Source organism: Agromyces flavus (assembly GCF_900104685.1).
In the GTDB taxonomy this organism is placed as follows: domain Bacteria; phylum Actinomycetota; class Actinomycetes; order Actinomycetales; family Microbacteriaceae; genus Agromyces; species Agromyces flavus.
In genome coordinates this window covers 3404074-3516567 of record NZ_LT629755.1, presented here as the reverse complement: position 1 = coordinate 3516567, position 112494 = coordinate 3404074, and the positions used below count along the sequence as shown (strand labels likewise).

The 112494-nt window shown below is 72.4% G+C and carries 109 protein-coding genes (2 of these 109 cut by a window edge); 61 read left to right on the top strand and 48 right to left on the bottom strand.

Annotated elements, in window-relative coordinates; genetic code table 11:
- The 7 genes from BLT99_RS16675 to BLT99_RS16645 form a co-directional block, all read left to right on the top strand.
- On the top strand, window positions 1–626 hold the 3' portion of the coding sequence (locus BLT99_RS16675; RefSeq protein WP_092674968.1) for an LLM class flavin-dependent oxidoreductase. 424 nt of this gene lie to the left of the window's left edge; the window shows 626 of its 1050 coding nt (coding positions 425–1050); its start codon lies off the left edge, out of view; the stop codon is at window positions 624–626.
- Between the two features lie 233 nt (window positions 627–859).
- Window positions 860–1537, top strand: a complete 678-nt coding sequence (locus BLT99_RS16670; RefSeq protein WP_092674966.1) for a response regulator transcription factor — start codon at window positions 860–862, stop codon at window positions 1535–1537.
- Window positions 1538–1571: 34 nt separating this feature from the next.
- Window positions 1572–2894: a sensor histidine kinase gene (locus BLT99_RS16665; RefSeq protein WP_092674963.1), complete on the top strand. Its 1323-nt coding sequence runs from the start codon at window positions 1572–1574 to the stop codon at window positions 2892–2894.
- A 92-nt stretch (window positions 2895–2986) separates the two neighbouring features.
- Complete coding sequence (locus BLT99_RS16660; protein ID WP_092674960.1) at window positions 2987–3361, top strand: PepSY domain-containing protein; 375 nt, start codon at window positions 2987–2989, stop codon at window positions 3359–3361.
- A 164-nt stretch (window positions 3362–3525) separates the two neighbouring features.
- A complete protein-coding gene (locus BLT99_RS16655) occupies window positions 3526–4140 on the top strand; it encodes a DUF4956 domain-containing protein (protein WP_092674957.1) in 615 nt (204 codons plus the stop codon).
- Window positions 4137–4976, top strand: a complete 840-nt coding sequence (locus tag BLT99_RS16650; RefSeq protein ID WP_092674954.1) for a polyphosphate polymerase domain-containing protein — start codon at window positions 4137–4139, stop codon at window positions 4974–4976. Before BLT99_RS16655 ends, BLT99_RS16650 begins: the two co-directional genes overlap by 4 nt.
- Before the next feature lie 75 nt (window positions 4977–5051).
- The gene (locus BLT99_RS16645; protein ID WP_092674951.1) at window positions 5052–6818 is read left to right on the top strand and encodes a carbohydrate-binding domain-containing protein; all 1767 of its coding nucleotides are present in this window, start codon (window positions 5052–5054) and stop codon (window positions 6816–6818) included.
- A 79-nt stretch (window positions 6819–6897) separates the two neighbouring features.
- On the opposite strand, the gene BLT99_RS16640 is transcribed toward BLT99_RS16645, so the two are convergent.
- Window positions 6898–8655, bottom strand: coding sequence for a glycoside hydrolase family 13 protein (locus tag BLT99_RS16640; protein ID WP_092674948.1), 1758 nt, complete (start codon window positions 8653–8655; stop codon window positions 6898–6900).
- A 221-nt stretch (window positions 8656–8876) separates the two neighbouring features.
- Complete coding sequence (locus tag BLT99_RS16635; protein WP_092674946.1) at window positions 8877–9293, bottom strand: hypothetical protein; 417 nt, start codon at window positions 9291–9293, stop codon at window positions 8877–8879.
- Window positions 9294–9537: 244 nt separating this feature from the next.
- Between BLT99_RS16635 and BLT99_RS16630 the strand changes: the two genes are divergently transcribed.
- Entirely contained in the window at window positions 9538–10851 is a 1314-nt protein-coding gene (locus BLT99_RS16630) for a glycosyltransferase (RefSeq protein ID WP_092674943.1), read from the top strand.
- Between the two features lie 173 nt (window positions 10852–11024).
- On the opposite strand, the gene BLT99_RS16625 is transcribed toward BLT99_RS16630, so the two are convergent.
- On the bottom strand, window positions 11025–12020 hold the full coding sequence (locus BLT99_RS16625) for an FKBP-type peptidyl-prolyl cis-trans isomerase (RefSeq protein WP_157675021.1): 996 nt from the start codon (window positions 12018–12020) through the stop codon (window positions 11025–11027).
- Window positions 12021–12132: 112 nt separating this feature from the next.
- Between BLT99_RS16625 and BLT99_RS16620 the strand changes: the two genes are divergently transcribed.
- Window positions 12133–12930 (top strand): class I SAM-dependent methyltransferase, encoded by a 798-nt coding sequence (locus BLT99_RS16620; RefSeq protein WP_157675020.1) that lies wholly within the window; start codon window positions 12133–12135, stop codon window positions 12928–12930.
- 27 nt (window positions 12931–12957) lie between these two features.
- Here the strand turns inward: BLT99_RS16620 and BLT99_RS16615 are convergent, their stop codons facing one another.
- Window positions 12958–13836: a sulfurtransferase gene (locus BLT99_RS16615; protein WP_092674934.1), complete on the bottom strand. Its 879-nt coding sequence runs from the start codon at window positions 13834–13836 to the stop codon at window positions 12958–12960.
- A 98-nt stretch (window positions 13837–13934) separates the two neighbouring features.
- On the opposite strand from BLT99_RS16615, the gene BLT99_RS16610 reads away from it, so the two are divergent.
- The 10 genes from BLT99_RS16610 to BLT99_RS16565 all read left to right on the top strand — a co-directional run bounded on the left by BLT99_RS16610 (window position 13935) and on the right by BLT99_RS16565 (window position 25818).
- A complete protein-coding gene (locus BLT99_RS16610; RefSeq protein ID WP_092676608.1) occupies window positions 13935–16883 on the top strand; it encodes a Na+/H+ antiporter subunit A in 2949 nt (982 codons plus the stop codon).
- Entirely contained in the window at window positions 16880–17335 is a 456-nt protein-coding gene (locus BLT99_RS16605) for a sodium:proton antiporter (protein ID WP_092674932.1), read from the top strand. Before BLT99_RS16610 ends, BLT99_RS16605 begins: the two co-directional genes overlap by 4 nt.
- Entirely contained in the window at window positions 17332–18945 is a 1614-nt protein-coding gene (locus tag BLT99_RS16600; protein WP_092674929.1) for a Na+/H+ antiporter subunit D, read from the top strand. Before BLT99_RS16605 ends, BLT99_RS16600 begins: the two co-directional genes overlap by 4 nt.
- Window positions 18942–19640 (top strand): Na+/H+ antiporter subunit E, encoded by a 699-nt coding sequence (locus tag BLT99_RS16595; protein ID WP_157675019.1) that lies wholly within the window; start codon window positions 18942–18944, stop codon window positions 19638–19640. The genes BLT99_RS16600 and BLT99_RS16595 overlap by 4 nt, the downstream gene beginning before the upstream one ends.
- Window positions 19637–19909 (top strand): monovalent cation/H+ antiporter complex subunit F, encoded by a 273-nt coding sequence (locus BLT99_RS16590; protein WP_092674926.1) that lies wholly within the window; start codon window positions 19637–19639, stop codon window positions 19907–19909. The genes BLT99_RS16595 and BLT99_RS16590 overlap by 4 nt, the downstream gene beginning before the upstream one ends.
- On the top strand, window positions 19906–20271 hold the full coding sequence (gene mnhG / locus BLT99_RS16585; RefSeq protein WP_229724514.1) for a monovalent cation/H(+) antiporter subunit G: 366 nt from the start codon (window positions 19906–19908) through the stop codon (window positions 20269–20271). The genes BLT99_RS16590 and mnhG overlap by 4 nt, the downstream gene beginning before the upstream one ends.
- Window positions 20272–20350: 79 nt before the next feature.
- Complete coding sequence (locus BLT99_RS16580) at window positions 20351–22663, top strand: hybrid sensor histidine kinase/response regulator (RefSeq protein ID WP_092674924.1); 2313 nt, start codon at window positions 20351–20353, stop codon at window positions 22661–22663.
- Window positions 22663–23052 (top strand): response regulator, encoded by a 390-nt coding sequence (locus tag BLT99_RS16575; RefSeq protein ID WP_092674921.1) that lies wholly within the window; start codon window positions 22663–22665, stop codon window positions 23050–23052. The genes BLT99_RS16580 and BLT99_RS16575 overlap by 1 nt, the downstream gene beginning before the upstream one ends.
- Entirely contained in the window at window positions 23042–24193 is a 1152-nt protein-coding gene (locus BLT99_RS16570; RefSeq protein ID WP_166670900.1) for an adenylate/guanylate cyclase domain-containing protein, read from the top strand. Before BLT99_RS16575 ends, BLT99_RS16570 begins: the two co-directional genes overlap by 11 nt.
- Window positions 24190–25818, top strand: a complete 1629-nt coding sequence (locus BLT99_RS16565; RefSeq protein WP_166670901.1) for a peptide ligase PGM1-related protein — start codon at window positions 24190–24192, stop codon at window positions 25816–25818. The genes BLT99_RS16570 and BLT99_RS16565 overlap by 4 nt, the downstream gene beginning before the upstream one ends.
- Before the next feature lie 78 nt (window positions 25819–25896).
- On the opposite strand, the gene BLT99_RS16560 is transcribed toward BLT99_RS16565, so the two are convergent.
- From BLT99_RS16560 to paaA, 7 genes are all read right to left on the bottom strand, one after another.
- Window positions 25897–28506, bottom strand: a complete 2610-nt coding sequence (locus tag BLT99_RS16560; RefSeq protein ID WP_166670902.1) for a cell wall-binding repeat-containing protein — start codon at window positions 28504–28506, stop codon at window positions 25897–25899.
- Window positions 28507–28601: 95 nt separating this feature from the next.
- The gene (locus tag BLT99_RS16555; protein WP_092674915.1) at window positions 28602–29375 is read right to left on the bottom strand and encodes an enoyl-CoA hydratase/isomerase family protein; all 774 of its coding nucleotides are present in this window, start codon (window positions 29373–29375) and stop codon (window positions 28602–28604) included.
- A 25-nt stretch (window positions 29376–29400) separates the two neighbouring features.
- Window positions 29401–30615 (bottom strand): 1,2-phenylacetyl-CoA epoxidase subunit PaaE, encoded by a 1215-nt coding sequence (paaE, locus tag BLT99_RS16550; RefSeq protein ID WP_092674913.1) that lies wholly within the window; start codon window positions 30613–30615, stop codon window positions 29401–29403.
- Entirely contained in the window at window positions 30615–31151 is a 537-nt protein-coding gene (gene paaD / locus BLT99_RS16545; RefSeq protein ID WP_229724518.1) for a 1,2-phenylacetyl-CoA epoxidase subunit PaaD, read from the bottom strand. The genes paaE and paaD overlap by 1 nt, the downstream gene beginning before the upstream one ends.
- Complete coding sequence (paaC, locus tag BLT99_RS16540; protein WP_092674910.1) at window positions 31148–32002, bottom strand: 1,2-phenylacetyl-CoA epoxidase subunit PaaC; 855 nt, start codon at window positions 32000–32002, stop codon at window positions 31148–31150. Before paaC ends, paaD begins: the two co-directional genes overlap by 4 nt.
- Entirely contained in the window at window positions 31999–32304 is a 306-nt protein-coding gene (gene paaB, locus BLT99_RS16535) for a 1,2-phenylacetyl-CoA epoxidase subunit PaaB (RefSeq protein WP_092674907.1), read from the bottom strand. Before paaB ends, paaC begins: the two co-directional genes overlap by 4 nt.
- On the bottom strand, window positions 32304–33275 hold the full coding sequence (gene paaA, locus BLT99_RS16530) for a 1,2-phenylacetyl-CoA epoxidase subunit PaaA (RefSeq protein WP_092674905.1): 972 nt from the start codon (window positions 33273–33275) through the stop codon (window positions 32304–32306). The genes paaB and paaA overlap by 1 nt, the downstream gene beginning before the upstream one ends.
- A gap of 147 nt (window positions 33276–33422) precedes the next feature.
- Between paaA and paaI the strand changes: the two genes are divergently transcribed.
- The 4 genes from paaI to BLT99_RS16510 all read left to right on the top strand — a co-directional run bounded on the left by paaI (window position 33423) and on the right by BLT99_RS16510 (window position 36376).
- Window positions 33423–33890, top strand: coding sequence for a hydroxyphenylacetyl-CoA thioesterase PaaI (gene paaI, locus BLT99_RS16525; protein WP_092674900.1), 468 nt, complete (start codon window positions 33423–33425; stop codon window positions 33888–33890).
- A 101-nt stretch (window positions 33891–33991) separates the two neighbouring features.
- Window positions 33992–35254 (top strand): phenylacetate--CoA ligase PaaK, encoded by a 1263-nt coding sequence (gene paaK, locus BLT99_RS16520; protein ID WP_092676593.1) that lies wholly within the window; start codon window positions 33992–33994, stop codon window positions 35252–35254.
- A gap of 34 nt (window positions 35255–35288) precedes the next feature.
- Window positions 35289–35909 (top strand): TetR/AcrR family transcriptional regulator, encoded by a 621-nt coding sequence (locus BLT99_RS16515; RefSeq protein WP_092674898.1) that lies wholly within the window; start codon window positions 35289–35291, stop codon window positions 35907–35909.
- A gap of 83 nt (window positions 35910–35992) precedes the next feature.
- Window positions 35993–36376, top strand: a complete 384-nt coding sequence (locus BLT99_RS16510; protein WP_092674896.1) for a SpoIIAA family protein — start codon at window positions 35993–35995, stop codon at window positions 36374–36376.
- 19 nt (window positions 36377–36395) lie between these two features.
- Here the strand turns inward: BLT99_RS16510 and BLT99_RS16505 are convergent, their stop codons facing one another.
- Window positions 36396–36626 carry a hypothetical protein gene (locus BLT99_RS16505; protein WP_092674893.1) on the bottom strand — a complete coding sequence of 77 codons (231 nt, stop codon included), beginning with the start codon at window positions 36624–36626 and terminating at the stop codon, window positions 36396–36398.
- A 174-nt stretch (window positions 36627–36800) separates the two neighbouring features.
- Between BLT99_RS16505 and BLT99_RS16500 the strand changes: the two genes are divergently transcribed.
- Entirely contained in the window at window positions 36801–38912 is a 2112-nt protein-coding gene (locus BLT99_RS16500) for a RecQ family ATP-dependent DNA helicase (protein WP_092674890.1), read from the top strand.
- A 51-nt stretch (window positions 38913–38963) separates the two neighbouring features.
- On the opposite strand, the gene paaZ is transcribed toward BLT99_RS16500, so the two are convergent.
- The 6 genes from paaZ to BLT99_RS16470 form a co-directional block, all read right to left on the bottom strand.
- Window positions 38964–41039, bottom strand: a complete 2076-nt coding sequence (gene paaZ, locus BLT99_RS16495) for a phenylacetic acid degradation bifunctional protein PaaZ (protein ID WP_092674887.1) — start codon at window positions 41037–41039, stop codon at window positions 38964–38966.
- Window positions 41040–41142: 103 nt separating this feature from the next.
- Window positions 41143–41955 carry a 3-hydroxyacyl-CoA dehydrogenase family protein gene (locus BLT99_RS16490; RefSeq protein ID WP_229724606.1) on the bottom strand — a complete coding sequence of 271 codons (813 nt, stop codon included), beginning with the start codon at window positions 41953–41955 and terminating at the stop codon, window positions 41143–41145.
- Between the two features lie 71 nt (window positions 41956–42026).
- The gene (locus BLT99_RS16485; RefSeq protein WP_092674884.1) at window positions 42027–42809 is read right to left on the bottom strand and encodes an enoyl-CoA hydratase/isomerase family protein; all 783 of its coding nucleotides are present in this window, start codon (window positions 42807–42809) and stop codon (window positions 42027–42029) included.
- Window positions 42806–44008 (bottom strand): thiolase family protein, encoded by a 1203-nt coding sequence (locus tag BLT99_RS16480; RefSeq protein WP_092674881.1) that lies wholly within the window; start codon window positions 44006–44008, stop codon window positions 42806–42808. The genes BLT99_RS16485 and BLT99_RS16480 overlap by 4 nt, the downstream gene beginning before the upstream one ends.
- Window positions 44009–44172: 164 nt before the next feature.
- The gene (locus BLT99_RS16475; RefSeq protein WP_092674878.1) at window positions 44173–44907 is read right to left on the bottom strand and encodes a hypothetical protein; all 735 of its coding nucleotides are present in this window, start codon (window positions 44905–44907) and stop codon (window positions 44173–44175) included.
- A 161-nt stretch (window positions 44908–45068) separates the two neighbouring features.
- Window positions 45069–46946 carry a DEAD/DEAH box helicase gene (locus tag BLT99_RS16470; RefSeq protein WP_092674875.1) on the bottom strand — a complete coding sequence of 626 codons (1878 nt, stop codon included), beginning with the start codon at window positions 46944–46946 and terminating at the stop codon, window positions 45069–45071.
- 286 nt (window positions 46947–47232) lie between these two features.
- Between BLT99_RS16470 and BLT99_RS16465 the strand changes: the two genes are divergently transcribed.
- From BLT99_RS16465 to BLT99_RS16440, 6 genes are all read left to right on the top strand, one after another.
- Window positions 47233–47766, top strand: coding sequence for a GNAT family N-acetyltransferase (locus BLT99_RS16465; RefSeq protein ID WP_157675018.1), 534 nt, complete (start codon window positions 47233–47235; stop codon window positions 47764–47766).
- A 128-nt stretch (window positions 47767–47894) separates the two neighbouring features.
- The gene (locus BLT99_RS16460; protein ID WP_092674869.1) at window positions 47895–49037 is read left to right on the top strand and encodes a hypothetical protein; all 1143 of its coding nucleotides are present in this window, start codon (window positions 47895–47897) and stop codon (window positions 49035–49037) included.
- 197 nt (window positions 49038–49234) lie between these two features.
- Entirely contained in the window at window positions 49235–50251 is a 1017-nt protein-coding gene (locus BLT99_RS16455; protein ID WP_092674866.1) for an alpha/beta hydrolase, read from the top strand.
- A 45-nt stretch (window positions 50252–50296) separates the two neighbouring features.
- A complete protein-coding gene (locus tag BLT99_RS16450; protein ID WP_092674863.1) occupies window positions 50297–51331 on the top strand; it encodes a YihY/virulence factor BrkB family protein in 1035 nt (344 codons plus the stop codon).
- A 49-nt stretch (window positions 51332–51380) separates the two neighbouring features.
- Complete coding sequence (locus tag BLT99_RS16445) at window positions 51381–51974, top strand: antibiotic biosynthesis monooxygenase (RefSeq protein ID WP_092674860.1); 594 nt, start codon at window positions 51381–51383, stop codon at window positions 51972–51974.
- Window positions 51971–53764 carry a glycosyltransferase gene (locus BLT99_RS16440; RefSeq protein WP_092674857.1) on the top strand — a complete coding sequence of 598 codons (1794 nt, stop codon included), beginning with the start codon at window positions 51971–51973 and terminating at the stop codon, window positions 53762–53764. The genes BLT99_RS16445 and BLT99_RS16440 overlap by 4 nt, the downstream gene beginning before the upstream one ends.
- A 15-nt stretch (window positions 53765–53779) precedes the next feature.
- Here the strand turns inward: BLT99_RS16440 and BLT99_RS16435 are convergent, their stop codons facing one another.
- Window positions 53780–54562, bottom strand: a complete 783-nt coding sequence (locus tag BLT99_RS16435) for an IclR family transcriptional regulator (RefSeq protein WP_092674855.1) — start codon at window positions 54560–54562, stop codon at window positions 53780–53782.
- Window positions 54563–54666: 104 nt separating this feature from the next.
- Between BLT99_RS16435 and hutH the strand changes: the two genes are divergently transcribed.
- From hutH to hutI, 4 genes are all read left to right on the top strand, one after another.
- A complete protein-coding gene (hutH, locus tag BLT99_RS16430; protein ID WP_092674852.1) occupies window positions 54667–56238 on the top strand; it encodes a histidine ammonia-lyase in 1572 nt (523 codons plus the stop codon).
- Window positions 56239–56361: 123 nt separating this feature from the next.
- Window positions 56362–57888 (top strand): M23 family metallopeptidase, encoded by a 1527-nt coding sequence (locus BLT99_RS16425; RefSeq protein WP_092674850.1) that lies wholly within the window; start codon window positions 56362–56364, stop codon window positions 57886–57888.
- 83 nt (window positions 57889–57971) lie between these two features.
- Entirely contained in the window at window positions 57972–59693 is a 1722-nt protein-coding gene (gene hutU / locus BLT99_RS16420; protein ID WP_092674847.1) for a urocanate hydratase, read from the top strand.
- A 3-nt stretch (window positions 59694–59696) separates the two neighbouring features.
- A complete protein-coding gene (gene hutI, locus BLT99_RS16415) occupies window positions 59697–60935 on the top strand; it encodes an imidazolonepropionase (RefSeq protein ID WP_092674845.1) in 1239 nt (412 codons plus the stop codon).
- A 25-nt stretch (window positions 60936–60960) separates the two neighbouring features.
- Here hutI and BLT99_RS16410 read toward each other — a convergent pair whose 3' ends face one another.
- From BLT99_RS16410 to BLT99_RS16390, 5 genes are all read right to left on the bottom strand, one after another.
- The gene (locus BLT99_RS16410) at window positions 60961–61257 is read right to left on the bottom strand and encodes a DUF503 domain-containing protein (protein WP_092674843.1); all 297 of its coding nucleotides are present in this window, start codon (window positions 61255–61257) and stop codon (window positions 60961–60963) included.
- Between the two features lie 102 nt (window positions 61258–61359).
- Window positions 61360–61932, bottom strand: coding sequence for a dihydrofolate reductase family protein (locus tag BLT99_RS16405; RefSeq protein WP_092674840.1), 573 nt, complete (start codon window positions 61930–61932; stop codon window positions 61360–61362).
- A gap of 266 nt (window positions 61933–62198) precedes the next feature.
- Window positions 62199–62456, bottom strand: coding sequence for a DUF6510 family protein (locus tag BLT99_RS16400; protein ID WP_092674837.1), 258 nt, complete (start codon window positions 62454–62456; stop codon window positions 62199–62201).
- Entirely contained in the window at window positions 62456–63196 is a 741-nt protein-coding gene (locus tag BLT99_RS16395; protein WP_092676587.1) for a ferredoxin reductase, read from the bottom strand. Before BLT99_RS16395 ends, BLT99_RS16400 begins: the two co-directional genes overlap by 1 nt.
- 65 nt (window positions 63197–63261) lie before the next feature.
- Entirely contained in the window at window positions 63262–63855 is a 594-nt protein-coding gene (locus BLT99_RS16390; protein WP_092674834.1) for a sulfite oxidase-like oxidoreductase, read from the bottom strand.
- A gap of 93 nt (window positions 63856–63948) precedes the next feature.
- Here BLT99_RS16390 and BLT99_RS16385 point away from each other — a divergent pair, with 93 nt between their 5' ends.
- The 4 genes from BLT99_RS16385 to BLT99_RS16370 are packed head-to-tail and all read left to right on the top strand — an operon-like array spanning window position 63949 to window position 67471.
- Window positions 63949–65199 carry a molybdopterin molybdotransferase MoeA gene (locus BLT99_RS16385; protein WP_092676584.1) on the top strand — a complete coding sequence of 417 codons (1251 nt, stop codon included), beginning with the start codon at window positions 63949–63951 and terminating at the stop codon, window positions 65197–65199.
- The gene (locus BLT99_RS16380; protein ID WP_092674831.1) at window positions 65196–66083 is read left to right on the top strand and encodes an NTP transferase domain-containing protein; all 888 of its coding nucleotides are present in this window, start codon (window positions 65196–65198) and stop codon (window positions 66081–66083) included. The genes BLT99_RS16385 and BLT99_RS16380 overlap by 4 nt, the downstream gene beginning before the upstream one ends.
- A gap of 49 nt (window positions 66084–66132) precedes the next feature.
- Window positions 66133–67200: a GTP 3',8-cyclase MoaA gene (moaA, locus tag BLT99_RS16375; protein ID WP_092674829.1), complete on the top strand. Its 1068-nt coding sequence runs from the start codon at window positions 66133–66135 to the stop codon at window positions 67198–67200.
- The gene (locus tag BLT99_RS16370) at window positions 67193–67471 is read left to right on the top strand and encodes a MoaD/ThiS family protein (RefSeq protein ID WP_229724520.1); all 279 of its coding nucleotides are present in this window, start codon (window positions 67193–67195) and stop codon (window positions 67469–67471) included. The genes moaA and BLT99_RS16370 overlap by 8 nt, the downstream gene beginning before the upstream one ends.
- 25 nt (window positions 67472–67496) lie before the next feature.
- Here BLT99_RS16370 and BLT99_RS16365 read toward each other — a convergent pair whose 3' ends face one another.
- Genes BLT99_RS16365 through BLT99_RS16350 form a run of 4 tightly spaced genes read right to left on the bottom strand, consistent with a single transcriptional unit; the run spans window position 67497 to window position 71383 of the window.
- Complete coding sequence (locus BLT99_RS16365) at window positions 67497–67916, bottom strand: molybdenum cofactor biosynthesis protein MoaE (RefSeq protein ID WP_092676581.1); 420 nt, start codon at window positions 67914–67916, stop codon at window positions 67497–67499.
- Window positions 67909–69054, bottom strand: coding sequence for a bifunctional molybdenum cofactor biosynthesis protein MoaC/MoaB (gene moaCB, locus BLT99_RS16360; protein ID WP_092674825.1), 1146 nt, complete (start codon window positions 69052–69054; stop codon window positions 67909–67911). Before moaCB ends, BLT99_RS16365 begins: the two co-directional genes overlap by 8 nt.
- A complete protein-coding gene (locus BLT99_RS16355; RefSeq protein ID WP_092674824.1) occupies window positions 69051–70262 on the bottom strand; it encodes a molybdopterin molybdotransferase MoeA in 1212 nt (403 codons plus the stop codon). Before BLT99_RS16355 ends, moaCB begins: the two co-directional genes overlap by 4 nt.
- Window positions 70262–71383, bottom strand: a complete 1122-nt coding sequence (locus BLT99_RS16350; protein WP_092674822.1) for a HesA/MoeB/ThiF family protein — start codon at window positions 71381–71383, stop codon at window positions 70262–70264. Before BLT99_RS16350 ends, BLT99_RS16355 begins: the two co-directional genes overlap by 1 nt.
- A 212-nt stretch (window positions 71384–71595) precedes the next feature.
- Between BLT99_RS16350 and BLT99_RS16345 the strand changes: the two genes are divergently transcribed.
- Genes BLT99_RS16345 through BLT99_RS16325 form a run of 5 tightly spaced genes read left to right on the top strand, consistent with a single transcriptional unit; the run spans window position 71596 to window position 75089 of the window.
- Window positions 71596–72279: a GNAT family N-acetyltransferase gene (locus BLT99_RS16345; RefSeq protein ID WP_157675017.1), complete on the top strand. Its 684-nt coding sequence runs from the start codon at window positions 71596–71598 to the stop codon at window positions 72277–72279.
- A 53-nt stretch (window positions 72280–72332) separates the two neighbouring features.
- Window positions 72333–72749: a TOBE domain-containing protein gene (locus BLT99_RS16340; protein WP_092674818.1), complete on the top strand. Its 417-nt coding sequence runs from the start codon at window positions 72333–72335 to the stop codon at window positions 72747–72749.
- 5 nt (window positions 72750–72754) lie between these two features.
- Window positions 72755–73549, top strand: a complete 795-nt coding sequence (gene modA / locus BLT99_RS16335; protein ID WP_092674817.1) for a molybdate ABC transporter substrate-binding protein — start codon at window positions 72755–72757, stop codon at window positions 73547–73549.
- Entirely contained in the window at window positions 73546–74352 is an 807-nt protein-coding gene (locus BLT99_RS16330; protein WP_197675506.1) for an ABC transporter permease, read from the top strand. Before modA ends, BLT99_RS16330 begins: the two co-directional genes overlap by 4 nt.
- On the top strand, window positions 74349–75089 hold the full coding sequence (locus tag BLT99_RS16325) for an ABC transporter ATP-binding protein (RefSeq protein WP_092674815.1): 741 nt from the start codon (window positions 74349–74351) through the stop codon (window positions 75087–75089). Before BLT99_RS16330 ends, BLT99_RS16325 begins: the two co-directional genes overlap by 4 nt.
- Before the next feature lie 34 nt (window positions 75090–75123).
- Here BLT99_RS16325 and BLT99_RS16320 read toward each other — a convergent pair whose 3' ends face one another.
- The 4 genes from BLT99_RS16320 to BLT99_RS16305 all read right to left on the bottom strand — a co-directional run bounded on the left by BLT99_RS16320 (window position 75124) and on the right by BLT99_RS16305 (window position 80580).
- A complete protein-coding gene (locus BLT99_RS16320) occupies window positions 75124–75606 on the bottom strand; it encodes a SixA phosphatase family protein (RefSeq protein ID WP_092674813.1) in 483 nt (160 codons plus the stop codon).
- Entirely contained in the window at window positions 75603–76601 is a 999-nt protein-coding gene (locus BLT99_RS16315) for an arginase family protein (RefSeq protein WP_092674811.1), read from the bottom strand. The genes BLT99_RS16320 and BLT99_RS16315 overlap by 4 nt, the downstream gene beginning before the upstream one ends.
- 82 nt (window positions 76602–76683) lie before the next feature.
- Window positions 76684–77676 (bottom strand): NAD-dependent epimerase/dehydratase family protein, encoded by a 993-nt coding sequence (locus tag BLT99_RS16310; protein ID WP_092674809.1) that lies wholly within the window; start codon window positions 77674–77676, stop codon window positions 76684–76686.
- A gap of 42 nt (window positions 77677–77718) precedes the next feature.
- Entirely contained in the window at window positions 77719–80580 is a 2862-nt protein-coding gene (locus BLT99_RS16305; protein ID WP_092674807.1) for a cation-translocating P-type ATPase, read from the bottom strand.
- Window positions 80581–80737: 157 nt separating this feature from the next.
- Between BLT99_RS16305 and BLT99_RS16300 the strand changes: the two genes are divergently transcribed.
- Both BLT99_RS16300 and BLT99_RS16295 read left to right on the top strand, forming a co-directional pair.
- Window positions 80738–83023, top strand: a complete 2286-nt coding sequence (locus BLT99_RS16300; RefSeq protein WP_092674805.1) for a copper-translocating P-type ATPase — start codon at window positions 80738–80740, stop codon at window positions 83021–83023.
- Between the two features lie 77 nt (window positions 83024–83100).
- Complete coding sequence (locus BLT99_RS16295; RefSeq protein ID WP_092674804.1) at window positions 83101–83472, top strand: nuclear transport factor 2 family protein; 372 nt, start codon at window positions 83101–83103, stop codon at window positions 83470–83472.
- 20 nt (window positions 83473–83492) lie between these two features.
- Here BLT99_RS16295 and BLT99_RS16290 read toward each other — a convergent pair whose 3' ends face one another.
- From BLT99_RS16290 to BLT99_RS16280, 3 genes are all read right to left on the bottom strand, one after another.
- A complete protein-coding gene (locus BLT99_RS16290; RefSeq protein ID WP_092674802.1) occupies window positions 83493–84263 on the bottom strand; it encodes a GntR family transcriptional regulator in 771 nt (256 codons plus the stop codon).
- An 88-nt stretch (window positions 84264–84351) separates the two neighbouring features.
- Window positions 84352–85011, bottom strand: a complete 660-nt coding sequence (locus BLT99_RS16285; protein ID WP_092674800.1) for a DUF305 domain-containing protein — start codon at window positions 85009–85011, stop codon at window positions 84352–84354.
- Between the two features lie 83 nt (window positions 85012–85094).
- Window positions 85095–88523, bottom strand: coding sequence for an efflux RND transporter permease subunit (locus BLT99_RS16280; protein WP_092674798.1), 3429 nt, complete (start codon window positions 88521–88523; stop codon window positions 85095–85097).
- 127 nt (window positions 88524–88650) lie between these two features.
- On the opposite strand from BLT99_RS16280, the gene BLT99_RS17705 reads away from it, so the two are divergent.
- Together BLT99_RS17705 and BLT99_RS16270 are read left to right on the top strand one after the other, a co-directional pair.
- Window positions 88651–89658 carry a hypothetical protein gene (locus BLT99_RS17705; RefSeq protein ID WP_157675016.1) on the top strand — a complete coding sequence of 336 codons (1008 nt, stop codon included), beginning with the start codon at window positions 88651–88653 and terminating at the stop codon, window positions 89656–89658.
- Window positions 89659–89745: 87 nt separating this feature from the next.
- A complete protein-coding gene (locus BLT99_RS16270; RefSeq protein WP_092674796.1) occupies window positions 89746–90948 on the top strand; it encodes a chaplin family protein in 1203 nt (400 codons plus the stop codon).
- A gap of 272 nt (window positions 90949–91220) precedes the next feature.
- Here the strand turns inward: BLT99_RS16270 and yczR are convergent, their stop codons facing one another.
- On the bottom strand, window positions 91221–92651 hold the full coding sequence (yczR, locus tag BLT99_RS16265) for a MocR-like transcription factor YczR (protein WP_229724524.1): 1431 nt from the start codon (window positions 92649–92651) through the stop codon (window positions 91221–91223).
- Window positions 92652–92729: 78 nt separating this feature from the next.
- On the opposite strand from yczR, the gene yczE reads away from it, so the two are divergent.
- Both yczE and BLT99_RS16255 read left to right on the top strand, forming a co-directional pair.
- A complete protein-coding gene (yczE, locus tag BLT99_RS16260; protein ID WP_229724526.1) occupies window positions 92730–93446 on the top strand; it encodes a membrane protein YczE in 717 nt (238 codons plus the stop codon).
- Between the two features lie 131 nt (window positions 93447–93577).
- Entirely contained in the window at window positions 93578–93835 is a 258-nt protein-coding gene (locus BLT99_RS16255; RefSeq protein ID WP_092674793.1) for a hypothetical protein, read from the top strand.
- A 161-nt stretch (window positions 93836–93996) separates the two neighbouring features.
- On the opposite strand, the gene BLT99_RS16250 is transcribed toward BLT99_RS16255, so the two are convergent.
- Entirely contained in the window at window positions 93997–94755 is a 759-nt protein-coding gene (locus BLT99_RS16250; protein WP_092674791.1) for a MerR family transcriptional regulator, read from the bottom strand.
- A gap of 226 nt (window positions 94756–94981) precedes the next feature.
- On the opposite strand from BLT99_RS16250, the gene BLT99_RS16245 reads away from it, so the two are divergent.
- The 4 genes from BLT99_RS16245 (at window position 94982) to crcB (ending at window position 97301) form a co-directional block, all read left to right on the top strand.
- On the top strand, window positions 94982–95824 hold the full coding sequence (locus tag BLT99_RS16245) for a DUF4097 family beta strand repeat-containing protein (RefSeq protein ID WP_092674789.1): 843 nt from the start codon (window positions 94982–94984) through the stop codon (window positions 95822–95824).
- Entirely contained in the window at window positions 95821–96432 is a 612-nt protein-coding gene (locus tag BLT99_RS16240) for a PadR family transcriptional regulator (protein WP_092674787.1), read from the top strand. The genes BLT99_RS16245 and BLT99_RS16240 overlap by 4 nt, the downstream gene beginning before the upstream one ends.
- An 84-nt stretch (window positions 96433–96516) precedes the next feature.
- Entirely contained in the window at window positions 96517–96936 is a 420-nt protein-coding gene (locus BLT99_RS16235; RefSeq protein WP_092674786.1) for a fluoride efflux transporter FluC, read from the top strand.
- Window positions 96933–97301, top strand: a complete 369-nt coding sequence (crcB, locus tag BLT99_RS16230; protein ID WP_092674784.1) for a fluoride efflux transporter CrcB — start codon at window positions 96933–96935, stop codon at window positions 97299–97301. Before BLT99_RS16235 ends, crcB begins: the two co-directional genes overlap by 4 nt.
- A gap of 23 nt (window positions 97302–97324) precedes the next feature.
- Here the strand turns inward: crcB and BLT99_RS16225 are convergent, their stop codons facing one another.
- Window positions 97325–98494: an NAD(P)-binding domain-containing protein gene (locus tag BLT99_RS16225; RefSeq protein WP_166670904.1), complete on the bottom strand. Its 1170-nt coding sequence runs from the start codon at window positions 98492–98494 to the stop codon at window positions 97325–97327.
- A gap of 178 nt (window positions 98495–98672) precedes the next feature.
- Here BLT99_RS16225 and BLT99_RS16220 point away from each other — a divergent pair, with 178 nt between their 5' ends.
- Complete coding sequence (locus tag BLT99_RS16220; protein ID WP_092674782.1) at window positions 98673–98870, top strand: DUF3073 domain-containing protein; 198 nt, start codon at window positions 98673–98675, stop codon at window positions 98868–98870.
- 51 nt (window positions 98871–98921) lie between these two features.
- On the opposite strand, the gene BLT99_RS16215 is transcribed toward BLT99_RS16220, so the two are convergent.
- The 3 genes from BLT99_RS16215 to purM are packed head-to-tail and all read right to left on the bottom strand — an operon-like array spanning window position 98922 to window position 101531.
- Window positions 98922–99602, bottom strand: coding sequence for a hypothetical protein (locus BLT99_RS16215; protein WP_197675505.1), 681 nt, complete (start codon window positions 99600–99602; stop codon window positions 98922–98924).
- 58 nt (window positions 99603–99660) lie between these two features.
- Window positions 99661–100422, bottom strand: coding sequence for an LLM class flavin-dependent oxidoreductase (locus BLT99_RS16210; RefSeq protein ID WP_229724528.1), 762 nt, complete (start codon window positions 100420–100422; stop codon window positions 99661–99663).
- 2 nt (window positions 100423–100424) lie between these two features.
- Window positions 100425–101531, bottom strand: a complete 1107-nt coding sequence (purM, locus tag BLT99_RS16205) for a phosphoribosylformylglycinamidine cyclo-ligase (protein ID WP_092674779.1) — start codon at window positions 101529–101531, stop codon at window positions 100425–100427.
- Window positions 101532–101600: 69 nt separating this feature from the next.
- Between purM and BLT99_RS16200 the strand changes: the two genes are divergently transcribed.
- Both BLT99_RS16200 and BLT99_RS16195 read left to right on the top strand, forming a co-directional pair.
- Entirely contained in the window at window positions 101601–102218 is a 618-nt protein-coding gene (locus BLT99_RS16200) for a zinc-binding alcohol dehydrogenase (protein WP_092674777.1), read from the top strand.
- Between the two features lie 23 nt (window positions 102219–102241).
- Complete coding sequence (locus tag BLT99_RS16195; RefSeq protein WP_092674775.1) at window positions 102242–102676, top strand: hotdog fold thioesterase; 435 nt, start codon at window positions 102242–102244, stop codon at window positions 102674–102676.
- Window positions 102677–102682: 6 nt separating this feature from the next.
- Here the strand turns inward: BLT99_RS16195 and BLT99_RS16190 are convergent, their stop codons facing one another.
- A complete protein-coding gene (locus BLT99_RS16190; RefSeq protein ID WP_092674773.1) occupies window positions 102683–103231 on the bottom strand; it encodes a hypothetical protein in 549 nt (182 codons plus the stop codon).
- A 321-nt stretch (window positions 103232–103552) separates the two neighbouring features.
- On the opposite strand from BLT99_RS16190, the gene BLT99_RS16185 reads away from it, so the two are divergent.
- Entirely contained in the window at window positions 103553–104284 is a 732-nt protein-coding gene (locus tag BLT99_RS16185) for a glutamine amidotransferase (protein ID WP_092676565.1), read from the top strand.
- A gap of 60 nt (window positions 104285–104344) precedes the next feature.
- Here the strand turns inward: BLT99_RS16185 and BLT99_RS16180 are convergent, their stop codons facing one another.
- Complete coding sequence (locus tag BLT99_RS16180) at window positions 104345–105295, bottom strand: trypsin-like serine peptidase (protein WP_092674771.1); 951 nt, start codon at window positions 105293–105295, stop codon at window positions 104345–104347.
- A gap of 371 nt (window positions 105296–105666) precedes the next feature.
- Between BLT99_RS16180 and purF the strand changes: the two genes are divergently transcribed.
- Window positions 105667–107124, top strand: coding sequence for an amidophosphoribosyltransferase (gene purF, locus BLT99_RS16175; RefSeq protein WP_092674769.1), 1458 nt, complete (start codon window positions 105667–105669; stop codon window positions 107122–107124).
- Here purF and BLT99_RS18125 read toward each other — a convergent pair.
- Both BLT99_RS18125 and BLT99_RS16165 read right to left on the bottom strand, forming a co-directional pair.
- Window positions 107117–107593 (bottom strand): hypothetical protein, encoded by a 477-nt coding sequence (locus BLT99_RS18125; RefSeq protein WP_229724530.1) that lies wholly within the window; start codon window positions 107591–107593, stop codon window positions 107117–107119. The genes purF and BLT99_RS18125 overlap by 8 nt on opposite strands.
- Before the next feature lie 43 nt (window positions 107594–107636).
- A complete protein-coding gene (locus tag BLT99_RS16165; protein WP_092674767.1) occupies window positions 107637–108038 on the bottom strand; it encodes a sterol carrier family protein in 402 nt (133 codons plus the stop codon).
- A gap of 72 nt (window positions 108039–108110) precedes the next feature.
- Here BLT99_RS16165 and purD point away from each other — a divergent pair, with 72 nt between their 5' ends.
- Together purD and BLT99_RS16155 are read left to right on the top strand one after the other, a co-directional pair.
- On the top strand, window positions 108111–109421 hold the full coding sequence (gene purD, locus BLT99_RS16160) for a phosphoribosylamine--glycine ligase (protein WP_092674765.1): 1311 nt from the start codon (window positions 108111–108113) through the stop codon (window positions 109419–109421).
- A 43-nt stretch (window positions 109422–109464) separates the two neighbouring features.
- Window positions 109465–110406, top strand: a complete 942-nt coding sequence (locus BLT99_RS16155; protein ID WP_092674763.1) for a phosphoribosylaminoimidazolesuccinocarboxamide synthase — start codon at window positions 109465–109467, stop codon at window positions 110404–110406.
- Between the two features lie 26 nt (window positions 110407–110432).
- On the opposite strand, the gene BLT99_RS16150 is transcribed toward BLT99_RS16155, so the two are convergent.
- The 3 genes from BLT99_RS16150 to BLT99_RS16140 form a co-directional block, all read right to left on the bottom strand.
- Window positions 110433–110957, bottom strand: coding sequence for a DUF1269 domain-containing protein (locus BLT99_RS16150; RefSeq protein WP_092674761.1), 525 nt, complete (start codon window positions 110955–110957; stop codon window positions 110433–110435).
- Window positions 110958–111090: 133 nt separating this feature from the next.
- Window positions 111091–111732, bottom strand: coding sequence for a TetR/AcrR family transcriptional regulator (locus BLT99_RS17795; RefSeq protein ID WP_133988520.1), 642 nt, complete (start codon window positions 111730–111732; stop codon window positions 111091–111093).
- 220 nt (window positions 111733–111952) lie between these two features.
- Window positions 111953–112249: a DUF1905 domain-containing protein gene (locus BLT99_RS16140; RefSeq protein ID WP_092674757.1), complete on the bottom strand. Its 297-nt coding sequence runs from the start codon at window positions 112247–112249 to the stop codon at window positions 111953–111955.
- A gap of 101 nt (window positions 112250–112350) precedes the next feature.
- On the opposite strand from BLT99_RS16140, the gene kynA reads away from it, so the two are divergent.
- A protein-coding gene (gene kynA, locus BLT99_RS16135) for a tryptophan 2,3-dioxygenase (RefSeq protein WP_166670905.1) crosses the window boundary here: on the top strand, window positions 112351–112494 show its 5' portion. The gene runs 756 nt beyond the window's last position; the window shows 144 of its 900 coding nt (coding positions 1–144); its start codon is at window positions 112351–112353; the stop codon falls past the right edge of the window.

The following is a 112494-nucleotide window of genomic DNA, read 5'->3' as shown; positions in this document are numbered from 1 at the left end:
TCCTGAGCCTGCTGTCGCCGGATGGCGCGACGCTGCGCCTCACGAGCGGACGCGAGTACCCGATCCAGGCCACGCCTGCCGCGACGGCCGTGCCCGAGCTGTGGCTGCTCGGCAGCTCCGACTACTCGGCGCGGCTCGCGGCCGAGCTCGGACTGCCGTACGTGTTCGCGAACCACTTCTCGGGCGAGGGGTTGGAGCAGGCGCTCGAGCTGTACCGGTCCGGGTACCGGCCGAGCGAGCGGCATCCGTCGCCGCAGACGATCCTCACGCTCAACGCGGTCGTCGCTGACACGGCCGAGGAGGCGGACGAGCGGGCGCTGCCCCAACTGCGGTCCATGGCGCGGCTGCGCCTGAACCGTCCGATGCGGCCGCTCGAGACGGTCGACGAGGCGCTCGCGGCAGCGCGCGACTCCGACGCCGACGACGTGATCGCGCGCATGCGGCCGCGCTGGGTCATCGGCGACGCGGATGCCTCGGCGTCGGCCGTGCGCGCGCTCGCCGAGCGCCACGGCATCGACGAGGTCATGGTCGCGCCGGTCGCGGGCTCGCGGGCCGACGAGCCGGCGGATGCCGCGCCGGGTCGCATCCGCACGCTCGAGCTGCTCGTCGACCGCCTCTCCGCATAAGCGCGCGCCCGCTCCGCCCGCTCCTGCCGCAGCCCCTGCGCGGCTCCGCCGCTCACATCCACCGCGCGCCGCACCATCCGCCGCGCCCAAGCGAGGTTCGCGGGCTGGAGTGACCTCTGCGAACCGCCTCAGGCGCAGAAACCTCACTCGGGGCCGGTTCCGCCGGTTCCGCGCCGCTTCAGCGCCGCTTCAGCACCATCCGACAGGATGGGCGGAGCGGAGGGAGACGGTGGATGCGCCTGCTGGTGGTCGAGGACGAGACGCGCCTCGCCGAGGGGCTCAAGCGCGGCCTCGAGGCCGAGGGCTTCGCCGTCGACGTGGCCGCCGACGGCACCGATGGGCTCTGGCTCGCGCGCGAGAACCGATACGCGGCGATCCTCCTCGACATCATGCTGCCGGGCACGAACGGCTACCTCGTGTGCCGCGCGCTCCGCGACGCCGGCGACTGGACGCCCGTGCTCATGCTCACGGCGAAGGACGGCGAGTGGGACCAGGTCGAGGCGCTCGACACCGGGGCCGACGACTACCTGACGAAGCCCTTCTCGTTCGCGGTGCTCGTCGCGCGCGTGCGGGCGCTGATCCGCCGCGGTGCGACGGCGCGCCCGACGGTGCTGTCGGCGGGCGACCTCGAGCTCGACCCGGCCACGCGCGGCGTGCGCCGGGGCGACTCGGTGGTCGACCTCACCGCGCGCGAGTTCGCGGTGCTCGAGTTCCTCATGCGCCGCGTCGGCGAGGTGGTGTCCAAGCGCGAGATCCTCGAGGGGGTGTGGGACTTCGACTTCGACGGCGATCCGAACATCGTCGAGGTCTACGTCCGCCACCTCCGGAACAAGGTCGACCGCCCGTTCGCGCGCGAGGCCATCCAGACCCTTCGCGGGGCGGGGTACCGGCTGGCGGCGGACGGTGGCTGAGCCGACGGGGCGCCCGTGCCGGCGGCGCTTGGGCGTGCGTGGCCGGATCACGCTCGTCGCGGCATCCGTCGTCGCCCTCGCGCTGCTGCTCGGGGCGGTGGTCTTCTGGCTGACCCTGCGGTCGTCGCTCCTCGAGGGCGTGCGGGCGGCGGCGGAACAGGATGCGGCGGCGCTGGCCTCGCAGGTCGAGGCGGGCGGCACGGAGTCGCTCGGCGATCTCGGCGAACTCGACGACGACCGGATCGTGCTGATCGTGGGCGGCGACGGCACGGTCGTCGGCGCGAGCGACGACGCGCCGCGCGTCGCGGCCGAGTCGGCCGACGGTACGAGCATCCGCGTCGACGACGAGACGTACCTGATCGCGCGCGAGGACGCGGACGACGACGCCGGCGACCTCGCCGTCATCGTCGGGCGCAGCACGGAGCCTGCCGAGGACACGCTCGCGACCGTCGCCCGCCTCCTGGCGATCTCGGTGCCGCTGCTCGTCGCACTCGTCGCGCTCACGACCTGGATCGTGGTCGGACGCTCGCTCGCACCCGTCGAGCGCATGCGCAGGCAGGTCGATGCGGTGACCGCGACCACGCTCGCCGACCGCATCGACGAACCGCGTTCCGACGACGAGATCGCGCGTCTCGCGCGCACGCTCAACGGCATGCTCGCGCGGCTCGAGGCATCCCAGGCGACGCAGCGACGATTCATCTCGGACGCCTCGCACGAACTGAAGTCCCCCCTCGCGACGCTGCGCCAGTACGCCGAGGTCGCGCGCGCGCACCCCGACCGCATCGGCGACGCGGAGCTCGGCGAGGTGGTGCTCGAGGAGGGCGGCCGGCTCGAACGCCTCGTGCAGGGCATGCTCGTGCTCGCCCGCGCCGACGAGGGGATGCTCCGGCCGGAACCGGCGGACGTCGACCTCGACGACCTGCTGCTCGAGGAGGCGCGTCGAGTGCGCGGCACGGGCATCGCGGTCGACACGAGCGGCGTCCGGGCGGCGCGCGTGCGCGGTGATTCCGGCCTCCTCGCGCAGCTCGTGCGCAACCTCGTCGACAACGCCGCCCGCCACGCGCGGACCGGTATCGCGCTCGCCGTCTCGCCCGACGGTCACCGCGGACCCGTCGTGCTGACCGTCGACGACGACGGAGCCGGCATCCCACCCGCCGAGCGCGCCCGTGTCTTCGACCGGTTCGTGCGCCTCGACGACGCGCGGGCGCGCGACACCGGCGGCAGTGGGCTCGGCCTCGCGATCGCGCGCGAGATCGCTCGCGCGCACGGCGGTTCCGTGGCCGTCGAGGATGCGCCGAGCGGCGGGGCGCGCCTGCGCGTGGAGCTGCCGGGCGAGCCATCCGCCCAGCTGGCGTGACCGCGCCATCCTGAAGCCGGCTTCAGGGCGCTTCAGGCTGGCTTCAGCACCCGCCCGCGACGCTGGTGGCGAACCATCGAACGGGAGGCACCATGAAGAAGCGCACCATCTGGATCACGTCCGCCGCGGCGGCCGCGGCTCTCGCCCTCGGCGGCACCGCCATCGCCTACGGCGCGACCGACGGATTCGAGGCCGACGACGACCGAGCCGGCTCGTCGCAGGAGTCGGAGACCACCGACCAGTTGACCGGCGCAGACCTCGAGAAGGCGACCGAGGCGGCGCTCGCCGAGGCCGGCGCGGGCGAGGTCACCGAGGCCGAGCGCGAGGACGACGCCGACGCGCCGTACGAGGTCGACGTCCGCCTCGACTCCGGGAAGTCGGTCGAGGTCTCGCTCGACGAGAACTTCGACGTCATCGCGGTCCAGGACGACGACGCGGACGACGCGAACGAGACCGACGGCGACTGATCCGTCGGCCGGCACTCCACGGCGCCCCGGGCATCCGCCCGGGGCGCCGTCGTCTGCCAGCGCACGCGCACGCGGCTCATAGGAAGGCCATCGGATCGGCATAGGGCCGACCTCGGCGGGTGGGGCTTGATGGGAGCTCCCAGCCCACCGTTCGGAGCCGCATCATGGATCAGACCCTCCTCATCGCCGCCGACCTCGTCGCGGTCGCCCTCCTCGTGTTCGCCCTCTACTTCCCGCGCCATCGGCGGCGCGACCTGGTCGTCGCGTACCTCACCGTCAACGTCGGCGTCCTCGCCGTGGCGCTCGTGCTCGGCACCAGCACCATCGGCGCGGGCCTCGGCCTCGGGCTGTTCGGCGTGCTGTCGATCATCCGGCTCCGGTCGAGCGAGATCGAGCAGCACGAGGTCGCGTACTACTTCGCGGCGCTCGCGATCGGGCTGCTCGGCGGCCTGGGGGCGACGTACGGATGGCTCACGCTCGGGCTCATGGCGCTCGTGCTCGTCGTGCTCGGGGTCGGCGACCACCCCGCCCTGTTCCGCCGCACGCGGCAGCAGGTGCTCGTGCTCGACCGCGCGTTCCCCGACGAGCGCGAACTGCACGACCACCTCGCGTCGCTGCTCGCCGGCCGCATCCGGTCGGCGCGCGTCGACCAGCTCGACCTCGTCAACGACTCGACGACGGTGACGGTGCGATACGAGGTGCCGCGCGTCTCGGGCGATGCCCTCCGCAGGCCCGCCCCGACGGTCACCGCCGTGTCGTTCGAGGGAGCGGGACGATGACCGCCCGTCACGCGGCATCCGTCACGCCGGTGCCGCTGCGTGGCATCGACGCCCTCGACGGGGTCGACCTCGAGCAGCTGAACGCCGTGGCCGAGCTCCAGACCCGCGTCGACCGCAAGTACATGCTGCCGATCGCCGTGCTGCCGGCGCTGCTCGAGCGGCTGCCCGACGGGACGCGCGTGCTCGACCTCGACGGAACCCGCGCGAGCTCGTACGAGTCCGTCTACTTCGACACCCCGGAGCTCACGAGCTTCCGCCTCGCGGCGCACGCCCGTCGTCGGCGGTTCAAGATCCGCACGCGGTCGTACGTCGACTCCGCGGCGAGCTTCCTCGAGGTCAAGACCCGGGGCGGCCGGGCGCTCACCGTGAAGGACCGCATCGCGGTCGACCCCGCGGCCGCCGCCGCGCTCTCGGGCGAGGCGCGCGCCTACGCCGACGAGGTGCTCGTCGAGGCCGGCGTCGGCGACCTGTCGCACGCCCGCCTGGAGCCCGTGCTCACGACGACCTACCGACGAGCGACCCTCCTGCTGCCTGGTGAACCGGGTCGACCCGCGAGCCGCGCCACGATCGACGTCGACCTCGCCTGGATCGACCGGGGCGTCGACGGCCGCTTCAGCCGGATGCTGCGCACACCCGCCTCCGCGATCGTCGAGACGAAGTCCGGCGCGCAGGCCGGCGCGGTCGACCGGGCGCTCTGGGCGATCGGTCACCGTCCCATGCGCGTCTCGAAGTACGCGACCGGGCTCGCGGCGATCCGCCCCGGCCTGCCCGGCAATCGATGGACGCGCGCGCTCGACCGGCACTTCAGCTCCGCGATCACCGAGCCGCTCGACTGAGCCGGCGTCGCGCCATCCGACCGGCCACCCAGCCCACCACCCACCGCCGACCGACCATCCCGAGAGGACACGAGCATGGCCTTCTTCCGTATCCCCCGTCCCGCGAACGCCGAGCAGCCGGTGCCTCGGCGCCGGCCCTGGCTCGCCGCCGCCCGGATCGCGCCAGTGCTGCTCGCCGGCACGCTCGCGTTCGCGGGTTGCACCGCGACCACCGCCACGACGTCCGACCGGTCGGGCACCACCGACTCGACCGTGTCGGTCGCGTCCACGGCCGCCGTCGACCCCGGTCTCACCGCCGCCGAGGCGATGGCCGAGAACGAGGCGCCGCCGGGCGAGGACGGCGACGACACGTGGGACGCGACCGCCGAGGTCGCGATCTCGCTCGACGGCGACACGGCGACAGTGGCGGATGGCGCGGCCGGCGTGAGCATCGACGGCGACACCGTCACGATCACCGCCGCGGGCACCTACCGCCTGAGCGGCGAACTCGCCGGGCAGGTCGTCGTCGACAGCCCCGACACCGAACTCGTCCGCATCATCCTCGACGGCGTCGACATCTCGAGCGACACGACCGCCGCCCTCGCGGTCACGAGCGCCGAGCGCGTGCAGCTCGTGCTCGCCGACGGCAGCGACAACGCGCTCAGCGACGCGTCGAGCTACGCCGACGGCGCCGACGTGAACGCCGCCCTGTTCAGCGCGGCCGACCTCGAGATCGCCGGCGACGGCTCGCTGACCGTGCGGGGCAACGGCAACGACGGCATCGCGTCGAAGGACGGGCTCACCATCTCGGGCGGCGAGATCACGGTCGATGCGGTCGACGACGGCATCCGCGGCAAGGACGAGGTCATGATCGCGGGCGGCACGATCACGGTGTCCGCCGGCGGCGACGGGCTCAAGGCCGACAACGCCGAGGAGGCCGACCGCGGCTACCTCGCGATCTCGGGCGGCACCGTCACGATCGATGGCTCCGGCGACGGGCTGGATGCCGCGACCGACGTGATCGTCTGGGGCGGCTCGCTCGACGTCACGGCCGGCGGCGGCGCCGGCGGCGGCTCGAGCGTGGCCGACGGCGACTCTGCGAAGGGCCTCAAGGGCACCGTCTCGGTGATCGTCGACGGCGGCGAGGTCGCGGTCGACGCCACCGAGGACGCCGTCCACAGCGACAGCACGGTGCACCTCGCGAACGGCACGCTCGCGCTCGCGAGCGGCGACGACGCGGTGCACGCCGATGCCGCGCTCACCATCTCGGGCGGGACGGTGGGCGTGACCCAGTCGTACGAGGGCCTCGAGGCGGCGGCGGTGTCGATCGCCGGCGGCAGCACGTCGGTCGTCGCATCCGACGACGGCCTGAACGCGGGCAGCACGCTCGACATCACGGGCGGCGAGCTCGAGGTCGACGCCGGCGGCGACGGGCTCGACGTCAACGGCGCCATCACCATGTCGGGCGGCACGGTCGTCGTGAACGGCCCGACGGCGCAGAACAACGGTGCGATCGACTTCGACAGCGGGTTCGACATCAGCGGCGGCACGCTCATCGCCGCCGGGTCGAACGGCATGGCCATGGCGCCCGATGCGGATGCCGCACAGGCGTCGGTGCTCGTCACGCTCGAGCAGGTGGGTGCCGGCACCGAACTCGAGCTCACCGCGCCCGACGGCACCGTCGTCGCGAGCATCGCCACGACGAAGTCGGCGGCCACGCTCGCGGTGTCGACGCCCGAGCTCCTGAACGGCGAGACCTACACCGTGACGGCGGATGGCACGGCCATCGGCTCCGCGGTCGCCGGCGAGCAGGTCTCGGGCGGCATGGGCGGCCCCGGCGGCGCGATGCCGCCGCGCCCCTGACGCTGCTCATGCGAGTGCGGTTTCCGCGGTGGAGGTCGAGAGACTCCGGCACTCCACCGCGGAAACGTCACTTCTGAGCTCAGTCCCCGGAGGCGTAGACCCGCGCCTCCCACGGCGCGAGCGGCGCATCGAAGGGCGCGGGCGAGTCGGGGATCGTGTTGGTCAGGATCGGCACGTCGCCCGGCTCGCCCGCACCGGTCGCCCAGTGCGCGGCGATATCGCCGCCGAACGCGGGCACGTGCTCGACCGACGACAGGTTGACCACGACGAGGAGCCGCTCGCCATCGTGCACGCGCTCGAACGCGAAGATCGCCGGGTGCCCGGCATCCACCGCCTCGAAGTCGCCGTGCGCCACGACCGGCCGCTCGTGCCGCAGCACGATGAGCTGACGGTAGTACTCGAGCACCGAGCCGGGGTCGCCGACCTGGGCGGCCGCGTTGATGCGATCGTGGTTGGGGTTCACCGCGAGCCACGGCGTGCCGGTGGTGAATCCCGCGTTCGGCGATGCATCCCACTGCACGGGCGTGCGGGCATGGTCGCGGCTCATCAGGCTGAGGCCCGAGAGCGCGTCGGCGACGGCGGTGCCGCTCGCGACCTCCTCGGCGTACGCATTCAGCGACTCGACGTCGCGGTACTCGTCGATGACCGAGAACGGCGCGTTCGTCATGCCGAGCTCCTGGCCCTGGTACACGTACGGCGTGCCGCGCAGCAGGTGCAGCATGGTCGCGAGGGCGGTCGCCGAGCTGTACCAGTGCACCTCGGCATCGCCGAACCGGCTCACCGACCGGGGCTGGTCGTGGTTCTCGAGGTAGAGGCTGTTCCATCCCGTCTCGTGCAGGCCCACCTGCCACTTGGCGAGCGAGGCGGCGAGCTCGCCGGGTTCGAGCTTCCGCGGGCGGAACTTGCTCACGCCGTGGTCGAGCCCGACGTGCTCGAACTGGAACACCATGTCGACCTCGCGCCGAGCGGGGTCCGTGAAGAGGATGGCCTCGTCGAGCGTCACACCCGGAGTCTCGCCCACCGTGATGAGCCCGTCGCGGCCGTCGAACACCTCCCGATGCATCTCCTGCATGAACTCGTGCAGGCGCGGCCCGCCGACGTAGAACGCGCCGCCGTCGCCGTGCCGCCGCCCGGCACGCACCGGTCCGTCGGGCAGGTGCGGATGCTTCGAGATGAGGTTGATGACGTCCATCCGGAAGCCGTCGACGCCCCGGTCGAGCCACCAGCGCATCATCTCGTACACCGCGTGCCGCACCTCGGGGTTCTCCCAGTTGAGGTCGGGCTGCTTGCGGTCGAACAGGTGCAGGTAGTACTCGCCGGTCGCCTCGTCCCACTCCCAGGTCGGTCCCGAGAAGAACGACTCCCAGTTGGTCGGCTCGGCGCCCGGGTCGCCGCCGTGCGCGCCCTCGCGCGGCGGTCGCCACCAGTACCAGTCGCGCTTCGGGTCGTCCCGGCTCGAACGCGAGGCGACGAACCAGGGGTGCTCGTCGGACGTGTGGTTGACCACGAGGTCCATGACGAGCTTCAGGCCGCGCTCGTGCATCGCCGCGAGCAGCTCGTCGAAGTCGGCCAGCGTGCCGAAGGCGGGGTCGATCTCCTGGTAGTCGCTGATGTCGTATCCGTTGTCGGCCTGCGGCGAGCGGTACACCGGCGAGAGCCACACCACGTCGACGCCGAGGTGTACGAGGTGGTCGAGGCGCTGCAGGATGCCGCGGAGGTCGCCGACGCCGTCGCCGTCGGAGTCCTGGAAGCTGCGCGGGTACACCTGGTACACCACGGCCGACTTCCACCAGTCGGGGGCGGTCGACGGATGGCGCGGCTCGGCTGCGTTCGACATGTGCCGATCCTCGCACCGACGCCGCGTCGCGTCACCCGCCCGCGCGCGTCTCCCTCATCCCGGGTTGCCGGTCGTGCCGGGTGCTCCTCGCGTGATCCCGGCGGAAGCGGCACGTCGATGCCTGTGGCGGGGCGCTGCGGTGCGGGCGGACATGACGATGCCCCGGGCGCGTGCCCGGGGCATCCGTTTCGGTATCGGTCGGCGCGTCGCGCGCCGGCCGCTCAGGCCGCGAGGCCGAGCCGGCGCAGGTCGTCGCCCGACGCGCGGTGCTCGCCGCCCTCGACGACGTGCGCCTCGCGCGGCACGCGTGCACCGTTCTGCACGCGCGCTCCCGCGCCGACGGCCGCGTACGGACCGATGACCGCGAAGCGGCCGACGACCGCGCCGCGACCGACGCGTGCGTTCACGCCGACGGTCGCCTTCTCGGCGATGATCGCGTCGGCTTCGACCCAGGCGCCGTGCGAGATCGTCGCACCGCGCTGCACCTCGGCGCCGGGGTCGACGTAGGCGGTCGGGTCGACGAACGCCGTCGCGTCCACCTTGGCGGTCGTGGCCACGAGGCCGCGGCCGTTGACGTGCTTGCGGTAGCGACGCAGGATTCCGGCTTCGTCCTCGAACTCGACGTAGCTGATGCCCACGTATCCTCCATTCGCCGGTCGCGGAGTCTCCGCTCCCGGATACAGGTACAACATCCCGGCTGACCGGGGCATTCCCCAAGTCTCCGGGCCCGCCCTGAATACCGGCGGGGATATCCCTGATTCCGCGCTGAATGCCTTGCCGGTCGCATTCCCGCGGCCGTAGCTTCGCCGTCGTGCCACCGACCGGAGGGCACGATCGCCGCCCGTCGCGACGACCCCGGAACCACTCGGAAGACCTCATCGCATGTCCACGTACCTCCTGTGCGCGAGCCCCATCCAGGGCCACGCCGCTCCCGTCATCGCCATCGCGCGGGACCTCGTCGGCCGCGGCCACGACGTCACCGTCCTCACCGGCTCGCGCTTCCGCGCCGCCGTCGAGGCGGCCGGCGCCCGGCACCGTCCTCTCAGCGGCATCGCCGACTTCGACGACCGCGTGATGCAGGACCACCTGCCCGACCGCGACCGCCACCGCGGCATCGCGAAGCTCGAGTACGACGTGCAGACGATCTTCGTCCGCCCCGTGCGCGACCAGTTCCGCGCGATCGAGGCGCTGAGCGAGGAGCTCGCGCCCGACGCCATCCTCATCGAGGGTGCGTTCGCCGGCGTCGTGCCGCTGCTGCTCGACGACCCGGCGTCGCGGCCGCCGATCGTCGGCGTGGGCGTCATCCCGCTGGTGCAGCTCAGCGTGGACACCGCGCCGGGCGGGCTCGGCCTCGCCCCCCGGTCGGATGCGCTCGGCCGACTGCGCAACCGGGTGCTCAACGCATTCGTGACGAAGGTCGTCTTCCGCAAGACGCAGGCGCTCGCCCAGCAGATCGTGCGCGACCTCGGCCGTCCCCGCCTCGATGCCTTCGTGTTCGACTTCACGCGCATGTGCGACCGGTACCTGCAGCTGTCGCCGGCCGAGTTCGAGTACCCCCGCAGCGACCTCAGCCCGAATGTCCGATTCGCGGGCACCGTGCTGCCCGGCTCGCCCGCGACGGCCGAGCTGCCCGAGTGGTGGCACGAACTCGACGGCGACCGCCCCGTCGTGCACGTGAGCCAGGGCACCATCGACAACAAGGACTTCGACCGCCTCATCCGCCCGACGCTCGACGCGCTCGCGGATCGCGACGTCCTCGTGGTCGCCGCGACCGGCGGACGGCCCGTCTGGGAGCTCGGCGAGCTGCCCGCGAACGCGCGCGCCGCGGAGTTCCTCCCCTACGACCGGTTGCTCCCGAAGACCGACGTCTTCGTCACGAACGCGGGCTTCGGCGGAACCCAGTACGCGCTGAGCCACGGCGTCCCGATCGTCGCCGCCGGCGACACCGAGGACAAGCCCGAGGTCGCGATGCGCGTGCAGTGGAGCGGCGTCGGCCTCACGCTCAAGACCGGCACGCCGACGCCCGCGGCCGTGGGCAGTGCGGTCGACCGCGTGCTCGCCGATCGCACGTTCCGCGACCGCGCCCGCGAGCTGGCCGCGCGCATCGCGGAGTACGACACGTTCGGCATCATCGAGTCCGAGCTCGAGAGCGCCGTGGCATCCGCTCGCCTGCGCCTCGAGTCGCCCGTCGGCTGACCCGCAGCACCACCACCCCGTTTCAGGAGGACGGAGGCTGCTCAGGATCGTCTCGGCGATCGGGTCCTGAGCAGCCTCCGTTCTCCTGAAATGCAGAAGCGCCGCGCCCGCGACATCCGCCCCCGTGAAGGGAACGGATGCCGCGGGCGCGGCGTTGTGCGCGGGCGGCGCGACTACTCGGAGCCGGCGCCCTTGGTGTCCTGGATCTCGACCACGAAGACGAGCGTCTGCCCGCCGAGCCCGTTGGCCGACTCCTCCTCGCCGTAGCCGAGGGCGGGCGGGATGGTGACGATGAGCTTGGTGCCGACCTTCTGGCCGACGAGCGCGCCGCCGAAGCCGGGGATGACATCGGCGGTGCCGAACTGGGCGGCGTTCTGGCCGTAGCCCGAGTCCTTGCCGTAGCTCTGGTCGAAGATCTCCTTGGTCGCCCAGTTCAGGCCCTGGTAGTACAGCGTCACGGTGTCGCCGGCCTGCACCTCGGCGCCGTCGCCCTCCTCGAGGACCTTGACGAGCAGTTCGTCGGACGGCTCGGCGTCGGGGATGGTGACGGTGGGCGGCTCCTCGCCGTTGAACTCCACCTCGGGGACGTTCTCGGTCCACTCGCCCGGCGTGGGCAGGTCCTCGGCCTCGACGATGTCCTGGACGTCGGTCACGATGACCAGGGTCTCACCGGCCGCGACGCCGATGCCCTCGTTGCCCTGGTCGCCGTACACCGAGGAGGCGGGCGCGACCGTCACGACGCGCGAACCGATCGGCACGCAGTCGACGCCGGCGAGGAAGCCCTCGTACAGCGAGCCGTCGCCGACGGTGAGCGATGCGGGCTGCGAGAAGACCTGGGTGCCGTCGGATCCCTTGAAGGCGGTCACGACCGCGGACACCTCGTCGCCCGACACGGTGTCGTCGCCGTCGCCCTCGATCGCGATGGTGCGCTGGAGCTCGTCGGCCTCGAGCGGCGTCTCGAACGTCGCCGTCGGCGCGGCGCCGAAGTCGCCCTCGACCTCGACGGCGTCGCTCTGCTCGCCCGCCTCGACCTCGAGGCAGGCAGCGGCCTCGTCGGTCGCCTCGGGGGTGGACTCGGGCGAAGTGCCGCTGCCCGCGCAGCCGGCGAGCAGCAGGGCCGTCAGGGACACGAGCGCGATGGGCGCACCGCGGCGGAGGGCACGGTTCATGGTGGGAGGTCTCGATTCGATCGGGAAGGGAGGTCGAGGGACCAGTCTGCACGATCCGTGTCTCGATTCCCTGAGACTTCACGGATCCGCTGGTCGGGGCCACAATGACGGCATGGGGGATGACACGGATCGCGACGCGTCGGCGGTGGCGCGCCTCGAGGAGGAGCTGTGGGATCCGATCGCCCGCGCGAGCATGCTGCGGTCGAGCCCGAGGTTCGACGAGCGCGTCCTCGATGCCGCGGCGGGCGACGGCTCGACCGCGATCCCCACGGCCGAGCTCGTCGGACCGGGCGGCATCGTCGATGCGATCGACCCGTCCGAGGCCGCGATCGCCCGGCTCCGCGAGCGCGCGGGCGACCGGATGCCGCAGCTGCGCACGCACGTCGGTGATCCGACCACGTGGCCGTACACCGGGTACGACCTCGTCCAGTGCGTCCTCGGCGTCTCGCGCTTCGCCGACGTCGAGGAGGGAACGGAGCACCTCGTGCAGTGCGCCCGACCGGGCGGACGGGTCGTCATCACGGTGTGGGCGCATGGCGCGCTCGAGCCGCTCGCCGATCTCCTCGACGCGAAGCCCGCCACGGCCGACGCCGACGCGGACGCCGACGCCTCACGCACCGGCGTGCCCGGGCCCGCGATCGAGCACGCCGAGACGGCCGGCACGTTCGCCCACTGGCTCGCCGAGCGCGGCCTCGTCGACGTGCGCGCCGAGACGGTGTCCCGGCACCTGGATGTCACGCCCGACCTCGCGTGGGAGATCGCCACGCACACCGGACTCGCCGCGCGCTCGGACGACCGCGATCGCTTCGTCGCCGACCTCGAGGCGAGCGACGTCTCGTCCGTCGACGTCACCGTCCTCATCGCCGTCGGTCATCGACCGTCCGAGCCCGCTCCCGGGCCCGACCGCTGAGCCGCCCGACGGGATCGCGCGGCCGGCTCAGGCGCGCGGTGCGTCGCCCTTCGGCGCCGCGCCCGTCACGACCGGGCGCTCGGGTCGACGCGACCACTGGCTGAACGACCCCGGGTACAGCGCGGCGTCGATGCCCGCGATGGCGAGCGCCGCCACCTCGTGCGCCGCGGTGATGCCCGAACCGCAGTAGGCGCCGACGGGATGCGCACCGTCGATGCCGAGCGCGGCGAACCGATCGCGCAAGGCGTCGGCGGAGAGGAATCGACCGTCGGGTCCGAGATTGTCGATCGTCGGCGCCGACACCGCGCCGGGGATGTGCCCGGCCCGCGGGTCGATGGGCTCGACCTCGCCGCGGTACCGCTCGCCCGCGCGTGCGTCGAGCAGCACGCCGCGCGCGGAGGAGGCCAACGCGTCCGCCTCGTCGAGGTCGACCGTCCGCATCCCGCCGAGTCGCGCCGTCGCGTCGCCCGGCTCGGTCTCGACGTCGCCGGTATCGAGCGGATGGCCGGCCTCGCGCCAGGCGCTCAGCGCTCCGTCGAGGATCCGGACGTCCTCGACGCCGGCGTGGCGGAGCAACCACCAGGCCCGGGCGGCCGAGGTGCCGCCGGCGTCATCCATGACGACGACCGGATCGCCGTCGTGCAGACCCCACCGGCGCATGGTCGCGGTGAACGCGGCCTCGGTCGGCAACGGATGACGCCCCTCGCCGGTCACCGCGTGGTCGGCCAGTTCGGCGTCGAGGTCGACGTACACGGCTCCCGGTACATGTCCGGCACGGTATGCCTCGCGTCCGTCGGGCTCCGCGAGGGTCCATCGGACGTCGAGCACGACGGGGCGCGCAGCACTGCCGCCCGCGGCGATGCCGAGCAGGGCGGCGAGCTCGTCGGGCTCGATGAGGATGCGCATGCCGCCATCCTCCCACTGCCCTTCGCCACGGCATCCGGAAGAAGCGCCCCGGTAGACTGGGAAGCCGGACTGACGGTGACAGCGCGATGGGAGAGCGGATGATCTTCTCCCTCGTGGCGTTCGCCGCGGTGGCCGTCGCCACGCCGTTCGTCGCGAGGGCGATAGGTCGTGGAGTCTTCCCGATCGCCGCGATCGTGCCCACGGCGGTGTTCGCGTGGCTGCTCACGCTCGTGCCCGCCATCGCCGGCGGCGAGGTGCGGTTCGAGCGCATCGAGTGGATCCCATCACTCGACATCGCCCTGTCGTTCCGCCTCGACGCGCTCTCGCTCCTCCTCGCGCTCGTGGTGACCGGCATCGGCGCGCTCGTGCTGCTCTACTGCACGTGGTACTTCCGCGACGACGAGCCGGGACTGGGCCGCTTCGCCGCGCTGCTGCTCGCCTTCGCGGGCGTGATGCTCGGGCTCGTCACCTCCGACGACGTGTACGTGCTGTTCACGTTCTGGGAGGCGACGAGCGTCCTCTCCTACCTGCTCATCGCGCACGACGCCGGCAAGCGCGAGGCACGCGGTGCGGCGCTGCAGGCGCTGACCGTCACCACGTTCGGCGGGCTGACCATGCTGGTCGGCATCGTGCTGCTCGCGGTCGCGGGCGGCACGACGTCGATCTCCGAGCTCGTCGCCGACCCGGTGACCGGTGTCGCGGGCGAGGTCGCCATCGCACTCGTGCTCGTCGGCGCCATCTCGAAGAGCGCGCTCGTGCCGTTCCACTTCTGGCTCCCCGCGGCGATGGCGGCGCCCACGCCGGTCTCGGCCTACCTGCACGCGGCGGCGATGGTGAAGGCGGGCGTGTACCTCGTCGCGCTGCTCGCGCCCGGGTACGCCGACCTCGCGGTGTGGCATCCGATCGTCATCGGGCTCGGCGCCTTCACCATGCTGGTCGGCGGATGGCGCGCACTGCGCCAGACCGACCTGAAGCTGCTGCTCGCCTACGGCACCGTCAGCCAGCTGGGCTTCCTCATCATGGTCGTCGGGCAGGGCACGCGCGACGCCGCGCTCGCGGGCACCACCCTCCTGCTCGCCCACGCCTTGTTCAAGGCCGCCCTCTTCCTCACCGTCGGAATCGTCGATCATGCGGCGGGCACGCGGGACTGGCGGCGACTGTCGGGCCTCGGGCGACGGATGCCGTGGCTCGCCGCCTTCGCGACCCTCGCGGCGGCCTCGATGGCCGGGCTGCCGCCGCTGCTCGGCTTCGTCGCCAAGGAGGCCGTGTTCTCGGCCCAGCTCGAGGCCGGGGCCGACGGCGACACGTGGGCGTGGGTGGCACTCGTCGCCGCGATCCTCGGTTCCATGCTCACCGTGGCATACAGCGTGCGCTTCATCTGGGGCGGGTTCGGCACGAAGCTCGACGTCGCGCCGGTCGAGCTGCACCGCGAGCCCGCGATCATGTCGTTCCCCACCGCCCTGCTCGCGACCACCTCGCTCGTCTCCGCATTCGCGCTGCCGCTGATCGAACCGCTGCTCGCCGCATACGCCGCCGAGCTGCCCGGGCCCGACGGGTACCACCTCGCCCTCTGGCACGGACTCGAGCCGGCGCTCGCGATCTCGGCGCTCGTGTTCGGCGCCGGCGCCCTGCTGGTGTGGGGCCGGGCGACCGTGGCACGCCTGCAGGCCGCGGTCCCCGACACGATCGAATCGGCACGCGGTTACGTCCACGCCGTCAGCGCGGTCGACCGGGCCGCCGCGCGCGTGACCACGCTCATCCAGTCGGGCGGCCTGCCCGGCTACCTCGCGATCATCGTGTCGGTGTTCATCCTGGGCCTCGGCGGCGCCGTGATCATGAACGACGTGTGGCCGGGCGAGCTCCGGTTCGCCGACAGCCCGGCGCAGCCGGTCGTCGGGATCGCCATGATCGTCGCCGCGATCGCCGCCGTCGTCATGCGCCAGCGGATCGCCGCCGTACTGCTCGTCGGGGTCACCGGCTACGGCATGGTGCTCACCTTCGGCATGGCGGGCGCGCCCGACCTGGCGCTCACGCAGGCGCTCGTCGAGACGCTCACGATCGTCGTCGTGGTGCTCGTGCTGCGTCGCCTCCCGCGTCGCGTGACGACCCGCCGTCCCATCGTCCGTGCGCCCGCGCGCATCGCGATCGGCGTGCTCGCCGGCGCCGTCATGGCGGTCGTCGGCGTGGCGGCCCTCGGCGCGCGCACCGCGCCGAGCATCGCCGAGGGCCTCACACCGCTCGCCATCGAGGCGCATGCCAAGAACATCGTGAACGCCCTGCTCGTCGACCTGCGCGCGTGGGACACGCTCGGCGAGATCTCGGTGCTCGTCGCCGTCGCCACCGGCGTCGCGAGCCTGATCTTCGTCTCCGGCCGGATGGGCGGCGCGCCGCGGCTCGAGGCCACCGCGGGCCGCCGCCCGCGACTGCGTCCCGTGCCCGAGCAGGCCGACAGCATGCGTGCGGCACGTCGGCGCCTCGCCGACGTCGAGCACGAGACCGACGCGCTGGCCGAGGCCGCGGCCACCCGGCAGACCTGGCTCCTCGCCGGCCGCACGATCTCACCGCGCAACCGCTCGATCCTCGTCGAGGTGCTCGTGCGGCTGCTGTTCCATCCGGCGATCGTCGTGTCGGTGTTCCTGCTCTTCGTCGGCCACAACGCACCCGGAGGCGGGTTCGCGGGCGGCCTGGTCGCCGGCCTCGCGCTCGTGGCGCGCTACCTCGCGGGTGGTCGCTACGAGCTCGGCGAGGCCGCGCCGGTCGACGCGGGCGCCCTGCTCGGCACCGGCCTGCTCCTGGCCGCCGGCACCGCGGCATCCTCGCTCCTCTTCGGCCTGACGGTGTTCGAGTCGTCCTGGTTCGAGGCCGACGTCCCCGTGCTCGGCACGCTGTCGATCGGCACCTCGACGCTGTTCGACATCGGCGTCTACCTCGTCGTGGTGGGCCTCGTCCTCGACATCCTGCGCTCGCTCGGCGCCGAGATCGACCGGCACATGGACGAGGCCGGTCCCGACGCCGTCGCCGAGGACCCCGCGGAGGTGCGCGCATGACCGCCTCGCTGACCCTCGTGATCGTCGCCGCCGTGCTGTTCGGCTCGGGGATCGCGGTCATGCTCGAGCGCAGCCTCACGCGCGTGCTCATCGGGTTCCTGCTCGTCGGGAACGGCGTGAACCTCTTCATGTTCACGATGGGCGGCGAGCCCGGCCTGGCCCCGATCCTCGTCGATGGGGTCGATCCCGCCGAGCTGTCCGATCCGCTGCCGCAGGCGTTCATCCTCACCGCGATCGTGATCAACCTCGGCATCACCGCCTTCATGCTCGCGCTCATCTACCGCAGCTGGTGGCTGGCGCAGCTCGGCGAGGCCGGCGACCTCATCGGCGACGAGGACGAGATCGCCGAGGACGCCGAGGAGGCGGCCGACCTCATCCGCAGCTCGGCCGAAGACGAGCGGGCGATCCAGGAGGTGCTCGACGCGAGCGACGAGGACGGTGGTCGCGCATGAACCAGGCGCTCGTGCCCCTGATGGTGCTGCTGCCGCTGCTCGGCGCGGCGACGGCGCTCATCCTGGGGCGGCACCTGCGCGCGCAGATGGCGGTGTCGACGATCGTGCTCGCGGCCGTCGCGGTCATCGCGGCGACGCTGCTGGCCGAAGTCGACGGCGCCGACGCCGGCGTCGTCGTGGCGGTCGGCGCCTGGCCGCCGCCGTTCGGCATCGTGCTCGTGGTCGACCGGCTCTCGGCGATCATGATCATCATCTCGGCGCTCATGCTGCTCGGTGTGCTCGTGTACGCCGTCGGCCAGGGCATCGCCGACCAGCATCGCGAGACCCCGGTCTCGATCTTCCATCCGGCGTACCTGATCCTGTCGGCGGGCGTCTTCAACGCGTTCATCGCCGGGGACCTGTTCAACCTCTACGTCGGCTTCGAGATCCTGCTGTCGGCCAGCTACGTGCTGCTCACGCTCGGCGGCACGGGCGAGCGGATCCGCGCAGGCGTCACGTACATCATCGTGAGCCTCGTGTCGTCGCTGTTCTTCCTCTCGGCCATCGCCCTGGTCTACGGTGCGACGGGCACGGCCAACATCGCGCAGCTCTCGGTGCGCCTCGCCGAGCTCCCCCAGGACATCCAGCTGATCCTCCACCTGCTGCTGCTCATCGCGTTCGGCATCAAGGCGGCGGTCTTCCCGCTGTCGTTCTGGCTGCCCGACTCGTACCCGACCGCCCCGGCGCCGGTCACCGCGGTGTTCGCGGGCCTGCTCACGAAGGTCGGCGTCTACGCGATCATCCGCACCGAGACGGTCATCTTCCCCGAGAGCGACCTCAGCACGCTGTTCCTCGTGATCGGCGCGCTCACGATGGCGATCGGCATCCTCGGCGCGTTGACGCAGGCCGACATCAAGCGACTGCTGTCGTTCACCCTCGTCAGCCACATCGGCTACATGATCTTCGGCATCGGGCTCACGAGCGTGGCCGGACTCGCCGCCACGATCTACTACGTCGTGCACCACATCAGCGTGCAGACCACGCTGTTCCTCACGACCGGCCTCATCGAGCGCTTCGGCGGCTCGACCTCGATCACGCGCCTCGGCGGCCTCCGTCGCGCATCGGGGCTGCTCGCCATCCTGTTCTTCGTCCCGGCGATGAACCTCGGCGGCATCCCGCCGTTCTCGGGATTCCTCGGCAAGGTCGGGCTGTTCATCGCGGGTGCGGATGCCGCGAACGGCGAGACCGCGACCGAGACCCTCGGCACCTCGGCCACCGGCCCCGACTGGCTCATCTGGGTCGTGATCGCCGTGGGCGCGGCGACCTCGCTCATCACGCTGTACGCCCTGACCCGCTTCTGGAACCTCGCCTTCTGGCGTCCGCGGAGCGAACTGGAGGGCTACCGCTCCCACCTCATCGACTCGGTGCAGGAGGCTCCCGGCGCGACGATCGTCGAGACCCGCACGACACCGGTCATGATGCTCGCGGCCACCGCGGCGATGGTCGCGCTGACCGTCGCCCTCACGGTGTTCGCAGGTCCGCTGTTCGAGCTCGCCGATCGCGCGGCCGAGAACCTGCGGGATCCAGCGACCTACGTATCGCTCGTGTTCCCCGAGGGGGTGCCGCGGTGAGGACGCCCACCCCGCTCGACGAGCTCACGCGCTGGCAGGCGGTGTGGCGCCAGTTGCCGTTGCTCGGCGGCCTGGTGGTGCTCTGGGTGTTCCTCTGGGACCACGTCGACGTGCTCACGATCACGACCGGCATCGTCCTCGCCATCGCGGTCACGCGCACGCTCTACCTCCCCCCGGTGCTGCTCAGCGGCCGCTTCGATCCGTGGCGCGGGCTCCTGCTCGGGCTCCGGATGATGTTCGACGTCGTGCGCGCCTCGATCGAGATCGCGTGGGCCGCGGTGCGGCCCGGGCCGCCGCCGATCAACGCGATCATCGCGGTCCAGCTCCTCACGCGCTCCGACCTGGTGACGACGCTCACCGCCGAGGCGATCTCGGTCGTGCCCGGGACGGTCGTGGTCGACATCGACCGCGAGCGCGGCCTGCTCTACCTGCACGCCTTCGGCACGCGCGACGAGGAGGACCTCGCGCACGTGCGGCGACAGGTGCTCGGCACCGAGGAGCGCATCGTGCTCGCGATCGGCACGCGCGAGCAGGCCGCCGCGGTCCGGGCGGCGCGCCGGCACCGGCGTGCGACGGGCGACCGACCCGTCGTCCCCGAGCCCGCGGAGGTCCCGCCGCACGTGGCGCGTGAGATCGCACCCGAGCACACCGCGACGCGGCATCCGCTCGACGACGAAGGAAAGGACGACGCATGAGCCCGCTCGCCGTCATGGGACTGCTCGCCGGCATCATGTTCGGCATCGGCGCGATCGCCGCCATCGTCCGCATCATCACCGGACCCTCGATCCTGGACCGGGCCCTCGCGACCGACGTGCTGCTCGCGATCGCGATCTGCGGGCTCGGCGCCGAGATGGCGATCAACCGCCACACCGACACCCTCGTGGTCATGCTCGTGCTCGCGCTCTTCGCGATCGTCGGCTCGATCGCGATCGCACGCTTCATCTCGAAGGAGGACGCCTCGTGAACGCCGCCGAGCTCGGCATCGGCGCCCTCATCCTGCTGAGCGGCTTCCTGTCGATGGCCGCGGGGATCGGCGTGCTCCGGTTCCCCGACGTCCTCACGCGCCTGCACGCGGCGACCAAGCCGCAGGTACTCGGACTCGCGGTCGTGCTCCTGACGATCGTGCTGCGCGTCCCCACGTGGGGCGTGCTCTCGACGGTCGTCCTGATCATGACCTTCCAGCTGCTCACCCAGCCGATGACCGCGCACATGCTCGGTCGTGCGGCCTACCGCTCCGACCACGTCCGCCGCGACCTGCTCATCGAGGACGACCTCGGACGCGACATCGCGGAGCACGAGGAGGAGGACGACCCGGCGGCGCGCTGAGGACATTGCGCCGCGCTCCGGCGCGGGAGGACAATGACCCCGAAGTCGCAAGACGCGATCGGTCTCTCGGGGGGAGGCGATGGTCGGCGAGCGTGATCACCCGGTCGACGAGGAGCGGTTCCGCCGCCTCGAACGCGACTACAACGACGCCACCGAGCAGTTCGTCGCGATGAACGAGGTGCTCACCGCGCTCGGCAGGTCCTCGTCCGACCCCGACGCCGTGCTCGACACTGTGGTGGAGAGCGCACGGCGCCTGTGCCGGTGCGAGGCCGCCCAGGTGTACCTCATCGACGGCGACCAGTTCGTGCTGTCCTCGTCGGTCGGCCTGTCCGACGAGTTCGTGCGATACGTCGACGAGCATCCGTTCCAGCGCGATCGTCGGACCCTCATCGGCCGGGTCACGCTCGATCGGAAGGTCCAGCAGATCGCAGACGTCCTCAGCGATCCGGAATACGGCCGGCAGGACGTCCAGGAGATCGCACGATACCGAACCCTGGTGTCGGCGCCGATGCTGCTCGACGACGACGTGGTCGGGGCGCTGTCGCTGTGGCGCAGCGAGGTCGATCCCTTCGACGCCCGGGCGATCGCGCTGCTCGAGGCGTTCGCGGCGCAGGCGGCGATCGTCGTGCGCAACGCGCACCTCGTCCGCGAACTCGAGCAGCGCAGCGCCGAGCTCGCCCGCCGCGTGGAGCAGCTCGAGGCGCTCAGCGACGTGGGCGCCGTGGTCAGCTCGAGCCTCGTGCTCGACGAGGTGCTGCAGAACATCATCATGAACGCCGTGCGCTTCTCGGGATGCGACGGCGGCTCGATCATGGAGTACGTCGAGGAGGAACGCTGCTTCTCGGTGCGCAGCGCCTACGCCTCGAGCGCCGAACTGCTCCGGAAGCTGCGCGGCATCCGCGTGGAGCTCGAGACCACGCTCGTGGGCCGTGCCGCCCTGGAGGGCCATCCGATCGCGGTCGCCGACCTCGACACGGTCGAGCACCTCGATCCGCACCTGAAGCTCCTGCACGACGACGGATGGCGCTCGGTCCTGGCCGTGCCGGTGCTGCGCGGTGATCGCATCATCGGTGCACTGGTGGTGCGCCGCAAGCGTCCCGGCGCGTTCTCGGAGGAGACGGTGGAGTTCCTCGAGACCTTCGCGAGCCAGTCCGCGCTGGCGGTGTGGAACGCCCAGCTCTTCCGCGAGCTCGAGACGAAGACCGCCGAGCTGCAGGTGGTCAGCCAGCACAAGTCGGAATTCCTCGCGAGCATGTCGCACGAGCTGCGCACGCCGCTGAACGCGGTCATCGGGTTCTCGGAGGTGCTGCTGGAGCGGATGTTCGGCGAACTCAACGAGCGCCAGGACGAGTACCTCCGCGACATCCTGAGCTCGGGCCGTCACCTGCTGCAGCTGCTCAACGACATCCTCGACCTGTCGAAGGTCGAGGCGGGGCGGATGGAGCTGTCGACCTCGCGGTTCTCGGTGCGATCCGTGATGGAGTACGGCATCTCGATGGTGCGGGAGCGTGCGGGACTCCACGGGATCGCGGTGACGCTCGAGGTCGATCCCGCCGTGGACGGCATCGAGTCCGACGAGCTGCGCATCAAGCAGGTGCTCGTGAACCTGCTGAGCAACGCGGTCAAGTTCACGCCCGACGGCGGCCACGTCGACGTGGTGGCCCGCCGGGACGGCGACGAGCTCGCCGTGACGGTCACCGACGACGGGCCGGGGATCGCGCCGGACGATCGCGAGCGCATCTTCGAGTCGTTCCAGCAGGGCCGGCGGGGTCCGCAGCGCGAGGAGGGCACGGGCCTGGGCCTGACGCTGTGCCGCCGCATCGTGACGCTACTGGGCGGCCGGATGTGGCTCGAGTCCGAGCTGGGCGCGGGGAGCACGTTCGGCTTCTCGGTGCCGATGCACCGGCCGGCTCCCAGCTCGCCGGTCGCGCAGGACGGCGACGGGCACCACCTGCCGGTGATCGTGGTCGTCGACGACGACCGCGCGTCGCTCGACCTCATGACCGCCTACCTCGACGGCCTCGGCGTCAGGGTGGTGCTCGGCCGGGACGGCAACGAGGGGATCGAGCTGATCCGGGCGCATGCGCCGGCGGCGGTCATCCTCGACATCCGCCTCCCCGGCATGGACGGGTGGAGCGTCCTCACCACGCTGCGCGACGACGAGGCGACCCGCGACATCCCGGTCGTCATCGTCTCGATCCTCGACGAGCGCTCGCGCGGGCTCGCGCACGGTGCGGCCGACTACCTCGTCAAGCCGGTCGGACGCGACGACCTGGTGGGCGCGCTCCGCAGGGTGGGCGCCGTCGGCGCGTCCGGCACCGGGGTCGACGCGAGCACCGGGCCGGCGGCGGACCTCCCGGCCTCGACGCCACCCGGAAGGGGTGCGAGCTGATGGCCGGACGCCGCATCCTCGTCGTCGAGGACAACCCGCTGAACCTCAAGCTCGTGCGCGACGTGCTCACGGCCTTCGGTTACGACATCGTCGAGGCGCAGACCGGCGAGGACGGCGTGCGCCTCGCCGGCGAGTGCGGACCCGACCTCGTGCTGATGGACCTGCAGCTGCCGGGCATCGACGGGTACGAGGCGCTGCGCCGTATCCGCCAGGACGCACGCGTCGACGGCGTGCCCGTCGTCGCCGTCACGGCGTTCGCGATGCGCGAGGACCGCGAGCGCACCGCCGCGGCCGGGTTCGACGGGTACCTGAGCAAGCCCATCAGCGTGCGCGACCTGCCGTCGCAGGTCGACGCGTTCCTCGGTGACGGACGCCGCGATGGTGGATGACCGGATCACCGTCCTGGCGGTGGACGACCTCCCGCAGAACCTCCGGCTGCTCGACGCGGTGCTGAGCCCCCGCGGCTACCGGGTGCTGACGGCGACCTCGGGCGAGGCGGCGCTCGAGATGCTGCCGGACTCGGGCGCGGATCTCGTGCTGCTCGACGTGGTGATGCCCGGAATCGACGGCTACGAGGTGTGCCGCCGCATCCGCGGGATGCCCGGGCTCGAGTTCCTCCCGGTCGTCATGATCACCGCCAGCGGCGACCACGAGAAGCTGCACGCGATCGAGGCCGGCGCGGACGACTTCGTGACCAAGCCGTTCGACCAGGGTGAGCTGCTCGCACGCGTCGCGAACCTGGCCCGGATCAAGCGCTACCAGGACACGATCGAGCGCCAGGCCGTCGAGCTCGCGGAATGGAACGGCGAGCTCGAGGCGCGAGTCGCGGCCCAGGTCGACGAGCTCGAGCGCGTGAACCGCTTGCGGCGCTTCCTGCCGCCGCAGCTCGTGGAGCTCGTCATCGACACCGGCGACGACGACTCGTTCCTCGGCAGCCATCGCCGCGAGATCGTCGTCGTCTTCTGCGACCTGCGCGGGTTCACCGCCTTCGCCGAGTCGAGCGAACCCGAGGAGGTCATGGGCGTGCTCGGCGAGTACCACGCGGCGCTGGGCGAGCTCATCGACCGGTTCGAGGGCACCCTCGAGCGGTTCACGGGCGACGGCCTCATGGTGTTCTTCAACGACCCGATCCCGTGCGAGGACCCGGCGGCGCGCGCGGTGCAGATGTCGGTCGCGATGCGCGATCGCGTCGAGCAGCTCGCCGAGGGATGGAGCCGACGCGGCAACGACCTCGGGTTCGGCGTCGGCATCGCGCAGGGCTACGCGACACTCGGCCGCATCGGATTCGAGGGTCGGTCGGACTACGCCGCGATCGGGAGCGTGACGAACCTCGCCGCGCGCCTCTGCGCGGCGGCGGCACCGAGCCAGATCCTCGTCGCCCAGCGCGTGTTCGGCGCGACCGACGGCGTCGCGGTCGGCGAGCCGGTCGGCGAGCTCGAGCTGAAGGGATTCAGCCGGCCCGTCCGCGCGTACGCCGTCACCGGCCTGGCGCGGGCGGCGGACGATCCATCCGGGGAGGTCGAGGGATGAGTGAACCCACCCTGCTGGCCGAGCTCGACGACGACGCCCGCTTCCGCCGGTTCGCCGAGCTCCAGCTGCGCATGCCCTCGGTGTGGGACGCAATGGGACACGACCTCGACGACGAGTCGGTCGTGGTCGTGCCGTCCGTGCCCTCGTCGACCCGGCTCCTCCCGGGCAGCGGCACCCTGGCCCAGGCGTACGAGGAGCGGTTCCTGTTCCTCCTGCTCCTGCTGCGCCAGCCGAGGATGCGGATGATCTACGTCACCTCGACGAGGATCGACCCGAGCATCGTCGAGTACTACCTCGCGCTGCTGCCCGGCGTCATCCCGAGCCACGCCCGGCGACGGCTGTTCCTGGTCTCCGTCGGCGACCTGTCGTCGCGGGCCCTCAGCGAGAAGATCCTCGATCGTCCGAAGCTCCTCGCCGAGATCGCGGCGCTGATCCCGAACCGGGCGCACTGCCACCTCATCCCGTACAGCACCACGCGGCACGAGCGCGATCTGGCGCTGAGCCTCGGCATCCCCATGTACGGTTCCGATCCCCGGCTCGCGCGTCTCGGCACCAAGACCGGCTGCCGCCGCCTGTTCGCCGAGGTCGGAGTGCCCCACCCGGTCGGCATGGAGGACCTGCACGGCATCGACGAGGTCGTGACGGCGATCGAGGAGCTCATGGAGCGGCGCCCGAACCTCCGCCAGGTCATCGTGAAGCTCAACGAGGGCGTCTCGGGTTCGGGGAACGCGCTCGTCGAGCTCGACCGTGTCGCAGGCCTTCCCGCCTCCGAGCGGCGCGCGGCGATCGAGGCGTGCGTGCGCGAGATGCGGATGGAGGATCCCGCGGCCGTGTTCGACGCGTATGCAGCCCGGCTCGCCTCCGACGGCGGCATCGTCGAGGAGCGCATCGTGGGAGAGGAGATCGTGAGCCCGAGCGTGCAGCTGCGCGTGCTGCCCGACGGGACGGTGGAACTCCTGTCCACGCACGACCAACTGCTCGGCGGCGCGAGCGGGCAGAGCTACCTCGGTTGCGTGTTCCCGGCCGACCCGGCCTACGCCGAGCTCATCAGCGGGCCGGCGATGACCATCGGCGAACGGCTCGCCGCCGAGGGCGTGCTCGGACGGTTCGCGGTGGACTTCGTGGTGGTCCGGGATGCCGCGGGCGACTGGTCGGCCTACGCGATCGAGCTGAACCTGCGCAAGGGAGGCACGACGCATCCGTTCCTCACCCTGCAGTTCCTCACCGACGGACGATACGACGCGGGCACCGGGCGATTCCTCACGCCCGGTGGCGTCGAGAAGCACCTCGTGGCGACGGACCACCTCGAGTCGCCGAAGCTCCGCGCGCTCTCGATCGGGGACCTGTTCGACGCGGTCGCGCTCCAAGGACTGCACTACGACCACGCGCGACAGACGGGGATCGTGTTCCACATGATCACTTCCCTCACCGAGCACGGCCGGGTGGGCATGACCGCGGTCGGCGACACCCCCGAGCAGGCCATGGAACTCTACGAGAATGCGCGGCGCGTGCTCCTCGACGACGCACGCGCGGCGGGCACCCCGGCGCCCCTACCCGAGCCCGCCGGACCCAACGACCGGTCATTGCGCGGGCCTCGCCGGGCCGACCTCCACCGCGGCCTGTAGGCCGGTCGGTCGGCCGCGCGGCCGACCCAGCGGACGACCGACCGACGGGACCCTAAATGGCGACGCGGACCGGGTCGGTCACCCCTGGCCCGCCGTCGGCGGACGGCGGTCCGCCGCCGGCGTGTCGAGCCACGGGAGCTCCTTGCCCTGGAGCCCCGGCGGGATGAACTCGTCCTGCGGACCCGTGTCGGGCACGGTCGCGTCGTTCGTGAGGGACTGCAGCGGAGCTTCGAGGGTGCTCGTGCCGATCGGCGCGAACAGTCCCGCGATCGCGTTGGCGACGCTCGCCGAGATCACGCTCTCGGAGCCGGCGAGCATGACGTTGCCCGGATCGCCTCGCACGAGCTGCTCGGCCACTCCCGGCGTGAGCGAGGTCGCCGTGATGAGCAGCACCCCGCCCTGCGAGGCCACCACCGGACCGGCCGCGAGGCCGTCGGGGAAGTTCAGGCCCGTTGCGACGGCGGCGAGGTTCACGGATCCGGCTGCAGCGAGGTCCTGCGCGATCGCCGCCGCCGTCTCGTAGCGATCGGCGCCGCCGAGGCGGACGACCCGAGGCGCGTACGCGGTGATGGCCGTTCGCACGGCATCGGAGACCGCGCCGGGCGACCCCACCACGATGACGCGCTGGGGGTTCAGCCGGTCGAGCTCGGCGCGAGTGGACGACGGGAGGGCCGTCGGAGCGGTGAGCAGGACGGGACCTCCGAGTTGCGCCGCCGCGGCGCTCGCCGTGAGCGCATCGGGGAAGTCGGCGCCCGTCGCGACGTAGGCGACCGGCACGCCAGGCGAGAACGTGCGCGCCGAGACGTCGGCCGCCGTCGCATAGCGGTCGGTGCCGGACGCGCGCACGGCCGTCACTCCGGCCGCCTTCGAGGCCGCGGCCATCACGGCGTCCGAGACGACGGACGGTCCGCCCGCCACGACGAGCTTCGCGGGCCGCAGCCGCGTCAGCTCGGTGAGGACCGACTGCGGGATGGTCGTTCCGGGCACGAGCAGCACCGGCCCAACGCCGCCCGTGGCCGCACCTGCCGCGAGTGCGTCGGGGAAGGCGGCGCCCGTGGCGAGGTACGCCACGGGGACGCCGCTGTCGGGGAAGCCCCGCTTCGAGAGCGCCACGGCCGTCGCGTACCGGTCGGTCCCCCAGACTCGCTCGGTCCCCGCGGCGAGTTGTGCACCGCTGTACCGCGAGAGGAGGTTCGTCGTCATGGTCCGGACCGGCTGCTGCGCGGCCACGTATCCGCCCATCAGGCCCGACGTGTAGTTCAGCGTTCCGGCGGAGAACACGACAGCCGACGAGGGCGCCTGGTAGAGGGTCGCCTCGTGCAGGCCGGTCCCCCCGTTCCGGGCGGTGAAGGGCGACTGCGCGAGGACCGCCTGCGTGGTGCCCTGGAGCAGGGTCGGCGCGGGGTACTCGGCGTGCCGGCGGTCGGCCTCGATGCCGACGAGCCCCGGGATCTTGGATCCGTCGCGCAAGCCCGCTCCGCGGTACATCCAGTGGTTCGCCCCTCGCACGACCCACGCCGCCGGGGATCCGACCAGCCCGAGGCCGTCCGTCACGGGCCACATCTGGCCGATCACGGGCTGCTCCGGGCGTGGGATGTCGCGGAACCGGATGGTGCTCGTCGCACCCTTCACCGGGTCGAGCGAGGCACTGCGGTAGCAGACGATGATGCGGTTCGGCGTGCCGGACGCCGACGGTTCCACCCGCACCTGCCAGTACATGTTGTTGCCGCCGAAGTAGGCCAGGTCGACGCCGGCGTCGCGCGCGACCTCGGCCGCGGTGAACATCTCGCTGCTCCAGTACTCGTCGTGTCCGACCGAGATCATGCCCTGCTGTCCGGCGAGCAGGCCGGGATCACGATGCAGGTCGAGATTGGTGGCGTAGACGACGTCGAACCCGCGCGATTCCGCATAGCGGATCATCGGCGCTTCCTCGTTCATGAGCAGCGAGGCGCCCGAGTTGGGGTAGGGCCGATCGAAGCTGACCTTGACCGCCTGGCGGTCTCCGGAGACGGTCTTCGCACCGTAGGAGTTGTAGGTGTAGAGGCTCTTGCCCGTCGTGCCGTTGTCGGGGAAGTTGTTGTACGCCTGATAGGTGAAGGTGGGCTGGACGTGCACGAGCTTGCCGGACGCGTCGTCGTCGCGCAGCACGAACGACGCGTAGGTCTGCTTCGTCCCGCGGGTCACCACGACCGCGTAGACGCCGCTCGTCCAGTTCGCTCCGGTCTGCACCGTGAACGATCGCGGCCAGGGACACGTCACGGTCCCGTACGTCGCCTGAGTGGTGCAGGCGGGTGCCGGCGATGCGTTGAACGTGCCGCCCGTCACCCGGCGGCCGCCCTGGCCCTGGTACCAGCCGAGCCGGAACACGTCGTAGCGCGTCGATCCCGCGGTCGCGACGTGCACGTGGATGCCGACGGACTGGCCCTGGTCGATGCTGACCTCGGACGCGAACGCCTTGACCGCGAGGTCGCGATCGGTCGCCAGTGAGTACCCGGACCAGGGGATCTGCCATGCGTTCGTGCCGGGCAGGCGATTCTCGGCGACGATCGGGTTCACGGCCGGCGGCGCGACTGCAGCGACGGCCTGGTTCGCCGTCGGTGCCGCCGAGGCGGCCGGGACGGACGGCGCTGCGCCCAGTGCGGCGATCGCGATCACCGCAGCGGCGACCGATGCGACGAGGGCCCTCATCATTGCTCCTTCATGCGGGGCCTCTTCCCCCTACCCGGCGATGATAGCCCGCGGTCCCCCGGGCGGCGCCTGCCTCCCACCCGAACTGGGGACGGTCAGCCGCGACCGGTGAACGCCGGCGTCCGCTTCTCCTGGAAGGCCGCGAACCCCTCGCGATAGTCGTCTGTGTCGCACAGTGCGGCCTGCGCGCGGTTCTCGTCGGACATCGACGACCACAGTCCCAGGCGATGGTCCCGCAGGTCGGCGATGAGCCGTTTCGAGGCGATGAACGCCTGCGTCGGGCCGGATGCCGCGGTGCGGGCGGCCGCGCGCGCCGCCTCGAGCACCTCGTCGGCGGGCAGCGCCTGCGAGAAGAGGCCGGCGGCCACCGCTTCGGCGCCCGACATGAGCCGCCCGGTGACGATGAGGTCCATGGTTCGGTGGGCCCCGAGCCGCTCGTAGAACAGTGCGTGCCCGCCCGAGTCGAGCGTGGCCCCCAGGTTCTTGAACGGCGAGCCGATCTTCGCCGTGTCGGCGACGTAGACGATGTCGGACGCGATGAGCAGGCCGAGCCCGACGCCGAGGCAGGCCCCGTGCGCGACGGCGAACGTCGGCGCGGGGAACCGCGACATCCGCTTCAGCAACGGTTCGACCAGCCCGCCGAGGTAGCCCTGGACGTCGTCGTCGCGCGGGTCGACGCCGGCGATGTCGCGGCCCGCGCAGAACGCGCGCCCCTCGCCGCGCAGCACGAGCGCGCGGACGCCCGCGAACTCCGCCCGCTCGTACGCGTCGCCGAGCTCGGCGATCGCCGACTCGTCGAGCGCGTTGAGCTTGGCGGGTGCGTTCAGCACCACCTCGGCCACGCCGTCCTGGATCTCGAGCTCGATCATGCGGCGCTCCTTCGCGCGATGCGGGTCATACGTCGTAGTCCACCACGACGCGGTCGGACGTGGGGTGCGACTGGCACGTGAGCACGTAGCCGCGCTCGAGCTCGTCGGGCTCCAGCGCGAAGTTCTCGGTCATGTTGACGCTGCCCTCGATCACGCGGGCGCGGCAGGTGCCGCACACACCGCCCGCGCACGCGAAGGGCACGTCGCCGCGGACGCGCAGCGCCGCGTTGAGGATCGACTCGTTCGCGCTGACCGGGCTCTCGACGCTCGAGGAGTTGCCGTCGAGCGTGAACTCGATGTCGAACGTCGCCTCGCCCCGCTCGACGACCACGGGCCGGCCGTGGCGCGGTTCGGTCGCCCGGTCGGCGTCGGTCGTGAACAGCTCGTATCGCACGCGACCGGATGGCACGCCTCGCGCCTCGAGAGTGTCGCGCGCGAGCTGCACGAGCTCGAACGGTCCGCACAGGAACCACTCGTCGACCGTCGAGGGCGGGATGAGGGCGTCGAGCATGCGCTCGAGCTTCTCGGCGTCGATCCGCCCCGAGAGCAGGGGCGCGGTGCGCTGCTCGCGCGAGAGCACATGGTGCAGCGCGAGCCGCGACGGGTACCGATCCTTGAGCTCCGCGAGCTCCTCGAGGAACATGACGTCGCGCGTGGAGCGGTTCGTGTACACGAGCGTGAACCGCGCGTCGTCGGAGCGCGCGAGCACGGTGTGCGCAAGCGCCATGAGCGGCGTGATGCCCGAGCCGGCGGCGATGCCGACCACGTGCTTGCCGTCGAGCGAGTCGAGTCCCGAGGTGAACGTGCCCTGCGGGCTCATCACGTCGATGCGGTCGCCCGCGGCGAGCTCGGAGTTCGCCCACGTCGAGAACCGCCCGCCGAGGTCGCGCTTGATCGCGACCGACACGCTGCCGCGCACGGGCGGACGGCAGATCGAGTACGAACGACGCAGCTCGTGGCCGTCGAACTCGCGGCGGAGCGCGACGTACTGGCCGGGCAGGTACGTGTAGTCGTCGGCGAGCTCGTCGGGCACGGCGAAGGTGACCTCGACCGAGTCATCCGTCAGCGGGCGCACCTCGGCGACCTCGAGCCGGTGGAACCGGGCACGGCGGCGCTTCGGGGCGGTGTCGCCGCCGACCGCGCTCTGCAGGAACGCGTCGGCGATCGCGGCATCCGTCGTCAGCGTGCCCGCGGCGCTGCGGGCGGGGGCTCCCGTGGAGCCCAGGTTGATCGCGGCCATCAGAGCACCTTGAAGTAGTCGAAGGGCTCGAGGCAGTCGAGGCACTCGTAGAGCGCCTTGCACGACGTCGAGCCGAAGCGGGCGAGTTCGCGGGTGTTCAGGGAGTCGCAGCGCGGGCACTTGACCGCCATCTTCAGGCGGATGGGCCCGCCGTCGCGCACGGGTGCGTGGCCTGAAGGCGCCTGGATCCCGTACTTCCGGAGCTTGTCCTTGCCGGACTCGCTCATCCAGTCGGTCGTCCAGGCGGGCGCGAGCACCATCCGCACGTCGACGCGGTCGTATCCGGCGTGGGTGAGGGCCAGCACGACGTCGTCGCGCATGGCGTCCATCGCGGGGCATCCGCTGTACGTCGGCGTGAGCTCGACGTGCACCGATCCGTCGTCGTCGACGGCGACCGAGCGCAGCACGCCCAGGTCCTCGATCGTGAGCACGGGCACCTCGGGGTCGGTCACGGTCGCCGCGACGTCCCACGCGGCGCGTGCGGCCGGGTCGTTCGGCACCGGCCGGGCGACGGATGCCTCGGGCGCCCCGGTCACCACGACGCTCCGGGGTGTGCGCGCGCCAGCACCTGCATCTCGGCGAGCATCGGGCCGAGGTGCTCGGTGTGTTGGCCCTCACGACCACGACCGCCGACCACGAACGCGAGCCGGCCCTCGGGGCGCGACAGTTCGGCCTCGGCGAACACCTCGTCGATCACCGCGTCGAACGCCGGGCGCAGCGACGACGGCAGGGGCGCGATGCCCTGCTCGGCGAGGCGGGACGCGAGCTCGTCGTCGCGGAACAGCTCGTCGACGTACGGCCAGGTCTGCTCGACCGCGCGGACCATGCGGCGGCGGGACTCGTCGGTGCCGCCGGCGAGCCGCAACGTCCACTGGATCGCGTGGTCGCGGTGGTAGTCGACCTCCTTGGCGGACTTCGACGCGATCGCCGCGAGCGTGGCATCCGTCGACCCCTCGAGCGCCCGGTAGAGCTCGAGCAGGTACGTCGCCACGAACAGCTGCCGCGCGATCGTGTGCGCGAAGTCGCCGTTCGGCTGCTCGAAGATCCAGGCGTTGCGGAAGTCGGGCTCGTCGCGGAAGTAGGCGAGGTCGTCCTCGGAGCGGCCGTCGCGCGTTCCCGCATAGTGCAGCAAGGAGCGCGCGTGGCCGAGCAGGTCGAGCGCGATGTTCGCGAGCGCGACATCCTCCTCGAGCTCGGGCGCCCGGCTGATCCAGTCACCGAGGCGCTGGCTGAGCACGAGCGCGTCGTCGCCGAGGCGCAGCGCGTACTCGGCCACGTCGTCGGATGCCACGTGGCCGGCCGTCGCCTCGGAGCCGGCGAGCTCCTCGGCGAGCGCGACACGGTCGACGGTGACGTCGCCGTGGTGGTCGAGGTCCTCGGCGCTCATAGGTGCTTCACCCCTTCGGACTTCGTGTAGTACACCGCGTGCCGGTAGTTCTTGCCCGCGGGGCTCTCGAAGAACGCGCCCTTCGCGTCGGGGTCGCTCGTGGTCACGGCGTCGGCGGGCACGACCCAGATCGACACGCCCTCGTTGCGGCGCGTGTAGAGGTCGCGCGCGTTGCGCACGGCCATATCGGCGTCGGGCGCGTGCAGCGACCCGACATGCACGTGGCTGAGGCCTCGGTTGGCCCGAACGAAGACCTCCCAGAGGGGCCAGGCCTCGGTGCCCATCTCACCCGGAGTCGACATCACGCCACCGCCTTCTGCTTCAGTGCCTGCTTGCGGGCGTACTCGGCGGCCGCCTCGCGCACCCACGCGCCCTCTTCATGCGCCTCGCGGCGGCGGCGCAGCCGCTCGGCATTGGCCGGCCCGCGCCCGGCGAGCACCTCGTGGAACTCCGTCCAGTCGATCTCGCTCATGTCGTACCGCTGCTCGGCCTCGTTCCACTTCAGGTTCGGGTCGGGCAGGGTGACGCCCATGACCTCGGCCTGCGGCACGAGCATGCCGACGAAGCGCTGGCGCAGCTCGTCGTTCGAGAAGCGCTTGATGTTCCACGCCATCGACTGCGCCGAGTTGGGCGACTGGTCGTCGGGCGGGCCGAACATCATGAGGGCGGGCCAGTACCAGCGGTCGACGGCCTCCTGCGCCATCCGCCGCTGCGCCTCGGTGCCCTGCATGAGCTCGAGGAGGATCTCGAAGCCCTGGCGCTGGTGGAACGACTCCTCCTTGCAGATGCGGATCATCGCGCGACCGTACGGACCGTAGGAGGCACGGCACAGGGGCACCTGGTTGCAGATCGCGGCGCCGTCGACGAGCCATCCGATCGCGCCCATGTCGGCCCAGGTCGGCGTCGTGTAGTTGAAGATGGAGGAGTACTTGGCCTTGCCCTCGATGAGCTGCTGCGTCATCTCCTCACGGCTGATGCCGAGCGTCTGCGCGGCCGAGTACAGGTAGAGGCCGTGACCGGCTTCGTCCTGCACCTTGGCCATGAGGATCGCCTTGCGCTTGAGGCTCGGCGCGCGCGAGATCCAGTTCGACTCGGGCTGCATGCCGATGATCTCGGAGTGCGCGTGCTGGCTGATCTGCCGGATCAGCGTCTTACGGTACGCGTCGGGCATCCAGTCGCGCGGCTCGATGCGCGAGTCCTGCGCGATGAGGTCCTCGAAGCGCGCCTGCGCCTCGGCATCCTCGACCACGCTCAGGTCAGCGGGTGCGGTCATCGTCGACTCCAATGCTCTCGGGATCGGGCGGAACGGATGTCGCGACATCCGCATTACCAACCGATCGTTCAGTTAGTATAGGCTCGTGTCAAGCGTCGCGGCAACGAGGACCCGCGGCGATCCCCCGCACTCGATGAGGAGCAGCGCATGACGGATGTCGCGACCGAACGCCACGACGCGGCCGAGCCGGCCGGCGAGACGACGGATGCCGAGGCATCCGCCCGCCTGAACCGCTCGATGATGCAGCGCGACCTCGCCTCCGCGATGATGGGCATCGTCGTCGAACGCGACGACCCCGGCCACGCCGTCGTGTCGATGCGCGTGCGGGAGGACATGACGAACGGCTTCGCCATCACCCACGGCGGATTCGTGTTCACCCTGGCCGACACGGCCTTCGCGATCGCCTGCAACGAGGACCACCGCGTCACCGTGGCTGCGGGTGCCGACATCACCTTCCTCAAGTCCACGGTCGCCGGGCAGACGCTCACGGCGACCGCCGTGCGCCGCGCCCGCAGCGGCCGCACGGGCCTCTACGACGTGACGGTCGTCGACGAGCAGGGCGACGCCGTCGCCGAGTTCCGCGGCCGCTCGATCTCCACCAACCGCACGTTCTGACCACACCGGGAGCCACCGTGTCGACGACGACCATTCCCAGCACCGAGACCGTCTCGGGCGTCACGCCCGCCGCACCCGAGGAGCTCGATCCCGAGGAGCGCATGTCGCGCGCCGAGATCGAGGCGCTCCAGCTCGAACGCCTGCAGTGGACCGTGCGCCATGCGTACGAGAACGTGCCGCTGTACCGCCGCAAGTTCGACGAGCACGGCGTGCATCCCGACGACATCCAGACCCTGGCGGATGTCGCGAAGCTGCCGTTCACGACCAAGGCCGACCTGCGCGAGACCTACCCGTTCGGCATGTTCGCCGTGCCGATGGAGCGCGTCGCCCGCATCCACGCCTCGTCGGGCACGACCGGCCGGCCGACCGTCGTCGGCTACACGCACGACGATCTCGACCGCTGGGCCTCGCTCATCGCCCGATCGCTCCGCGCGAGCGGCGTGCGTCCGGGCATGAAGGTGCACAACGCGTACGGCTACGGCCTCTTCACGGGCGGCCTCGGCGCGCACGCCGGCATCGAGAAGCTCGGCGCGACGGTCATCCCGATGTCGGGCGGCCAGACCGCGCGCCAGGTGCAGCTCATCCGCGACTTCGAGCCCGACGCGATCATGTGCACGCCGAGCTACCTGCTCACGATCGCCGACGCGATGGAGGAGGCCGGCATCGACCCGCGCTCGACGTCGCTCAAGGTCGCGATCCTCGGCGCCGAGCCGTGGACCAACGAGATGCGGCGACGCATCGAGGACAAGCTCGGCATCGACGCGGTCGACATCTACGGCCTGTCCGAGGTCATGGGGCCCGGCGTCGGCAACGAGTGCGTCGAGACCAAGGACGGCCCGCACCTCTGGGAGGACCACTTCCTGCCCGAGATCATCGACGGCGACACCGGCGAGCAGCTGCCCGACGGCGAGCAGGGCGAACTGGTCTTCACGTCGCTGACCAAGGAGGCGTTCCCCGTCATCCGGTACCGCACGCGCGACCTCACGCGCCTGCTGCCCGGCACGGCCCGCCCCGGCATGCGCCGCATGGAGAAGATCACGGGCCGCAACGACGACATGATCATCCTGCGCGGGGTCAACCTCTTCCCCACGCAGATCGAGGAGCTCGTGCTCGAGATCGAGCACCTCACGCCGCATTTCATCATCGAGCTCACGCGCACCGGCCACATGGACGACATGACCGTGCGGATCGAACGGCACCCCGACCTGCCGGTCGACGCATGCCAGGCCGCGACGGTCGTGCTCGCGGGCAAGATCAAGGAGTTCATCGGCTCGTCGGTGCGCGTCCAGCTCGAGGAGCCGGGAGCGCTGCCCCGCAGCGAGGGCAAGTACAAGCGCGTCTACGACCTGCGCGAGCCGCGCTGAGCCGACGGGCGGCACGGATGCGAGACTGAGGGGAATGTCGGAGAACGGGAACGGGACGGCGCGACGCGGGCGGCCGGGATACGACCAGCAGGGCATCCTCGCGGTCGCGGTCGCCGCGTTCAACGAGTACGGCTACGACGCCACCTCGATGGGCGTGCTCGCCGAGCGGCTCGGCCTGTCGAAGTCGGCGATCTACCACCACTTCGCCTCGAAGGACGAGATCCTCGACCGCGCGCTCGACCAGGCCCTGAGCTCCCTCGAGGGGGTCTTCGACGAGGCGGGCGCCTCAGCCGGGACCGCGGCCGACCGCCTCGACCACGTGCTCCGCGGGGCCGTGCACGTGCTTGTCGCCGAGCTGCCCTCGGTGACGCTGTTGCTCCGGGTGCGGGGCAACACCGACGTCGAGCGCCGGGCCCTCGCGCGTCGGCGCGCCTTCGACAAGCGCGTCACCGAGCTCGTGTCGGCGGCGCAGGCCGAGGGCACGCTCCGCAGCGACATCGACGTGCGCGTCGTCGAGCGCCTGCTGTTCGGGATGATCAACTCGATCGTCGAGTGGTACCGCCCGGGCGGCCGCGAGGATGCCGCGCGACTGGCCGACGACGTGATCGCCGTCGCGCTCGACGGGCTGCGGGTCCCGGCCGCGGCCCGCTCCTGAGCCGCGCGATCACCGCGTCGCAGGACGCCCATGGGCTGGGCCCCGGCCCGGATGACGGGCAGAATGCTCACAAGGGGGACGACATGATCGAACTGCTGCAGGACCTGCCGCCCGGGGTGATCGGCTTCCGCGCCGTCGGCACAGTGACCGCCGACGACTACCGCGAGGTGCTGGATCCGGCGATCGACGCCGCAGTCGCGGCATCCGGGAAGGTCGACCTGGTGCTCGTCATCGACGACGGGTTCGACCGCTACTCGCTCGGCGCGATCATGGCGGATGCCGCGTTCCTCGGCCGGCCGCTCGACGTGTGGGGGCGCGCGGCGCTCGTGACGGATCGCGACGTGATCACGGGTCTCGCGGTCGCCTTCGGTGGCCTCGTCCCCGGCGAGTTCAAGGTGTTTCCGCTGACGCGGAAGGCGGAGGCGATCGCGTGGGTCGCGGATGCCTCCGCCTCGACGCCGGACTGACTCCCTGCCGCGCCGCGCCCTACGGGCACGCGGCGCACGGCTCGCCGGTGCGCACTGCGCCCGACTCGCTCGACACGAGTCGTGCCAGCCTGCTGCGGACGGCGCGACGGGTGCGGCCCGCCGACGGCGCCGCGGCCGCGGCATCCGCTCGACGCTCAGCTGCGAGGCGCCGGCGCTCGAGTTCGACCGCCAAGCGCTCCTCGTGAGCGGCATGCAGGTGCGGGAAGCTGAATTCCGAGATCTGCATCATTCCTGTCCCCTTCGTGATGAGCCCTACGCTCCTCCCTGAGGTGACCTGCCGGAATCGGGCAGATGCCGTATCCGCGGCGATGCCGCGGACGCCGGGACTGAGGTGGGTCGGACGAATGCTTCATGCCGAGGGAAGGCCGGGCGGCTGTCGGCGGCGTGGGCCAGAGTGGGACGCATGTCCTCGACCTCCGCGTCCGTCACGTCCGCCGACACGCGCACCGAGGCGCTCGCCGCCCTGCGCGAGCTCGTCGGGCGCGACGACGCCGATTTCCACGACGGCCAGTACGAGGCGATCGAGGCGCTCGTGGATGGCCGGCGGCGGGCGCTCGTCGTGCAGCGCACCGGCTGGGGGAAGTCGGCCGTGTACTTCGTCGCGACGCTCCTCCTGCGACGTCGAGGGGCCGGACCGACGGTGCTCGTCTCGCCCCTCCTGTCGCTCATGCGCGACCAGATCGCGGCCGCCGAGCGCGCCGGGGTGCATGCCGCAGCCATCAACTCCACCAATCCGCACGAATGGGCCGACGTGCAGCAGCGTCTCGCCGACGACGCCGTCGACGTGCTGCTCGTCTCGCCCGAGCGGCTGAACAACCCGGCGTTCCGCGAGCAGCAGCAGCCCGCGCTCAGAGGCCGGATCGGCATGCTGGTCGTCGACGAGGCGCACTGCATCAGCGACTGGGGCCACGACTTCCGGCCCGACTACCGGCGGCTGCGCGAGCTCATCGCCGACATCCCTGCGGCGGTGCCCGTGCTCGCGACCACGGCGACCGCGAACAGCCGGGTGGTCGCCGACGTCGCGGAACAGCTCGGCCACGGCGACGACGTGGTGACGATCCGCGGGCCGCTGGCTCGCACGTCGCTCCGCCTCGGCGTGCTGCGCCTCCCCGACGCCCCGACGCGCCTCGCATGGCTGCTCAGCCACCTCGACGACCTGCCGGGCTCGGGCATCATCTACGCGCTCACCGTCTCGGCAGCGAACGACACCGCACGGCTGCTGCGCGAACGCGGGCACGAGGTGCGCGCCTACACGGGCCAGACCGACCCCGACGAACGCGAGGAGTCCGAGGCGCTGCTGAAGCGCAACGAGGTCAAGGCGCTCGTCGCGACGAGCGCGCTCGGCATGGGATTCGACAAGCCCGACCTCGGATTCGTGCTGCACCTCGGCGCGCCCTCGTCGCCGGTCGCGTACTACCAGCAGGTGGGCCGCGCAGGTCGTGCGACCGACAGCGCCGACGTGCTGCTGCTGCCCGGACCCGAGGACCCCGCGATCTGGCACTACTTCGCGACCGCGTCGATGCCCGACGAGGATCGCGCCCGGCGGGTCATCGCCGAGCTCTCCGACGTCCCGCTCTCGACGCCGGCCCTCGAAGCGCGCGTCGACATCAGGCGCACCCCGCTCGAGCTCCTGCTCAAGGTGCTCGATGTCGACGGGGCCGTCCGCCGCGTGCAGGGCGGCTGGGTCGCGACCGGCGAGCCGTGGTCGTACGACGCCGAACGCTACGCCCGGATCGCGGCCGCACGCGAGGCCGAGCAGCAGCACATGATCGACTACGAGACGACCGACGGATGCCGCATGGAATACCTCCAGCGCACACTCGACGACGACACGGCGCGGCCCTGTGGCCGCTGCGACAACTGCGCGGGTGCATGGTACGACCTCGGCCTGGCCGACGGCGCGGCCGAGGCGGCCGCCGGGGCGCTCGACCGCGTGGGCGTGCCGATCGAGCCGCGGCGCGCGTGGCCGACCGGCGCCGACCGGCTCGGCGTGCCGGTCAAGGGCCGCATCCCGTCGGGCGAGCAGGCCGCCGAGGGCCGCGCGCTCTCGCGGCTCACCGACCTCGGCTGGGGCGGAACGCTGCGCGAGCTCTTCGCCACGGGCACGCCCGACGCACCGATCCCGCCCCAGCTCCTCGCGGCGTGCGTCCGCGTGCTCGCCGAGTGGGGGTGGGCCGAGCGACCCGTGGCGGTCGTCTCGGTGCCGTCGCGCTCGCGACCGCAGCTCGTCGACTCGCTCGCGCGCGGCCTGGCCGAGGTGGGCCGCCTGCCCTACCTCGGCGCCCTCGCGCCCGTCGACGGCGGCCCGACGGGCGCGCCCGGCGGCAACAGCGCTTTCCGACTCGCGGGCGTCTGGAGCCGGTTCAGCGCCGATGGCCTCGATGTCCCCGCCGGCGGGGTGCTGCTCATCGACGACCAGGCCGACAGCCGGTGGACCCTCAGCGTCGCCGCGCGCACCCTCCGCCAGGCGGGCGCGACCGAGGTGCTCCCGTTCGTCCTCGCGGTCCGGGGGTGACCCGCGACCGCGCGTGTCACGCGGACGCGCGCGTCACACGGGCTGCGCGTGTCACGCGGGCTGCGGCGCCGGCATGGGCTCCTTCGCCACGAGCGTGAGCACGTCGTAGGTCGCCACGATCTCGTCGTCCTGGTTCTTCAGCACCGCGTCCCAGCGCACCTCGCCGTACTCGTCGGTCTCGCGCGGTGAGATCTCCTTCGCCGTGAGCTCGACGCGGATCGAGTCGCCCGGCGACACCGGCGTGATGAAGCGCAGGTTCTCGAGGCCGTAGTTCGCGAGCACCGGCCCGGGCGCGGCATCCACGAACAGGCCCGCCGCCCACGACACGAGCAGGTAGCCGTGCGCGACGCGTCCGGGGAAGAACGGGTTCGCGGCCGCCGCCTCCTCGTCCATGTGCGCGTAGAACGTGTCGCCGGTGAAGTTCGCGAACGTCTCGATGTCATCGAGCGTCACGGTCCGGGGCGCCGAGGCGACCTGGTCGCCGATGCGCAGGTCGGCCAGCGACTTGCGGAACGGGTGCGGCTCGCCGGCCTCCAGGTAGGGGCGCGCCTCGGCACCCGAGTGCCACACGCCGGTGAGCGCCGTGAGCATCGCCGGCGAACCCTGCACCGCGGTGCGCTGCATGTAGTGCTTGACGGCACGCATGCCGCCGAGCTCCTCGCTGCCGCCGGCGCGACCCGGTCCGCCGTGCACGAGGTGAGGAACGGGCGAGCCGTGTCCGGTCGACGAGCGCGCGTCATCGCGATCGAGGAACAGGAGCCGTCCGTTCATGGGCGCGATGCCCGTGGCGAGCGCGATCGCGACCTCGGGGTCGTGCGTCGCGACGCTCGTGACGAGCGAACCGCCGCCACGCGCGACGAGGTCGACGGCCTGGTCGATCGAGTCGTAGGCGATGACGGATGCCACGGGGCCGAACGCCTCCACCTCGTGCACCGCGGGTGCGGCGGCATCCGTGAACTTCAACAGCATGGGCTGCACGAACGCGCCCTCGGCGTCGACGCCCTCGGGCGCCTCGAGCGAGCCGATGACGAGCTCGCCGCCGGCCTCCTGCAGGCGGCGCACCTGTCGGAGCACCTCGTCGCGCTGCCCCGTCGAGGCGAGCGGGCCCATGGTGGTGCCCTCGGCGCGCGGGTCGCCGACGACCACGCGCTCGGCGAGGCGCTCGCGCACCGCGTCGACGAGCGCGTCGACGGATGCGGCGGGCACGATGGCGCGGCGGATCGCCGTGCACTTCTGCCCCGCCTTCGAGGTCATCTCGACGACGAGCTGCTTGACGTAGGCGTCGAACTCCGGCGTCTCGGGCGTGGCATCCGTACCCAGCACCGACGCGTTGATCGAGTCGGTCTCGCTCGAGAACCGCACGCCGCCGGTCTGCACCGAATCGTGCGCGCGCAGCCGCTCGGCCGTCGAGGCCGATCCGGTGAATGCGACGTGGTCGCCGAGTCGCAGGTGGTCGAACAGGTCGGGCACGCTGCCCGACACGAGCTGCAGCGAGCCCGCGGGCAGCAGGCCCGACTCGACGAGGATCCGCACGTACGCCTCGGTGAGGTAGCCGGTGGGCGTGGCCGGCTTCACCACGGTCGGCACGCCCGCGAGGAACGCCGGGGCGAACTTCTCGAGCGAGCCCCAGACGGGGAAGTTGAACGCGTTGATCTGCACCGCGACGCCGGGCAGGCGCGTGTAGACGTGACGCCCGATGAACGAGCCGTCCTTCGACAGCGGCTCGACCGGGCCGTCGACGAGCACCTTCGCGTTCGGCAGCTCGCGGCGCCCCTTCGACGAGTACGTGAAGAGCACGCCGATGCCGCCGTCGATGTCGACCCACGAGTCGCGCTGGGTCGCGCCCGTGCGGGCGGAGAGCTCGTAGAGCTCGGCCTTGCGCTCGGTGAGCACGAGCGCCATCTGCTTGAGCAGCACCGCGCGCTGGTGGAAGGTGAGCTCGCCGAGCGAGCGCTGGCCGATCGTGCGAGCGTGCTCCAGCGCGGCGGCGAGGTCGAGGCCCTCGGTCGAGACGCGCGCGACGAGCTCGCCGGTCGACGCGTCGCGCACCTCCGTCGCGGAGGCCACGGCGGCCTGGTCTGGCGTCCACCACGCGTCGCGCACGTAGCTGGGCAGGATCTCGGTCATCGTTCTCTCCTCATTGGTCCAAGCGGTTTCAGGAAGACGGAGGCTCGTCAGGATCGAACGGTCGATCCCGTCCTGAGCAGCCTCCGAGCTCCTGAAACGAAGCTCACTGCGCGTCCCACAGGTAGAAGCCCTCGCCGGTCTTGCGGCCGAGCTTGCCCTCCGCGACCATGCGGCGCAGCAGGGCGGGCGGTTCGAATCGGTCGCCGAGCTCGCCCGCGAGGTACTCGGCGATGCCGAGCCGCACGTCGAGTCCGACGAGGTCGGTGAGCTTGAGCGGGCCCACCGGGTGCTTGTAGCCGAGCGTCATGGCGGCGTCGATGTCCTCGGCGGACGCCACGCCCTCCTCGAGCATCCGGATCGCCTCGAGCCCGATCGCCACGCCGAGTCGGCTCGACGCGAAGCCCGGGGCGTCGTGCACCACGATCGGGGTCTTCGCGATCGCGCTGACCCACCCGCGCGCCTGCTCGACGAGCGCGCCGTCGGTCTGCGCGCCGCGCACGACCTCGACGAGGGCCGAGGCGGGCACGGGGTTGAAGAAGTGCAGGCCGAGGAACCGCTCCGGACGGTCGAGCCGGCCCGCGAGCCCGTCGATCGAGATCGACGACGTGTTCGACGCGAGCGCGGCATCCGCCCCCAGCACCGCTTCGACGCGGGTGAGCGCGTCGAGCTTCAGCCCGAGGTCTTCCGGTACCGCCTCGATCACGAGGTCGGCGTCGGCGAAGGCATCGGTGGCGGTCGCCACGGTGAAGCGGGTGCCGATCGCGTCGGCCGTCTCCTCGGTGCTGCCACGGGCGACGGATGCCGCGACCGAGTCGAGCACGCGACCGCGCGCCCCTTCGGCCGCGTCGTCGTCACGCTCGACGACGGTCACGTGCGAGCCCGCGAGCAGGAACGCGTGGGCGATGCCGGCGCCCATGCGTCCGCCGCCGAGGACGCCGACGCGGTCGGGCGCGGACGGGCCGGCCGGGATGGGGGTCTCGGTGTCGGTCACTCGGCACTCCTCTTCGCTCGGCGTTCCAGGAACTCGGTCATGCGGCGGTGCTTCTCGGGACTCTCGAACAGCACGGCCTGCGACTCGAGGTCGACGCGCGGGTGGTCGACGCGCGGTGCGCGCAGCACGCGCTTGGTCGCGATCGTCGCGTCGCGGTCGTTGCGCGCGATGCGGTCGGCGAGCGCGTGCGCCTCGGCCAGCAGGTCGGCGGCGGGATGCACCGCGGTCACGAGCCCGATCGAGAGCGCCTCCGCGGCGTCGACGATCCGCCCGGTGAGCAGCAGCTCGGACGCCCGAGACTCGCCCACGATCTCCTTCAGCCGCCACGTCGCGCCCGCCGCCGGGATGATCCCGAGGCCCGTCTCGGGGTTGCCGAACTTCGCGTCGGGCGTGCCGATGCGGATGTCGGCGGCGAACGCGAGCTCGGCGCCGCCGCCCAGCGCCCACCCGTCGATCGCCGCGATCACGGGCATGGGCAGCTCGTTGACGCGCACGAACGCGTTCGCGTTGATGCCCGCGAGCGCGTCGGCCGCACGGCGCTCGCGGAGCTGCGCGATGTCGGCGCCGGATGCGAACACCCCGCCCGCGCCGGTGATGACCAGGGTGCGCGGCTCGGCCTCGAGCTCGGCGCACAGCGCGTGCAGCGCGTCGATCGTGGCCTGGTCGATCGCGTTGCGCTTGTCGGGACGGTTCAGGGTCGCGACGACCCGATCGTCGCGGCGTTCGACGAGCAGCGGCGAGGGCACATCCGGTGACACCGCGACATCCGGCGAGTTCATCGCATGCCCTCGACGATCAGCGCGGTGCCCTGGCCGACGCCGACGCACATGGTCGCGAGGCCGTAGCGCGAGTCCTCGCGCTCCATGCGCCCGAGCAGCGTCACGACGAGCCGGCAGCCCGACGAGCCGAGCGGATGGCCCAGGGCGATCGCCCCGCCGTCGGCGTTGACGCGCTCGGGGTCGAGGCCGAGCCGCCGCATGCTCGCGAGCGACTGCGTGGCGAACGCCTCGTTGAGCTCGACCGACCCGATGTCGTCGAGATCGATGCCCGAGCGCTCGAGCGCCTTCTCGGTCGCGGGCACCGGGCCGAGGCCCATGATCTCGGGCGCGAGACCCGCCGACGCGCCGACCACCACGCGGGCGCGCGGCGTGAGCCCGTAGCGCTCGACGGCCGACGCGCTCGCGACGACGATCGCGCTCGCGCCGTCGTTGAGCGAGCTCGAGTTGCCGGCGGTCACCACCGAGCCGCCCCGCACGACCGGACGGAGCCCCGAAAGCACCTCGAGCGACGTGTCCCGCCGCGGGCCTTCGTCGACCAGCACCTTCCCCTTGGCCGTCGGGACGCCCACGATCTCAGCCTCGAAGCGGCCGGCGTCGATGGCCGCGGCCGCGCGCTGCTGCGAGCGCAGCGCGAATGCGTCGGCGTCCTCGCGCGAGATGCCGTCGACGCGCGCGACCTCCTCCGCGGTCTCGGGCATCGAGAACGTGGCCTTCTCGCGTGCGAGCAGTTCGGGATTGGGGAAGCGCCAGCCGATCGAGGTGTCGTAGGCCTCGCCGGGCTTGGCCCACGGCTTCTCGGGCTTGGCCTGCACCCAGGGCGCCCGCGTCATCGACTCGACGCCGCCCGCGATGATGAGGTCGGCGTCGCCGGCCCGGATCGCCTGGGCGGCCATGATGATCGCCGACATGCCCGAGGCGCACAGCCGGTTGACCGTGATGCCCGGCACCGAATCGGGCAGGCCGGCGAGCAGCACCGACATGCGCGCGACGTTCCGATTGTCTTCGCCGGCCTGGTTCGCGGCACCGAGGATGACCTCGTCGACCGCGCCGGCCTCGATCGCCTCCTCGTCGATGCGCGCGCGCCGGATCGCCTCGCCGACCACGAGGCTCGCGAGGTCGTCGGGTCGGACACCCGCGAGCGCCCCGCCGTATCGTCCGACTGGCGTCCGCACTCCGCCGACGAGGTAGGCCTCGGCCATGGGTCTCTCCTGACTGCGTCGTCTGGAACCTCGCCCGCCAGCGCATCGGCGGGTCGCGGCATCCGCTCGGAGTCGATTTCAAAACCGACCGTTCAGTCAGTAAGTATGCCGAACGGATGGCGCGATCGCCAGTCGAGCGGCCGTCGCCGGGCCGACGGGTCGGGCTATCCCTCACTCTCCGGCGTCGGTTCCGGCGTCGGCTCGGGCGACTCGGGCGCGGTGGGCGGCGTTCCGCCCGTCGGTCCGAACAGCGTCCAGTCGCCGCTCCGGCATTCGTAGAACTCGACGGTCTCGGTGTCGATGTAGATGTCGCCGTCGGCCGTGCACTCCGCACGATCGGGAGCGCCGACGCCGAGGGACACCTGCGTGCCGGGCGTGCCCGCCGCGCCCTGCTCGCCCTGGGCCCCCTGCTCGCCCTGGGCGCCTTGAGCGCCTTGTGCGCCCTGCGGCCCCTGCTCGCCGGTCAGGTTCTCGGCGGCCGACTCGCGGATGTTGCCCACGAGCGTCCAGTCATCCTGGAAGAGGTACACGTCGGAGGTCGAGATGTCGATGTAGACATCGCCCTCGTAGCCCTTGCCCGACTCCGGAACTCCGGTTCCGGCACGCACCGCCGAGCCGGCCGGCAGGATCTCCTCGAGCGCCTCCTCGTAGTCCACCGTCTCCTCCGCGGACGCCGTCGGCTGCGGGGTCGCGGCCGCGTCCTCCGCGGTGCTCGAGCGGGCCAGCCATCCGCCCAGGAAGGCGGCCACGAACGACAGCACCACCACAGCGGCGCCGACGCCGATGAGCCAGCCACGCGTGAGGGGCGCGGGCGGTGCAGCCGCTGCAGAATCCGTGGGCTGCATCGCGTCGGGCTCGGGCGACGTGGCCCCGTTCGGCGTCGGCTCCTGGTCGCTCATTCGTGTCCCCTCCGCTCGCACCGCGCGAGCGGGATCCGCTCCGCCGCCCGGCTTCGTCGAGAGGCTACGGCGCGCCGGCAGGGTCGGCGTGTGCCGTTGGTCCCGTCCGCGCACGAGTCCGGCCGGGCCCGGCGGTCGATGCCGCCGGGCCCGGCTGCGACTCAGGAGACCGTGTCGACGGCGACCGGGCCGAGGTCGGCGAGCAGCTCGTCGCCGAGTCGCACGTCCTCGAAGGCGGCCTCGATCTCGGCGCGGCCGAGCAGTTCGGCGAGCCGGCGCTGACGGTGGCGCGGGATGAGCGTCACGACCCGGCCGGCGCGCCCGGCGCGTCCGGTGCGACCCGAGCGGTGCAGGTACGTCTTGTACTCGTCGGGCGCGTCGGCCTGGATCACGAGGTCGATGTCGTCGACGTGGATGCCGCGCGCCGCGATATCCGTCGCCACCAGCACGTCGACCCGGCCGCTCGTGAGCTGCTGCAGGTTGCGCGTGCGCTTGGCCTGGTTGAGGTCGCCATGCAGCGCGACCGCGAGGATGCCGGCGTCCTCGAGGTGCTCGGTGAGATCCTCGGCGAAGGCGCGCGTGCGGGCGAAGACGAGCGTGCGACCGTCCCGGTCGGCGAGCCGGGCGACGATGTCGCGCTTGTCGCGGTGGTCGATGACGAAGACGCGGTGCTCGATCGTGCCCGACGCCTGGTCCTCGCCGGCGACCTCGTGCACGGCCGGGTCGACGAGGAACTCGTCGACGAGCGCGGCCACGCCGGTGTCGAGCGTCGCGGAGAAGAGCAGCTTCTGGCCGCCGTCGGCGGTGTGGCGGAGGATCCGCTGCACCGGCTCGAGGAAGCCGAGGTCGCACATGTGGTCGGCCTCGTCGAGGATCGTGATCGCGACCTCGCTGAGGTCGAGGTGACCCTGCTCGACGAGGTCCTCGACGCGCCCGGGGGTGCCGATCACGATGTCGACGCCGCGCTGGAGGGCGCCCACCTGGCGGCCCTGGGGCACGCCGCCGTAGACCTGGGTCGTGAAGAGGCCGACGCTGCGCGCGATCGGCTGCACCGTGCGGTCGATCTGGAGGGCGAGCTCACGGGTCGGCGCGAGCACGAGTGCGCGAGGGGCGCGGCCGAACTGCCGCTTGCCGCCCGACTTGCCGGACTCGGCCCACATGCGCATGAGGCGCTCCACCGTGGGGGCGCCGAACGCGATGGTCTTGCCGGATCCGGTGCGGCCGCGGCCCAGGACGTCGCGGCCCTCGAGCACGACCGGGATCGTCGCGGCCTGGATCGGGAACGGCGACTCGGCGCCGAGCTCCTGCAGGGCGCGCACGATGTTGCCGCCGAGGCCGAGGTCGGCGAAGCCGATGCCGTCGACCTCCTCGGCACGGATGGCCTCGGCCTCGAGCCGCTCCAGCACGACATCGTCGGCCGGCTGGAAGCGCTCGGTGCGGTCGCGGTCGGGGAAGAAGGAGGTCGGGCGACGCTCGGAGTCGCGGAAGCCCGGGCGGTCGAAGCCGCGGTCGCCGCGGGGGGCGCGGTCGTCACGGTCGAAGCGACGGGGGGCGCGGTCGTCGCGGTCGCGACGCGGGGCGCGGTCGTCACGGTCGAAGCGACGGGGCGCGCGGTCGTCGCGGTCGCCGCGGGGGGCGCGGTCGTCACGGTCGAATCGACGCGGGGCGCGGTCGTCACGATCACGACGCGGCGCGCGGTCGTCCTCGAAGCGACGGGGGGCGCGGTCGTCGCGGTCGAACCGACGGGGCGCGCGGTCGTCGCGGTCGAAGCGACGGGGGGCGCGATCGTCCCGATCGCGGCGCGGCGCGCGCTCGTCGCGGTCGCGGTCGCGACCCGGGCGCTCGGAGCGGTGCGGCGTGCGGCCCGACGCCACGCGCTCCTCGCGCGACCAGCGGGGCGCGCGATCGGACGCGGGCTCCTCGGGGCGGTAGCCGCGGTGGCCGGGGCTGCGCGAGCCCGGCTTCTTGCGGGCACCGGCGTACGACGGGTCGAAGTTGCGGGCGGGTCGACCGCCGGCGGGCTTCTTGTTCTTGGGCATGGCTGCTTTCCGGGTTGTCTCGTGTACATGGCAGCCGCTGCGCGAGCGCAGCACGACTGAGAACCCGGGTGCATCGTCGACCGGGGCCGTTCACATACGGTGAATCTCCGCTCGCGGATTGCGCGCGGCTTCGGCCCTCAGGACTCACAAACCCATCCGCGCGAACGCGGTGTCCAGAACCGACCTCACGAGGATACCGGACACCCTCCTGTGAATCCGCCCGGCGCGGCATCCGCTCCCGGCGGAACGTAACGACCCGGTAACCCGATTCGCGTACGCTCACGTCGTGACCACACCGCCGTCGATCTCCGTCGAGACGCCTCGCGCGGCCGGCATCGAGCGCCTGCTCGACGCCGGCAGTGCCGACGCGCGCTCGCTCTACCCGGCGGATCCCGTGGGGCTCCTCGACGCCTCCCAGCTCGAGGCGCCCGGCACGCTGGTCTACGTCGCCCGCGATCACGACGGCGAGGCGCTCGGCGTCGCGGCCATCGTCGACGGCGACGGACTCGATGCCGACCGCGGCGAGCTCAGGCGCATGTACGTCGACCCGGTCGCGCGCGGCCGGGGCATCGCGAGCGCGCTCATCGAGCGCATCGAGACGGATGCCGCAGCTCGCGGACTCCGCGAGATCGTGCTCGAGGCGGGTCGTCTTCATCATCCGGCGCTGGCGCTCTACGCCAAGCACGGCTACCGGCGGGTGGAGCGGTTCGGCCGGTACGTGAACGAGCCGACGAGCGTGTGCATGGCGAAGTCGCTCGTAGGATTCACCGGCGTCATCGACGACGACCCGTTCGACCTGCCGCTCGCGGTCGGCGAGTAGCACGCGACTGAGCAACGCGGCGCGACGGGTGAGCAACCCCGCGCGGGATTGAGCAACGCGTACCCATCCGCCGCGCGTGCGGCCCGCGCCATCCTCGGAGCATCCCATTCGATCTCGGAGGATCCTCCATGCTCGCCATCATCTCGGCCATCGCGTTCGGCGTCACGATCGGCGGCGTCGTCGGCGCCATCGCGACCGGGGACCCGCGCTACGCGATCCTGTGGAGCATCTCGCTCACGGTCGCCATCCTCGCGGGCACGTTCGCGGGGCTCGGCGCCGTCGGCCTGTTCGGGCGCGGACGCTCCGACGCGAGCCAGGCACCTCCGGCCGGGGAGCTCACCCTGGCCCGAGTGGAGCGGATCGGCCGCACGGGACTCAGCGTGAACGACCAGCCGCAGGTCGAGCTCGTGCTCACCGTCGCGCCGCGGTTCCGCCAGGCGTACACGACCGTGCACCGGCAGATCCTCGACATCGTCGCGCTCCCGCAGGTGCAGCCCGGCTCGATCATCGTGGTGCGACGACCGGATGACGCGAAGGCGAACGTCGACCTCGTGCTGGACCCGCCCGACGACTGGGCGCGCCTGCGCGACGCCGAGCGGCTGCGCACCGGCACCGACCGCACCGTGCCCGTGGCGTCGCAGGCGCCGGCCTGGGCCTCGGAGCCGCAGGCGCTCTTCGGCGGGCCTCGAAAGCCCGCGCGACCGTGGCGACGTGTGCTGCTCGCGGGTGTGACGGTCGCGACCGCTGCGATCGTGCTCATCCCGGCCTACGACACGATCGGGCGCACCGTGCAGGCGTTCGCGTCCGGGAATCCGGATGCCGCGAGCGTCGTGCTCGGCGACCGGCATGCCGAGATCGTCGACGCGCTCGCGGCCGAGACCGGCGGTACGCAGTTCGTGAGCGTCGCCTTCTACGACAGCTACGCGCTCGCGACCGCGCCGAGTGCCCCTGGAGCGCTCACGATGGACGTCTACCAGTTCCGTTACGACCGCACCGAGCACCAGGGTCCTGAGCTCATCCAGCCCGACGACCCTGCCGCGGCGCTGTTCGACGTGAGCGAGGTGGACTTCTCGAGGATCCCAGAGCACATCGCCACGGCCGAGGAGCACTCGGGAATCACCGATCCGACGTCGGTGATCGTGTCGGTCGAACGCGCGCTCATCGCGGATGCGTCGGGGGCGCGGCCCGTGCGCGTGCTCGTGATCCTCGACTCGACGTACGAGGACGCCACGGTGCAGATCGACGCGGCGTCGGGCGAGGTGCTCGGGTGACGTTGTCGGCGCGCGCCGCGCCTCGTCGATTCAGGAGATCGGAGGCTGCTCAGGACGAGATCTGCGAAAGCCTCCTGAACCGCCTCCGATCTCCTGAAACGGGGTAGCCCGGGGTCGTCGGGGGCGAAACCGGCTCGGATGGTTGCGTCCGGCCGAACCTGGGTTAGCATCGCACCACCCCAGAACCCGGAGCCCCCGTGACCCCCACCCGACTCTCCGGCGGTCGCGGAGGCCGGCATCGCCGGTCGGCCCGGATCGCCCTTGCCGTCCTCGCGGCGCTCGGCGTCGTCGCCGCCGTCTCGGCGTTCCACCAGCCGGTGCGCGAGCTCGACCCGACGGCCGAGCAGGCCTCGAGCGAGGTCGCCGGCACCGAGGTCATCGGCATCCGCACGTTCGAGGCCCCGGCGGGCCTGCGCATCCACGCCGACCTCGAGTACGGCGTGGCCGACGACGGCACGCTGCTCACGCTCGACGTCTGCCGACCGGCCGTCGGCGACGCGATGGACGTCGCGATGCCGACCGTCGTGTCCGTCCACGGCGGCAGCTGGGCCCGCGGCGACAAGGCGAACTCGGACTGGCGGAACGTGTGCCTGTGGCTCGCGAGCGAGGGCTTCGTCGCGGCATCCGTCAACTACCGCCTCGTCCCCGAGGCGAGGTTCCCCGCACAGGTCGACGACGTCGCGGCGGCCGTGGCGTGGCTGCGCGAGCCCGACCAGGTCGAGCGGTTCGGCATCGATCCGGCGCGGATCGCGGCGTTCGGCGGCTCCGCGGGCGGACACCTCGCGTCACTGCTCGGCACGGTCGGCGAGGGCCCGCTCGACGCCGGCTCGCGCGTGGCCGCCGTGGTCGAGCTGTCGGGTCCGGTCGGCCTCGGCGCGGCCGAGCTCGACGCCGATGGCGCGTCCGACTGGCTGCGCGGGATCGTCGGCGAGTTCCTGGGCTGCGTGCCCGGTACGGCCGACGTCGATTGCCCGCAGGCGATCGAAGCGTCCGCGACGGCGCATGTCGACCCGAGCGACCCCCCGTTCTTCATCGGACACGCCGCGGCCGAGGTGGTGCCGCTCGCCCAGTCCGAGCGCCTGGCGGCGACGCTTCGCGCCTCCGCCGTGCCCGTCGAGGTCGCGCTCGTGCCGGGCGACGCGCACTCGATCGGCATCCTCGAGGCCCCGCTGCGCGAGCGGGTCGCCGCCTTCCTGCACGCCCGGCTGGGCTGAGGCAAGGCCTCTCCGCTCCGGCCGGCGGGCGCCTAGTCTCGGCGCATGGGGGAAACGACTGAAGCGGTCCGCCGCGAACGGCCCGACTCGCCTGCACAGCTCTCGCGGCCCGAGTGGCGCGTGGTCCTCACGCGCACGGCGCACGAGTTCCGCATCCACCAGTGCTGGGACCTCGCCGCGGCGCTGACCTACCATGCGGTGCTCTCGGTGTGCCCGGCGCTGCTCACCGCCGCCGCGTTCATCGGCATGTTCGGCAGCGCCGAACCGGTGGCCGAGGGCGCGCTCGGCGTCGTCGGCGACCTCGGCGGCGACGACACGGTCGCCGCGCTGACCGAACCGATCTCGCAGCTGCTCAGCGCCTCGCGGGCCGGACTCGCGTTCATCACGGGATCGGCGATCACCCTCTGGACGGTCTCGGGTTACCTCGGCACGTTCGGCCGCGGCATGAACCGGATCCTGGGCGTTCCCGAGGGGCGCCCGTTCTGGAAGTCGCGCCCCGTGATGCTCGCGGCAGCGGCGGTCATCGTGGTGCTCGCCGCCGTGATCATCGGCGCACTCGTGGTGAGCGGCGCCGTCGCGGCATCCGTCGCCCGGTCGCTGGGGATCGATGACGACCTCACCCTCGCGTGGGACCTGGGCAAGCTGCCCGTCCTCGCCGGGCTCGCCGCGCTCATCCTGGCCATCCTCTACTGGGCGACCCCGAACGTGCGGCGCCCCAGCCTCCGGTGGCTCTCGGTCGGTGCCGCGGTCGCGATCGTCGTGTGGATGCTCACCACCGCCGCGTTCGGCGCGTACGTCTGGAACTTCGCGAGCTACGACCGGACCTACGGCGTGCTCGGCGGGATCGTCGCGTTCCTGCTCTGGCTGTGGCTCTCGAACCTGGCCGTGCTGGCCGGCGCCGTGCTCGACACCGAGGTCGAGCGGGCGCGCCAGCTCCGCGCGGGCATCGAGGCGCAGGAGCGACTGAAGCTCCCGTTGCGGGACGACCGGCTCGTCGAGGTCAACCGGCGGCAGCGACGGCACGACATCATGGCCTCGGCACGCATGCTGCCCGGCGCGGAGCCCGACGGTGCCGGTTGACGCGGCGCAGCGTTACCGGTGCGCAACACCGGTGCGGTTCGATGGGGGCATGGGCAGTGAACCGATCACCGTGTCGATCCGGCGCGAGGTCGACCCCGACCGGATCGCCGAGGCGACCGTCTGGGTGCAGACGGGCGTGAACCTCGCCAACCGGTACCCCGGCTTCCTCGGGTCGGGGTGGGTGCGAGCCGGCGAGGACTCCGACGTGTGGCACATGCTGTACCGCTTCGCCGACGAGTCGTCGCTCGAGGCGTGGGAGCGCTCGCCCGAGCGCACGTGGTGGCTCGAGATGGGCAAGGGGTTCGTGCGCGCCGAGCGGGCGCGTCGCCGCACCGGCATCGAGGGGTGGTTCGACGATCCGGCCACCGGCTCGGTGCCGGCGGTGACGGATGACACGGGGTCGACGCCCGTCGCGCTGCCGCCGGCGCCACCGCGCTGGAAGCAGGCGGTCAGCATCTGGCTGGGCTTCTTCCCGGTGAACCTCGCGTTCGCGCTGCTCATGGCGTTCGTGCCGGGGTGGGAGGCGGTCCCGCTCGCCCTGCGAGTGCTCATCACGACGCTCGTGCTGACGCCGATCATGACCTACTGGGTCCTCCCATGGGTGACGCGGATGCTGCGCGGCTGGCTGGTCCCGGCCGCATGAGCGGGCCAGGTCTGCTGCCGCCCGGTCGCCAGCTGGCGATCACGTGGTCGATCCCCGACGGGTTCGGCGGGATGACCGCGGCGCTGCTGCGGCGTTCGGCCGCGTTCGCCCGGCTCGCTGGGGTCGAGGTCGACGTGCTGACCTTCGACGGGCGACCCGACTACGCGGCGGTCCGCGCACGTCTCGCCGAGCGAGGGCAGCCCGCCCCGGGGGTGCGCGTGCGGAACCTGTACGAGCGGCTGCGCACCGAGCCGGTGGCTCCCGGTGAGATCGCCATCGAACCGGATGTCGCGGGACTCGACGATGCCGACGGATCGGCCGAGCGCGAGACCGCCCCCGACGGGGCTGCCCGGGTCGAGCTGTCGACGCCCGACGGACGCGTGCGCGTCGCGCACCTGCGGGCCGACGGCTCACTCGCCGTGCTCGACGAGCGCGGGCGATCCGAGCGGCCGCGACGCCTGCTCACCGCGTTCGACGCCGACGGCCGCCCGGTGCGGCAGTGGCGGTCCGTTCGCGCGTGCTACGCCGACTGGATCGCCGAGGTCGCCGGTGACGGCGACGCCTTCGCGATCGTGGACAGCAAGACCGCGGCGCCGTTCATGGCGCACGTCCGCCTGCCTCGCCTGGTGACGCTGCACGTCGTGCACAATGCCCACCTCGCCGCGCCCGGCGGGCCGATCGGCCACCTTCGCGAGACGCGGGCCGAGGTGCTCTCGAATCCCGAGCGGTTCGATGCGGTCGTGTTCCTCACCGAGCGACAGCGGGCGGATGCCGCGACACTGCTCGGCGCTCCCGAGAACTTCGCCGTGGTGCCCAACACGGCCGCGCTGCCCGACGCGCGCGTGACCGACCCGGTCGCCGACGACGCGACGCGCGACCCGGCGTCGGCCGTCGTCGTGGCGGGGCTCACGGCGCGCAAGCGCATCGACGACGCGATCCGCGCCGTGGCCCTCGCGCGCGACCGCGGTCCGCAGGTGCGGCTCCGCATCGTCGGCGACGGACCACTGGCCGACGAACTGCACGAGGTCGCCCGCGACGAGGGCATCGCGGAGGCCGTGGAGTTCGCCGGGCACCGCCCCGACGGCGCCGAGGCGTTCGCCGAGGCATCCGTCGCCCTGCTGACGAGCATCTCCGAGGGAGCCCCGCTCGTGCTGCTCGAGGCGATGGGCCGCGGCTGCATCCCGATCGCGTACGACATCGAGTACGGTCCGGCCGACGTCATCGAGCACGGGCGGAACGGGTTCCTCGTGCCCGCCGGCCAGGTGTGGGCGCTGGCCGGCACCATCGCGCGAGTGGCTCGGATGACCTCGGAGGAGCGCGGCGCACTCCGGGAGGCCGCGCGCGCGACGGCCGCCCGGTTCGACGAGGCGAGCATCGTGGCCCGATGGGGGGAGGTCGAGCGGGCCGCGGCCGAGCGCCATCGCCGAGACTCGGCGCGCGAGGTGCTCGCCGCCGAGTTCGAGCGCGTGCGGCTGCGTCGCCCTCGCCGTCGCCTCGGCATCCGCCTGCGCCTCCGCGGCGTGCCGAACGGTGCGCGCGTCACGGTCGACCTGCGCACGCAGCGGACCGACGCCGTGCTGCGCCGTTCCGCGCGGGTCTCCTCTGGGCGCGTGGGGTTCCGGCTGTCGGACGCCGAGACCGATCTGCTGGCCGCGGGCGGGCCGATCCACCTCACGGTCCTCGTCGAGACCGACCGCGCGCACGCGGCACTGGATGCCGGCGACATCCGCCCCGACACGCGGACCCTCGTGCAGCGCGTCGCCGGGCGCCTCCGCCCGCACCGGGCGTGAGTCCTGCCCGATGGGTCAGCGTGCGCCGCGGATCCGTCGCGAGAGCGTGGTCGCCGCATCCCGCACTGCATCGCTCGCGGTCGCCACGAGTTCCGGCGGCGAGCCCTCGGCGAACGTGACGGCGATGGCCGCAGCCGGCCAGCCCAGGTGGTCGAGCACGGCGGCGCCGACCGATGCGAGGCCCTCGGTCACCTCGCCGTGCTCGGTCGCGACGCCCGCCGAGCGGGTCTCGGCGAGCACGGCCTTCAAGCGGGAGTACGTCCATGGCGCCTCGTCGACGGCCGCCGGATGCCGCTCGCTGAAGGCGTCGCGGTCGGGGTAGAGCGCACGCAGCTGGGCGGGTGGGAGCTCGGCGAGCATCGCCCGCCCGGACGCGGTGAGGTGCGCGGGCAGGCGCACGCCGACGTCGGACACCAGCGATGGGCGTCGCGGCGCACGCTCCTCGACCAGGTAGAGCACGTCACGTCCGTGCAGTACCGCGAGGTGACCCGACTCGGCGAGCCGGTCGACGATTCCCGCGACGAGCGGGCGGCCCAGCCGCGTGAGCGGCTGCTGCCGGCTGAAGCCGCTCGAGAGCTCGAACGCGGCGACGCCCAGGCCGTACCTGCGCTCCTCGGGCAGGTGGACGACGAACCCGCGATCCTGCATGACGGTGAGCAGTTGGTAGGTCGTCGAGCGCGGCAGCCCGAGCGCCTGGGCGATCGACGCGGCCGGTACGGGCCCGCGCTGCGCGGCGAGGTGGGCGAGGATCCGAAGCGCCTGGTCGGCCGCAGGCACCTTCGACGTCTCGCTGCGCATCGTGCCTCCGTCCCTCGTCCGCGCTTCGGTGCACGTCCGGTATCCCGGACGCCAGCGTAGTCGCGCACGTTCCCGCGCGCGCGTGCTCGGTGTGGAATCGGAGCATGAGCACCATCGCGCCCTCGCCCACCCGGACCGCCGCGGCATCCGTCACCGTCGGCATCGGCCCGCTCGGCATCGATGACGTCGTCGCGATCGCCCGGTACGACGCCGCGGTCGTGCTCGACCCGGCCGCGCTCGACGAGGTCGCGCGCAGCCGCGCGATCATCGACGGCCTCGCGGCCGACCCGCAGCCGCACTACGGCATCTCGACCGGGTTCGGCGCGCTCGCGACCACCTTCATCGCCGAGGACCGCCGTGCGCAGCTGCAGGCGAGCCTCGTCCGCTCGCACGCCGCCGGATCGGGCGCCGAGGTCGAGCGCGAGGTCGTGCGCGCACTCATGCTGCTGCGGCTCTCGACGCTCATGACGGGCCGCACGGGCGTGCGCCGCGAGACCGCCGAGACGTACGCCGCGATCCTCAATGCCGGGATCACGCCCGTCGTGCGCGAGTTCGGCTCGCTCGGCTGCTCGGGCGACCTGGCCCCGCTCGCGCACTGCGCACTCGTGGCGATGGGCGAGGGCGACGTGCGGGACGCGTCCGGTGAGTCGACGGATGCCGCGACCGCTCTCGCCGCGGCCGGCATCACGCCATTGCGCCTCGGCGAGAAGGAGGGCCTCGCCCTCATCAACGGCACCGACGGCATGCTCGGCATGCTCGCACTCGCGATCGACGATCTGCGGCGCCTGCTCACCACGGCCGACATCGCCGCGGCGATGAGCGTCGAGGGGCTGATGGGCACCGACGCGGTGTTCGCCGAGGACCTCCACGCGCTGCGCCCGCAGCGCGGCCAGGCGGCGTCCGCGGCGAACCTGCGGAATCTCCTCGCCGGTTCGCCGATCGTCGCGAGCCACAAGGGCCCGGAGTGCACGCGCGTCCAGGACGCCTACTCGCTGCGCTGCGCCCCGCAGGTGCACGGCGCCGCCCGCGACACCCTCGCGCACGCGGCATCCGTCGCCGACGCCGAGCTCGCCAGCGCGGTCGACAATCCGGTGCTCACGCTCGACGGCCGGGTCGAGTCGAACGGCAACTTCCACGGCGCACCGGTCGCGTACGTGCTCGACTTCCTCGCCATCGCGGTGGCGGATGTCGCGTCCATGAGCGAGCGGCGCACCGACCGCTTCCTCGACCGGGCCCGCAACCAGGGCCTCCCGCCGTTCCTCGCGCACGAGGTCGGCGTCGACTCCGGACTCATGATCGCGCAGTACACCGCGGCCGGCATCGTGTCGGAGCTCAAGCGCCTGGCGGTTCCCGCGTCGGTCGACTCCATCCCCTCGTCGGCCATGCAGGAGGACCACGTGTCGATGGGCTGGGCGGCCGCGCGCAAGCTGCGCCGCGCCGTCGACGGCCTCGCACGCGTGCTCGCGATCGAGGTCATGACGGCCTCGCGCGGCCTCGCCCTCCGGGCGCCGCTCGAGCCCGGACCGGCCACCGGCGCCGTCGCGCGACTGGTCGCCGCGACGGGCTCCGTGCCCGGTGAGGACCGGTTCCTGTCGCCCGAGATCGAGGCGCTGGTCGATGCGGTGACCACCGGCGAGATCGTCCGGCGCGCGGCATCCGTCGTCGCCCTCGTCTGACCCGGGATCGCGCTGCGCCCCGAATGGGGGATCCCGTGTTCGCACGGTCGGGTTGTGGCTTCCCCCGATGATCGGTAAGACTTGGGTGGTGCCGGCGCTGCAGCCGGACGCGATGGAAGCCCTATGTTCCCAGCCCGAGACATCGACGAGACCGACCCGTTCCGAGTGAAGCCCGCTCGGAAGCGCTCGGTCGCGATCGCGGCGGTCACCAGCGGCCTGCTCATCGCCCTCTCCTCCGTCACGCCGGCCTGGGCCGAGGAGACCGATCCGGTCCCGACGACCGACACCACCACGTCCGAGACCACCACCGAGCCCGCTCCGGCGCCCGAGCCCACGCCGACTGAGGAGCCGGCTCCGGCGCCCGAGCCCACGCCGACCGAAGAGCCGACGCCGACGCCCGAACCCACGCCCGAGCCGACGCCCACGCCGACGCCCGAGCCCACTCCGGAACCGACGCCGACGCCGACGCCGACGCCGACGCCCGAGCCGACCCCCACCCCCACTCCGACGCCCGAGCCGACCCCCACGCCGACTCCGACGCCGACCCCCACGCCGACGCCGACCCCCAGCCAGACCCCGACCCAGACGCCGATCTCGACGCCCGGTGTCGAGGCGCCTTTCGTCCTCGTGGGTGACGGCCCGGTCGCGCGCATGGTCACGACGGCCTCGGCGAGCTCCTCGGGCACGCAGTCGAGCTCCCTGTCCGCACTCCGCCTGAAGCTGCAGCGCGCGACGACCGAACTGCGGAACGCCGAAGCCGCGCTCGAGTCCGCGCAGTCCACCGTGGTCGTGGCGCGTGCCGTCGCCACCCGGCTCGACGAGCGCGCCGCCCAGGCCCGGCTCATGGCCGAGACGGCCGCGGGCGTCTACCTCGATGCCGTCGAGGGCGATGGTGCCGCGCTCTCCTCGATGAGCGCGGCGTTCGCCTCCGGGAACGACCTGCTCGCCGGACTCGGCGGCATGGAGCGCGTGCAGAAGCTCTCGGGAGACTCGAGCCGCCTCCGCGAGATCGCCGAACTGCGCGACGTCGAGGCCGACGCGGCCGAGGAACGCGCCGCTGCCGCGTGGGCCGCGGTCGACGCGGTGCCGATCGACCAGCTCGAGAACACGGTCACCGAGGCGAAGGGCGCGGTCACGGCCGCCCGCGCCGAGCTCAACGGCGCGCAGACCCGGCTCGCCGCCGAGGGCGTCGCCGCGTTCGACAACCTCCCCTCCGACTCCGGTCAGCTCAGCGAGCAGGGCTGGGCCTCACCCGTCGCCGGCAGCCTGACCGACGGCTACGGACCGCGGCCGAACAAGCCGCTCGCCGGAGTGAACGAGTTCCACCGGGGCACCGACATCGCCGCGCAGTGCGGCACCGCCGTGTTCGCCGCGACCGGCGGCGTGGTGATCGAGGCCGGCCCGAACGGCACGTACGGCAACTGGGTCCTCATCGATCACGGTTCCGGTGTCTCGACCGGCTACGCGCACATCCGCGACGGCGGGATCCTCGTGAGCGTCGGCCAGCAGGTCGCTGCCGGCGATCTCATCGCAGCGGTCGGCAGCACGGGCGCCTCGACCGGATGCCACCTGCACTTCGAGGTGCGGATCGGCGGCACCGCGGTCGACGCTGTGCCGTTCATGGCGGCCCGCGGCGTGCAGCTGGGCTGAACCGGCCCACCTCGTCCGGTATCCCGGACGCCACCCCCGCGACATCCGTTGAGCGCGGCACGTCGACGGTGTGGGATCGGAACATGACCACCGCTGCACCCACGACGACCGACACCGCCGCCGGTTCCCGCACCGTCCGCGCCGCGCGCGGCACCGAGCTCACCGCCAAGAGCTGGCAGACCGAGGCGCCGCTGCGCATGCTCATGAACAACCTCGACCCCGAGGTCGCCGAGCGCCCCGAGGACCTCATCGTCTACGGCGGCACGGGCAAGGCCGCGCGCAATTGGGAGGCGTACGACGCGATCGTCCGCACCCTCGAGGGCCTCGAGGCCGATGAGACGCTGCTCGTCCAGTCGGGCAAGCCGGTCGGCGTGTTCCGCACGCACGAGTGGGCGCCGCGCGTGCTCATCGCCAACTCGAACCTCGTCGGCGACTGGGCCACGTGGCCCGAGTTCCGCCGCCTCGAGCAGCTCGGACTCACCATGTACGGCCAGATGACCGCCGGCTCGTGGATCTACATCGGCACGCAGGGCATCCTGCAGGGCACGTACGAGACCTTCGGCGCCGTCGCCCGCTCGCTGGCCGTGAAGCGCGGCGAGTCCGAGGCGGATGTCGCTCGCGCCTCGCTCGAGGGCACGCTCACGCTGACGGCGGGCTGCGGCGGCATGGGTGGCGCGCAGCCGCTCGCGGTGACGATGAACGGCGGGGCGGTGCTGATCGTCGACGTCGACGAGTCGCGGCTGCGCCGCCGTGTCGAGCACGGCTACCTCGATGAGGTCGCTCCGTCGCTCGACGACGCCATCGAGCGCGTGCTCGCCGCGAAGGCGGAGCGCCGTGCGCTGAGCGTCGGGGTCGTCGGGAACGCCGCGACGGTGTTCACCGAGCTGCTCGAGCGGCGCGTCCCGGTCGACGTCGTGACCGACCAGACCAGCGCGCACGACCCGCTGTCGTATCTGCCCGAGGGCGTCCCGCTCGTGGAGTGGAAGGCCCTCGCCGCGAACGACCCCGGGGAGTTCACCAAGCTCGCTCGCCGCTCGATGGCCAGGCACGTCGAGGCGATGGTCGGCTTCCAGGCCGGCGGCGCCGAGGTCTTCGACTACGGCAACTCGATCCGCCGCGAGGCCGAGCTCGGCGGCTACGAGCACGCGTTCGACTTCCCCGGCTTCGTGCCGGCCTATATCCGTCCCCTGTTCGCCGAGGGCAAGGGGCCGTTCCGCTGGGCGGCGCTCTCGGGCGACCCGGCCGACATCGCGGCGACCGACCGCGCCATCCTGGAGCTGTTCCCCGACGACCCGCACCTGCGCCGCTGGATCGAGCAGGCCGGCGAGAAGGTCCACTTCGAGGGACTGCCCGCACGCATCTGCTGGCTCGGCTACCAGGAACGCCACCTCGCGGGTCTGAGGTTCAACGAGATGGTCGCCTCGGGCGAGCTCTCGGCGCCGGTCGTCATCGGGCGCGACCACCTCGACTCGGGCTCCGTCGCCTCGCCGTACCGCGAGACCGAGGCGATGGCCGACGGCTCCGACGCGATCGCCGACTGGCCCCTGCTCAACGCGCTGCTGAACACCGCGTCGGGCGCGACCTGGGTCTCGATCCACCACGGCGGCGGCGTCGGCATCGGGCGCTCGATCCATGCGGGCCAGGTCGTGGTCGCCGACGGCACGGACCTCGCGGCCGAGAAGATCGCGCGCGTGCTCGTGAACGACCCGGGCACCGGCGTCATGCGGCACGTCGACGCGGGCTACGACCGCGCCGTCGAGGTCGCTCGCGAGCGCGGGCTGCGCGTGCCCATGCTCGAGGGCTGACGGATGGCGCATCCCGCCGCGTCGTCGCGGCTGCTCGTCACGGGGATCGGCGAGCTCGTCACGAACGACCCGCAGCCGGGTCGCGAGGGCGGCGCGCTGGGCATCGTGCGCGACGCGGCCCTGCTCGCCGAGGACGGGGTCATCACCTGGATCGGCCCCTCCGCCGAGGCGCCCGACGTCGAGCTGGCGGGCGACGCCCCGCATCCGCACCACGTGGAGGTGCTCGACGCGGGTGGCCGCGCGGTCATCCCCGGGTTCGTGGACTCGCACACGCATCTCGTCTTCGGCGGCGACCGGGCCGACGAGTTCGCTGCGCGGATGGCGGGTCGCGCCTACGAGGCGGGCGGCATACGCTCGACCGTCGCGGCGACCCGGGCCGCATCCGACGACGAGCTGCGAGCACGCCTCGCGGGCTTCGTCGCCGAGCTGCACCGGCAGGGCACGACGACGTTCGAGGTCAAGTCGGGGTACGGGCTGTCGGTGCGCGACGAGGAGCGGCTCGTCCGCCTCGCGCGCGAGGTCACCGACGAGGTCACGTTCCTGGGTGCGCACGTCGTGCCGTTCGAGTTCCGCGAGCCCGACGGTCCAGGCGCGGATGCGTACGTCGACGTGGTCGTCGGCGAGATGCTCGCGGCGTGCGCGCCGCACGCGCGCTGGGTCGACGCCTTCTGCGAGCGCGGCGCGTTCTTCGCCGCACAGTCCCGGCGCGTGCTCGAGGCGGGCGCCGCCGCCGGCCTCGGCGTGCGCGTGCACGGCAACCAGCTCGGCGAGGGCGACGGCGTCCGCCTCGCGGTCGAGCTCGACGCGGCATCCGTCGACCACTGCACCTATCTGGCCGACGAGGACGTCGCGGCCCTCGCGGGCTCGCGCACCGTCGCGACCCTCCTGCCCGGTGTCGAGTTCTCGACACGGCAGCCGTATCCCGACGCGCGCCGGCTCATCGATGCCGGCGTGACCGTTGCGCTCGCGAGCGACTGCAATCCGGGCTCGAGCTTCACGAGTTCGCTGCCCTTCTGCATCGCGGTCGCGGTCCGCGACATGGGAATGACGCCGGCCGAAGCGCTGTGGGCGTCCACGGCCGGCGGCGCCGCGGCGCTGCGGCGAACGGATGTCGGCACACTGCGGCCCGGTTCGCGCGCCGACCTCGTGCTGCTCGACGCGCCCAGTCACGTGCACCTCGCCTATCGTCCTGGCGTACCGCTCATCGCGGAGACGTGGAAGGACGGCGCGCGCGTCGCCTGAGCCCGGCGGTGCCCGCTCGCGCGCGTCAGTCGTCGTCGCTGCGATGGAGCCGCCGGCGCGCCGACAGCAGCGTGAACTCGGGGTGCGCCGCGACGAGCCGCTCGGCCCGGTCGAGCACGTCGGTCACGCGATCGGCACCGGCCGCCGTCACGGCCACGCCGAGACGAGCGCGGCGGTGCAGGTCCTGGTCACCGACCTCGGCGACGGATGCCTCGGTGGCCCGCCGGAGCTCTGCGATCAGTGGTCGCAGCACCCCGCGCTTCTCTTTCAGCGAGTGCACGTCGCCGAGCAGCAGGTCGAACTCGATCCACCCGATCCACACGGCGTCAGCCTCCCACGTCGCGCGATGGAAGGCGCGCGAGACGCCAGGTCGGTGTCCGTTTGCGCGATGCCGGCTGACCCTCGGAGTGGCGCGAGAACGTCGTTACGTCGAGCTGCTGCTCGTGGGGCGGTAGTGCAGGGCCACCACTCCCGATCGGAACTCGTGGCGATCCACGAGCTCGAGCTGGAGACGTTCGCGGAGTCCGGCGAGCAACGTCGGGCCGTGCCCCGCAACGAGCGGCTGCACCACGAACACGTACTCGTCGATCAGTCCCAGATCCGCCAACGCCCGAGGGAGCGTCACGCCACCCACGGACAGGCCCTCGCCGGGCTCCTCCTTGAGCCGCCGGACCGTTGCCGCCAGATCGTCTCCCACCAGCTCGGCATTCCAATCGACCGCGCTCAGCGTGCTCGACACGACGTACTTCTTCGTCCGGTCGATGGCCTCGGCGAACGGGATCTCCCACTCCCGCATCCAGTCCGGCCACGTGCCCGTGGCCGGCAGCCGCCATGCCGACTCCATCATCTCGTAGGTCGTGCGGCCGAACAGCACGGCATCGGCTCGTTCCATCTCAGCGGTCCAGTAGCGCATCGACTCCTCATCAGGGGCGAGCCCTGCCTCGTGATGGACGCAGCCGTCGAGCGTGACGTTGATCGAGTATCGAAGTGGTTTCATCTCGTCGCTCTCCCCGTTGTGTGCGCTGCGCGACTTCAGCAGACCCTGCTCAGACTACGGTCGGGCCGCGTCCCATGGGGGCCTCGACCGGCGATCGCTTCCGCTCGGCTCGTGTCCGTCCCGCCTCATGTGAGGCCGCGCTCACATGAGGGATCCGGAAACCGTCCCCGGTCGCCACCCAGCCCTCGGGCCGTTGGGTAGCCTTGCGGAACCGGGCCGCAACGACGAAGGTGGCGGTTCCCGCCGCCCGAGGAGCAGCGGACTCCCTAGCGGCGAACCTCGATCGCGGTGACCCCCGCGAAGTCGATCCAGGCGCGGTCGCCGGTGTCGACGAGCACCGCGAGGACGTTGTCGCACGTCGAGCAGCGCACCACCGTGCCGGCGCCGCTGACGTAGACCATTGCGCGCGCGAGCTCAGCGATCGTGCCGCAGGCCCGGCAGCGCCCGGTCGCGGTCGTGACGTCGAACGAGAAGAAGTCGGCGAGCGGTCCGGCGAGCGCGTTGCCGTCGAGGTGGCCGGTCATCACGTGCCTCCGTAGCGTTCGGTGCGGATGGATCGCGGCTCGTGCCCGAGCTCGACGAGCCAGTCGGCGACGCGCTCCACGAAACCGGTCGAGCCGCAGACGAACACGCGCGGCCGCTCGGAGGCCGGCACGACCGCCGACTCGAGCGCCTCGCGCGTGATGCGCGCGGGCGGCGTCGACCAGCCGTCGGGCGCGCGCCGCGTGTACACGTAGTCCAGTTCGAGCGGCGCGGATGCCTCGGCGAGCGCGCGCCATTCGTCGGCGAAGTAGACGTCGTCGGGCGTGCGGACCGAGTAGAGCAGGCGGAACGGCGTCGGATCACCGCGGTCGGCGTGCGCCTGCGCCATCGCGTAGAGCGGCACGACCCCGGAGCCGCCCGCGATGAGCTGCACGGGTCGGTCCTCTCCCGACTCCGCGGCGGGGCGCCACACGAAGAACGCGCCGAGCGGCCCGTGCACCTCGAGTTGGTCGCCCGCCTGCAGCGCGTCGACGAGGAACGGCGACACCTCGCCGTCGGGCAGCTTGTCGACGGCGAGCACGACGCGCGTCGAGGGGCCCGACGACGCGATCGAGTACGACCGCGTCGCGGTGTAGCCGTCGGGCGCGGTCAGCCGGACGTCGAGGTGCTGTCCGGCCGCGTTGCCGGGCCATCCGTCGACGTCGAGCTCGATGCGGGCCGCGTTCGGCGTCTCGCGGCGCGTGGCCGCGACCGTGGCGACGTGCCATCCGGCGCGCGGCACGGCACGGAGGGCCGAACTCGGCGGGACGCCCGTCGTGGCGACCGGAGGTGCCGTCCCGTCGGCGCTCACCAGTACCGCTCCTCCTTCCAGGGGTCGCCCCGCAGGTGGTACCCGTTCTGCTCCCAGAACCCGGGCTCGTCGTCCTCCATCATCGTGAGCCCGCGAACCCACTTCGCGCTCTTCCAGAAGTAGAGGTGCGGCACGAGCAGCCGCGCGGGACCGCCGTGCTCGGGGTCGAGCGGTTCGCCGTCGAACTCGAACGCGATCCAGGCCTTGCCGTCGAGCAGGTCCTCGAGCGGCACGTTCGTCGTGTACCCGCCGTAGCTGTGCGCCATCGTGTACTCGTAGTCGGTCTCGACGCCGTCGAAGAGCGTGTCGAGGGCGACCCCGCGCCATCCGGTGCCGAGCTTCGACCAGTGCGTGACGCAATGGATGTCGGTCGTGACGTCCTCGATCGGCAACGCCATGAGCTCATCCCACGACCACGTGTGATCGGTGCCCGACTCGGTGCGGATCGTGAACGCCCAATCCGCCGTGTCGATGTCGGGCGTCGGCCCGGCGGAGAGCACTGGGAAGTCCGCGACGAGCGTCTGCCCGGGCGGCAATCGGTCATCGCGCTCGCGGCCGCGACCGGTGAAACCCCTCGTGATGAACGACATGCCCGTCTCCTCCCGCTCGGATCGGACGCCGTCGGAATCGACGATAACGAGATGGGCGCGTCATGTCACCACATGCGGGGATACCGTTGGCTCATGCCGTCCTTCTCGCCGGCGTCGGGTGCCGGGGCCTCCGTGTCGGTGGACGCGCACCTCGAGCGCGTCCTCGCCGGCGTCGCGCCGCTCGCACGGGTCGAGCGGGTGCCGCTCGCGGATGGGTCGGGACGCACGCTCGCGTCATCCGTCGACTCCCGCGTCGACCTGCCGGGGTTCGACAACTCGGCGATGGACGGCTACGCCGTCCGACGAGCGGATGTCGCGACGGCGACGCCGCTCCACCCGGTCGTGCTCGACGTCGTGGCCGACCTGCCTGCGGGCTCCGATGCGGATCCGGTCGTCGGCCCGGGTCAGGCGGCGCACATCATGACCGGGGCGCCGATTCCCGAGGGCGCCGATGCCGTCGTGCCGATCGAGCTGACGGATGGCGGAACCGCGCGGGTCTCGATCGGCGCCCCACCGCAGGCCGGTCACCACATCCGCCGCCGTGCCGAGGACCTCAGCGCCGGCGACCGCGTCCTCGAGGCGGGCGTCGTGCTCGACGCGCGACGGGTCGCCGCGGCGGCCGCGGCCGGACTGGCCGAGCTGCCGGTCGCGGGGCTGCCGCGCGTCGCGGTGGTGGCGACGGGCAGCGAGCTGGTCGAACCCGGCGGCCCGCTCGGGCGCGGACGCATCCACGACTCCAACTCGCTCCTGCTCGCGGCGCTCGTCGCCGAGGCGGGCGGCCTCGTCTCCGAACGGCTCCGGCTCCCCGACGATCCCGAGCTCCTGCGCGACTGGATCGAGGGTCGTGAGCCGTGCGACCTCGTGGTCTTCGCCGGCGGCGTGAGCGTGGGTGCGCACGACGTGGTGCGGCACGTGCTCGCGGACCTCGGCACGGTCGACTTCGCACGCGTCGCCATGCAGCCCGGCAAGCCGCAGGCGTTCGGCACGCTGCCCGGCGGCACGCCCGTGTTCGGCCTGCCCGGCAACCCCGTGAGCGTCGCGGTGTCGTTCGAGGCGTTCGTGAGGCCCGCACTGCAGCGCCTGCTCGGTCGCCACGACGTGGTGCGCCCCACCTGGCCCGCCATCGCCGAGATCGGATGGTCCTCCCCCGCCCGTCGTCGCCAGTACATGCCCGTCGCCCTCAGGGTGCGTCACGGCCGGGTGCTGGCGCGACCGGCCTCGCCCGGCGGCGCGGGCTCGCACCTTGCGGCAGGGCTCGCGGCAGCCGATGGGTTCGCGATCGTGCCCGAGCTCGTCGTGGACGTCTCCGCGGGCGACCTCGTCGAGGTGACGGTCACGCGATGACGCGGCTGAACGCCGTGATCCTCGCCGGCGGGCGCGCCGAGCGGCTCGGCGGTGCGAGCAAGCCCGACCTCGTCGTCGGCGGCCGGCGCCTGCTCGACACCGCGATCGCGGCCGCGCGCAGGGCGGGATGCGAGCGCATCGTCGTCGTCGGCCCGCCCGAGCTCGAGGCGCCCGGATGCCTCGTGGTGCGTGAGGAGCCGCCGTTCGGCGGCCCCGTGGCGGGCCTGGCCGCGGGCATCGCGGCCCTCGACGGCGCCGACCACAGAGCCGACGTCGTCGTCCTCGCGTCGGACCTCCCGGACGCCGAGGCGGCGGTCGCGCTGCTCCTCGCCGGGCGGGCCGACGCGCCCGCGGCCGACGGCGTGTGCCTCATCGACCGGTCGGGACGGTCCCAGTGGCTGACCGCGGTGTACGCGCGTGCGGCGCTCGCGCGTGCGTTCGATGAGCTGACGGAACCCGACGGAGACCCCGCGAGGCTGCATGGCACGGCGATGCGGCGGCTCGCGGCATCCGTGCACCTGACCCTCGTCACCGACGACGGGACGACCCGCGATATCGACACGTGGAGCGACCTCGCCGAGGCTCGCCACACGACAGGAGGAACCACGATGAACGAATCCCAGCACCCCGAGGTGCTCGATGAGTGGGTCGCCGAGGCCGCTCCGCTCCTGGGCCTCGACCCGGCCGACGTGCCGATCGGGACGCTGCTCGAGCTCGCGCGTCGCGCCGCACACGGCGTGGCACGCCCCGCGGCGCCCGTCACGACGTTCCTGCTCGGACTCGCGGTCGGGTCGGGCCGGCCCGACGACGTGGAGTCGCTCGCGGATCGGCTCGGCGCACTCGCCGAACAGCGCGGAGGGGGCGGCGGCGGTACGGCACTGTGACACGTGCGACGGGGGTCGCGAGCACGGCGCGGGCGCTTAGGGTGGGGACATGAGCACGCTCGCGCTCGGGATGCCGTCCGTGCGGCGGTCGCCCTCCGAGGCGCCGTCGGTCGACGGACGTCCCGACGTGCCCGGGCTCGTCGACCGCTTCGGTCGCGTCGCGCACGACCTGCGCATCTCGATCACGTCGGCCTGCTCGCTGCGCTGCACCTATTGCATGCCGGCCGAGGGCCTGCCCGTCATCCCGCGCGACGAATTGCTCTCGCCGGGCGAGATCGCCCGGCTCGTGGGCATCGGGGTCCGCGACCTCGGGATCCGCGAGGTCCGCTTCACGGGCGGCGAGCCGCTGACGCGTCCCGACCTCGTCGAGATCGTGCGGCAGTCCGCGCGTGCGGCACCCGGTACGCAGCTGTCGGTGACGACGAACGGCATCGGCCTCGACCGCCGGGCTGAGGGGCTGCGCGAGGCCGGGCTCACTCGCGTGAACGTCTCGCTCGACACGCTCGACCGCGAGCACTTCACCCGCCTCACTCGTCGCGACCGCCTTCCCGCGGTGCTCGCCGGCATCGCAGGTGCGCTCCGCGCCGGCCTCGGCCCCGTCAAGATCAACGCCGTGCTCATGCGCGAGACGCTCCACGACGCACCGGCGCTCCTCGCGTGGGCGATCGAGCACGGCTGCCGGCTTCGCTTCATCGAGCAGATGCCGCTCGACGCAGACGAAGCCTGGCGGCGCGACAACATGGTCGATGCAGCCGAACTGCTCGCCGAGCTCGGCGCACGATTCGCACTCGAACCGGTCGGCCGCGAGGATCCGGCGGCTCCCGCCGAGGAGTGGCTCGTCGACGGCGGACCCGACACGGTCGGCATCATCGCATCGGTCACGCGCCCGTTCTGCGGCGCGTGCGATCGCACCCGCCTCACGGCCGAGGGTTCGGTGCGCTCGTGCCTGTTCGGCGACGACGAGACCGACCTGCGTGCGATGCTCCGCTCGGGCGCGTCGGATGCCGAGCTCGCCGACCGGTGGCGCGCGGCGATGTGGGGCAAGAAGGCCGGGCACGGCATCGACGACCTCGACTTCGTGCGACCGGTCCGGACCATGGGAGGCATCGGTGGCTGACACCGCGACGACGACGACCACGACGGTGCTCGTGCGGTACTTCGCCGCGGCGGCGGAGGCCGCGGGCGTCGAGGAGGAACGGATCGTTGTGGCCGACCCGGATGCCGCGACCGTCGGCGCGCTGCGCGACCTGCTCGTCGCGCGCTACGGGCCGGCGATGTCGCGCGTCGTCGCGAACGGGTCGTTCCTGGTCGACGGCGTCGTGCGTCGCGATCCGGCCGCGCCGCTCGGTGCGCAGGTCGACGTGCTGCCGCCCTTCGCCGGCGGCTGACCGGGAGCGGGCGGTCGACCCGGGATCAGAGGTTGACCCACTCCGTGGTGCCGCCGGCGAGGTGCTGCCGCTTCCAGATCGGCGTGCGCTCCTTGATGCGATCGACGAGCAGCGCGCACGCCGCGAACGCCTCGGCCCGGTGCGGGGCGGCGACGGATGCCACGAGCGCGACATCCCCGATGGTCAGCGCGCCGACGCGGTGCGCGGCCGCCACCCGCAGCCCGGTCTCGCGGGCGACCTCGGCACAGGTCTCGCGCAGGAACCGCTCGGCGTCGGGGTGGGCCTCGTAGTCGAGCGCCGTGACGGCCTCGCCGTGATCGTGGTCGCGGATCACGCCCTCGAACGTGACGAGCGCGCCATCCTGTGGCGACCGGACGAACGCTTCGATGGCCGCGCGGTCGAGCACCTCGTTCGTGACGACGGCGAGGACCTCGGGCTCAGGCATGCGGGGCACCCCCGTGCTCGAGCCGGTCCGCCTCGCCGTGCCCCGTCTCGCGCTCGGCGGCCGGTCCCGGCCTGGACGCGCCGTGCGCCTCATGCCCGGGCTCGACCGCGGCATCCGCTCGCGGGTGCCTCCCGCCGCGCGGGGCGTGGTCGCCGCCCGCGACCTGGTCGAGCAGGTGCGGGAGCAGCCCGTCGAGCACCGCGAGCCCGTCGGCGACGCCGCCGCGCGAACCCGGCAGGTTGACGATGATCGTGCGACCCGCGAGCCCGGCGAGCGCGCGGCTCACCGCCGCGGTCGGCGTCGCGGCGCGACCGTCGGCGCGGATCGCCTCGGCGACCCCGGGAAGCTCCTGGTCGAGCACGGCGCGCGTGGCCTCGGGCGTGCGGTCGTGGGGGTTCACGCCCGTGCCACCCGTGGTGAGGATCACGGCGGGCCGCTCGGCGACCGCGGTGCGCAGCGCCTCGGCGATCTCGGCGTCGGCGACCACGCGGGGCGCGTCGACGTCGAGGCCGTGCCCGGCGAGCCAGCGGGCGATCACGGGACCGGTCTCGTCGGCCGCGGTGCCCGCGGCGGCGCGAGTGGAGGCGACGAGCACGATGGCGCGGCGCGACGGCGCGGCATCGGTCGGCGCTTCGTCGGACTCGTTCTCGGCCGCACCCGGCGCCGCGTCATCGGCCCGCCACACGCCGCGCTTGCCGCCGCGCTTCTCGACGAGGCGGATCCCCCCGAGCCGAGCCGCCGGGTCGACGGCCTTGACCATGTCGTGCAGGGTGAGTCCGGCGATCGCGACGGCCGTGAGCGCCTCCATCTCGATGCCGGTCTTCGCGGTGGTCGACGCCGTCGCGCGGATCGTGACCGCCGCGTCCTCGAAGCCGAAGTCGATCGACACCGCATCGAGCGGCACGATGTGCGCGAGCGGGATGAGCTCGCTGGTCCGCTTGGCGCCCGCGATGCCGGCGATGCGGGCGGTGGGCAGCACGTCGGCCTTCTTCAGCCGGTCGCTGCGCACGAGCTCGACGACCTCGGGCGTCGTGTCGAGTCGACCCTCGGCGATCGCGACGCGGTGGGTGACGGGCTTGCCGCCGACGTCGACCATGCGAGCGCGGCCGTCGTCGTCGAGGTGCGTGAGCGAGCTCATAGGTCCACGGTATCGACGAGATCGCCGGCGTCGAGCGACGTGACGTACTCGGGCACGACGATGAGCAGGTCGGATGCCGCGAGCGCGGCGACGAGGTGGGATCCCGGTCCGCCGACGGGCGCGGCGGTGCCGTCGGGGGTGCGCCGGCCGCGCAGGATCTGCCGGCGTCCGGGGATGGAGGTGATCGCCTCGGCGAGCGGCAGCCGCTCGGACCGGGGGGGCGGAAGCCCCGCGATGGCCCGCAGCGAGGGGGCGACGAACAGCGCGAATGACAGCTGGGTGCTCACGGGGTTGCCCGGGAAGCCGATGAGCGGAACGCCGCGGTACACGCCGGTCGCCTGCGGCCCGCCGGGCTGCATCGCGACCGAGCCGACCCACGCGCCGAGCGGTTCGATGAGCTCGCGGACGACCTCGTAGGCGCCCTGCGAGATGCCGCCGCTCGTCAGGATGAGCTCGGCGCCGGCGTCGACGGCCGCATCGAGCTCGACGCGGAGCCGTTCGACGTCGTCGCGCACGCGCGCCGTGTGCCGCACGACCGCACCGGCGGCTCGGACCGCTGCGACGAGCGCGACGCCGTTCGCGTCGGGGATCTCGCCCGGGGCGAGCCGCTCACCCGGCGCCACGAGTTCGCTGCCCGTGCTGACGACCGCGACCCGCACACGCTCGCGCACGAGGAGCTCGGCGAGACCGGATGCCGCGGCGGCCGCGAGGTGCCGCGGCTCCAGCCGGATCCCCGCCGGGAGCACGTCGGCCCCGGCAGCCAGATCGGATCCGGCCTCGCGAACGTACTCGCCGGCAGCGCGCGATCGGCGGATCCGGACCGTCGCGCCATCCCGTGCGGACTCCGTGTCCTCGACGGGGACGACCGCGTCGGCGCCGTCGGGCACCGGCGCGCCCGTCATGATCCGCACCGCGGTCCCCGCGATGAGCGGCTCGGGCGTGCCCGGCGCGGCGGCGAGCTCGCCGACGACGGGCAGGGCGACGGATGACTCGGCCGACGCGCCCGCCACGTCGGCGGCGCGCACCGCGAACCCGTCCATCTGCGCGTTGCGGAACGGCGGCAGGGGAATGGGCGACTCGACCGGCGACGCCGTGATGCGCCCGAGCGCGTCGTCGAGCGGCACCCGCTCGGTGGGCCGTGCCCCGAGCGACGCGAGCAGCGACCGCACGAACCGCGCGTGCTCGTCGACGGCGACGCGCTCGCCCATCAGTAGCGCTCCACGCTCGCGTCGACGTCGCGGGACCACGCGTCGATGCCGCCCGCCAGGTTGCGCACGCGGGCGAAGCCGATCGACGCGAGGTGCTCGGCCGCCAGGCGCGAGCGCACGCCGAGATGGCAGTACACGACGACGGATGCCGCGGGGTCGAGCTCGCCCGCGCGGCCCCCGAGCTCGTGCAGGGGGATCAGCGTCGAGCCGGGGATCGCGGCGAGGTCGGCCTCCCACGGCTCCCGAACGTCGAGGAGGACGGGGCGCGTGCCGGATGCGAGTTCCACGGCGAGCGCCGGAGCCTCGATCTCGGGGATCGGCGCGTGAATCGGCTCGGGGCTCGGGGTTCTGGATTCGTCGGCGCCGACTCCCCCGTGACCACCGGCGTCGGCACGGGCGGGGTCGCGGGCATAGGCGATCTCGCGCGTCCGACCTGTGAGCGCGTCGTACACCGCGACACGGCCGACGAGCGGTTCGCCGATGCCCGTGAGGAGCTTGAGCACCTCGCCGGCCATGAGCCCCCCGGTCACCGTGCACACCGTGGGCAGGATGCCGTCGACCTCGCAGCTGAGGCCCGCGTCGGCCGGTGGTTCGGGGAACAGGTCGCGGTACGAGACGCCGCGCGCCTCCCACGAGACGCCGACCTGGCCGAAGAATCGTGCCGCAGAGCCCCACACCAGCGGGATGCCGGCGCGCGCCGCGGCCGCGTCCGCGACGTACAGGGTGGGCAGGTCGTCGGTGCCGTCGACCACGACGTCGGCGTCGGCGAGCAGTTCGTCGGCGTTGCCCTCGTCGAATCGGACCATGAGTCCGAGCAGCGCGGCATCGGGAGCGAGGAGCGCCGCGGCATCCGTCGCCGAATCGACCTTCGGACGGCCGACGTCGGCATCGGCGTGCAGCGTCTGGCGGTGCAGGTTGGTCACCTCGACGCGGTCGTCGTCGACGATCGTGATGCGGCCGATGCCCGATGCCGCGAGGGGAGGGATCACGGCCGACCCGAGCCCGCCGGCGCCCAGCACGACGACGTGCGCGGCCGCGAGGCGCTCCTGGCCCGCCGTGCCGAAGCCGGGCAGCACCCGCTGCCGCGCGTACCGGCGCGCGCCGGGGTCGATGGCCGCCATTCCTCGATTCTCGCAGCACCCGGCCCGCCGTCGGCCGCATATCGTGCGCGATGATACCTGCGCAATGCCTGACCCTTTCTCAGCATTCCGGCGTAGCGTTGTTCCATGGCCCACCGGGCCGGCATCGCCGAGGCGGAGCCGGACCCGGGCGCCTGACCGAACGGGGTCGCCGACGAGCGACCTGCACTGCGCCAGCGTCACAAGGGGTCGACATGAGCCGCACGACCGAAGGACCGCCCGAATTGGACGATCACGACGGCCACTCCTTCGCGAGCCTGCTGCGGTCGATGATTCCGCAGCGGCCGCGGTTCATGCGCGGCCCGCGGATCCACGACGGCGTCCGCTCGCCGGTGATCCGCACCGAGCGGCTCGTGCTCCGGCCGCACCGACTGGCCGATGCCGACGCGTGGTACGCGCTCCAGTCCGATCCTCGCGTGGTCGAGCACCTGTCGTGGCCGTTGCGCACGCGCGCCGAATCGTTCGTGCACCTCGCCCATCGCACGCGGCATACGCGGCTGGAACAGCTCGACGACTTCCTCGCACTCGCCGTGCTGCTCGACGACCGGCTGATCGGCGACGCGTCGCTGCACCTGCGCTCGCTCGAACGCGCCGACCGCCGGGTGGACGTCGGCTGGGTGATCGGCCCCGACTGGCAGGGTCGTGGGTACGCGCGCGAGGCGGCCGAGGCGATGCTCGAGCTCGCCTTCGAGCAGCTGGGCGCAGTGCGCTGCGAGGCGCACATGACGTGGGGCAACTCGGCCTCGAAGGTGCTCGCCGAACGGCTCGGCTTCGAGGAGGTCCCGGCCGACGGCGATGAGCGTGTCATGGTGCTGACCGCCGACCGATGGAGCGCGCTGCGCGGACGCGATGGAGACACCTCGACGGTTTCCCACTGAATCCGCATCCGCGGCTACGATGACGTCATGGAGACGCAGTCGCGGTACGCGGCATGACTCGGTTCCGTATCAGCGAGGCGGCCGCGCTGCTCGGCGTGAGCGATGACACGGTGCGCCGCTGGGCCGACCAGGGCCGCCTCGAGCTCGGCCGTGGAGCCAACGGCATGCAGGTCGTCGACGGCGCGGAACTCGCACGCCTCCTCGCCGAGCAGCCCGAGGGCGGCGCCCTCGCCGACGCGTTCCCCCTCGCCCGCGCGTCGGTGCGCAACCGCTTCGTCGGCCTCGTCACCGCGGTCCGCCGCGACGGGGTGATGGCGCAGGTCGAACTGCGTGCCGGCCCGTTCCGCATCGTCTCGCTCATGAGCCGCGAAGCCGCCGACGAGCTCGGCCTCGAACCCGGCATGCTCGCGGCCGCGAGCGCGAAGGCGACCGTCGTGTCGATCGAGCTGCCGCAACGGGCCGACCCGTGAGGCGGATGTCGCGCCTCGCTGTGGCAGCGGCCGTCGCCGCCGCTGGACTCGCGCTGGCCGGCTGCGCGCCCTCCGCCGGCGACGGTGGCCCCTCCACGCCGGCGGCGCCGGATTCCGACGGGCTCGCACCCGCGACGCTCACCGTCTTCGCCGCGGCATCCCTGACGGACGCCTTCGAGGCGCTCGCCGACCGCTTCGAGGAGCGCAACCCGTCGGTGGAGGTCGTGCTGAACTTCGGCGGCAGTGCGGCGCTCGCGCAGCAGGTCGTCGAGGGCGCGCCCGCCGACGTGTTCGCCGCCGCGGCCGAGCCGCCCATGCAGGCGCTCGTCGACGCCGCCCTCGTCGATGGCTCCACCGTGTTCGCGACCAACACGCTCGAGCTGGTGGTGCCCGCCGGGAACCCGGCGGCGGTGTCGGGGCTCGACGACCTGGCCCGCGCCGATCTCAGGGTCGCGCTGTGCGACCCGTCCGTCCCGTGCGGCGGCGCATCGGCGACGCTGCTCGACGCCGAGGGCGTCGTGGCGACGCCCGACACGCTCGAGTCCGACGTGAGGGCCGTGCTGACCAAGGTGTCGCTCGGCGAGGTCGACGCGGCGCTCGTGTACCGCACCGACGTGCTCGCGGCGGGCGACGCGGTCGAGGGCATCGAGGTCCCGGCTGCGGCATCCGTCGTCAATCGCTACCCCGTCGCCGCGCTCGCGACCGCGCCGCAACTCGACGCCGCCGAGGCGTTCGTCGCACTCGTCACCGGTGCGGACGGCCGGGCGGTGCTCGAGCGCCTGGGATTCGGCGCGCCGTGAACCGCTCTTCCGATCGGCTCGCGTGGCCGGTCGCGACGCTGGGGGTCGTGGGCCTCGGGGTGCTCGTGCTCCCGCTCGTCGCCCTGGTCGTGCGCGCGCCCTGGGCGCAGCTTCCCGAGCTCATCGCTCGCGAGTCCGTGCGTGAGGCGCTCGTGCTGTCGGTCGTGACGGCCGGTCTCGCCACGGCGCTCAGCCTCGTACTGGGCGTGCCGCTCGCGGCCGTGCTGGCGAGGGCGGCGACGTGGCCGACGCTGCCGCGACGCCTGCTGCGCGCCGCCGTCACGGTGCCGCTCGTGCTGCCACCCGTGATCGGCGGCATCGCCCTCCTCCTGCTCCTCGGACGACGCGGACTGCTCGGCGGTCCGCTGGCCGACGCGCTCGGCGTGACCATCCCGTTCACGTCGGGCGCGGTCGTCCTGGCGCAGCTGTTCGTCTCGCTGCCGTTCCTCGTCTTCGCCGTCGAGGGCGCCCTGCGCTCGACGGACCGCCGCACCGAGCTCGCGGCCGCCACGCTCGGCGCGTCCCGCTGGCAGGTGTTCCGGCACGTGACGCTCCCGCTCGTCGCTCCCGGTGTCGCGGCCGGGGCCGTGCTGTGCTTCACGCGCGCGATGGGCGAGTTCGGCGCGACCATCACCTTCGCGGGCTCGCTGCCGGGCGTCACCCGCACCCTGCCGATCGCGAGCTACCTCGCGATGCAGACCGATCCCGACGAGGCCGTGGCGCTCGCGCTGCTACTCCTCGCGGTGTCCGTCGGGGTGCTGCTCGGGCTGCGCGACCGCTGGCTTCCGGGGGTGCGCGGATGACGCCCGGCCAGGCGTCGACGTCGGCGCATCCGATCCTCCGGGCCGATGTGACGGTCACGCGCGGCGGGCACCGGGTCGCCGCCGCGTTCGACGTCGCGCCGGGACATCCGCTCGCCGTCATCGGCCCGAACGGAGCCGGCAAGTCGACCCTGCTCGCCGCGATCGCGGGACTCGTGCCGCTCGACGCGGGTGGGGTGCGGATCGGCGACCGGACGGTCGACGAGCTGCCGCCCGAACGTCGTCGCGTCGGCGTCGTGTTCCAGGACCACGTGCTGTTCCCCCATCTCACCGTGCGCGACAACGTGGGCTTCGCCGCACGGATGCGCGGCGTCTCGCGCGTCGCCGCCCGCGCCGTCGCCGAGCCGTGGCTCGAGCGCTACGGCCTGGCCGCCCTCGCCGACCGGCTGCCGGGCGAGCTGTCGGGCGGCCAGGCGCAACGGGTGGCGCTCGCGCGAGCGCTCGCCGCCGAGCCCGATGTGCTGCTGCTCGACGAGCCGATGTCGGCGCTCGACGTCGAGGTGCGCGACGACATGCGCGCCGAGCTCGCCGCGCACGTTCGCGAGTTCGGCGGCGCGACGGTTTTCGTGACCCACAGCCGCGCCGACGCCGCGGCGCTCGCCGACGCCGTGCTCGTACTCGAGGACGGCCGCGTCACGCAGCGCGGCACGTTGGATGAGCTCGCCGCCGACCCGGCGACGCCGTACGTGCGGCGCATGCTCGCCGCATCCGGCGACTGAACGTCGCCCTCGGACTCGCTGTCGGGACGCCCCGTCAGTGCGGGGTGTCGAGGTGCACCTCGAGCGGTTCGGCCTCGCCGATCTCGGACCACGACCACGCGGCGAAGCGGAACTCGGCCACGCCGCACGTGGGCATGTGCTCGATCTCGCCCGACAGCTGGTTCGCGAGATCGGACATGCCCGGATCGTGCGCGACGACGAGGACGGTCGTCATCTCGTCGTCGACCTCGCCGACGACCTCGAGGATCGTCTCGGGCGACGAGCCGTAGAGCCGCTCGTCGAACGCGAGCACGCCGCGCGCCGCGCCGAGCTCGTCGGCGATCGCCTCGGCCGTGCTGCGAGCGCGCACCGCGGTGCTCGACAGGATCGCGTCGGGTGCGACGCCGCGCTCGCGGAGGCGCCGGCCCATCTCGGGCGCATCGCGTCGGCCGCGATCGTTGAGCGGGCGGTCGTGGTCGGCGAGCGTCGGGTCGCCCCACGCCGACTTCGCGTGGCGGACGAGCACGAGCGTCTTCATGCGCCGAGTCTGCCACCCTCCTCGGGCGGCGGCACCTTCCGAATCGCGATTCCCGCCGCGAACTCGAGCACGCAGAGCGCCGCGAGGCGAACCGTGCGACCGTCGGGCGCATCGGTGGTCGCGTCGATCTCGACGAGGTCGGCGCTTCGAACGCGCGGGTCGGATGCCGCGGCGCGGACGAGCGCGCGAAGCTCCCACGCCGTCAGGCCCCCGGGGACCGACGCGGGGCAGGCGGGCGCGACCGAGCGGTCGCACGCGTCGACGTCCACGTCGAGGTGGACCGGGCCGCCTGCCGCGCCCGCGATCAGGAGCGCCTCGGCCATGAGCGCGCCGAGCTGCCGATGGTGCAGCTCGTCGCGGTGGACCACGGTGATGCCCAGTTCCTCGGCCCGGCGCGCATACGCGGCCGAGTTCGCGAAGTCGGCGATGCCGATCTGCACGATGCGGCGCGGATCGAGGCCGGCCTCGATGAGCCGACGCACCGGCGAGCCGTTCGATACCCCCTCCCGCAGGTCGTGGTGGGCGTCGATCGTCACCAGTCCGGCGCGGGCGAGGTCGTCGCCCCACGCGCCCAGCGCGGTCGCGACGGTCACCGAGTTGTCGCCGCCGAGCGCGATGATCGCGTCGGAACGGTCGAGCACCTCGGCGACGCGGGCGCGCGTGCGCGCCTCACCGGCCTCGCCGTCGGGCTCGTCGATGTCGCCCGCGTCGGCGTACCCGAGCTCCGCGAGGTCGACCACGCCGGGCGGGCGCGCGTCGGGCGGGCCGAACACGTCGCGCGACCGGTCGGGCACGAGCGCTGGGCTGTACCGCCGCAGCGCCTCCCGGATCGCTGCCGGCGTGGTGTGCGCGTTCGTGGGCGAGAGCGACGAGCGCGACGCCGGCACGCCGAGGATCGTGAGGTCGGCGCGGGCCCCGTCGGCGAGCGCCTCGATCGCGGGCCAGTCGCCCGCGCGTGGCCAGAGCGGGTCGTGCGAGAGGACGGGGCCGGTCATCTTCCGAGGCTAGCGACGCGGATGCCGCGCCGCTCGGGTCGTCCCCCGCGCACCGTCCGCGATCCCGGACGGCGCGCGTCGATCAGCGCCGGAGGGCGTCGATCAGCTCGCGTTCCCGATCCGGGCCGAGTCCCGCGCGGCGTGAGCGATCGAGCCCCGCCTCTCGCTCCCAAGCGAGCGCGTCGACGAGATGCTCGCGCATCGGGCGCAGCTCGAGGCCCGTGCGCACCGCGGCCGCGTTCGAGCGGTCGAGGAACGCGTCCCAGGTCGGATCGGCGATCCAGAGCGGCAGCGAGTCGGGACCCGCCCACTCGGCCATCTCCAGCTCGACGAGTCGGCCGGGGGAGGCCGTGACGAGCTCGCCATCGTGTCCGCCGACCTCCCGAGAGGCGGCGAGCCAGTCGGCGAAGGTGGTGCGCGGCCCCACCGCATTGAACGTCCCGACGAGCCCGCGCTCGATCGCGTCGAGCACGAAGCGGACGAGGTCGCGCACGTCGATGACCTGCACGGCGCTGTCCGGGATGTCGGGCACGAGCATGGGCGCGTCGTCGCGAGCCGCACGCGCGACCCAATAGCCCGCCCGGTCGGACGGGTCGCCGGGACCGCCGATGAGGCCGGGTCGCACGACGAGCAGGCGCTCCGCCGCGGCGTCGCGCCACGCCGCCTCGCAGGCGACCTTCGCCTCGCCGTAGGTCTCGGGTGCGGAGTCGTCGGCGTCGAGCGGCGGCAGCAGCTCGGCCGACTCGTCGGCACCGGGCTCGTCGTGTCGCGCGTACACGCTGCACGAGGAGATGAAGGTCACGTGGTCGACCTGCTCGGCCAGTGCGGCCGCAGCGCGGCGGGCGTGCCCCGGCTGGCGGGTCAGGTCGACGACCGCGTCCCAGTGCCGACCGACCACGGAGGAGTAGGCAGCGGTCCCCGCCGCGTCGCGGTCGGCGACGACGAGCTCGGCCCCGGGCGCGACCGCACCCGCCTCGCCGCGTGCGAGGCACGTCACGCGATGTCCGCGACGCACCGCCTCCCCGGCGAGCGCACGTCCGAGCCACTGGGTTCCACCGAGGATGAGCAGGTCCATGGCGTCATCCCAGCATGCCGCCGGACCCGAGCGCGCGCATGTTCACGCAGCGCGAAACCGCGCGCCGGCGCCATCCGCACGTCGCCGCGTCGCCAGGAGGATGCCGAGCTTGCGCAGCTCCTCGACCCACAGCACGACCGAGGCCATGCCCGCGCACACCAGCCAGTGCACGCCGTCGAGCGGAGCGGTGCCGAACGCGACCTGCAGCGGCGGCAGCGAGACGACGGCGACCTGGAGCACGACGGCGAGCGCGACCGCGCCCCACAGCCAGCGGTTGGTGAACAGGCCGCGGAACGCGCTCGAGGTCGCCGAGCGCGCGTTGAAGGCCGTGAACAGCCCCGCGAACACGAGCGTCGTGAATCCGGCCGTGCGCGCGACGTCGAACGTGTCGGTCCCGCCGGGGACGATTCCACCCGGCAGGAACATGTCCATCGTCAGGAGCGTGATGACCGCGATGACGAGGCCCGTCACGCCGATGCCGATCCACATGCCGAGGTCGATGGCGCGATCGTGGAGGCCGCGCGGCGGGCGGGCCATGACGTCGTCGATCTCGGGGTCGACGCCCATCGCGAGGGCAGGCCCGGAGTCGGTGACGAGGTTGATCCACAGGATCTGCGTGGCGACCAGCGGGAGCACGAGACCCCCCTCGCTCGCCGCCGTGAAGCCGAGCGCGCCCGCGAAGACCACGCCCAGGAACACCGTGAGCACCTCGCCCATGTTCGAGTAGAGCAGGTAGCGCAGGAACTTCCGGATGTCGTCGAAGATGCCACGGCCCTCGCGGACCGCGTGCACGATGGTGGCGAAATCGTCGTCGGCGAGCACCATGTTCGCCGCCTCCTTCGTGACCTCGGTGCCCGTGATGCCCATCGCGATGCCGATGTCCGCCGACTTCAGGGCGGGCGCGTCGTTGACGCCGTCCCCGGTCATCGCGACGATCAGCCCCTCGGCCTGCAGTGCGTCGACGATGCGGAGCTTGTGCTGCGGGGCGACGCGCGCGAACACCGAGACCGTGCGCACGGCGTCGCGCAGCTGGCGGTCGTCCATGCCGTCGAGGCGCGCGCCGGGCAGCGCGATGCCGTCCTCGTCGATGATTCCGAGGTCGCGGGCGATGCGCGCCGCGGTCGCCGGATGGTCGCCGGTGATCATGACGACGCGGATGCCGGCGGCGCGCGCCTCGGCGATGGCCGGCCGCACCTCGGGACGCGGCGGGTCGATGATGCCCACGACCCCCGCGTAGACGAGGTCGTGCTCCGCGGACTCGTCGAACCCCGTGACATCCGGCCCGCCGTCGCCGCCCCCGAGTTCCGGCGCCGGTCGGTAGGCCACGCCGATCGTGCGGAACGCCTCCTCGGACAGCGCCTCGGCGTCGGCGAGCGCCCGCGCGCGTCGCACGGCGTCGAGCGGGACGATGTCGGGCCCGATGCGGATGCGCGTGCAGTGCTCGAGCAGGACGTCGGGCGCGCCCTTGCTCAGCACCACGAGGTCGCCGCGCTCGTGCCGGTGCGCCGTCGACATCATCTTCCGTTCGGAGCTGAACGGCACCTCGCCCACCCGGTCGTAGCGCGCCGCCTCGACCGTGGTGCCCTCGAGCTTGCGCGCCGCGACGAGGAACGCCGCTTCGGTCGGATCGCCCTCGATCCTCCACTCGCCCTCGCGCTCGGCGAGCTGCGCGTCGTTCGCGAGCGAGCCCGCGCCGAGCACGATCCCGACCTCGGTCCGCAGCGGCCCATCCTCGAGCGGACGCCCCTTCACGGTCGCCCGGCCGACGGGCGCGTAGCCCACGCCCCCGAGGTCGACCGTGCCGGACGCCGTGACGATCCGCTGGATCGTCATCTGGTTCGTCGTGAGCGTGCCGGTCTTGTCGGTGCAGATCACCGAGGCGGAACCGAGCGTCTCGACGCTCGAAAGCGTCTTCACGACGGCGTTGCGCCGCGCCATCCGCTGCACCCCCAGCGCGAGCACCAGCGACAGGATGGCGGGCAGGCCCTCCGGCACGGCCGCGACGGCGAGCGACACGCCGAGCAGCAGCACCGTGACCCACTCGGACGGGGTGCGCACGCCCTGTACGAGCGCGACCGTGAGCATCACGACGATGGCGATGCCGATCACGATGCGGCCGAGCGTGCGACCGAGGTGTCCGACCTCGACCTGGAGGGGCGTGGGCTCGGCCACGGTCTCGTCGAGCAGGGTCGCGATCGCGCCCATCTCGGTCGACATGCCCGTCGCGGTCACGATCGCGCGTCCGGTGCCGCGGCTCACCGCGGTGCCCTTGAACACCATGTCGTGACGGTCGCCGAGCGGAACGCGCTCGGTGAGGGTCTCGGGATGCTTCTCGACCGTCGTGCTCTCGCCCGTGAGCGCCGCCTCCGCCACCTGCAGCGAGGTCGCGCGGACGACGCGCGCGTCGGCGCCGACCTGGTCGCCCTCGGCGAGCACGAGGAGGTCGCCCGGTACCAGCTCGGCGCTCGGGACCGTGCGGAGGGTGCCGTCGCGCAGCACGGTGGAGCGAGCGCGGGTCATCACGGCGAGCGCCGCGACCGCGCGCTCCGCGCGGGACTCCTGCACGAGGCCGAGCACCGCGTTGAGGACGATGATGCCGAAGATGACGATGGCGTCGATCGGCCAGCCCTCCGCGCCCTCCACCAGCCAGGCGATCAGGGAGACGGCGATCGCCGCGATGAGCAGCAGGATCAGCGGGTCGGCGACCTGGGCGACGACACGTCGCCAGAACGGGGTACCCCCGGCACTGCGGAGCTCGTTCGGTCCGTGGGCGGCCAGGCGGGTGGCGGCGTCGGCGGCGGTGAGGCCTCGTTCGGGATCGACGTCGAGCCGCCGCGCGACCTCGATCGGATCGGCGAGCGCGGCGTCGAGTGCGTCGGGCGTCGCTCCCGGGATCGCGGGCATGATTCCATCCTCCGGGCCCGCACCACCGGCCTGCAAACGATCGGTCCACCCCGGTGGGTGCGGCGATGCCGTGATGCGGGAATGATGACGTTGTCCTCATGGTTGTGGAGAAATACCCCCTAGGGGTATATTCGACGGCACAGGCTCGGAGGTCACCATGGACACGCAGCGCCCCCACGACGCCGGCACGGCCGCGGCCGGCCACGCGGAGCACGACACGCACGCCAGGCACGATATGCACGCGGGACACGACGTGCACGCGGGCCACGACGTGCACGCGCGGCACGACATGCACGCGGGACACGAGATGCACGCCGGGCACGACACGCACGCGGGACATGAGACGTACGACGTGCACGCGGGACATGACGTGCACGCGGGACATGAGACGCACGACGTGCACGCGGGACATGACGTGCACGCGGGACATGACATGCACGCCGGTCACGCGGGCCACGGAGACCACGTCGGCCAGTTCCGCCGCCTGTTCTGGATCATGCTCGGCCTCGCGATCCCGACGATCGGGTTCAGCGCGATGTTCGCCGACCTCTTCGGCTACCAGTTGCCAGACAACCCGATCGTGCAGTGGATCCCGCCCGTGCTCGGCTCGGTCATCTACTTCTGGGGCGGCTCGCCGTTCCTCACGGGCGCCGTGTCGGAGCTGCGGGCGCGCAAGCCCGGCATGATGCTCCTCATCGGCATGGCGATCACCGTCGCGTACATCTCATCGCTCGGCTCGAGCCTCGGGTTCTTCCCCCACGACCTCGACTTCTGGTGGGAGCTCTCCCTCCTCATCGTGATCATGCTGCTCGGCCACTGGCTCGAGATGCGCTCGCTCGCGGCGACATCCTCGGCGCTCGACGCGCTCGCGGCCCTCCTGCCCGACGAGGCCGAACGCGTGACGGATGCCGGGGTCGAGACCGTCTCGCCGTCCGACCTCGCGCTCGGCGACGTCGTGATCGTCCGTCCCGGCGGGCGCGTGCCCGCCGACGGCGACGTGATCGACGGGACCGCCGCGATGGACGAGTCGATGATCACGGGCGAGTCCCGCACCGTGAGCCGCGGCCCCGGCGACCACGTCGTCGCGGGCACGGTCGCCACCGACACCGCTATCCGGGTCCGGGTCGGCGCGATCGGCGACGACACCGCGCTCGCCGGTATCCAGCGCCTCGTCGCGCAGGCCCAGGCGTCGAGCTCGCGTGCGCAGCGCCTGGCCGACCGCGCGGCCGGCTGGTTGTTCTGGTTCGCGCTCGGCGCCGCCGCGATCACCGCGGTCGCCTGGGCGCTCGTGGGCCTGCCCGACGAGGGCGTCATCCACACTGTGACGGTGCTCGTGATCGCGTGCCCCCACGCGCTCGGCCTCGCCATCCCGCTCGTGGTGCAGATCGCGACCGAGCGTGCGGCGCGCGGTGGCGTGCTCGTGACCGACCGGCTCGCGCTCGAGACCATGCGCACGGTCCAGGCGGTGCTGTTCGACAAGACGGGCACGCTCACCAGGGGCGAGCCCGCGGTGACGGATGCCGCGGCCGCGCCGGGCCACGACGTGTCCGAGGTGCTCGCGCTCGCCGCGGCCGCCGAGCACGACTCCGAGCACCCGCTCGCGAAGGCCATCGTCGTCGAGGCCGGGCGCCGCGAGCTCGTTCTGCAGGCGGCATCCGGCTTCGAGGCGTCGGCGGCGGTCGGCGTCACCGCCGACGTGGTCGGCCGCGCCGTGCACGTCGGCGGCCCCGGACTCCTCGCCCGCGAGGGGCTCGCGCCGCTGCCCGAGTCGGCGGCGTGGGCCGAGCGCGGCTCGACGGTGCTGCACATCGTGGTCGACGGCGAGGTCGCGGGCGCGATCGCGCTCGCCGACGAGGTCCGTCCCGAGTCGCTCGAGGCCGTCGACGCGCTGCACGCCGTCGGCGTCCAGGTCGTGATGATCACGGGCGACGCCGAGCCGGTGGCCCGCACGGTCGCCGAGCAGCTCGGCATCGACCGGGTCTTCGCCGGCGTGCGGCCCGAGGACAAGGCCGCGAAGGTCCAGGAGCTCCAGCGCGAGGGCCTCTCGGTCGCGATGGTCGGCGACGGAGTGAACGACGCGCCGGCGCTCGCGCAGGCCGACGTCGGCATCGCCATCGGTGCCGGCACGGATGTCGCGATCGCCTCGGCCGGCGTCATCCTCGCCTCGAGCGACCCGCGCTCGGTGCTCTCGGTGATCGAGCTGTCGCGCGCGAGCTACCGCAAGATGAAGCAGAACCTCTGGTGGGCGGCCGGCTACAACCTGGTCTCGGTTCCGCTGGCGGCCGGCGTGCTCGCGCCGATCGGGTTCGTCCTGCCGATGTCCGTGGGCGCCATCCTGATGTCGCTCTCGACGATCATCGTGGCGGCCAACGCGCAGCTGCTGCGACGCCTCGACCTGCGACCCGAGGCGTCGGCCCGGGCGGCACTCGAGCGCGCACGCTGAGCCCGGGCGATGCGGACCGGGCGGGCACGCGTCCGGTCCGCCTCCGCGCCACGCGTCCCACGGCGTAGGGTCGATCCATGGATGCCGAGTCGATCGCCGTGCTCGTGACCGGAGCGGAACGCCGCCTATTGGAGCCCGAGGTCCGGCGTGATCCGTCGGCCCTCGAGGACCTGCTCCACGAGTCGTTCCGCGAGATCGGTCGCAGCGGCCGCATGTGGACGCGCGACGAGCTCATCGACGTCATGACGGGCCCCGATGCCGTCGACGTGCAGTCGGCCGTCGTCACGGGCGAACGCGTCGAACTCGTCGCACCGGATCTGGCGCTCCTCACGTACACGCTCGATGCCGACGGCATGCGCAGCCGACGCAGCTCCCTCTGGCGGATCGGCGACGGCCGTCCCCGCATGCTGTTCCACCAGGGCACGCCGCTCGGTCCGCACGTCGGCTGAGCCAAGCGGGGCGAGCGCGATCAGCGGCGTCGGCTCGCATCGGCGGTGGGATCGGATCGTGTCAACGGTGTCCGCCGGTCGACCTCGTTCTCGATCGTGAAGGTGGCCAGCTCGGGCCGATAGCGGTCGTCGGCATACGACAGCGGACGCCGGGCGGAGTCGAAGGTGATGCGCCGTTCGCGCAGCAGCGGGCTGCCATGCCCGACCCCGAGCGCCTCGGCGTCGAGCGGATTGGCTGCGACGGCGTCGATCGTGTGACGGGCGCGGCGCAGGTCCACGCCTTTGCCGATCAGGTGCTCGTGCAGCGAGCCCCGGTCGGGGTCCATGTCCTCGAGCAGCACTCCGATCGCGGGCGCGAAGGACGTGCGTTCGACCATGGTCGGCACGTCGTCGAGCATCCGCACCCGCACGACCTGCACGACCGAGGCGCCTTCGTCGAGGCCGAGGAAGCCGGCGACCGTCGACGGGGCGTTGCGGCTCGCGGCCTCGATCGTGCGCTGCCCCGGCGTCTTGCCGATCGCCCGGGCCCACACGGTGAACGACGAGAACGTCGAGAACGGCTGGGTGGGAACGACGCGGCCGACCATGGGCGCACGTCCGCGCCCGCCGACGACGTACCCCTCCTCGCGGAGCACGGCGAGCGCGCGACGCACCGGGCCCCTCGACGTTCCGAACTCGCGGCAGAGTGCCGCCTCGCTGGGCAGGCGCATCCCGGCCGGCCAGTGGCCGCGCCCGATACGCTCGCGGAGCACGTTCGTCACCCGCTCGTGGAGCAGCACCTCGCTGGACATGCCTCCGACCGTACGGAGTCCGACGCGCCCCGGCGGTGGGCGGAACGCGTCGCTCAGGTGAAGGTTCGGTGAACCACGGGCGACGGCGTCAGTCGAGGTCGGCGAGGAGTCCTTCCATCCGCTCGATCTCGGCGGCCTGCGAGACGATGATCGAGGCCGAGAGCTCGAGCACGTCGTCGTCCTCGCCGCGGTCCTGATGACGCTCGGCCATCGCGATGGCGCCCTCGTGGTGCTCGATCATGCCCTCGAGGTAGAGCCGTTCGGCCTCGGCACCGTCGGCCGACTCCAGCTCGTCCATCTCGGCGTCGCTCAGCATGCCGCCCATGCCGCTGCCGCCCATGCCGCCCGCCGCGCCGCGCCCGTCGCCGCCCATCGACGGCACGCCCCACTCGTCGAGCCAGGACTCCATCAGCTCGATCTCCGGCGCCTGGGCCGCCTCGATGTCGAGCGCGAGCTGCAAGACCTCGGGGCGCACGCCGTCGTCGGCGAGGATGAACTGGCTCATCTCGATGGCCTGCTCGTGGTGCGGAATCATCATCTGCGCGAACATCACGTCGGCTCGTGACACGTCCTCCCATTCCGAGGACTGATCGTGCATGCCGTCGCCCATGCCGTCGTGCATGTCGTCGCGGTCTCCGTCGCCACCGCCCGGGTTCACGACGATGCACCCGCTCAGGGCGAGGACGAGCGCGCCGCCCGCCGCGATCGCGGAGAGACGTACGGCGGGATGTGCGGACCGGCGGAACATGACGACTCCTTCGACGACACCGTCAGGATACCCCCGCTGGGTACCGTCCGATCGGGCCGATGGTCCCTCGCGTCACGCGTCTGTCAGGTCGTCGAGCTCCCGGATGGCGCGGCACGCGCAACCTCGGCCTCGGCGCCCTCGCGCTCGGCCCGCTTCGTCGCGCGCTTGGCCCGCCGCCGCTCGCGGGACCCCTCGACGAGGTCGTACAACGAGGGCAGCACCAGCAGGGTCAGCAGCGTCGACGAGAACAGACCGCCGATCACGACGAGCGCGAGCGGCTGCGAGATGAACCCGCCGCTGCCCGTGATCCCGAGCGCCAGCGGCAGCAGCGCGAAGATCGTCGCGAGCGCCGTCATCAGGATGGGGCGGAGTCGCCGTGACGCGCCGTGCATGAGCGCGTCGCGCACCGTCATCCCTCGCTCGCGGTACTGGTTCACGAGGTCGATGAGCACGATGGCGTTGGTCACGACGATGCCGACGAGCATGAGCACGCCGACGAGCGAGGCGACGCCGAGGGGGATGCCGGTGATGATCTGCAGCAGGATGGCGCCCGTCGCGGCGAACGGCACCGACACGAGCAGCAGCAGCGGCTGCAGCAGTGAGCGGAACGTCGCGACCATCACGACGTACACGATGAGGATCGCGGCGAGCAGCGCGAGCCCGAGCTGCGAGAACGACTCCTGCTGGTCGGCCGTGACGCCGCCGAGCGACGCCGTGGTGCCGGCCGGCAGGTCGACGGCGGACACGGCCTGCTGCACCTGGCCGCTGGCAGCGCCCAGGTCGTCTCCGGCGGGCGTCGCGGCGACGGTCGCGCTGCGCAGGCCCTTGACGGTGGTGACGGATGCCGGGCCGTCGACCTGCGCGACCGTGGCGAGCGAGTCGAGCCGCACCGGCCCGGTCGGCGTGGGCACCGGGAGCGCCTGAAGCTCGGCGACCGACACGGGCGGCGTCTCACCGGCGAGGTAGATCGTGAGCGTCTGCTCCTCGATCACGATGGACCCGGCCGCCTGGGGCTGCATGGCCCCGGACACGATCCCGCCGAGCGCCACCTCGGAGTACCCGACCGCCGCGGCCTTCGCTCGATCGACCTCGACGGCGATGTACGGACGCGACTCGTCGAGGTTCGACGTGACCTGGCTGAGCGAGTCGAGATCGCCGAGCTCGGCGACGACGGCATCCGTCGCCGCGGCGAGGTCCTCGGCGTTCGACGCCGTGATGTCGACCTCGATGTCGTTCGAGGCCCCGAATCCGCTCTGCGCCGAGACGGTGACGTCGCCGACGTCCTCGAGGTCCTCGAGCTCGGCGCGGACCTCGGCCTGCAGCGCGTCCTGGTCGGCGTCCTCATCGGTCGTCACGTTGTACGTGACCGACGACCCGCCGGCGCTGAAGGCCGCCAGCACGCCGCGGGCGGTGGATCCGATGGACGTCTGGACGACCTCCACGCCGTCGACGCCGCGGATGGCGTCCTCCACCGGGACCGAGGCCGTCGCCATGTACTCGAGGCTCGATCCGACCGGGAGTTCCTGCACCACGCGGAACGTGTTCTGGCCGCTGGAGCCCAGGAAGTTGGTCTTCATGAGCGGCGCGAGCGCCACGGTTCCGGCGAGCACGAGCACGGCGACGATGATCGTCACGGCCGAGTGCCGCAGGGTCCAGCCGAGGATCGGCAGGAAGCCCTTCTGCAGGCGCGAGGGGTGCTCGAGCTCGTCGACCGGCGCGACGGTGGCGACCGCGGCCGGCCGAGGCGCGGCATCCGGCACCGGCTTCGGACGCAACCCCGTGCCGCCGTCGGCGTCGCGGAGCTCGGGCGCGAGCCACACCTCGTCGACGAAGGCGGCCTCGGCCGCGGCATCCGCCTCGGTCTGGCCCGCGCGGGGCTTCGCAGGCTTCAGGAACCAGTACGCGAGCACCGGCACGATGGTCAGCGAGACGAGCAGCGACGCGAGCAGCGCGATCGTGACCGTCAGCGAGAACGGCCGGAACAGCTCGCCCGTGACGCCCTCGACGAGCGCGATCGGCAGGAACACGGCGACGGTCGTGATCGTCGACGCGGTGATGGCGCCGGCCACCTCGCGGACCGCGTGCACGATCGTCGGGGCCTTCTCGACGCCCGCGACGAGGTGGCGCTTGATGTTCTCGATGACGACGATCGAGTCGTCGACCACGCGACCGATCGAGATCGTCAAGGCGCCGAGCGTGAGGATGTTCAGCGTGTAGTCGGCCGCCTGCAGCCCGATGAACGTGATGAGCACCGAGGTGGGGATCGAGATCGCGGTCACCAGGGTGGCGCGCACCGACATCAGGAACACCAGGATCACGAGTACGGCGAACAGCAGGCCGAGCAGTCCCTCGACCGCGAGCGACTCGATCGACCGCTCGATGTACGGCGCCTGGTCGAAGACGACCGTGAACTCGGCGCCGGGATTGGTGGTGTCGAGCGCCGACTGCAGGTCGGGGAGCGCGTCGCGCACCGCGTTCGAGACCTCGACGGTGTTCGCGGCGGGCAGCTTGGTCACCGAGATCGCCAGCGCGGGCTCGCCGTTCACGCGCGAGATGCTGGTCTGCGGGTTCTCGGTCAGCGCGACGGTCGCCACGTCGCCGATGCTGAGTGCGACGGGCACGACGGTGGGCGCCTCGGCGCCGAACTCCGAGTCGGTGTCGGTTCCGGTGCCGCCATCGGTCCCCGCGTCGCCACCCGGGAGCTGGCCCGTCTCGCCATCGGTCGCGCCGGGCAGCTCGCCGTCGACGCCCTCGACCGGCGCAGGTTGCGTTCCGCCGAGGATGGGCAGCGCTGCGATGTCGTCGACGCTGCCGAGACGCGTGCCGGCCTGCACCGCGAACGTCGAATCGCCCTCGGTGATCTCGCCGGCGGGCAGCAGCACCCCGCTCTGCTGCAGCGAGTCGCGGATCGTCTGGGGCGTGAGTCCGTACGCCGCGAGCTGCGCCGGGTCGGGCGTGATGACCACGCGACGCCCCTGGTCTCCCACGAGCGCGGCGTCGCGCACGCCGTCGATGTCGCGGATCTCGGGCAGCGTCGTGCGGGTGAGCTCGTCGGAGAGCGTGGCGGGATCCTCGGCCCCCGTGACCGCGACGGCGAGCACGGGCAGGTCGTCGAAGCTGAATGCGACGACCTGCGGCTCGACGTCCTCGGGCAGGTCGGGCGCGACGCGATTGACGGCCGAGAGCAGCTTCTGCTCGGCGAACGCCAGATCGGTGCCGAACGTGAAGCTGGCGGTCACGCGCGAAATGCCAGTGGAGCTCGTGGTCGACGTCGACTCGAGGCCGGTGATCCCCTGGATCGCGGTCTCGACCGGAGTCGAGACGTCGGCGTCGACGACGTCGGGCGAGGCCCCGGGGTAGGCCGTGATGATCGTCAGCTGCGGCAGCTGGATGGACGGTGCGAGTTCCTGCTTCAGTCCGTTCAGCGCGATCCCGCCGAAGATGGCGACGACCACGGTGACCAGGGCGATGAGGGCGCGGTTCCGCATGCTGAGCTTGGCGAGCACGGACATGGAGTCGATTCTCTCAGCGCGACGGCCGTCGACCATCATCCGAACGGAGGACGTGCCGTCAAGGGTATGGACCCGCGACCCCCGTTCGGGGTATGTTCCGAACCATCACGTCGTGGGGGGTGAGCGGATGCGAGTGGCCGTGGCGGTGCGCCCGAGGCCACTGCTGCGCGCCGCCCTGGTCGGCTCCGGACTCGCCGCCGCGTGGGTCGTCGTGAGTCTCGTCGGGTCTCCGGCGAGCGCGTCAGCCGAGGAACGGCCCGACGGGCTGCTCGGCACGGTCGGCTCGGTGGTCGGCGTCGTCGACGGCACGCTCGACGCGGTCGTCGACGAGGTCGTCGACGAGGTCGTCGAACCGGTGGTCGGCGCCGTCAGTCCGTCAGCGGTCGAGGCGGTCGAAGTGTTCGCGCCCGAACCCGCACGGCCGATCGTCGATGCCGTTCCGGTCATGGTCGACGAGACGACGGATGCTGCGAACGGCACGATCGACGTCGTCGATGTCGTCGTGGCCGACGCGGTCTCCGGGGTGGGTTCGACGGTCGGCGACCTGGCGGGAAGCGCCCCCGTGGGCGGCATCGTGCACGCGGTCGACCGTGTGGTGGGCTCGGCGCCCGTCGTCGGTCCGGTGCTCGGCGACGACACGCTGGGCGGCCTGCTCGGCCCGGTAGCCGACCTCGCCGACGACACGCTCGATGTCGTGGTCGGTGAGTTGCCGACCTTGCCCGCCGACGGTGTGCTGCCGTCCCTGCCCGAGCCGGGCATCGGCCCCGAGGCATCTGCCCCGCTGCCGGGCGACGGGGCGGTCTCGGCGGTCGCCGACGACACCCCCTCCGCCATCGTGGTCGCGCCGGTCGACGCGTGGACGTTACAGGCGCACGATCCAGCGCCTCCCGGCGCTCCCGCTCCGCTCGGGGCGATCGCGCCCACGTCATCCTCGCCTGCCCACGGCTCGCCGCTCGGCTCGGGCACGCCTCCGGGCGGCTCCGCTTCGGCGGGTTCCGGCTCCGGGCTCGGGTCCGGAGCCGACGCGACCCTCGCCGCGCACGCGCTCGACGCCCGCGCGTCGCTCGTGCTCGGCTCGGTCGACGACGCGCTGCCGTCGTCACCGGTCTTCGAGACCGACACCACCCCTGACTGACGGGTACCGCTCCGCCTGCCCGCAGGCGGAACACGCTCGCGCTCCCTGCCTGGGAGCGCCGGTACCCAACAGTCAGGAGTAGGAATCATGAAGCGATTCGCCACGAGGGCGCTGTACGCGACCCTCTTCACCGGGGGGCTCATGCTCCTCGGCGCCGGCGTCGCCCACGCCTCGGAGACGAGCGGCGACGACGGCATCCTGTCGGGCACGCAGCTCGGCGTCGCGATCGAGCTGCCCGTCACGATCAGCGGCAACGCCGTCTCGGTCATCGGCGACTCGGAGTCGTCGGATTCGTGGACCGAGGTCGCGAACGGTGACGCCGCACCGGCCTCGTCGCCCGTCGCCGTCACCTCGGGTGAGGACGGGATCGGGTCGGGCAGCCAGGCCATCCTCGACGTCTCGGCGCCGGTCACCGTCGGCGGCAACGCCGTCTCGGTGATCGGCGACTCCACGTCGAAGCACGCCACCACCGAGGTGACGAGCGGCAGCGGCACCGTCGGAACGGACGCAACCACGTCCGGCGAGGACTCGATCCTCGGCGGCACCCAGGCGATCGTCGACCTCGTCGCCCCCATCACCGTCAGCGGCAACGCCGTCTCGGTGATCGGCGACTCCACGTCGAAGCACGCCACCACCGTCGTCGACAGCGGATCCGGCAACGGCTCCGGCACGGACGCCTGGACCTCCGGCGAGGACTCGATCCTCGGCGGCACCCAGGCGATCGTCGACCTCGTCGCCCCCATCACCGTCGGCGGCAACGCCGTCTCGGTGATCGGCGACTCCACGTCGAAGCACGCCACCACCGTCGTCGACAGCGGATCCGGCAACGGCTCCGGCACGGACGCCTGGACCTCCGGCGAGGACTCGATCCTCGGCGGCACCCAGGCGATCCTGGGCGTCACCGCACCGATCTCCGTCGGCGGCAACGCCGTCTCGGTGATCGGCGACTCCACGACGGATGGCTCGACCACGGTCGTGAACCCGGTGGATCCGACGGATCCGACCGACCCGGTCGACCCCACCGACCCGACCGACCCGGTCGACCCGGTGGATCCGGTCGACCCGGTCGATCCGGTCGATCCGGGCACGCCCGGCACGCCGGATGGCGGCTCGGACACCGCGGGCCCCGGCTCGGCGGTCACGGCGGCGGCCTGGTCGACGGTCGCGGACTCGTCGGCTTCGCTCGCCTCGACCGGGCTCGACTCGGGATTCTGGGAGCGGCTGGCGCTGCTCCTGCTGCTGACGGGCCTCGTGCTCCTCGGCGTCCGGCGGTTCGCCCTGCGTCGCTGACCGGGTGACGGCCCGGCGCCGCCCTACCGGCGCCGGGTCGCCCCGCGGCAGCCTCGGGTTGCCCCATGATCCCCGTGCCGCGTATCGGGTCGCGGCACGGCCGGCCGCGCCGTTTCTGGTGCGCGGCCCGACGGGGCGGTGGTGTCGGGTCCACCGCCCGTCCTCTCCTCGATTCCACCGACTCACGCGAATCGGCCCCACGGTAGGCCGATTCGCGTGAGCGAGACGGGCGAGTGATGCCCACCTGCGGGTGCTGGCGTGCGGCCCGACGCTCAGACGACCGCGGCGAGCACGTTCTGGTCGGGCACCGGCGTCCGGGCGAGCGAGCCCCACGCTCGACGCAACGCCTGCACGGCGGCATCCGTCGCCTCGGCCGGGTAGCAGATGGGCAGCCGGAGGAAGCGCTCGAAGGCCCCGTCGATGCCGAAGCGCGGGCCGGCCGCGACGATCAGGCCGTGCGTACGTGCCGCGAGCGCGAGCTGCGAGCTCACCGGCGCACCGAGACCGACCCACGTGACGATGCCGCCGTCGACGTGGGGCACATGCCACTCGGGGAAGGCGTCGGCCAGCAGACGTTCGAGGTGGTCGCGACCGGCGCGCAACTGTTCGCGTCGCAGGTCGAGGATGTCGTCCATGCGGCTGAACAGGCGCGCGACGACGAGCTGCTCGAGGATCGGCGTGCCGAGGTCGCCCGGCGAGCGCACCGCGAGGAGCTTCCGGATCAGCGGACGGTCGGCGCGGATCCACCCGACGCGCACGCCGCCCCACACGGTCTTCCCGACCGAGCCGACCATCACGGCGGGTCCGTACGCGGCGAGCGGCTTCAGGTCGAGTCCGCGATCGATGTCGAGTTCGGCGGTCGTCTCGTCGGCGATGACGACCGTGCCCTGGCGTGCGGCGGCGTCGAGCACGCGCTCTCGCGCCGACGCATCGAGCGAGCGACCCGTGGGGTTGTGGAAGTCGGGCATCAGGTAGGCGGCGACCGGGTTGGCGTGCCCGATCGCGCGCACGAGGTCGGCCGCCTCGTCGGTCGCGCCGAATCCCTCGGGACCGGCGTCGTGCGGTGCGGTCGCGACGGTCACCAGTCGGGCGCCGGCGTTGCGCAGGGCCTCGTACGCGTGGGGGTAGGTCGGCGCTTCGATGAGCGCGCGGTCGCCACGCCCCACGAGCGCACGGGAGAGCAGGGCGATGGCATGCTGGGCGCCGATCGTGACCATGATCTGCTCGGGACCGGTGGGCAGGCCGCGCGCCGTGTATCGGTCCGCGATGGCCGCGCGCAGTTCGGGGATGCCGATGGGGTCGAAGCCCGGGTCGCCGAGGTGCGCCGGCAGGTCGTCGACGGCGGCGCGCGCGACATCCGGCAGCCACGGCAGCGCGGGCAGCGCAGCCTTCGAGAAGTCGATGTAGTCGGCGGCCGGCGGCGCGGGCAGGAACGCGGGCGCCCCCGGCAGGCGAGCCACGCTGCCGGAGCCGCGGACGCTGCGGAGCAGGTCCTGGTCGCGCAGCTCGCGGTACGCGGCGGTGACGGTCGTGCGGCTGAGGCCGAGGCGCTCGGCGAGTTCGCGCTCGGCCGGCAGGCGGGTGTCGACGGGGATCCGGCCGTCGAGCACGAGCAGCCTGATGCGATCTGCGAGCGCCCGGTAGGCGCTGCCGTCGTCGCCCCGCCACTCGCCGAGCAGCGTCTGCAGGGCCCGGGCGCTCATCGTGGCATCCATGATGCAAGCCACTGTAGCCCGGTTGGCTCTTTGCGAAAAGGCCAATCACGGGATTGGATTGCTTGCATGCCACGCGTCTCCCGTCTTCGCTCGATCGCCGCACGGACCCGCACGAGCGACCCGGCCCCGGTGTTCGCCCGACGGCTCGTGCAGCTCGTGGTGGGCCTCTTCCTGTACGGGCTCGGCATCGCGATGATCGTGCGCGGCGAGCTCGGCGTGGCGCCGTGGGACGTGCTGACCCAGGGCATCGCGAAGCAGACCGGCCTGGGCTTCGGCCTGATCACCGTGCTCACGAGCGGCGTCGTACTGCTGCTGTGGATCCCACTTCGGCAGCGGCTCGGATTCGGTACGGTGATGAACGCACTGCTCGTCGGCCCGTTCGCCGACCTCTCGCTCTGGTTGATCCCCGCCGGACTGGACCTCTGGGCGCGCATCCTCCTGCTCTTCGGCGGCATCGTCGTGCTCGCGGTCGCCACGGGCCTCTACATCGGGGCGCACTTCGGCCCCGGGCCCCGCGACGGCCTCATGACCGGCCTGCACCGTCGCACCGGATGGCGCATCTGGATCGTCCGCACCGGCATCGAGCTCGCCGTGCTGGGCACCGGCTTCCTCCTCGGCGGCAACGTCGGCGTCGGCACGCTCGCCTTCGCACTGCTCATCGGCCCGCTCTGCGGGTGGGCGATCCCGCTCTTCGCGGTGAAGCGGCCGGCGGATGGCGCGGCGCAGCGCAGCGTCGGAAGCCGCGACGTCCCGCACCCCGCCACCGAGCCCACCCCGGCCTGACCACTGCCGGACTCGCCCCAGTTCGAGGGTCTCGCGTCGTGGAACCGCGCTGCTACCGTGACCGGCACGTGTCGCGCGGCGGGGACACCGTGACCCCGTGCTGCTCTTCGCGACGAGGGAAGGGGACCCACATGCACGCTCGCACCATCGCCCTCTCCGCCGCCGGCCTGGCCCTGGCGGGCACGCTCGGGCTGGCGACCCCCGCCACCGCTGCGCCGAACCCGGTGAGCCCGCATGCCTCGTGCGTCGGCCAGACGTTCGTCCCGCAGGCTGTGGGCGAGCCAGGTGCGATCGCCGCGCGCATCGCGGAGATCAAGAGCTTCATCCCGGTGAGCTTCGGCGCGGTCATCGGCGACTTCGCCCGCTGGGAGGACTGCTCGGGCGACTGACCGGGCGTCGACATGCCCCTTCCACCGGGTTCCGCGAACGCGGTCCCGGCGGAAGCAGCCTCTGCGAGGCTCGGTGAGTTGCCGGTTCCGCCGGGTTCCGCGACGGATGCCCCGGCGGAACCGGCAACTCGCTGCGCTCGCGCCGCGAGCTGGCCGGCCTGCTACAGGTTGCGCTCGGCGTACGCGGTCATCGCGTCGCGCACGAACTCGGCGCCGCCGGTGCCGCCGTAGTTGGCCGCGAACCGCTCATCGGCCACGTACATGTCGGCCAGCCCGACGAAGTACTCCTTCGTCGGACCGCTGGCGCCGCCGCCGGGCGTGCCCGGAATGCCGCGCAGCCAGTCGAACTGCCGCTGCGCGAGCGCCTGGGCCTCGTCGCCTGCGGGGTCGATCCCCCGCTCGGCGGCCGCGATCCAGTCGCGTCCCAGGGACGCCGCGCGCTCCTTCCATGCGGCGCGCTCGTCGTCGCCCATGCCGCGCCACCACGCGTCGCTCTTCGCGTACGCCTCGCGGCCCCAGCGTTGCTCGACCTCCTCGCGGTACTGCGTGTGGTCGAAGCCGTCGAACATCTCCTTCGCCATGATCTCCTCACCTCCCTCCAATGCGTCGATGGTGCGTTCGACCGATGCGACCTGGCGGGCGAGCCGGTCCTGCTCCTGCCGGAGCCACGCGAGATGGCCGGCGAGCGCGCGCGATTCGTCGCGCTGCCCGTCGAGCACCTCGGCGATCGCCGGCAGCCCGAGTCCGAGCTCGCGCAGCAGCAGTACGCGCTGCAGCTTCACGAGCGCGCCCCGGTCGTAGTACCGGTACCCGTTGGCGCCGACGCGAGTCGGCTCGAGCAGGCCGATGTCGTCGTAATGACGCAGCGTGCGGCTCGTCGTGCCGGCCAGCTTCGCGATCTCCTGAATTGACCAATCCACCGACCTCTCCCTCCTCGTTCGCCTCGGTCGAATAACACCGTAGAAGTTGACGCAACGTCAAGGTCAAGCCAGATGTCACGACCAGGTCGAGGCCCGAACGCGATCTATCTTGACGCCGTCCGACACGCGATATATCGTGAGTATCCGAAGACGCGATATATCGCGATGGGCGCCCGAATCGGCGCACGGCGCGCCATCCGCCCGCCGCAGAACGAAGGAGAACCGAATGGCCATCGAGAAGTGGGTCGTGAACCCCGGAGAGACCAGGGTCATCGACCTCGAACTCGTCCGCAAGCTCAAGGTCAGCCTCATCGGCGGCAAGGTCGACGTCATCGCGCACGACGAGCCCGGAGCGCGCGTCGAGGTGTCCAGCGTCACGGGCAAGGACCTCATGATCCAGATCGACGGCGACTCGCTCGAGATCGACCACCCGCAGCTGCGCTGGGACAACTTCGTCGAGGTCTTCAAGGGCTTCACCGGCAGCGCGAGGGCCGAGGTGTCGATCCTCGCGCCGCGGCACATCGTCATGAAGCTCGGCGTGGTGTCGGGCGACGCGCTCGTGTCGGGCTTCGACAACGACGGCAAGTTCAGCTCGGTCTCCGGCGACCTCGTCATCGACAACCACGCCGGCGACATCGAGTGCACGAGCGTCTCGGGCGAGGTATCGGTCGGCGACCACACCGGCCGGGTCACGGCGCACACCGTGTCGGGCGACGTGACCGTCACCGGCGAGGTCGGCTCGTTCAAGGCCGACACCGTCTCGGGCGACATGATCCTCGACGTCAGGGGGACGCCCAGCCGCGTCGACACCAACACCGTCTCGGGCGACCTGACGCTGCGGTTCGACACCGGCAGCGGTGCGCGCTACCGCGTGAACACCGTCACCGGCCGGTTGCTGCTCGACGACACCCAGATCAAGGGCACCCTCGGCAAGGGGTTCGAACGGGTCACGGGCGAGCTCGTGGGCACCTGGATGGACCTCGGCGCCAACAGCGTCTCGGGCAACATCTCCGTCATCCGCCGCCAGGCGGCGACCGCGCCCGCCGACTCCAGCGAGGCGACGGCATGACCCCGCCCGTCTTCGCCCACGGCAACCTGCGCCTCTACCTGCTCGCCCTCCTCGAGGAGCAGCCTCGCCACGGGTACGAACTCATCCAGGCCCTGTCCGACCGGTTCGGCGGCACCTACTCGCCGAGCGCCGGCACGATCTACCCGCGCCTGGCCAAGCTCGAGGAGGAGGGGCTCGTGACCAAGCGCACCGACGGCCGCAAGTCGGTGTACGAGATCACCGACGCCGGTCGTGCCGAACTCGAGTCGCGCCGGCACGAACTCGACGCCATCGAGGACGACGTGACCGACTCGGTGCGCCGGCTCGCCGAGGGCGTGCGGGCCGAGGTCGACTCCGCGATGCGGACGCTGCGGGCCGAGCTCGCGAACGCCGCCCGCGAGGCGCGCAAGGCGGCGAGCACCGAGCCCGCCACGCCGCAGCCGACCGCCGAGTCGACGCGCGCGATGCACGAGGCCGACCTCGCCATCACCGAGTTCCGCCAGCAGCTGCGGCTCGAGTTGCGCAACCAGGCCAACCGCGGCCGGGTCAACGGCGACACCGTGACGCTCTTGCGCACGCGGCTCGCCGATGTCCGCACCGAGGTCCTGCAGGAGCTCGCCCGCAGCTGACCTCGGTCGCTTCGAACCAGGATGCCGCCGGCCCCCGAGGTCGGCGGCATCCGCGTATCCGCCCCGAACGCGTAGCCTCGACGCGTGCTCCCCTACCTCGCGGTGTTCGCCGGCGGCCTCGTCGGCACCGGGCTCCGTTTCGCCCTCGACGTCGCGCTGCCGCATCCCGACGACGGGTTCCCCTGGTCCACGTTGATCGTCAACCTCGTGGGTGCCTTCGCGCTGGGCTGGCTCGCCGGCGGGCTGTGGACGCGTCCGTCCACGCCGGCCTGGCTCAAGGCCGGCCTGGGCTCGGGGGTCATCGGGTCGTTCACGACGCTCTCGGCGGTGATGGGCTCGCTCACGATCCTCGGACGCGAGAGCGAGGTCGCCCTGGCGGCCGTGTACCTCGCCGTCTCGGTCGTCGCCGGACTCGCACTCGCCGCGGGCGGGCTGAAGCTCGGATCCTCGTTCGCCCATCGTCCGATGCCCACCGAGGTCACCGACGACGGGGCGACGCTGTGAGCCCGCTTGCGGTGGGCGCGCTGCTCGTCGCGGGTGCCGTCGGCGCCGTCATCCGCTACGCGCTGTCGCGCGCATACCCCGTGCGGCCGGGTCACCTGCCCGGCGGCATCCTCATCGTCAACGTCGTCGGCTCGCTCGTCGCCGGCGTCGTCATCGGACTCGCCGAGCGCGCGGCCATCTCCGACGACGTGCGACTCGTGCTCCTGACGGGGTTCTGCGGCGGGCTCACGACCTTCAGCACCTGGTCGGTCGAGACGATCGAGCTCGTCGACGGCGGGAGGTGGCGGGCCGCCATCCTCAACGTCGTCGTGACCCTCGTGGTCGGCCTCGGCGCGGCCGTCGCGGGCTACCTGATCGCCCGCTGAGCGGCCGCCGATCGGCGCGCCGGTTACAGGATCGCCATGATCTGCCGGGCGATCATGCGCCCGGCACGGTTCGCGCCGATCGTCGAGGCCTGCGGTCCGTAGCCGGCGAGGAAGATCCGCGGATCCTGCCACGCGGCACCCTGGCCCACGGTCACGCCGCCCGCCTTCTCGCGGAGCTTGAGCGGTGCCAGGTGACGCAGTTCGGGGCGGAACCCCGTGGCCCAGATGATGGCATCGGCGCGCGCCGAGGAGCCGTCATCCCAGACGACCCGGTCGCCCTCGATGCGGTCGAACATCGGACGTGCCCTGAGGAGCCCCCGCTCGATGCCGGCGGCGATGCGCCGGTTCTTGGGCACGCCCGTGCCGCTGACGATCGACGGGAGTGCGCGGCCGGCCCGCGCGGCCTCGTCCTGACGGGAGACCGCGGCCGACGCTCCCTCGAGGTCGAGCTCCTGGCGGTCGAGCCAGTCGATGGGACGGCGCGAGACCCAGGTCAGGCCGGCTGCCACGGGCTCGAGCTCGAGCATGAATCCGATCGCCGAGGTGCCCCCGCCGACCACCACGACGTGCTGGTCGCGGAAGTCCTCGGCCGAGACGTAGTCGGACGTGTGCACGTGCCGGCCCGTGTACTCGGCCATGCCGGGGTAGAACGGCACGAACGGCGACCCCCACGTCCCCGTTGCGTTGACGAGGAACTGCGTGCGCACCTCGCCGCGCGGCACGACCCCCGTCTCGGGCTCCTGGAACGTCCGGCGCCGGCGGCCGAAGAAGCCGCGGGTCTTCAGCTCCTCCTCGGGCTGCGGGCTCAGGTCCTCGTACTCGATGCGCAGGTCGGCGCCGTCGTTCGAGACGCGCCGCACGTTCACCGGCCGATGCACCCGGAGCTCGAAGTGCTCCTCGAACCGGCCGTAGTAGTCGGCGACGACCTCCTTGGCCGGCAGCGTCCGGTCGGCGGTCTCGAAGCTGAGGCCGAGCTCCCCCATGCCCGGCAGGTCGTTGACCCGGTGCGCCGTGCCGAGGCGCAGGGACGACCAGCGATGCTGCCACGCGCCACCCGGTCCGGGAGCGCGGTCGAGCATGACGAAGTCCTCGTCGGCGACGAGTTCGAAGCGCCGCAGGTAATAGGCGACCGACAGCCCCGCCTGTCCGGCGCCGATCACCGCGACCTTCACGCGGTCGGGGATCGCATCCACCCGTCTATCCCACCATGTCCGAAGGGGTCCGGATGCCACGCCGCCGAGGCCTCCACAGGCCCCCGCGGCAACCGAGTCGGGGCTGCGGCGGTGGTAAACTACCAGCCGGGATTGTTCATATCAGAAAGAGCCGGGTGACGACCATCCCACCCGGCCAGACGTCGTAAGGGGGTCACGCATGGGGCGCGGCCGTCAGAAAGCCAAGCACACCAAGGTCGCGCGGGAGCTGAAGTACTTCAGCCCTGCGACCGACTACAGCGCGCTCGAGCGCGAGCTCACGGCTTCACATCACGACCACGACGACGAGGTGTCGAAGTGGGCCGAGTACGCCGACGACGACTCCTACGTGCCCGACGACGGCACCCACCGCTCCTGAGTCCCAGCCTTCCCGTCCGGCTGTCGCATCACCGCGACGGCACGGGCGGCCTCACGCGCGCCGCAGCATCCGCCTGAGCCCGAGCCCGGTGAGCAGGGCGACCGTGCTCGCCATGAGGACGCCCGCGATCCCGAACCCGGCGAACATCATGGGCGCGGGCGTCGACTCGTCGACGAACGGCGACGGCAGGAACGTGAACACGAGGCCGACGAGCCAGGCGCCCATGTTGAGCGGCACCCACCGCCATGCACCGGGAACGCCGGCACGCGCGAGCACGGGCAACTGCGCGGTGGGGATCGTCGCGAGCAGCACGAGACCCGCGACGCCGGCGACGGCCCAGGTCGCGGGTGAGGCCCAGTCGATCGCGAGGCCCACGTCCGAGAGCGTCGACGGCAGCATCCCGATCGACCAGGCGACGGATGCCGCGACCGCCGTCGCCGCGATCCACCTGCCGGCGGGCACCTCCGCGCTCGACCCGCGCAGGCCGGTCGACTGGCCGAGTCCGAGCAGTGCGCCCTCCCCCGCGCCGAAGACGACGAGCAGGAGCCACCTGCTCCAGGCGTCGAGGCCGAGGGTCGCTGCGAGGGCGAATCCGCTCACCGGAATCAGGAAGCCGAGGCTCTCGCCGAGCACGGTGAAGCCCACCCACCGGCCGAGCCGGAATGGCGCGGTTCCGCCCGATCGCCGCGGTGCTGCGGCAACGGCGGCGTCGCGATGTTCCGGTGCGCTCATGCGAGGAGCGTAGGTCGGCCGACCCGGCGGCGGACGGCCGATGGTCCCGTCGGGAGCGTCAGGCGGTCTCCCGCCAGCGTGCCGCCTCGTCGGCGAAGTGCTCGAGCTCGGCCAGCGTGCCGCCGACCGTGATCGCGCGCAGCACGACCTCGTCGACCACGTCGTACGACGCGAGCAGCGCGCCGCGATCGATGGTCGCCTCGATCGGGCTCACGCCGAGTCGCGCGAAGTTGGCGGCGTACGACCCGAACGACCCGTACCGGTCGGCTTCGCGCTGGAGCGCCGCTCGCGCCGCGCCGTCGACGATCGTGCGGACGTAGAGGACGCCGCGCACGGCGCCGGCCCGCTCGCCGGCATCCCGCCGCAAGTCGTCCATCGCGTGGCGTGCCGCGGTCGGGGTGAGCCAGTTGAGCACGACGGCGTCGGCCTGCTCGGCGGCGAGACGACGCATGTGGGGTCCCAGCGCCCCGACGGCGATCGCCGCGTCGGTGCGGGCCCGCAGGTCGGCGATGCCGTGGGCCACGAGCGCGAGCGGTCGACGCGCGCCGCCCGACCCGATCCCGATCGTCACGCGGTCGGCGGGCAGCCCGGCGACGTCGAGCTTCTCGACCGGACGGCGGTCGAGCGGGATCACGCCTGTCGCGAGCCCGAGCCGGTCCGTGACGTCGGCGACCGCGCGCAGGCCCGCGAGCGAGTCGCCGCCCGGCACGTCGTTGAGCCAGAGCGAGTCGAATCCGAGTCGTTCGAGTCGTGGGGCGAGCGCCCGCAGGATCGCGGCATCCGTGGTGCCGGGCAGTCCGAGCGAGAGCGCCGCGCGCACGATCAGCTCGCGTACGTGCCGACGAGGCGCACGGCGCCCCCGTCGACGCCCTTCGCACCCTGCTCGAAGCCGGCGAGGTCGCGCTCGCCCACGGCGACGGTGCCGACCTGCCATGCGGGGAGCCCGAGCGTGGCGAGCTCGGCGATGACGGATGCCGCGGCATCCGATGCCACGACCGCGAAGAACCCGATGCCGAGGTTCCACGTGCCCTCGGTCGACTCGAGCGTGGTGCCGGCGACGTCGTTGAGCACGCGGAAGACGGGCTGCGGTGACCACGTGGAGCGGTCGACCTCGACCCACGAGCCACGCGGCAGTACGCGCGCGAGGTTCGCGGCGATGCCGCCGCCCGTGACGTGCGAGAGCGAGTGGACGGCGCCGCCGAGCGTATCGTGCGCGAGCAGCTGCACGAGTGGGCCGGAGTAGAGCCGGGTCGGCTCGAGGAGCGCCTCGCCCCACGTCGTGCCGAGGTCGGCGGCGGCATCCGTGATCCTCAGGTTCGCCTCGGCGAGGATGTGGCGGACCAGCGAGTAGCCGTTGGAGTGCAGGCCGCTCGACTCGATCGCGACGACCACGTCGCCGTCGACGACCCGCTCGGCACCGAGTGCTCGGTCGGCCTCGACGACGCCCACCGCCGCGCCCGCGACGTCGTAGTCGTCGACGCCCATGAGGCCCGGGTGCTCGGCGGTCTCTCCGCCGACGAGCGCCGTGCCCGTCTCGGCGCAGGCGCGCGCGATGCCCGTGACGATCGCCGCGATGCGCTCGGGCACGACCTTGCCGCACGCGATGTAGTCGGTCATGAAGAGCGGCGTGGCACCGACCACGACGATGTCGTCGACGACCATGCCGACGAGATCCTGGCCGATGGTGTCATGGACGTCGAGCGCCTGCGCGATCGCGATCTTGGTGCCGACGCCGTCGGTCGAGGTCGCGAGTAGCGGGCGTCGGTAGTCCTTCGCGAAGGAGAGGTCGTAGAGTCCGGCGAAGCCGCCGACGCCGCCGAGCACGTTCGGGCCGTGCGTCTTCGCGACCGACTCCTTCATGAGTTCGACGGCGAGGTCGCCGGCGGCGGTGTCGACTCCGGCTGCGGCGTAGGACGAGTTCGCGCTCACTCGTCAAGGGTACCCACCCGGGCGCGCGCCTCACGGCCCGGTGACGGAGGCCGGCGATACAATCCGGGCATGCACGCGGGGTCGACGCCGTCGTGGGTGATTCGCGAGAATGCGAGCACCGCGGTGCTGCTCGCCCTCTATCTGCGCGAGGTGCTCGGCATCGCCTCCCCGGCCGAACTGCCGCGCCTGCGCGACGTCGGCCGGATCGGGCCCGAGGGTCGGCCCGACGTCGACGCGCACGATGCGCTCGAGAAGCAGTGGCGCGAGTGGTGGACCATGACGGTCGAGCCCGAGGAGCACCCGTCGCCCGTACCGCTCGAACTCGTGGATGCCTTCGGTACGGCCGTCGCGCTTCCCGTGTCGGGCGCCGAGGCGCTGGTCGGCGCCATCCGCCCGCATGCCGAGGCCGCGCTCGCGTGGGCCGACTGGGCGCACGAGCGGTATCGGACGGCGTCGGCGGTCCGCTCTGGCGACTCGTATCGAGCCTACGCGGGCAGCATCGCCGAGCATGAGCGCGAGGTGGGTCGGCGGGCGCACTCGTTCGAGCTGAACGTCGAGGTGCTGCCGCTGGCCGCATCCGGCGTCTGGTGGATCGGGCGCAAGACCGTCGCGGTCACCGATTCGCTGCGAGCCGATGCCGCGGCCTTCGACGAGGCGATCCACCCGATCATCGCCGAGCTCGCCTGAGTCCGCGTGGAAGACTCGACCGCATGAGCATCTGGTTCGGCGAGCCCTCGGTGGAGTGGGCGAACTCGCGCAGCGAGCAGGCGATGATCCGTGCGCTCGGCATCGAGATGACCGAGCTGACGTCGGATTCGCTGAAGGGCCGGATGCCGGTCGATCATCGCACCCGCCAGCCGGCCGGCGTCCTCCACGGGGGAGCGTCGGTCGCCCTCGCCGAGACGCTCGCGAGCTGGGGCGCCTCGTTCACGGTCGACCCCGAGCAGTTCTACTGCGTCGGCATGGAGATCAACGCGAACCACGTGCGCCCGGTCGCCGACGGCTGGGTGTACGGCGAGGCGCGTCCGATCACGCGCGGCCGCACGACCCAGGTGTGGGACATCCGCATCACCGACGAGCAGGGGCGCCTCGTGTGCGTCTCGCGATGCACCATGGCGGTGCTCGCCACGCCGTCGCAGTACTGACCGGCCTCAGCCCGGCGTCGCCCACTCAGCTGGGACCACGAACCAGTGCATCGCCATGATGTCGAACGCCGCGGCCTGAAGCCGTGTCTTCTCGAATCGCGCGGGATCGACGAGATCGACGACGATCACGCGATGCTCCGCCAAGTGGCCGTAGCGCCGAGGATCGATCGCGAACCGTGGCTCGCTCGCGCCCAACCGCTCGAACGCCGCCTCGATCTCGGGGCGATGATGCTCCAGCAGCTCAGCGGGCGACAGCGCCGCCTCGACGCGTGGTGACATGCGTGCCGCGCCGATCCGCGAGCGTTCGACTCGCTCGGCCGAGGTAACGTCCAGTCCACCCGCTGCGGCACGCATCTCGTGCTTCTGGCTTGCAGCGGCGATGCGGTGCACGGCTGCGTCGAGCCCGTCATCGAGCATTCGTTCGCGCCATGCGGCGAATGCCAGCACCGCATCTCGCACGACGTCCTTGCGACTCCGTCCCAGCAGATGCGCCAGGTCGCCGATGAGCCGATGCGTCTCGCGATCCACCTTGACGGTGGTGACCCACTCATCCATCGCCCTCACCTCCGCTCTGCACGGCGACCGCGCTCGGCATGCTCGGGCCATGCCCGGCCGGACATGGGATTCCTAATGAAGACACGGTGGAAAGGTATCCGGCGGATACTTCTCCACCGATTCTCCGAACGGAAACATGCTGTGCGACCAGTTACGGGTGGGCGGTGGAGGAAAGGTCGGCGCGGGCTCATGTCCCTGCGCCACCCCAACATGGCACGCTGGCGCCCGAGCAGCGATGGGATACCGTGCGTCGCCGACGGCTCGCAGGGCGACGGACGTTCGGCCCGCCGCAGCGCCGGGCGGCGCCGTATCGTGGCGCGCGTGAAGCCGTTCGTGCTGCTGGCGACGCGGGCCGAGGACGAGCCCGCGGACGGCGAGTACGCGCTCTTCCTTCGGGGCGCCGGGCTGGAGGAGCGCGAGCTGATCCGTGTGCGGCTCGAGGCGGAGCCGATGCCGCGGCTCGATCTGGATGAGCTGTCGGGCATCTTCGTGGGCGGCGGCCCGTTCAACGCGGCGGATCCTCCCGAAGAGAAGTCTGCCGTGCAGCGCCGGGTCGAGGAGGAGTTCGCGGCGCTCCTCGACGAGGTCGTCGCCCGGGACTTCCCCTTCCTCGGCGCCTGCTACGGCGTCGGCACGCTCGGCGTGCACGTCGGCGCCACGATCGACCGCACCTACGCCGAGCCGGTCAGCGTCGTTCCCGTCACGCTGACGCAGGACGGGGCATACGACCCCCTCATGGCCGGGATGCCCGACACCTTCCACGCCTTCGTCGGTCACAAGGAGGCGATCCGCTCCCTTCCTTCGACGGCGGTCCTGCTGGCGTCGTCACCCGGGTCCCCCGTCCAGGCGTTCCGGGTCCGCTCCAACGTCTACGCGACCCAGTTCCATCCCGAGCTGGACCTCGACGGCATCATCCTCCGCATCCATGCGTACGCGACCTACGGATACTTCTCCCCCGACGAGGTCGAGCAGGTGATCGACACCGTGCGGCGCGAGCCCGTGTCGGAACCGAGCCGCATGCTCCGGAACTTCGTCGAGCTGCACGCACGCTGACCACGCACGACGAAGCGCCCCGCACCGGTCCCTCGGTGCGGGGCGCTCCGGGTCAGCGCGTCAGGACGTGGCCGCGGTGGTGTACGTCGCCTGGGCGACCGAGCCGTAGTACGGCCCGAACATCACGTTGGGGATGTTGTTGTAGCCGAAGCTGTTCACCGAGTTCTGCGCCCCCGTTCCCAGGAACCAGGGGCCGCCCGAGGAGCCGCCGGTCATGTCGCACGCGATGCCCTGCGACTGCGTCTGGCCGTACGGGTCGGGGCTCGCCGTTCCGGCGCACGACTGCAGCGTCTGGCCGTTGAACGGCGCCGCGGCCGGATAGCCGAACGCCTCGTAGGCGAGCCCCCGCGCCTGGTTGAAGGCGATCGCCGTGCCGCCGACCGTCGCTGACAGGGTGCGGCCGTTCAGCAGTCCGACCTTCGCGAACGCGGTGTCGTACGTGATGTCGCCGCCCTTGGTCCACTGCGTGGGCGCCGTGAGCTTGGTCGCGGTCCACTGCCCGTAGGGGGCGGCGCCGTTCTGGTACGCCGGCACGAACACCCAGTTCGTGGCGTACTTGCCCTTGCCCGAGTGCACGCAGTGCGCCGCCGTGGCGACGAGGCTCGCGTTCGACGCGCTCACCGAGTTGCCTGAGCACACGTAGTTGCGGCCGTTGAGGGTGAAGAACACCTTGCCGATGTTGGGCACCGGGGTCTCGGCCGTGGCCATCGGCTGGATGTCGCCCGCGGGGGCGGGCTTGCCGTACGTGACCGGCGCGCCGGCCGCGACATCCGACGCCGGCGTCGACGCCGACTTGCCGGCCAGGAGGGAGTCGGCCGGGATCGCGGCCCGCATCCGCGCGGGCGTCCAGTAGCCGGCGGCGGCCGCGGCCTCGGCGGCGGGGACGGCGTGCTGGTCGACGCCCGGCGGGACGGACGGCGGTGCGGCGTTCGCCGCCGCCGGGACGGCCAGCAGGCCACACGCGACGAGGGCCGCGCCGGTGAGGGCGGCGCGGAGCGAGGTGAACTTCATGGACGATGGGTCCTTTCTCAACCGGCGGCCGGTCCCCCCAAGTCGGTCCCTGCGCCGCGTCAACGGAATGCGGGAGAGCCTGACAGCTGACCCTCGTACGGGGGGAGTGCCGGATCGCGGATTTGTGGGAACCGACGAACATCCGCACGGAATCGCAGACTTCCTGCCACATTCCGATCTCCCGGATTAGGCTGCCGAGTTCTGCGCTGACGTGCGGGATCGCGCATGCAGCCGAACGGTCGGTGCGCGGTCGAAGCCACCGCCGCTCAGTTGAGCAGCAGCATCCGCCCAGCCGGCTCACACGCGCGCATATGGGATGATGGACCGTCCAGCTCGGACGCTTCCCCACCCCACGAGGAGCCATCGCTCGCATGTGCGGCATCGTCGGCATCGTCTCCACCGAGCCCGTCAACCAGCAGATCTACGACAGCCTGCTCCTGCTGCAGCACCGAGGCCAGGACTCGACGGGCATCGCGACCGCCGACGGTCCCGTCTTCCACATGACGAAGGCGCGCGGCCAGGTGCGCGAGGCCTTCCGCACGCGCGACATGCGGTCGCTGCTCGGCACCATGGGCCTCGGCCACGTGCGGTACACCACCAAGGGCGCCGCCGAGCGCGAGGAGGAGGCGCAGCCGTTCTACGTGAACGCGCCGTACGGCATCATCCTCGTCCACAACGGCAATCTCACGAACACGCGCGAGCTCTCGCAGGACCTGTTCCGCATCGACCGCCGGCACGTGAACTCCACGAGCGACACCGAGATGCTGCTGAACGTCCTCGCGACCGAACTGCAGGGCCAGATCACCGGCCTCGAGCTCGACCCCGATCAGGTCTTCCAGGCCGTCTCGCACGTGCACGAGCGCGTCGAGGGCTCGTACGCGGTCATCGCCATGATCGCCGGGTACGGCCTGCTCGCGTTCCGCGACCCGTTCGGCATCCGCCCCCTCATCCTCGGCAAGCGCACGACGGATGGCGGGAAGACCGAGTGGATCGTCGCATCCGAGTCGCTCGTGCTCGAGAACGGCGACTACGAGGTCGTCCGCGACGTCGAGCCGGGCGAGGCGATCTTCATCACGCTCGACGGAGAGATGATCTCGCGCCAGTGCGCGACCAACCCGCGCCTCGTGCCGTGCTCGTTCGAGTACGTCTACCTCGCGCGACCCGACTCCGTGATGAACGGCATCTCGGTGTACGAGGCGCGACTGCGCATGGGCGACCGTCTCGCGAGCACGATCACCACGCACATGGACAAGGGCGACATCGACGTCGTCATGCCGATCCCCGACTCGTCCCGGCCCGCGGCCATGCAGGTCGCCCAGAAGCTGGGCATCGAGTACCGCGAGGGCTTCTACAAGAACCGCTACGTCGGCCGCACGTTCATCATGCCGGGCCAGGCGCAGCGCAAGCGATCGGTGCGCCAGAAGCTCAATGCGATGGGCACCGAGTTCAGGGGGAAGAACATCCTCATCGTCGACGATTCGATCGTCCGCGGCACCACGTCGAAGGAGATCGTCGAGATGGCCCGCGCCGCCGGCGCCAACAAGGTCACCTTCACGTCGGCGGCGCCGCCGGTGCGCTACCCGCACGTCTACGGCATCAACATGCCGAGCCGCCGCGAGCTCGTCGCGCACGACAAGAAGATCCCCGAGATCGCCCGCGAGCTCGGCGCCGACCACATGATCTACCAGGAGGTCGCCGACCTCCAGGCCGCGATCACCGACGGGACCGGCATCACCGAGCTCGACCTCTCGTGCTTCACGGGCGAGTACGTCACCGGCACCGTGACGCCCGAGTACCTCGACTGGGTGGAGCGAACCCAGCTCAGCTAGGCGAGTCGCCGTCCACGAAGTGGGTGGACTCGTGCTCGGCGACGGCCGAGCCGCGGCGCTTCGCGAGACGGCGGTCGACGATGAGGGCGACGACGCCGCCGAGTGCCGCGCCGAAGGCGGCGCACCAGAGCACGATGAAGCCGAAGACCTGCCCGCGGTCGAACTCGCCGTTCTCGGGATACGCGAAGGTCAGCACGAGCGCGAGGACCGCGCCGAGCACGATGCCCGCGACGATGAACGCCGGGTAGCGCGGGGCGCGGCGGACCGACACCGAGTCGTTCGTCCGCTCGGTCTCGAGGTGCTCGGCGTCGGGCGCATCGGGATCGACGTCCATGCGCGCCACCTTGGGGTGGGGCGCGTCGGCGTCATCGTCACGGCGGGCGACGGATGCCTCCGGCGCGGCCGTCGACGGCTCGCTCGGCTCCTGCTCGGGCTCGATCGGCTCGGGGCTCCTGGGGACATCGCTCACGAGACCATTCTCCCCCAGCTCGCCGACACGTGCGGTGGCGGACTCAGCGCACGCGCTCGGCGTCGATCACGGGGACGACTCCCTCGAGGTCGGCGCGCTGCCCCGACGCGTGCACGCGACCGGAGGATCGCGCGTCTGACCACGCGAGGGACCCGGTCGCGAGGGCGAGCCAGGTCGCGGCATCCGTCTCGACGACGTTCGGCGGCGTGCCACGCGTGTGCCGCGGCCCCTCGACGCACTGCACGGCGCCGAACGGCGGAACGCGCACCTCGACCGCCCCACCCGGCGACTGCTCGGCGAGCAGCTGCAGCGTGTAGCGCACCGCGAGCGCGAGCGTCCTACGGTCGACGGATGGCTCGCTGCCGGCGCCGTCGATGCCGCCGACGCGCACCACCACGCCGACCGCCGCGCGGCCCAGGTCGTCCGCGATGCGCGCTCGTGCCATGGCGTCCATCCTCCCCCACCCGGACCCCGTCACGCGCCGCAGCGCCGGATGCCCCTCCGGTAGCCTGACGGGGTGAGAATCCTCGTCCTCGGTTCGGGCGCGCGCGAGCACGCCATCATCCTGGCCCTGCTCGACGAGGAGGCTGGCCACGAGATCGTCGCCGCACCCGGCAACGCCGGCATCGCCGCATCCGCCACGTCGTCGTCGCGCGGCAGCGTCGAGACCATCGCGCTCGACCCGACCGACCCGGTGGTGGTCGCCGACTACGCGTTCGACAACGACATCGAGCTCGTGGTCATCGGCCCGGAGGCGCCGCTCGTCGCCGGGGTCGCCGACGCGCTGCGCACGCGCGGCATCGCGACGTTCGGCCCGGGCAAGGCGGCCGCGCAGCTCGAGGGCTCCAAGACCTTCGCCAAGCGCATCATGGAGGCCGCGGGCGTGCCGACCGGCCGCGCCAACCTCGCCGACTCCCTGCCGCAGGTCGTCGCGACGCTCGACGAGTTCGGCGCCCCGTACGTGATCAAGGCCGACGGCCTCGCCGCCGGCAAGGGCGTGCTCGTCACCGACGATCGCGAGGCGGCCCTCGCGCACGCCGCGCACTACCTCCAGCAGGGCCCAGTGCTCATCGAGGAGTTCCTGGACGGCCAGGAGGTGTCGCTGTTCCTCCTCTCCGACGGCTCGAACGTGCTGCCGCTCTCGCCCGCGCAGGACTACAAGCGCCTCCGCGACGGCGACGAGGGCCCCAATACCGGGGGAATGGGCGCGTATTCGCCGCTGCCGTGGCTCGCCGAGGGCTTCGGAAGCGAGCAGGCGTTCGTCGACGAGGTCATCGAGACCATCGCGCTGCCCACCATCCGGCAGCTCGACGAGGAGCAGACGCCGTTCATCGGCCTGCTCTACGCCGGCCTCATCCTCACCAGCCGCGGCATCCGCGTCATCGAGTTCAACGCGCGCTTCGGCGACCCCGAGACGCAGGTCGTGCTGCCGCGCCTGGCCACCCCGCTGTCGGGGCTGCTGTACGCGGCCGCGACCGGCCGGCTGGCCGAGCACGCTCGGCCCGAGTTCCGGCCCGATTCCGCGGTCACGGTCGTGCTCGCGAGCGAGGGCTACCCCGAGTCGCCCCTGACCGGGCGTCGCATCGACGGGCTCGAGGCGGCGGAGGCCGTGCCGGGCGTGCACGTGGCGCACGCGGCGACCGCGGTCGGCACGAGCGCCGACGACGCGGAACCGCACCTCGTCGCGACGGGCGGCCGCGTGCTCAACGTGGTCGCGATCGGCGGCGATTTCGCCGAGGCGCGGCGGCGGGCGTACGAGGCGCTCGGGCACCTGCGACTCGACGGCGGCCAATACCGCACCGACATCGCCGCGCGCGTCGCGGAGTGAGCGACGACCGCGCCGACCGAGCGCGAGTGAGAGGAGGGCGAGGATGACCGACCCCGGCGACCTCGACGGATGGACGCACGTGTACTCGGGCAAGGTGCGCGACCTGTACGTGCCCACCGACCTGATGACCGACGACGACACGTGGACGGGCGACCCGCTGAACGCGTCTCCCGTCGTGCTCGTCGTGGCGAGCGACCGCGTGAGCGCGTTCGACCAGGTGCTCGAGCCGACGATCCCCGGCAAGGGGGCGCTGCTCACGGCGCTCACCCGCTGGTGGTTCGACCAGCTGCCCCAGGTGCCGAACCACCTGGCGTACGCCGAGGACGATCGGCACGACCTCCCGCCGATCCCGGCCGACCTCGCCGACCGGGCGATGCTGTGCCGCTCGCTCGACATGTTCCCGATCGAATGCGTCGTGCGGGGCTACCTCACCGGCAGCGGGTACCGGGAGTACCGCGAGACCGGCGCGATCAGCGGCATCGCGCTGCCTGAGGGCCTGTCCGACGGCGACCGCCTGCCCGAGCCGATCTACACGCCCGCGTGGAAGGCGCCGATGGGCGAACACGACGAGAACATCTCGTACGAGCGCACCGTCGAACTCGTCGGCGAGACGGTCGCCGAACAGCTGCGCGCGATCTCGCTCGACGTGTTCGAGCACGCCTCGACCGTGGCCGAGGAGCGCGGGCTCATCCTCGCCGACACGAAGTTCGAGTTCGGCGCCGATCGCGAGACCGGCATCGTCACGCTGGCCGACGAGGTGCTCACGAGCGACTCGAGTCGCTACTGGGATCTCGAGGCATACCTCACCGGCGGCACCCCCGAGGTGCGCATGGCCAGCTTCGACAAGCAGATCGTGCGCGACTGGCTCGCCGCCAATTGGGACCAGGATGAGTCGGAGCAGCCGCCCGCGCTTCCCGCCGAGATCGTCGAGCAGACGGCGGAGCGCTATCGGGCCCTCGTGGAGCGGCTGACGCTCGGCCTCTGACGGTTCGATCGCCGATCCGACCCGATCTACGAGCTCATCGCCCTCGCGACCGCGTCGCCGCCCTCGTCGATCGCCTTCTGCAACGCCTCGTAGTCGTCGCGATCGATCGCCTTCTGGACCTGCTTGAGCGACTTGTCCAGTGCGGCGTCGATCCGATCGAGGTAGCGGTCGTCGATCACCGCCACGATCGCGGAGGATCCCTTCGGGAGCGTCTCCTCGAGGTCCACGCCCATCTTCTTCTCCTCGTGGCGCTCGGCGAGCTTGCCCGCGATGGCGCCCACACCGGCGCCGACTGCGGTCGCGGCCAGCAGCGGCGGAGCGAAGAGTCCCACGACGAGCCCGGCGGCGCCGCCGATGAGCGCGCCGCTCCCGACCTGCCCGGTGCCGTGCTCGTCGACCGTGACCTTGCCGTCGTCGTCCCGGTGCACGACCACCGAGGACACCAGCTCGAGGTCGGCCTCCTTGGCGTCCTGCAGGCGTCGGTAGTCCTCGGTCGCCGCCGCGGCGGTGTCGTACGTGGCCACGTACAGCAGCAGGTTGTCCATTCCCATGGTCGGTTCCCTCCCTCGCGGCACCGTGGAAACGGGTGCCGTCGGCGTCCCACGGTAGGTCGCGGCGGCGAGGCCCGAGGGGCCGTTCGTCCTGCGCCTCGCCTGGGACGGACCTTCTCCCGTCGCAGGCCGGTCAGTCGGCGGCGCGCTTCTGGTGCGACATGTCGTGGAAGACCTCGAACTCGAGCGCGGCGCCCGGGAGCGGAGTGAGGTCGGGCCGTGCGCGCAGCCCGTCGAGCACGACCGCGAGCTGCCGGCGCCAGAACGGCAGGTAGGCACCGCCGTACTGGCCGAGGGAACCGAGCATGTCGACGAGGACGCTGAGATCGACGCCGGTCGCGTCGGGACGCAGCGTGCCCTCGGCGTGCGCACGCTCGACGATCTGGTCCATCGTCTCCTTGAACTCCGCGCCCGGACGATGGTCGGGTTCGAGCTCGGCCACGCGACGCATCACAGCCGGAAGGTACGGCGACTCGGTGAGCCACTCCGACACCTTCTCGAGCCAGAGCTCGATCGCGGCCCAGCCCGTCTCGGCGCCGAGGATCTCGGGCGCGAAGCGGCGCAGGTCGCCGACCGCGTCGTCGTAGAGCTCGCGGATCAGGGCGTCGCGGGTGGGGAAGTGGCGGTAGACGGTTCCGGCCCCGACACCCGCGCGATTCGCGAGTTCGTCGAGCGGCGCGTCGATGCCACGCTCGGCGAAGAGGCGCCTCGCCTCGACGAGGAGGCGTTCGTGATTCCGTCGCGCATCGCGGCGCGGCGACGCGGTCGAGCCCACCTCACAAATCTACGCCCGGTCGGCGCCGCGCCGCATCGTTCGCCCGCGCGTCGCGTGAGGACCGGCGGTGGAGCAGGCCGGCGCGGATGGACTAGGATACGGAGTGGGTACTCCGTTTCACTCGGAGGGGCCGGCCTCTCGGGGGAGAGGGGGCGGTGCGGCGGGCGTCATCGCACAGGGGCGATGGGGGGCGCCCGCCGCGCGCCCGCATCCCCGACCGTCACTCGAGCGTGCGGATGCGGACCTCGACCTCATCGTCGGGCTCGATGCCCTCGGCCGAACGCACGGCTTTCTTGAGGGGCAGCGCGTACCGTTCGCCGCCGGGGAAGATCGAGGTGCGCCAGGTCGTCGCGCCGATCGTCGCCTCGACTCGGACGGAGCCGAAGCCGCGCGGCATCCGCGGACGGTCGGCGATGTCGGCCGACTCCTCGGCGGGCACGTCGACGAAGAACCAGGAGTCGGTCGCCCGCTCCTCCCAGCGGTAGACCCGGCTCCGGAATCGGTACGTCTCCCCCATGCGGGCGAGCCTACGCGCGACCGCCGACCGTCCGGGCGGCCGGACAGGTCGCCCGTCCCGCACCCTGACGCACGCCTCCGCTCGCTGGCTAGGCTGTCGGCGTGGCATCCGACGACGAGCGCGCTCGAACCCGGCCGAGCGGCGACGGCGGTGTCGAGGCGAACACGCGGCGCATCGAGGCATCCGTCGTCACCGACTTCAGCGACCGCATGAGCTACGGGGGCTACCTCGACCTCGACACGCTG

What these genes read in the sequence shown, in the direction of transcription:
- BLT99_RS16670 (WP_092674966.1), top strand. Translation starts at nt 860, where the DNA reads ATGCGCCTGCTGGTGGTCGAGGACGAGACGCGCCTCGCCGAGGGGCTC.
- BLT99_RS16660 (WP_092674960.1), top strand. Translation starts at nt 2,987, where the DNA reads ATGAAGAAGCGCACCATCTGGATCACGTCCGCCGCGGCGGCCGCGGCT.
- BLT99_RS16655 (WP_092674957.1), top strand. Translation starts at nt 3,526, where the DNA reads ATGGATCAGACCCTCCTCATCGCCGCCGACCTCGTCGCGGTCGCCCTC.
- BLT99_RS16650 (WP_092674954.1), top strand. Translation starts at nt 4,137, where the DNA reads ATGACCGCCCGTCACGCGGCATCCGTCACGCCGGTGCCGCTGCGTGGC.
- BLT99_RS16645 (WP_092674951.1), top strand. Translation starts at nt 5,052, where the DNA reads ATGGCCTTCTTCCGTATCCCCCGTCCCGCGAACGCCGAGCAGCCGGTG.
- BLT99_RS16640 (WP_092674948.1), bottom strand. Translation starts at nt 8,655, where the DNA reads ATGTCGAACGCAGCCGAGCCGCGCCATCCGTCGACCGCCCCCGACTGG.
- BLT99_RS16630 (WP_092674943.1), top strand. Translation starts at nt 9,538, where the DNA reads ATGTCCACGTACCTCCTGTGCGCGAGCCCCATCCAGGGCCACGCCGCT.
- BLT99_RS16625 (WP_157675021.1), bottom strand. Translation starts at nt 12,020, where the DNA reads ATGAACCGTGCCCTCCGCCGCGGTGCGCCCATCGCGCTCGTGTCCCTG.
- BLT99_RS16620 (WP_157675020.1), top strand. Translation starts at nt 12,133, where the DNA reads ATGGGGGATGACACGGATCGCGACGCGTCGGCGGTGGCGCGCCTCGAG.
- BLT99_RS16615 (WP_092674934.1), bottom strand. Translation starts at nt 13,836, where the DNA reads ATGCGCATCCTCATCGAGCCCGACGAGCTCGCCGCCCTGCTCGGCATC.
- BLT99_RS16610 (WP_092676608.1), top strand. Translation starts at nt 13,935, where the DNA reads ATGATCTTCTCCCTCGTGGCGTTCGCCGCGGTGGCCGTCGCCACGCCG.
- BLT99_RS16605 (WP_092674932.1), top strand. Translation starts at nt 16,880, where the DNA reads ATGACCGCCTCGCTGACCCTCGTGATCGTCGCCGCCGTGCTGTTCGGC.
- BLT99_RS16600 (WP_092674929.1), top strand. Translation starts at nt 17,332, where the DNA reads ATGAACCAGGCGCTCGTGCCCCTGATGGTGCTGCTGCCGCTGCTCGGC.
- BLT99_RS16590 (WP_092674926.1), top strand. Translation starts at nt 19,637, where the DNA reads ATGAGCCCGCTCGCCGTCATGGGACTGCTCGCCGGCATCATGTTCGGC.
- BLT99_RS16580 (WP_092674924.1), top strand. Translation starts at nt 20,351, where the DNA reads ATGGTCGGCGAGCGTGATCACCCGGTCGACGAGGAGCGGTTCCGCCGC.
- BLT99_RS16575 (WP_092674921.1), top strand. Translation starts at nt 22,663, where the DNA reads ATGGCCGGACGCCGCATCCTCGTCGTCGAGGACAACCCGCTGAACCTC.
- BLT99_RS16570 (WP_166670900.1), top strand. Translation starts at nt 23,042, where the DNA reads ATGGTGGATGACCGGATCACCGTCCTGGCGGTGGACGACCTCCCGCAG.
- BLT99_RS16565 (WP_166670901.1), top strand. Translation starts at nt 24,190, where the DNA reads ATGAGTGAACCCACCCTGCTGGCCGAGCTCGACGACGACGCCCGCTTC.
- BLT99_RS16560 (WP_166670902.1), bottom strand. Translation starts at nt 28,506, where the DNA reads ATGAGGGCCCTCGTCGCATCGGTCGCCGCTGCGGTGATCGCGATCGCC.
- BLT99_RS16555 (WP_092674915.1), bottom strand. Translation starts at nt 29,375, where the DNA reads ATGATCGAGCTCGAGATCCAGGACGGCGTGGCCGAGGTGGTGCTGAAC.
- paaE (WP_092674913.1), bottom strand. Translation starts at nt 30,615, where the DNA reads ATGGCCGCGATCAACCTGGGCTCCACGGGAGCCCCCGCCCGCAGCGCC.
- paaC (WP_092674910.1), bottom strand. Translation starts at nt 32,002, where the DNA reads ATGAGCGCCGAGGACCTCGACCACCACGGCGACGTCACCGTCGACCGT.
- paaB (WP_092674907.1), bottom strand. Translation starts at nt 32,304, where the DNA reads ATGTCGACTCCGGGTGAGATGGGCACCGAGGCCTGGCCCCTCTGGGAG.
- paaA (WP_092674905.1), bottom strand. Translation starts at nt 33,275, where the DNA reads ATGACCGCACCCGCTGACCTGAGCGTGGTCGAGGATGCCGAGGCGCAG.
- paaI (WP_092674900.1), top strand. Translation starts at nt 33,423, where the DNA reads ATGACGGATGTCGCGACCGAACGCCACGACGCGGCCGAGCCGGCCGGC.
- paaK (WP_092676593.1), top strand. Translation starts at nt 33,992, where the DNA reads ATGTCGCGCGCCGAGATCGAGGCGCTCCAGCTCGAACGCCTGCAGTGG.
- BLT99_RS16515 (WP_092674898.1), top strand. Translation starts at nt 35,289, where the DNA reads ATGTCGGAGAACGGGAACGGGACGGCGCGACGCGGGCGGCCGGGATAC.
- BLT99_RS16510 (WP_092674896.1), top strand. Translation starts at nt 35,993, where the DNA reads ATGATCGAACTGCTGCAGGACCTGCCGCCCGGGGTGATCGGCTTCCGC.
- BLT99_RS16505 (WP_092674893.1), bottom strand. Translation starts at nt 36,626, where the DNA reads ATGATGCAGATCTCGGAATTCAGCTTCCCGCACCTGCATGCCGCTCAC.
- BLT99_RS16500 (WP_092674890.1), top strand. Translation starts at nt 36,801, where the DNA reads ATGTCCTCGACCTCCGCGTCCGTCACGTCCGCCGACACGCGCACCGAG.
- paaZ (WP_092674887.1), bottom strand. Translation starts at nt 41,039, where the DNA reads ATGACCGAGATCCTGCCCAGCTACGTGCGCGACGCGTGGTGGACGCCA.
- BLT99_RS16490 (WP_229724606.1), bottom strand. Translation starts at nt 41,955, where the DNA reads ATGGGCGCCGGCATCGCCCACGCGTTCCTGCTCGCGGGCTCGCACGTG.
- BLT99_RS16485 (WP_092674884.1), bottom strand. Translation starts at nt 42,809, where the DNA reads ATGAACTCGCCGGATGTCGCGGTGTCACCGGATGTGCCCTCGCCGCTG.
- BLT99_RS16480 (WP_092674881.1), bottom strand. Translation starts at nt 44,008, where the DNA reads ATGGCCGAGGCCTACCTCGTCGGCGGAGTGCGGACGCCAGTCGGACGA.
- BLT99_RS16475 (WP_092674878.1), bottom strand. Translation starts at nt 44,907, where the DNA reads ATGAGCGACCAGGAGCCGACGCCGAACGGGGCCACGTCGCCCGAGCCC.
- BLT99_RS16470 (WP_092674875.1), bottom strand. Translation starts at nt 46,946, where the DNA reads ATGCCCAAGAACAAGAAGCCCGCCGGCGGTCGACCCGCCCGCAACTTC.
- BLT99_RS16460 (WP_092674869.1), top strand. Translation starts at nt 47,895, where the DNA reads ATGCTCGCCATCATCTCGGCCATCGCGTTCGGCGTCACGATCGGCGGC.
- BLT99_RS16450 (WP_092674863.1), top strand. Translation starts at nt 50,297, where the DNA reads ATGGGGGAAACGACTGAAGCGGTCCGCCGCGAACGGCCCGACTCGCCT.
- BLT99_RS16445 (WP_092674860.1), top strand. Translation starts at nt 51,381, where the DNA reads ATGGGCAGTGAACCGATCACCGTGTCGATCCGGCGCGAGGTCGACCCC.
- BLT99_RS16440 (WP_092674857.1), top strand. Translation starts at nt 51,971, where the DNA reads ATGAGCGGGCCAGGTCTGCTGCCGCCCGGTCGCCAGCTGGCGATCACG.
- BLT99_RS16435 (WP_092674855.1), bottom strand. Translation starts at nt 54,562, where the DNA reads ATGCGCAGCGAGACGTCGAAGGTGCCTGCGGCCGACCAGGCGCTTCGG.
- hutH (WP_092674852.1), top strand. Translation starts at nt 54,667, where the DNA reads ATGAGCACCATCGCGCCCTCGCCCACCCGGACCGCCGCGGCATCCGTC.
- BLT99_RS16425 (WP_092674850.1), top strand. Translation starts at nt 56,362, where the DNA reads ATGTTCCCAGCCCGAGACATCGACGAGACCGACCCGTTCCGAGTGAAG.
- hutU (WP_092674847.1), top strand. Translation starts at nt 57,972, where the DNA reads ATGACCACCGCTGCACCCACGACGACCGACACCGCCGCCGGTTCCCGC.
- hutI (WP_092674845.1), top strand. Translation starts at nt 59,697, where the DNA reads ATGGCGCATCCCGCCGCGTCGTCGCGGCTGCTCGTCACGGGGATCGGC.
- BLT99_RS16405 (WP_092674840.1), bottom strand. Translation starts at nt 61,932, where the DNA reads ATGAAACCACTTCGATACTCGATCAACGTCACGCTCGACGGCTGCGTC.
- BLT99_RS16400 (WP_092674837.1), bottom strand. Translation starts at nt 62,456, where the DNA reads ATGACCGGCCACCTCGACGGCAACGCGCTCGCCGGACCGCTCGCCGAC.
- BLT99_RS16390 (WP_092674834.1), bottom strand. Translation starts at nt 63,855, where the DNA reads ATGTCGTTCATCACGAGGGGTTTCACCGGTCGCGGCCGCGAGCGCGAT.
- BLT99_RS16385 (WP_092676584.1), top strand. Translation starts at nt 63,949, where the DNA reads ATGCCGTCCTTCTCGCCGGCGTCGGGTGCCGGGGCCTCCGTGTCGGTG.
- BLT99_RS16380 (WP_092674831.1), top strand. Translation starts at nt 65,196, where the DNA reads ATGACGCGGCTGAACGCCGTGATCCTCGCCGGCGGGCGCGCCGAGCGG.
- moaA (WP_092674829.1), top strand. Translation starts at nt 66,133, where the DNA reads ATGAGCACGCTCGCGCTCGGGATGCCGTCCGTGCGGCGGTCGCCCTCC.
- BLT99_RS16365 (WP_092676581.1), bottom strand. Translation starts at nt 67,916, where the DNA reads ATGCCTGAGCCCGAGGTCCTCGCCGTCGTCACGAACGAGGTGCTCGAC.
- moaCB (WP_092674825.1), bottom strand. Translation starts at nt 69,054, where the DNA reads ATGAGCTCGCTCACGCACCTCGACGACGACGGCCGCGCTCGCATGGTC.
- BLT99_RS16355 (WP_092674824.1), bottom strand. Translation starts at nt 70,262, where the DNA reads ATGGGCGAGCGCGTCGCCGTCGACGAGCACGCGCGGTTCGTGCGGTCG.
- BLT99_RS16350 (WP_092674822.1), bottom strand. Translation starts at nt 71,383, where the DNA reads ATGGCGGCCATCGACCCCGGCGCGCGCCGGTACGCGCGGCAGCGGGTG.
- BLT99_RS16345 (WP_157675017.1), top strand. Translation starts at nt 71,596, where the DNA reads ATGAGCCGCACGACCGAAGGACCGCCCGAATTGGACGATCACGACGGC.
- BLT99_RS16340 (WP_092674818.1), top strand. Translation starts at nt 72,333, where the DNA reads ATGACTCGGTTCCGTATCAGCGAGGCGGCCGCGCTGCTCGGCGTGAGC.
- modA (WP_092674817.1), top strand. Translation starts at nt 72,755, where the DNA reads ATGTCGCGCCTCGCTGTGGCAGCGGCCGTCGCCGCCGCTGGACTCGCG.
- BLT99_RS16325 (WP_092674815.1), top strand. Translation starts at nt 74,349, where the DNA reads ATGACGCCCGGCCAGGCGTCGACGTCGGCGCATCCGATCCTCCGGGCC.
- BLT99_RS16320 (WP_092674813.1), bottom strand. Translation starts at nt 75,606, where the DNA reads ATGAAGACGCTCGTGCTCGTCCGCCACGCGAAGTCGGCGTGGGGCGAC.
- BLT99_RS16315 (WP_092674811.1), bottom strand. Translation starts at nt 76,601, where the DNA reads ATGACCGGCCCCGTCCTCTCGCACGACCCGCTCTGGCCACGCGCGGGC.
- BLT99_RS16310 (WP_092674809.1), bottom strand. Translation starts at nt 77,676, where the DNA reads ATGGACCTGCTCATCCTCGGTGGAACCCAGTGGCTCGGACGTGCGCTC.
- BLT99_RS16305 (WP_092674807.1), bottom strand. Translation starts at nt 80,580, where the DNA reads ATGCCCGCGATCCCGGGAGCGACGCCCGACGCACTCGACGCCGCGCTC.
- BLT99_RS16300 (WP_092674805.1), top strand. Translation starts at nt 80,738, where the DNA reads ATGGACACGCAGCGCCCCCACGACGCCGGCACGGCCGCGGCCGGCCAC.
- BLT99_RS16295 (WP_092674804.1), top strand. Translation starts at nt 83,101, where the DNA reads ATGGATGCCGAGTCGATCGCCGTGCTCGTGACCGGAGCGGAACGCCGC.
- BLT99_RS16290 (WP_092674802.1), bottom strand. Translation starts at nt 84,263, where the DNA reads ATGTCCAGCGAGGTGCTGCTCCACGAGCGGGTGACGAACGTGCTCCGC.
- BLT99_RS16285 (WP_092674800.1), bottom strand. Translation starts at nt 85,011, where the DNA reads ATGTTCCGCCGGTCCGCACATCCCGCCGTACGTCTCTCCGCGATCGCG.
- BLT99_RS16280 (WP_092674798.1), bottom strand. Translation starts at nt 88,523, where the DNA reads ATGTCCGTGCTCGCCAAGCTCAGCATGCGGAACCGCGCCCTCATCGCC.
- BLT99_RS17705 (WP_157675016.1), top strand. Translation starts at nt 88,651, where the DNA reads ATGCGAGTGGCCGTGGCGGTGCGCCCGAGGCCACTGCTGCGCGCCGCC.
- BLT99_RS16270 (WP_092674796.1), top strand. Translation starts at nt 89,746, where the DNA reads ATGAAGCGATTCGCCACGAGGGCGCTGTACGCGACCCTCTTCACCGGG.
- yczR (WP_229724524.1), bottom strand. Translation starts at nt 92,651, where the DNA reads ATGAGCGCCCGGGCCCTGCAGACGCTGCTCGGCGAGTGGCGGGGCGAC.
- yczE (WP_229724526.1), top strand. Translation starts at nt 92,730, where the DNA reads ATGCCACGCGTCTCCCGTCTTCGCTCGATCGCCGCACGGACCCGCACG.
- BLT99_RS16255 (WP_092674793.1), top strand. Translation starts at nt 93,578, where the DNA reads ATGCACGCTCGCACCATCGCCCTCTCCGCCGCCGGCCTGGCCCTGGCG.
- BLT99_RS16245 (WP_092674789.1), top strand. Translation starts at nt 94,982, where the DNA reads ATGGCCATCGAGAAGTGGGTCGTGAACCCCGGAGAGACCAGGGTCATC.
- BLT99_RS16240 (WP_092674787.1), top strand. Translation starts at nt 95,821, where the DNA reads ATGACCCCGCCCGTCTTCGCCCACGGCAACCTGCGCCTCTACCTGCTC.
- BLT99_RS16220 (WP_092674782.1), top strand. Translation starts at nt 98,673, where the DNA reads ATGGGGCGCGGCCGTCAGAAAGCCAAGCACACCAAGGTCGCGCGGGAG.
- BLT99_RS16215 (WP_197675505.1), bottom strand. Translation starts at nt 99,602, where the DNA reads ATGAGCGCACCGGAACATCGCGACGCCGCCGTTGCCGCAGCACCGCGG.
- BLT99_RS16200 (WP_092674777.1), top strand. Translation starts at nt 101,601, where the DNA reads ATGCACGCGGGGTCGACGCCGTCGTGGGTGATTCGCGAGAATGCGAGC.
- BLT99_RS16195 (WP_092674775.1), top strand. Translation starts at nt 102,242, where the DNA reads ATGAGCATCTGGTTCGGCGAGCCCTCGGTGGAGTGGGCGAACTCGCGC.
- BLT99_RS16190 (WP_092674773.1), bottom strand. Translation starts at nt 103,231, where the DNA reads ATGGATGAGTGGGTCACCACCGTCAAGGTGGATCGCGAGACGCATCGG.
- BLT99_RS16180 (WP_092674771.1), bottom strand. Translation starts at nt 105,295, where the DNA reads ATGAAGTTCACCTCGCTCCGCGCCGCCCTCACCGGCGCGGCCCTCGTC.
- purF (WP_092674769.1), top strand. Translation starts at nt 105,667, where the DNA reads ATGTGCGGCATCGTCGGCATCGTCTCCACCGAGCCCGTCAACCAGCAG.
- BLT99_RS16165 (WP_092674767.1), bottom strand. Translation starts at nt 108,038, where the DNA reads ATGGCACGAGCGCGCATCGCGGACGACCTGGGCCGCGCGGCGGTCGGC.
- BLT99_RS16155 (WP_092674763.1), top strand. Translation starts at nt 109,465, where the DNA reads ATGACCGACCCCGGCGACCTCGACGGATGGACGCACGTGTACTCGGGC.
- BLT99_RS16150 (WP_092674761.1), bottom strand. Translation starts at nt 110,957, where the DNA reads ATGGGAATGGACAACCTGCTGCTGTACGTGGCCACGTACGACACCGCC.
- BLT99_RS16140 (WP_092674757.1), bottom strand. Translation starts at nt 112,249, where the DNA reads ATGGGGGAGACGTACCGATTCCGGAGCCGGGTCTACCGCTGGGAGGAG.